Annotated in this window: 101 protein-coding genes, 3 tRNA genes and 1 pseudogene (1 of these 105 running past the window's edge); 50 read left to right on the top strand and 55 right to left on the bottom strand. The window is 68.2% G+C overall.

The window, feature by feature from the left end; genetic code table 11:
* The first annotated feature begins 466 nt into the window (after positions 1 to 466).
* Both dcm and EQ874_RS00010 read left to right on the top strand, forming a co-directional pair.
* Positions 467 to 1,612, top strand: a complete 1,146-nt coding sequence (gene dcm / locus EQ874_RS00005; protein WP_129975874.1) for a DNA (cytosine-5-)-methyltransferase — start codon at positions 467 to 469, stop codon at positions 1,610 to 1,612.
* A 23-nt stretch (positions 1,613 to 1,635) separates the two neighbouring features.
* On the top strand, positions 1,636 to 2,085 hold the full coding sequence (locus EQ874_RS00010) for a very short patch repair endonuclease (protein WP_129974828.1): 450 nt from the start codon (positions 1,636 to 1,638) through the stop codon (positions 2,083 to 2,085).
* A 281-nt stretch (positions 2,086 to 2,366) separates the two neighbouring features.
* Here the strand turns inward: EQ874_RS00010 and EQ874_RS00015 are convergent.
* Positions 2,367 to 2,439 (bottom strand) — tRNA-Arg (locus EQ874_RS00015).
* Between the two features lie 37 nt (positions 2,440 to 2,476).
* Positions 2,477 to 2,568, bottom strand: a tRNA-Ser gene (locus EQ874_RS00020).
* Between the two features lie 148 nt (positions 2,569 to 2,716).
* Here EQ874_RS00020 and hisC point away from each other — a divergent pair.
* Complete coding sequence (gene hisC, locus EQ874_RS00025; RefSeq protein WP_129974830.1) at positions 2,717 to 3,796, top strand: histidinol-phosphate transaminase; 1,080 nt, start codon at positions 2,717 to 2,719, stop codon at positions 3,794 to 3,796.
* A gap of 99 nt (positions 3,797 to 3,895) precedes the next feature.
* A complete protein-coding gene (locus tag EQ874_RS00030; RefSeq protein ID WP_129974832.1) occupies positions 3,896 to 5,593 on the top strand; it encodes a 5'-nucleotidase C-terminal domain-containing protein in 1,698 nt (565 codons plus the stop codon).
* Positions 5,594 to 5,622: 29 nt separating this feature from the next.
* On the opposite strand, the gene EQ874_RS00035 is transcribed toward EQ874_RS00030, so the two are convergent.
* Both EQ874_RS00035 and EQ874_RS00040 read right to left on the bottom strand, forming a co-directional pair.
* Complete coding sequence (locus EQ874_RS00035) at positions 5,623 to 6,591, bottom strand: alpha/beta hydrolase family protein (protein WP_129974834.1); 969 nt, start codon at positions 6,589 to 6,591, stop codon at positions 5,623 to 5,625.
* Positions 6,592 to 6,764: 173 nt separating this feature from the next.
* On the bottom strand, positions 6,765 to 8,606 hold the full coding sequence (locus EQ874_RS00040) for an NAD(P)/FAD-dependent oxidoreductase (protein ID WP_129974836.1): 1,842 nt from the start codon (positions 8,604 to 8,606) through the stop codon (positions 6,765 to 6,767).
* Positions 8,607 to 8,752: 146 nt separating this feature from the next.
* On the opposite strand from EQ874_RS00040, the gene EQ874_RS00045 reads away from it, so the two are divergent.
* The 3 genes from EQ874_RS00045 to EQ874_RS00055 all read left to right on the top strand — a co-directional run bounded on the left by EQ874_RS00045 (position 8,753) and on the right by EQ874_RS00055 (position 11,270).
* On the top strand, positions 8,753 to 10,015 hold the full coding sequence (locus tag EQ874_RS00045) for a GAF domain-containing protein (RefSeq protein WP_129974838.1): 1,263 nt from the start codon (positions 8,753 to 8,755) through the stop codon (positions 10,013 to 10,015).
* Between the two features lie 80 nt (positions 10,016 to 10,095).
* The gene (locus EQ874_RS00050) at positions 10,096 to 10,494 is read left to right on the top strand and encodes a flavodoxin domain-containing protein (protein WP_129974840.1); all 399 of its coding nucleotides are present in this window, start codon (positions 10,096 to 10,098) and stop codon (positions 10,492 to 10,494) included.
* 32 nt (positions 10,495 to 10,526) lie between these two features.
* The gene (locus tag EQ874_RS00055) at positions 10,527 to 11,270 is read left to right on the top strand and encodes an MBL fold metallo-hydrolase (protein WP_016932880.1); all 744 of its coding nucleotides are present in this window, start codon (positions 10,527 to 10,529) and stop codon (positions 11,268 to 11,270) included.
* Between the two features lie 63 nt (positions 11,271 to 11,333).
* Here EQ874_RS00055 and EQ874_RS00060 read toward each other — a convergent pair.
* A tRNA-Ser gene (locus EQ874_RS00060) sits at positions 11,334 to 11,418 on the bottom strand.
* Between the two features lie 27 nt (positions 11,419 to 11,445).
* A complete protein-coding gene (locus EQ874_RS00065; RefSeq protein WP_016932881.1) occupies positions 11,446 to 11,916 on the bottom strand; it encodes a MarR family transcriptional regulator in 471 nt (156 codons plus the stop codon).
* A gap of 117 nt (positions 11,917 to 12,033) precedes the next feature.
* Between EQ874_RS00065 and EQ874_RS00070 the strand changes: the two genes are divergently transcribed.
* A complete protein-coding gene (locus tag EQ874_RS00070) occupies positions 12,034 to 13,020 on the top strand; it encodes an NAD(P)H-quinone oxidoreductase (RefSeq protein ID WP_129974842.1) in 987 nt (328 codons plus the stop codon).
* Here the strand turns inward: EQ874_RS00070 and EQ874_RS00075 are convergent.
* Positions 13,017 to 14,216 (bottom strand): cysteine desulfurase-like protein, encoded by a 1,200-nt coding sequence (locus EQ874_RS00075; RefSeq protein WP_129974844.1) that lies wholly within the window; start codon positions 14,214 to 14,216, stop codon positions 13,017 to 13,019. The two genes, EQ874_RS00070 and EQ874_RS00075, sit on opposite strands and share 4 nt — an antisense overlap.
* A 121-nt stretch (positions 14,217 to 14,337) precedes the next feature.
* Here EQ874_RS00075 and EQ874_RS00080 point away from each other — a divergent pair, with 121 nt between their 5' ends.
* From EQ874_RS00080 to EQ874_RS00090, 3 genes are all read left to right on the top strand, one after another.
* Complete coding sequence (locus EQ874_RS00080; RefSeq protein WP_129974846.1) at positions 14,338 to 14,922, top strand: bacterial proteasome activator family protein; 585 nt, start codon at positions 14,338 to 14,340, stop codon at positions 14,920 to 14,922.
* A gap of 80 nt (positions 14,923 to 15,002) precedes the next feature.
* A complete protein-coding gene (locus EQ874_RS00085) occupies positions 15,003 to 15,851 on the top strand; it encodes an ABC transporter ATP-binding protein (protein ID WP_026002728.1) in 849 nt (282 codons plus the stop codon).
* Complete coding sequence (locus tag EQ874_RS00090; protein ID WP_016931486.1) at positions 15,844 to 16,734, top strand: glycosyltransferase family 2 protein; 891 nt, start codon at positions 15,844 to 15,846, stop codon at positions 16,732 to 16,734. Before EQ874_RS00085 ends, EQ874_RS00090 begins: the two co-directional genes overlap by 8 nt.
* A gap of 31 nt (positions 16,735 to 16,765) precedes the next feature.
* On the opposite strand, the pseudogene EQ874_RS00095 reads toward EQ874_RS00090, so the two are convergent.
* Positions 16,766 to 17,005 (bottom strand): annotated as a pseudogene (locus tag EQ874_RS00095) (hypothetical protein); the annotation flags it as partial.
* Positions 17,006 to 17,116: 111 nt separating this feature from the next.
* Here EQ874_RS00095 and EQ874_RS00100 point away from each other — a divergent pair.
* On the top strand, positions 17,117 to 18,898 hold the full coding sequence (locus tag EQ874_RS00100; protein ID WP_129974848.1) for a long-chain fatty acid--CoA ligase: 1,782 nt from the start codon (positions 17,117 to 17,119) through the stop codon (positions 18,896 to 18,898).
* A gap of 102 nt (positions 18,899 to 19,000) precedes the next feature.
* Here EQ874_RS00100 and EQ874_RS00105 read toward each other — a convergent pair whose 3' ends face one another.
* On the bottom strand, positions 19,001 to 21,484 hold the full coding sequence (locus EQ874_RS00105; RefSeq protein WP_165369168.1) for a response regulator: 2,484 nt from the start codon (positions 21,482 to 21,484) through the stop codon (positions 19,001 to 19,003).
* Positions 21,485 to 21,661: 177 nt separating this feature from the next.
* Between EQ874_RS00105 and EQ874_RS00110 the strand changes: the two genes are divergently transcribed.
* Positions 21,662 to 22,006 (top strand): spore germination protein GerW family protein, encoded by a 345-nt coding sequence (locus tag EQ874_RS00110; RefSeq protein WP_129974850.1) that lies wholly within the window; start codon positions 21,662 to 21,664, stop codon positions 22,004 to 22,006.
* Positions 22,007 to 22,010: 4 nt separating this feature from the next.
* Here EQ874_RS00110 and EQ874_RS00115 read toward each other — a convergent pair whose 3' ends face one another.
* Positions 22,011 to 23,300, bottom strand: coding sequence for a TerD family protein (locus EQ874_RS00115; RefSeq protein WP_129974852.1), 1,290 nt, complete (start codon positions 23,298 to 23,300; stop codon positions 22,011 to 22,013).
* A 104-nt stretch (positions 23,301 to 23,404) separates the two neighbouring features.
* On the opposite strand from EQ874_RS00115, the gene EQ874_RS00120 reads away from it, so the two are divergent.
* Positions 23,405 to 24,958, top strand: a complete 1,554-nt coding sequence (locus EQ874_RS00120; RefSeq protein ID WP_129974854.1) for a hypothetical protein — start codon at positions 23,405 to 23,407, stop codon at positions 24,956 to 24,958.
* Between the two features lie 116 nt (positions 24,959 to 25,074).
* On the opposite strand, the gene EQ874_RS00125 is transcribed toward EQ874_RS00120, so the two are convergent.
* On the bottom strand, positions 25,075 to 25,722 hold the full coding sequence (locus EQ874_RS00125; RefSeq protein WP_129975878.1) for a TRIC cation channel family protein: 648 nt from the start codon (positions 25,720 to 25,722) through the stop codon (positions 25,075 to 25,077).
* A gap of 22 nt (positions 25,723 to 25,744) precedes the next feature.
* A complete protein-coding gene (locus EQ874_RS00130) occupies positions 25,745 to 26,992 on the bottom strand; it encodes an amidohydrolase (protein WP_129974856.1) in 1,248 nt (415 codons plus the stop codon).
* 188 nt (positions 26,993 to 27,180) lie between these two features.
* On the opposite strand from EQ874_RS00130, the gene EQ874_RS00135 reads away from it, so the two are divergent.
* A complete protein-coding gene (locus EQ874_RS00135; protein ID WP_016931471.1) occupies positions 27,181 to 28,029 on the top strand; it encodes an ABC transporter permease in 849 nt (282 codons plus the stop codon).
* Here the strand turns inward: EQ874_RS00135 and EQ874_RS00140 are convergent.
* From EQ874_RS00140 to rfbB, 3 genes are all read right to left on the bottom strand, one after another.
* Positions 28,017 to 29,522 carry a glycosyltransferase family 39 protein gene (locus EQ874_RS00140; protein ID WP_129974858.1) on the bottom strand — a complete coding sequence of 502 codons (1,506 nt, stop codon included), beginning with the start codon at positions 29,520 to 29,522 and terminating at the stop codon, positions 28,017 to 28,019. The genes EQ874_RS00135 and EQ874_RS00140 overlap by 13 nt on opposite strands.
* A 3-nt stretch (positions 29,523 to 29,525) precedes the next feature.
* Complete coding sequence (locus tag EQ874_RS00145) at positions 29,526 to 31,430, bottom strand: glycosyltransferase (RefSeq protein WP_064064530.1); 1,905 nt, start codon at positions 31,428 to 31,430, stop codon at positions 29,526 to 29,528.
* A 143-nt stretch (positions 31,431 to 31,573) separates the two neighbouring features.
* Positions 31,574 to 32,581: a dTDP-glucose 4,6-dehydratase gene (gene rfbB, locus EQ874_RS00150; RefSeq protein ID WP_064064531.1), complete on the bottom strand. Its 1,008-nt coding sequence runs from the start codon at positions 32,579 to 32,581 to the stop codon at positions 31,574 to 31,576.
* A 33-nt stretch (positions 32,582 to 32,614) separates the two neighbouring features.
* Between rfbB and rfbA the strand changes: the two genes are divergently transcribed.
* The 3 genes from rfbA to EQ874_RS00165 all read left to right on the top strand — a co-directional run bounded on the left by rfbA (position 32,615) and on the right by EQ874_RS00165 (position 34,608).
* On the top strand, positions 32,615 to 33,490 hold the full coding sequence (gene rfbA / locus EQ874_RS00155) for a glucose-1-phosphate thymidylyltransferase RfbA (protein WP_129974860.1): 876 nt from the start codon (positions 32,615 to 32,617) through the stop codon (positions 33,488 to 33,490).
* A 1-nt stretch (position 33,491) separates the two neighbouring features.
* Positions 33,492 to 34,094 carry a dTDP-4-dehydrorhamnose 3,5-epimerase gene (gene rfbC / locus EQ874_RS00160; RefSeq protein WP_129974862.1) on the top strand — a complete coding sequence of 201 codons (603 nt, stop codon included), beginning with the start codon at positions 33,492 to 33,494 and terminating at the stop codon, positions 34,092 to 34,094.
* A gap of 76 nt (positions 34,095 to 34,170) precedes the next feature.
* Entirely contained in the window at positions 34,171 to 34,608 is a 438-nt protein-coding gene (locus tag EQ874_RS00165; protein WP_016931465.1) for a hypothetical protein, read from the top strand.
* 49 nt (positions 34,609 to 34,657) lie between these two features.
* On the opposite strand, the gene EQ874_RS00170 is transcribed toward EQ874_RS00165, so the two are convergent.
* Together EQ874_RS00170 and EQ874_RS00175 are read right to left on the bottom strand one after the other, a co-directional pair.
* Positions 34,658 to 35,527 (bottom strand): DUF559 domain-containing protein, encoded by an 870-nt coding sequence (locus EQ874_RS00170; protein ID WP_129974864.1) that lies wholly within the window; start codon positions 35,525 to 35,527, stop codon positions 34,658 to 34,660.
* 90 nt (positions 35,528 to 35,617) lie between these two features.
* The gene (locus tag EQ874_RS00175) at positions 35,618 to 36,130 is read right to left on the bottom strand and encodes a GtrA family protein (protein WP_242496645.1); all 513 of its coding nucleotides are present in this window, start codon (positions 36,128 to 36,130) and stop codon (positions 35,618 to 35,620) included.
* Between the two features lie 40 nt (positions 36,131 to 36,170).
* Between EQ874_RS00175 and EQ874_RS00180 the strand changes: the two genes are divergently transcribed.
* The 3 genes from EQ874_RS00180 (at position 36,171) to EQ874_RS00190 (ending at position 40,331) form a co-directional block, all read left to right on the top strand.
* A complete protein-coding gene (locus EQ874_RS00180) occupies positions 36,171 to 37,595 on the top strand; it encodes an FAD-binding oxidoreductase (protein ID WP_019290337.1) in 1,425 nt (474 codons plus the stop codon).
* Positions 37,595 to 38,356: a decaprenylphospho-beta-D-erythro-pentofuranosid-2-ulose 2-reductase gene (locus tag EQ874_RS00185; protein ID WP_006553461.1), complete on the top strand. Its 762-nt coding sequence runs from the start codon at positions 37,595 to 37,597 to the stop codon at positions 38,354 to 38,356. The genes EQ874_RS00180 and EQ874_RS00185 overlap by 1 nt, the downstream gene beginning before the upstream one ends.
* A gap of 115 nt (positions 38,357 to 38,471) precedes the next feature.
* The gene (locus EQ874_RS00190) at positions 38,472 to 40,331 is read left to right on the top strand and encodes an arabinofuranosyltransferase (RefSeq protein WP_129975880.1); all 1,860 of its coding nucleotides are present in this window, start codon (positions 38,472 to 38,474) and stop codon (positions 40,329 to 40,331) included.
* Here EQ874_RS00190 and EQ874_RS00195 read toward each other — a convergent pair.
* On the bottom strand, positions 40,306 to 40,746 hold the full coding sequence (locus EQ874_RS00195) for a DoxX family protein (protein ID WP_006553458.1): 441 nt from the start codon (positions 40,744 to 40,746) through the stop codon (positions 40,306 to 40,308). The genes EQ874_RS00190 and EQ874_RS00195 overlap by 26 nt on opposite strands.
* Before the next feature lie 128 nt (positions 40,747 to 40,874).
* Between EQ874_RS00195 and EQ874_RS00200 the strand changes: the two genes are divergently transcribed.
* The 6 genes from EQ874_RS00200 (at position 40,875) to EQ874_RS00225 (ending at position 44,584) form a co-directional block, all read left to right on the top strand.
* A complete protein-coding gene (locus EQ874_RS00200; protein WP_016931458.1) occupies positions 40,875 to 41,177 on the top strand; it encodes an SAV_915 family protein in 303 nt (100 codons plus the stop codon).
* Positions 41,174 to 41,449 carry a hypothetical protein gene (locus EQ874_RS00205; RefSeq protein ID WP_129974866.1) on the top strand — a complete coding sequence of 92 codons (276 nt, stop codon included), beginning with the start codon at positions 41,174 to 41,176 and terminating at the stop codon, positions 41,447 to 41,449. Before EQ874_RS00200 ends, EQ874_RS00205 begins: the two co-directional genes overlap by 4 nt.
* A complete protein-coding gene (locus EQ874_RS00210; RefSeq protein WP_129974868.1) occupies positions 41,446 to 42,606 on the top strand; it encodes a hypothetical protein in 1,161 nt (386 codons plus the stop codon). The genes EQ874_RS00205 and EQ874_RS00210 overlap by 4 nt, the downstream gene beginning before the upstream one ends.
* Before the next feature lie 8 nt (positions 42,607 to 42,614).
* Positions 42,615 to 43,274: a hypothetical protein gene (locus EQ874_RS00215; protein ID WP_230810402.1), complete on the top strand. Its 660-nt coding sequence runs from the start codon at positions 42,615 to 42,617 to the stop codon at positions 43,272 to 43,274.
* Positions 43,275 to 43,278: 4 nt separating this feature from the next.
* Positions 43,279 to 43,857 carry a hypothetical protein gene (locus EQ874_RS00220; protein ID WP_242496583.1) on the top strand — a complete coding sequence of 193 codons (579 nt, stop codon included), beginning with the start codon at positions 43,279 to 43,281 and terminating at the stop codon, positions 43,855 to 43,857.
* A 67-nt stretch (positions 43,858 to 43,924) separates the two neighbouring features.
* Complete coding sequence (locus EQ874_RS00225; RefSeq protein ID WP_242496584.1) at positions 43,925 to 44,584, top strand: hypothetical protein; 660 nt, start codon at positions 43,925 to 43,927, stop codon at positions 44,582 to 44,584.
* 14 nt (positions 44,585 to 44,598) lie between these two features.
* On the opposite strand, the gene EQ874_RS00230 is transcribed toward EQ874_RS00225, so the two are convergent.
* The gene (locus tag EQ874_RS00230; RefSeq protein ID WP_129974870.1) at positions 44,599 to 47,376 is read right to left on the bottom strand and encodes an FAD-binding and (Fe-S)-binding domain-containing protein; all 2,778 of its coding nucleotides are present in this window, start codon (positions 47,374 to 47,376) and stop codon (positions 44,599 to 44,601) included.
* 153 nt (positions 47,377 to 47,529) lie between these two features.
* On the opposite strand from EQ874_RS00230, the gene EQ874_RS00235 reads away from it, so the two are divergent.
* From EQ874_RS00235 to EQ874_RS00245, 3 genes are read left to right on the top strand one after another with little or no spacing between them, the layout of a single operon-like run.
* Positions 47,530 to 50,826 (top strand): arabinosyltransferase domain-containing protein, encoded by a 3,297-nt coding sequence (locus tag EQ874_RS00235; protein ID WP_129974871.1) that lies wholly within the window; start codon positions 47,530 to 47,532, stop codon positions 50,824 to 50,826.
* A gap of 44 nt (positions 50,827 to 50,870) precedes the next feature.
* Positions 50,871 to 54,179 (top strand): arabinosyltransferase domain-containing protein, encoded by a 3,309-nt coding sequence (locus tag EQ874_RS00240; RefSeq protein ID WP_129974873.1) that lies wholly within the window; start codon positions 50,871 to 50,873, stop codon positions 54,177 to 54,179.
* Between the two features lie 50 nt (positions 54,180 to 54,229).
* Positions 54,230 to 54,664, top strand: coding sequence for a hypothetical protein (locus EQ874_RS00245; protein ID WP_064064504.1), 435 nt, complete (start codon positions 54,230 to 54,232; stop codon positions 54,662 to 54,664).
* An 82-nt stretch (positions 54,665 to 54,746) separates the two neighbouring features.
* Here the strand turns inward: EQ874_RS00245 and EQ874_RS00250 are convergent, their stop codons facing one another.
* From EQ874_RS00250 to EQ874_RS00315, 14 genes are all read right to left on the bottom strand, one after another.
* Positions 54,747 to 56,288 carry an acyl-CoA carboxylase subunit beta gene (locus EQ874_RS00250; RefSeq protein WP_016931449.1) on the bottom strand — a complete coding sequence of 514 codons (1,542 nt, stop codon included), beginning with the start codon at positions 56,286 to 56,288 and terminating at the stop codon, positions 54,747 to 54,749.
* Between the two features lie 8 nt (positions 56,289 to 56,296).
* Entirely contained in the window at positions 56,297 to 61,228 is a 4,932-nt protein-coding gene (gene pks13, locus EQ874_RS00255; protein WP_129975886.1) for a polyketide synthase Pks13, read from the bottom strand.
* Positions 61,229 to 61,281: 53 nt separating this feature from the next.
* A complete protein-coding gene (fadD32, locus tag EQ874_RS00260) occupies positions 61,282 to 63,171 on the bottom strand; it encodes a long-chain-fatty-acid--AMP ligase FadD32 (RefSeq protein ID WP_064064502.1) in 1,890 nt (629 codons plus the stop codon).
* Between the two features lie 685 nt (positions 63,172 to 63,856).
* Positions 63,857 to 64,816, bottom strand: coding sequence for a cutinase family protein (locus EQ874_RS00265; protein WP_064064501.1), 960 nt, complete (start codon positions 64,814 to 64,816; stop codon positions 63,857 to 63,859).
* A 27-nt stretch (positions 64,817 to 64,843) separates the two neighbouring features.
* Entirely contained in the window at positions 64,844 to 65,407 is a 564-nt protein-coding gene (locus EQ874_RS00270) for a DUF732 domain-containing protein (RefSeq protein WP_129974875.1), read from the bottom strand.
* A gap of 195 nt (positions 65,408 to 65,602) precedes the next feature.
* On the bottom strand, positions 65,603 to 67,513 hold the full coding sequence (locus EQ874_RS00275) for an alpha/beta hydrolase-fold protein (RefSeq protein ID WP_242496646.1): 1,911 nt from the start codon (positions 67,511 to 67,513) through the stop codon (positions 65,603 to 65,605).
* Between the two features lie 264 nt (positions 67,514 to 67,777).
* Complete coding sequence (locus EQ874_RS00280) at positions 67,778 to 68,788, bottom strand: alpha/beta hydrolase family protein (protein WP_026002714.1); 1,011 nt, start codon at positions 68,786 to 68,788, stop codon at positions 67,778 to 67,780.
* A 267-nt stretch (positions 68,789 to 69,055) separates the two neighbouring features.
* Complete coding sequence (zomB, locus tag EQ874_RS00285) at positions 69,056 to 71,017, bottom strand: flagellar motor control protein ZomB (protein WP_129974880.1); 1,962 nt, start codon at positions 71,015 to 71,017, stop codon at positions 69,056 to 69,058.
* A 4-nt stretch (positions 71,018 to 71,021) separates the two neighbouring features.
* Positions 71,022 to 71,927: a decaprenyl-phosphate phosphoribosyltransferase gene (locus EQ874_RS00290; RefSeq protein ID WP_016931441.1), complete on the bottom strand. Its 906-nt coding sequence runs from the start codon at positions 71,925 to 71,927 to the stop codon at positions 71,022 to 71,024.
* Entirely contained in the window at positions 71,924 to 72,421 is a 498-nt protein-coding gene (locus tag EQ874_RS00295) for a phosphatase PAP2 family protein (protein WP_016931440.1), read from the bottom strand. Before EQ874_RS00295 ends, EQ874_RS00290 begins: the two co-directional genes overlap by 4 nt.
* 46 nt (positions 72,422 to 72,467) lie before the next feature.
* On the bottom strand, positions 72,468 to 74,405 hold the full coding sequence (locus tag EQ874_RS00300; protein ID WP_129974882.1) for a glycosyltransferase: 1,938 nt from the start codon (positions 74,403 to 74,405) through the stop codon (positions 72,468 to 72,470).
* Positions 74,402 to 75,622 (bottom strand): UDP-galactopyranose mutase, encoded by a 1,221-nt coding sequence (glf, locus tag EQ874_RS00305; RefSeq protein WP_016931438.1) that lies wholly within the window; start codon positions 75,620 to 75,622, stop codon positions 74,402 to 74,404. The genes EQ874_RS00300 and glf overlap by 4 nt, the downstream gene beginning before the upstream one ends.
* Positions 75,623 to 75,694: 72 nt before the next feature.
* Positions 75,695 to 76,450: a TipAS antibiotic-recognition domain-containing protein gene (locus EQ874_RS00310; protein ID WP_129974884.1), complete on the bottom strand. Its 756-nt coding sequence runs from the start codon at positions 76,448 to 76,450 to the stop codon at positions 75,695 to 75,697.
* Between the two features lie 143 nt (positions 76,451 to 76,593).
* Positions 76,594 to 78,153, bottom strand: coding sequence for a SpoIID/LytB domain-containing protein (locus EQ874_RS00315; RefSeq protein WP_064064496.1), 1,560 nt, complete (start codon positions 78,151 to 78,153; stop codon positions 76,594 to 76,596).
* A 274-nt stretch (positions 78,154 to 78,427) separates the two neighbouring features.
* Between EQ874_RS00315 and EQ874_RS00320 the strand changes: the two genes are divergently transcribed.
* Positions 78,428 to 80,533 (top strand): N-acetylmuramoyl-L-alanine amidase, encoded by a 2,106-nt coding sequence (locus tag EQ874_RS00320; protein WP_129974886.1) that lies wholly within the window; start codon positions 78,428 to 78,430, stop codon positions 80,531 to 80,533.
* Positions 80,534 to 80,558: 25 nt separating this feature from the next.
* Here EQ874_RS00320 and EQ874_RS00325 read toward each other — a convergent pair whose 3' ends face one another.
* Positions 80,559 to 81,446: an HAD family hydrolase gene (locus EQ874_RS00325; RefSeq protein WP_242496585.1), complete on the bottom strand. Its 888-nt coding sequence runs from the start codon at positions 81,444 to 81,446 to the stop codon at positions 80,559 to 80,561.
* A 4-nt stretch (positions 81,447 to 81,450) separates the two neighbouring features.
* Entirely contained in the window at positions 81,451 to 82,269 is an 819-nt protein-coding gene (locus tag EQ874_RS00330) for a lysophospholipid acyltransferase family protein (RefSeq protein WP_016933309.1), read from the bottom strand.
* A gap of 125 nt (positions 82,270 to 82,394) precedes the next feature.
* Here EQ874_RS00330 and EQ874_RS00335 point away from each other — a divergent pair, with 125 nt between their 5' ends.
* Positions 82,395 to 83,945 (top strand): MBL fold metallo-hydrolase, encoded by a 1,551-nt coding sequence (locus tag EQ874_RS00335; RefSeq protein ID WP_129974888.1) that lies wholly within the window; start codon positions 82,395 to 82,397, stop codon positions 83,943 to 83,945.
* A gap of 21 nt (positions 83,946 to 83,966) precedes the next feature.
* On the opposite strand, the gene EQ874_RS00340 is transcribed toward EQ874_RS00335, so the two are convergent.
* Positions 83,967 to 85,163, bottom strand: a complete 1,197-nt coding sequence (locus tag EQ874_RS00340) for an MFS transporter (protein WP_129974890.1) — start codon at positions 85,161 to 85,163, stop codon at positions 83,967 to 83,969.
* A 92-nt stretch (positions 85,164 to 85,255) separates the two neighbouring features.
* On the opposite strand from EQ874_RS00340, the gene EQ874_RS00345 reads away from it, so the two are divergent.
* A complete protein-coding gene (locus EQ874_RS00345; RefSeq protein WP_016933306.1) occupies positions 85,256 to 85,756 on the top strand; it encodes a PaaI family thioesterase in 501 nt (166 codons plus the stop codon).
* A 6-nt stretch (positions 85,757 to 85,762) separates the two neighbouring features.
* On the opposite strand, the gene serS is transcribed toward EQ874_RS00345, so the two are convergent.
* Together serS and EQ874_RS00355 are read right to left on the bottom strand one after the other, a co-directional pair.
* Positions 85,763 to 87,025, bottom strand: a complete 1,263-nt coding sequence (serS, locus tag EQ874_RS00350) for a serine--tRNA ligase (RefSeq protein WP_016933305.1) — start codon at positions 87,023 to 87,025, stop codon at positions 85,763 to 85,765.
* A gap of 11 nt (positions 87,026 to 87,036) precedes the next feature.
* On the bottom strand, positions 87,037 to 87,429 hold the full coding sequence (locus EQ874_RS00355; protein WP_129974892.1) for an ankyrin repeat domain-containing protein: 393 nt from the start codon (positions 87,427 to 87,429) through the stop codon (positions 87,037 to 87,039).
* Between the two features lie 45 nt (positions 87,430 to 87,474).
* Here EQ874_RS00355 and EQ874_RS00360 point away from each other — a divergent pair, with 45 nt between their 5' ends.
* Entirely contained in the window at positions 87,475 to 88,524 is a 1,050-nt protein-coding gene (locus tag EQ874_RS00360; RefSeq protein ID WP_207213452.1) for a septum formation family protein, read from the top strand.
* 13 nt (positions 88,525 to 88,537) lie between these two features.
* Positions 88,538 to 88,876 (top strand): metallopeptidase family protein, encoded by a 339-nt coding sequence (locus tag EQ874_RS00365; protein WP_016933302.1) that lies wholly within the window; start codon positions 88,538 to 88,540, stop codon positions 88,874 to 88,876.
* Between the two features lie 27 nt (positions 88,877 to 88,903).
* Here the strand turns inward: EQ874_RS00365 and EQ874_RS22800 are convergent, their stop codons facing one another.
* From EQ874_RS22800 to EQ874_RS00385, 5 genes are all read right to left on the bottom strand, one after another.
* Positions 88,904 to 89,065 carry a hypothetical protein gene (locus tag EQ874_RS22800; protein WP_016933301.1) on the bottom strand — a complete coding sequence of 54 codons (162 nt, stop codon included), beginning with the start codon at positions 89,063 to 89,065 and terminating at the stop codon, positions 88,904 to 88,906.
* Between the two features lie 154 nt (positions 89,066 to 89,219).
* Positions 89,220 to 89,633, bottom strand: a complete 414-nt coding sequence (locus EQ874_RS00370) for an NUDIX domain-containing protein (RefSeq protein ID WP_037222743.1) — start codon at positions 89,631 to 89,633, stop codon at positions 89,220 to 89,222.
* 69 nt (positions 89,634 to 89,702) lie between these two features.
* Positions 89,703 to 90,356, bottom strand: a complete 654-nt coding sequence (locus EQ874_RS00375) for a TetR/AcrR family transcriptional regulator (protein WP_129974894.1) — start codon at positions 90,354 to 90,356, stop codon at positions 89,703 to 89,705.
* Positions 90,357 to 90,387: 31 nt separating this feature from the next.
* The gene (locus tag EQ874_RS00380; RefSeq protein ID WP_016932116.1) at positions 90,388 to 91,149 is read right to left on the bottom strand and encodes a 3-hydroxyacyl-CoA dehydrogenase; all 762 of its coding nucleotides are present in this window, start codon (positions 91,147 to 91,149) and stop codon (positions 90,388 to 90,390) included.
* A gap of 28 nt (positions 91,150 to 91,177) precedes the next feature.
* Positions 91,178 to 92,371, bottom strand: coding sequence for a thiolase family protein (locus EQ874_RS00385; protein ID WP_129974896.1), 1,194 nt, complete (start codon positions 92,369 to 92,371; stop codon positions 91,178 to 91,180).
* A 172-nt stretch (positions 92,372 to 92,543) separates the two neighbouring features.
* Between EQ874_RS00385 and EQ874_RS00390 the strand changes: the two genes are divergently transcribed.
* Complete coding sequence (locus EQ874_RS00390; RefSeq protein WP_129974898.1) at positions 92,544 to 93,521, top strand: NADPH:quinone oxidoreductase family protein; 978 nt, start codon at positions 92,544 to 92,546, stop codon at positions 93,519 to 93,521.
* 10 nt (positions 93,522 to 93,531) lie between these two features.
* Positions 93,532 to 94,311, top strand: coding sequence for an enoyl-CoA hydratase (locus tag EQ874_RS00395; protein WP_129974900.1), 780 nt, complete (start codon positions 93,532 to 93,534; stop codon positions 94,309 to 94,311).
* Between the two features lie 61 nt (positions 94,312 to 94,372).
* Here the strand turns inward: EQ874_RS00395 and EQ874_RS00400 are convergent, their stop codons facing one another.
* Positions 94,373 to 94,948 (bottom strand): TetR/AcrR family transcriptional regulator, encoded by a 576-nt coding sequence (locus EQ874_RS00400; RefSeq protein WP_129974902.1) that lies wholly within the window; start codon positions 94,946 to 94,948, stop codon positions 94,373 to 94,375.
* A 69-nt stretch (positions 94,949 to 95,017) separates the two neighbouring features.
* Here EQ874_RS00400 and EQ874_RS00405 point away from each other — a divergent pair, with 69 nt between their 5' ends.
* Complete coding sequence (locus EQ874_RS00405; protein ID WP_129975891.1) at positions 95,018 to 95,593, top strand: dihydrofolate reductase family protein; 576 nt, start codon at positions 95,018 to 95,020, stop codon at positions 95,591 to 95,593.
* A 12-nt stretch (positions 95,594 to 95,605) separates the two neighbouring features.
* Here EQ874_RS00405 and EQ874_RS00410 read toward each other — a convergent pair whose 3' ends face one another.
* The 4 genes from EQ874_RS00410 to EQ874_RS00425 all read right to left on the bottom strand — a co-directional run bounded on the left by EQ874_RS00410 (position 95,606) and on the right by EQ874_RS00425 (position 98,664).
* Positions 95,606 to 96,241: a TetR/AcrR family transcriptional regulator gene (locus EQ874_RS00410; protein ID WP_016932122.1), complete on the bottom strand. Its 636-nt coding sequence runs from the start codon at positions 96,239 to 96,241 to the stop codon at positions 95,606 to 95,608.
* 91 nt (positions 96,242 to 96,332) lie between these two features.
* Positions 96,333 to 96,992 carry a histidine phosphatase family protein gene (locus EQ874_RS00415; RefSeq protein ID WP_172506071.1) on the bottom strand — a complete coding sequence of 220 codons (660 nt, stop codon included), beginning with the start codon at positions 96,990 to 96,992 and terminating at the stop codon, positions 96,333 to 96,335.
* Between the two features lie 2 nt (positions 96,993 to 96,994).
* Positions 96,995 to 97,921, bottom strand: a complete 927-nt coding sequence (gene pheA, locus EQ874_RS00420) for a prephenate dehydratase (protein ID WP_016932124.1) — start codon at positions 97,919 to 97,921, stop codon at positions 96,995 to 96,997.
* Between the two features lie 56 nt (positions 97,922 to 97,977).
* Complete coding sequence (locus EQ874_RS00425; RefSeq protein ID WP_026002838.1) at positions 97,978 to 98,664, bottom strand: hypothetical protein; 687 nt, start codon at positions 98,662 to 98,664, stop codon at positions 97,978 to 97,980.
* Between the two features lie 84 nt (positions 98,665 to 98,748).
* On the opposite strand from EQ874_RS00425, the gene EQ874_RS00430 reads away from it, so the two are divergent.
* The 4 genes from EQ874_RS00430 to EQ874_RS00445 all read left to right on the top strand — a co-directional run bounded on the left by EQ874_RS00430 (position 98,749) and on the right by EQ874_RS00445 (position 102,537).
* Positions 98,749 to 99,516 carry a DUF2470 domain-containing protein gene (locus EQ874_RS00430; RefSeq protein ID WP_129974904.1) on the top strand — a complete coding sequence of 256 codons (768 nt, stop codon included), beginning with the start codon at positions 98,749 to 98,751 and terminating at the stop codon, positions 99,514 to 99,516.
* 131 nt (positions 99,517 to 99,647) lie between these two features.
* Positions 99,648 to 100,454, top strand: a complete 807-nt coding sequence (locus EQ874_RS00435; RefSeq protein WP_016932127.1) for a CPBP family intramembrane glutamic endopeptidase — start codon at positions 99,648 to 99,650, stop codon at positions 100,452 to 100,454.
* A 148-nt stretch (positions 100,455 to 100,602) separates the two neighbouring features.
* Positions 100,603 to 101,850 (top strand): LCP family protein, encoded by a 1,248-nt coding sequence (locus tag EQ874_RS00440; RefSeq protein WP_232284666.1) that lies wholly within the window; start codon positions 100,603 to 100,605, stop codon positions 101,848 to 101,850.
* A gap of 132 nt (positions 101,851 to 101,982) precedes the next feature.
* A complete protein-coding gene (locus tag EQ874_RS00445) occupies positions 101,983 to 102,537 on the top strand; it encodes a ferritin (RefSeq protein WP_037222109.1) in 555 nt (184 codons plus the stop codon).
* A gap of 99 nt (positions 102,538 to 102,636) precedes the next feature.
* Here EQ874_RS00445 and EQ874_RS00450 read toward each other — a convergent pair whose 3' ends face one another.
* From EQ874_RS00450 to EQ874_RS00465, 4 genes are all read right to left on the bottom strand, one after another.
* A complete protein-coding gene (locus tag EQ874_RS00450) occupies positions 102,637 to 103,554 on the bottom strand; it encodes a DUF5926 family protein (RefSeq protein ID WP_064065216.1) in 918 nt (305 codons plus the stop codon).
* A gap of 62 nt (positions 103,555 to 103,616) precedes the next feature.
* The gene (locus EQ874_RS00455; RefSeq protein WP_016932131.1) at positions 103,617 to 104,390 is read right to left on the bottom strand and encodes a glycerophosphodiester phosphodiesterase; all 774 of its coding nucleotides are present in this window, start codon (positions 104,388 to 104,390) and stop codon (positions 103,617 to 103,619) included.
* Complete coding sequence (locus EQ874_RS00460; RefSeq protein ID WP_129974906.1) at positions 104,387 to 105,442, bottom strand: DUF4328 domain-containing protein; 1,056 nt, start codon at positions 105,440 to 105,442, stop codon at positions 104,387 to 104,389. Before EQ874_RS00460 ends, EQ874_RS00455 begins: the two co-directional genes overlap by 4 nt.
* Positions 105,442 to 105,768, bottom strand: a complete 327-nt coding sequence (locus EQ874_RS00465; protein ID WP_016932133.1) for a rhodanese-like domain-containing protein — start codon at positions 105,766 to 105,768, stop codon at positions 105,442 to 105,444. The genes EQ874_RS00460 and EQ874_RS00465 overlap by 1 nt, the downstream gene beginning before the upstream one ends.
* 258 nt (positions 105,769 to 106,026) lie before the next feature.
* On the opposite strand from EQ874_RS00465, the gene EQ874_RS00470 reads away from it, so the two are divergent.
* Positions 106,027 to 106,962: an LLM class F420-dependent oxidoreductase gene (locus EQ874_RS00470; protein ID WP_129974908.1), complete on the top strand. Its 936-nt coding sequence runs from the start codon at positions 106,027 to 106,029 to the stop codon at positions 106,960 to 106,962.
* Positions 106,963 to 106,984: 22 nt separating this feature from the next.
* Here the strand turns inward: EQ874_RS00470 and EQ874_RS00475 are convergent, their stop codons facing one another.
* The 3 genes from EQ874_RS00475 to EQ874_RS00485 form a co-directional block, all read right to left on the bottom strand.
* Positions 106,985 to 107,512 carry a hypothetical protein gene (locus tag EQ874_RS00475; RefSeq protein WP_064065213.1) on the bottom strand — a complete coding sequence of 176 codons (528 nt, stop codon included), beginning with the start codon at positions 107,510 to 107,512 and terminating at the stop codon, positions 106,985 to 106,987.
* Between the two features lie 203 nt (positions 107,513 to 107,715).
* Complete coding sequence (msrA, locus tag EQ874_RS00480) at positions 107,716 to 108,384, bottom strand: peptide-methionine (S)-S-oxide reductase MsrA (protein ID WP_064065212.1); 669 nt, start codon at positions 108,382 to 108,384, stop codon at positions 107,716 to 107,718.
* Between the two features lie 9 nt (positions 108,385 to 108,393).
* Positions 108,394 to 109,488 carry an acyltransferase gene (locus EQ874_RS00485; protein WP_129975893.1) on the bottom strand — a complete coding sequence of 365 codons (1,095 nt, stop codon included), beginning with the start codon at positions 109,486 to 109,488 and terminating at the stop codon, positions 108,394 to 108,396.
* Between the two features lie 297 nt (positions 109,489 to 109,785).
* Between EQ874_RS00485 and EQ874_RS00490 the strand changes: the two genes are divergently transcribed.
* The 7 genes from EQ874_RS00490 to EQ874_RS00520 form a co-directional block, all read left to right on the top strand.
* Positions 109,786 to 110,409: a superoxide dismutase gene (locus EQ874_RS00490; protein ID WP_026002841.1), complete on the top strand. Its 624-nt coding sequence runs from the start codon at positions 109,786 to 109,788 to the stop codon at positions 110,407 to 110,409.
* A 225-nt stretch (positions 110,410 to 110,634) separates the two neighbouring features.
* Positions 110,635 to 111,168 carry a hypothetical protein gene (locus EQ874_RS00495; protein WP_016932139.1) on the top strand — a complete coding sequence of 178 codons (534 nt, stop codon included), beginning with the start codon at positions 110,635 to 110,637 and terminating at the stop codon, positions 111,166 to 111,168.
* A gap of 263 nt (positions 111,169 to 111,431) precedes the next feature.
* Positions 111,432 to 112,130 carry a TMEM165/GDT1 family protein gene (locus EQ874_RS00500; protein WP_129974910.1) on the top strand — a complete coding sequence of 233 codons (699 nt, stop codon included), beginning with the start codon at positions 111,432 to 111,434 and terminating at the stop codon, positions 112,128 to 112,130.
* Positions 112,131 to 112,209: 79 nt separating this feature from the next.
* Positions 112,210 to 112,713 (top strand): MarR family transcriptional regulator, encoded by a 504-nt coding sequence (locus EQ874_RS00505; RefSeq protein ID WP_207213453.1) that lies wholly within the window; start codon positions 112,210 to 112,212, stop codon positions 112,711 to 112,713.
* Positions 112,710 to 113,957 (top strand): MFS transporter, encoded by a 1,248-nt coding sequence (locus tag EQ874_RS00510; RefSeq protein ID WP_165369169.1) that lies wholly within the window; start codon positions 112,710 to 112,712, stop codon positions 113,955 to 113,957. Before EQ874_RS00505 ends, EQ874_RS00510 begins: the two co-directional genes overlap by 4 nt.
* 56 nt (positions 113,958 to 114,013) lie before the next feature.
* A complete protein-coding gene (locus EQ874_RS00515) occupies positions 114,014 to 114,781 on the top strand; it encodes an SDR family NAD(P)-dependent oxidoreductase (protein ID WP_064064183.1) in 768 nt (255 codons plus the stop codon).
* 73 nt (positions 114,782 to 114,854) lie between these two features.
* Positions 114,855 to 115,343, top strand: partial view of an alpha/beta hydrolase gene (locus EQ874_RS00520; RefSeq protein ID WP_129974912.1) — the 5' portion only. 321 nt of this gene lie beyond the right edge of the window; 489 of the gene's 810 nt are visible here — the first part of the coding sequence; it begins with the start codon at positions 114,855 to 114,857; its stop codon lies beyond the right edge, outside the window.

Consider the following 115,343-nt stretch of genomic DNA (forward strand, 5'->3'; position numbering starts at 1 on the left):
TGAAGTGGTCGCACCAAATATTATTTGGCACTGACATTCATCGGCACACTGTTGAGTTCTCAAAGAACACGCACACACCATCGATCCCGAACCTTCCGGTTCGTTCACTCCGGGGTGACTGTTCATCCGAAGGCCTTCCGGCTCTCGGGCACGGTTCCAAACCTTACCAGAAGGTTTCGAACCAGTGAAATCTGCAGGCGCCTTCGTCCAACCTCGTTGTCCCGTTCCTTTCGGCCCGGGTCGGTGTCCGTGTCGCTCTGACCTGGAATAAGTTACGCGAACATCTCCGAGAACACCAAATCGCCTGCTCAAAGCATGTTTCTACCTCCCGTAGTTCCCCACCCGAGCAACAGGACGACCCCTCGACCGTGGTGCTCGTCGCGTCCGCTCACGGATCGTCCTACTTCTCGAGTAACGTTCACCGTTGAGCTGAGCGAGGAAGGGTGCCGTGACGTCGACGGGGAACATGGTGGGGTTGTTCGCCGGTATCGGCGGGCTGGAGCTCGGACTCGGGCGACACGGGTGGAACACCGAACTTCTCTGCGAGATCGAGCCGGGCGCTCAGGCAGTACTGCGCACGCGCTTTCCCGACGTTCCCCTTCATCCGGACGTCACGCGTCTCCGCTCTCTCCCCCGCGATACCGAACTCGTCGCCGCCGGCTTCCCGTGCCAGGACCTCTCCCAGGCGGGCCGTACGGCCGGCATCACGGGATCGAAGTCCGGACTCGTCGACGAAGTGTTCCGTCTCGTCAAGCGTAAGAACGGCCCGCGCTGGCTCGTCGTGGAGAACGTTCCCTTCATGCTGCAGCTCGGTCGCGGTGCAGCGATGCGCCACATCACCGATGCGTTCGAGGAACTCGGTTACATGTGGGCCTATCGCGTGGTCGACGCCCGCGCATTCGGCCTTCCCCAGCGCCGGCACCGCGTCCTGATGGTCGCCTCGCGCACGGACGACCCCCGCACGGTCTTGTTCGGCGAGGACGCCGGGATGCCCCTCGAAGGCAACCCCGATCTGTTCCCGTGCGGTTTCTACTGGACCGAGGGTGTGCGCGGACTCGGATGGGCGGTCAATGCCGTGCCCACGCTCAAGGGCGGCTCGACCCTCGGCATCGCCAGTCCGCCGGCCGTGCGACTGCCGTCCGGCGAGATCGTCACCCCCGGACTGACCGACGCGGAGCGACTCCAGGGGTTCGACGCCGACTGGACCGCCCCCGCCGTCGACGCTCCCGGCGTTCGGTCCGGGCATCGGTGGCGTCTGGTCGGCAATGCGGTCAGCGTCCGGATGGCGTCGTGGGTGGGCCACCGACTGAACAACCCGATCGAGTACAGCTCCGATCACGAGACACCGTTGCGTCCGGGCGACACCTGGCCGACCGCCGCGTGGGGTACGCGTGGACAGGCGTTCCGCGTGCACGAGTCGCAGTGGCCGGTCCAGGCGCCCTATGAGGATCTCGGGGGTTTCCTCCTCGATGCTCGTCTGCTGTCGGCGCGGGCGACGGCAGGTTTCCTCCGCCGCGCACGCTCCGGCAACCTGCGTTTCCTGCCGGGATTCCTCGAGGACGTGGAGAACCACCTCGAACGTATGGGTGGCTTCCCGCGAGTGGCAGCCTGAGACACGGAGATGGAGCCGCGGTGATGGCGTCGTCCGATCGGCCCGGGACGGATCCGCGTACCAGTGCGCGGATGAGCCGGCAGCGGCGGCGCGACACCGTTCCCGAAGTGGCGTTGCGCAGAGAACTGCATCGGCGTGGCCGGCGGTTCTTCGTCGACCGTGCTCCACTGCCCGGCCTGCGGCGACGTGCCGACCTGGTCTTTCCTCGTCGTCGGGTGGCGGTCTATGTGGACGGCTGCTTCTGGCACAGTTGCCCGCACCACGCGACCTACCCGAAGAACAACGCCGAATGGTGGGCCGCCAAGCTGGCCGCCAACGTACAGCGCGACCGGGACACCGACGCGCGCCTGCAGGCTGCGGGGTGGACGGTGGTGCGGGTGTGGGAGCACGAAGACCCCGTTGCCGCCGCGACTCGCGTGGAGGACGCTCTGTCGTCGCCCCCGGACACGGATACAGGGCCGGCGCAGGGATGACCTCCCGCACCGGAACCGAGACCTGTGCGATCAACCCCTCGTGAGCTGCGTGTACCGCGCGACGTGCTGCTCGGCGGTGCCGAGATGAACAGCGGCCAGACGGCTCGGCGACGAGTGCGTGCCCGAGTGAGTCACATGGCTCCCCTCGCGGAGTGACGACAGCCGCCAGAGGGCGATGAACCCGGTCGGCGAGCCGTATCGATTCCGTGTCGTGGCTACCCCGTAACCACAGATACGAGGAAGCCCCCACCAAAGTTTTCCTCTGGTGGGGGCTTCGTGTGTGCGCCCGAAGGGATTCGAACCCCTAACCTTCTGATCCGTAGTCAGATGCTCTATCCGTTGAGCTACGGGCGCATGTGTATTCAATTGTCGTCGGTGACGCTACACCAACTGGCGGAGGCGAGAGGATTTGAACCTCCGGTCCCCGGTAAGGGGGACAACTCATTAGCAGTGAGTCCCATTCGGCCGCTCTGGCACGCCTCCTCGGGGATTCGATGCTCTCGAACCGCCGGATCGAAACATTACACATGCCCTGCGGGGAAACGCAAAACGCCTGGTCAGAGAGGCGCAGACCGGCGTTACTCGCCATCCTGCCGACACGGCGCCGAACGTCGGGGCGCATAATCACCACGTGACTCCACGGACCCGCCCCGACCTCGAATCGATCCCCGCCTACGTTCCGGGCCGCTCGTTCCCCGGTGCGGTGAAGCTCGCCAGCAACGAGACGACGATCGGCCCGCTCCCCAGCGTCCGGGAGGCGATCGCAGAAGCCGCCGCCGGCCTCAACCGCTACCCCGACAACGGCGCGACCGAGCTCGTCGCGGCACTGGCGGAGCGGCTCGGTGTCCCGACCGAGCGGATCGCCGTGGGCTGCGGATCGGTGAGCCTGTGCCAGGAGCTCGTGCAGATCACGTGCGCCGCGGGCGACGAGGTGATCTTCGCGTGGCGCTCGTTCGAGGCGTACCCCATCATCGCGGCCGTGGCCGGCGCGACCGCCGTGCGCGTTCCGAACACCGCGGATCACGGGCACGATCTGAAGGCCATGCTCGCCGCGATCACCGACCGAACGCGCCTGATCTTCGTGTGCAACCCGAACAACCCCACCGGATCGCTGCTGGGCAAGGCGGAGCTCGAGCAGTTCCTCGACGCCGTGCCCGAGCACATCGTCGTCGCCCTGGACGAGGCATACTTCGAGTACGTCCGCCCCGAGCCGGGTGAAGATCTGCCGGACGGCCTCGAACTCGCAGAGAGTCGCAGCAACGTCGTCGTGCTCCGCACCTTCTCCAAGGCCTACGGCCTCGCGGGCATTCGCGTCGGATATGCGGTCGCCGATCCGACGGTCGTGACCGCGCTGAGCAAGGTCCACATCCCGTTCTCCGTCAACTCGCTCGCCCAGACGGCCGCCGTGGCGTCGCTCGGCGCCGCGAACGAGCTGCTCGCCCGCACCGAGGGTGTCGTCGCCGAACGGGAACGGGTCCACGCCGCACTCGTCGACGCCGGCTACGAGGCGCCCGCGAGTGCCGCGAACTTTCTTTGGCTGCCGCTGGGCGAACGCTCCGCCGCGTTTTCCGAGGCAGCGGCGAAGGCGGGTGTGGTGCTGCGCAACTTCACCGGCGAGGGAACCCGGGTGACGATCGGCGACCCGCACGAGAACGACCTGTTCCTCGACTTCGCGACCGGGCAGGGACGGGCACTCGCCGGCATCGGCTGACCCTGTGACGAGACCCAACCGTTATGGCTGGGTATCGGCCGCGTGATCCGGGCCTGCCAGACTCGGGCGGTCGGATCGAGCCGGGGTCGGAGGCACTGTATGGGGGTAGGCACGGTGCGTCGCGCCCTGTCGGCCTGCGCCATCGTGGGCTCGCTGGTCGCCTTCGGCGGTTCGGCGCCCGCCGGCGCTGCACCGGCGAACACCGTGCCGTCGAACACCGTCCCGCTCCGGGTGATCGCGTTCGGCGACCTGCACGGAAATCTCCTGCCCCCGGAGGGACTCCACGGTGAGGTCGTCCGATCGGACGGTGTCTCGGTCCCCGCAGGTGGTGCGGCCTATCTCGCCGCCTACGTCCGGCAGCTCCGGGAACAGGCCGACAACTCCGTGCTCTACGCCGTGGGCGACACCTGGGGATCGTCGCCGCTCGAGTCGGGTCTGTTCCACGACGAGCCGACCATCGCTCTGCTCGGCGAACTCGATCTCACCGCCGCGGCCCTCGGCAACCACGAACTGGACCGCGGTTACGCCGAATTCGAGCGGTTGCGCGACGGCGGTTGCCACCCGAAGGAAGGCTGCCGCTACGCCGAGCCCTTCGAGGGCGCGAACTTCCCGATCCTCGGCGCCAACCTCACCACGACGGACGGAACACCCGCCGCACTCCCCTACAGCATCGACTACGTGGACGGAGTGCCCGTCGGGGTGATCGGCGTCGTGCCGAGCAACACCCCCGACATGATCCGGCCCGACGCGATCGCGGGGCTGCGGTTCGAGGACGAGATCACCTCTGTCAACCGCACCGCCGACATCCTCGGTGCGCTCGGCGTCCGCTCGATCGTGGTGCTCTACAAGGGCGACATCGGCGCAATCGAGGGCGACGATCCGTGTCCGAGCCGAGACGGCGGGGCCGCGGCCATCGCGACATCCGTCTCCGCCGACGTAGACCTCATCATCACTTCCGACGGCGACCGGCATTTCAACTGCACCTACACCGACCCGGCGGGTAGGCCACGCACGGTCGTGCAGGGCGCCTCGCACGGACGCATCCTGTCGGTCGCCGACCTCGCCATCGACCGTCAGAGCCGGGAGGTGCGGCGCGACAGCACCGTCGTCTTCACGCAGGTGGTCACGCACGACATCGCCCCGGATCCGGCCACACTCGAATTCGTGGACCGGGCGGTGGAGACGTCGGCGGAGGTCGCGAACCGGCCGATCGCCCGCGTCGACGCGGACATCACGCGGCGCGAGACTCCGAGCGGGGAATCGGCACTGGGCAATCTGGTGGCCGACGCCCAACTGGCGGCGACGCGGCATCTGGGGGCGCAGATCGCCCTGATGAACCCCGGCGGACTCCGTAGCGACCTGCTCGCCGGAGACGGCACCGTCTCGTACCGGGAGACCTACGCGGTGCAGCCCTTCGGGAACATGCTGCAGGTTCTCGACCTCACAGGAGCCCAACTCGACGCGCTGCTCGAGCAGCAGTTCCAGAAGAGTGCGGTGGGCTCGGACATCGAACGCATCCTGGCCCCGTCGCACAATCTGAACTACACCCTCGACCGACTGGCGCCGCGTGGCGAACGCATCCGGTCGATCACGATCGACGGCGAGCCCGTGGACCCCGAGCGCGTGTACAAGGTGGTAGTGAACAACTTCCTGGCCGGCGGCGGAGACGGTTTCACCGTGTGCACCGAAGCGCACGGACTGGTCGGGGCGGGCAAGAGCCTGGATGCCCTCAACAGCTATCTGGCAACCCGCTCACGTGTGGAACCCCCGGCCGTCGATCGCATCCGCCTGCACTGAGACGGTCTCCGACGATGCGCCGGATGTGCTCAGCGGAGTCCGAGTGCGTCCTCGAGGGTCGGCCACGCGGCCTTGATGTCGTCCTGCCAGTAACTCCACGAATGCGTGCCCCAGGGGCGGTAGACGACGCGCGCGGGAATGCCGAGCTCGCGGAGGCGACGATCGTATGTGACGGTGCACACGAAAGTGCCGAGCTCGAGCGGCGCACCGACGGTGAGCACGTCCTGGCCGGCGCCGAGATCGTGCGGACCGAGCAGGCCGTTGCCGGTGCTCAGGAAGACCTCCTTGCCGCGCAACTTCTCGGCGAGCAGGTAGGAGTCGTGTTCCTCCCACCGACCGTCCTCGGGTGGTCCCCACATGTTGTCGGGGTTACCGCCCTTGTAAGCAACGGTTCCGCGCACCGTGTCGCGGGAGGAGTCGCTGGAGGTGTCGTAGCACCCGCTCAGCGCCGCGACCCCTCGGTAGAGGTCGGGGTTACGGGTGATCAGCGACATCGCTCCGGTGGCTCCCATCGACAGTCCCGCGACCGCGTTGATGCCGTTGCCGCCGAATTCGGCATCGATCAACGGTGGCAGTTCCTCGGTCAGGAAGGTCTCCCACTTGTTGACCCCGAGGACGGGATCGGGAGTGTTCCAGTCGGTGTAGTAACTCGCGGTGCCGCCGACGGGAAGCACGACGTTGGTGTTCTTGTCGGCGAAGAACTCCTCGATGTCGGTGCGCTGCGTCCACGTGCTCTCGCGGAAGTCGGACTCTTCGCCGGCGCTGACACCGTCGAGCAGATACAGGCTGGGGCGTGAACCCTCCCCCGCCGGGTGCAGCACCTGCACCTGCATGATCCTGCCCATGGCGGGCGAATGGACGAACAGCTTCGTCTGCCTGTCGCCGACGCGTTCGACGTGGTCGATCCTGGCCGACGCCGGTTGGGCATGGGCGATCGTGGCACCGGAGATCGGCACCATCAACGCCACGGCGACAGCCGCCGCAAGTCTCTTCACCATCGAACTCCCCGTCCCCCGACGACCTGGAGTGATCTCACAGTCCCTACCTGTACCCGGTCAAGCGGACCTGCACGCGACCCTAATACTCGCCCTCCGATTCGTGACGAATCGGAGGAAGTACGGCCGCGCCGCCCCCGCCGGGTGGGCGAGGGCGACGCGTGGGAGCCGGGTCGTCAGCGGAGGTGGTGCACCTCCTGCAGTCCGTAGACCGGGGTCGGGATGCCTTCGTAGCGCGCCTTCAGCTGCAACGCCAGGTACAGAGAGTAGTGCCGCGACTGGTGCAGATTGCCGCCGTGGAACCACAGGCCGTCCTGCTGCGTGGGCTTCCACATGTTGCGCTGCTCGCCCTCCCACGGACCAGGGTCCTTGGTGGTCTCGGAGCCCAGACCCCAGCACTTGCCCACCTTGTCGGCGACCTCCTGGGAGATCAGGTCGGCGACCCAGCCGTTCATCGAGCCGTAGCCGGTCGCGTAGACGACGAGATCGGCGTCGAGTTCGGTGCCGTCCTCGAGGATCACCGAGGTTTCGGTGAGCTCACGGACGTTGCCGTGGGCCAACGCGATGTCGCCGTTCGCGACGAGCTCCGAGGCACCGACGTCGATGTAGTACCCGGAGGCGCGACGCAGGTACTTCATGAACAGACCCGAGCCGTCGTCGCCCCAGTCGTGCCGGAAGCCCGCCTTCTCGAGCCGGTCGTAGAAGTCCGCGTCGCGCTCGCGGATCTTCTCGTAGATCGGGATCTGGAATTCGTGCATGATCCGGTACGGCAGGGACGCGAAGGTCAGGTCGGCCTTCTGGGTCGTGACGCCGGCGGCGAGGGCCCGCTCGGAGTACAGGTCGCCGAGGCCGAGATCCATGAGCGAATCGGATTTGACGATATGCGTCGACGAGCGCTGCACCATGGTGACGTCCGCGCCGACCTCCCACAGAGCACCGCAGATGTCGTGGGCGCTGTTGTTGGCGCCGATCACGACGACCTTCTTGCCGGCATACGCATCGGGACCGGGATGGGCGCTGGAGTGGTGCTGTTCGCCGCGGAACAGGTCCATCCCCGGGAAGTCCGGGATGTTCGGCTTACCCGACATGCCGGTCGCGATGACGAGCTGCTTCGGCCGGAGGGTCACCGGTTCGCCGTCGCGCACGACGTGAACCGTCCACTCCCCCGTCTCCTCGTCGTAGCTCGCCGAGGTGCACTCCGACTTCGACCAGTACGGAACCTCCATCACCTTCGTGTACATCTCGAGCCAGTCCGCGATCTTGTCCTTGGGCGCGAAGACCGGCCAGTTGTCGGGGAAGGGCATGTACGGCAGGTGGTCGTACCAGACGGGGTCGTGCAGACACAGCGACTTGTAGCGGCCGCGCCACTGGTCGCCGGGCCGGTCGTACTTGTCGAGCACGATCGCGGGGACTCCGAGCTGACGCATGCGGGCGCCGAGCGCGATCCCACCCTGACCACCACCGATGATCACGACGTACGGCTGGCGCGTGTATCCGAGTTCGCGTTCCTCGATCTCGCGCTGCTCCGACCACGTGACCCGCTGCTTGTCCGCGCCGTGCTTCGTACCGCGCGGACGACGCGTGCCCTTGTTCTCCTCGTGTCCCTTCAGTTCCTGCATCGTGGTCAGCAGCGTGAAGGCGCGATCCTCGCCGCTCTCCTCGTCGCGCCTCAGACGCAGATGACCGACTCCGCGGCCGACCGCGGTCTCGAATGCGATCCAGGCGCTGAGTACGCCGTCGTCGTCGGTCGCCGGCTCGGTGGTGCGGAAGCCGCTCGGGTCGGTCTCGGCGAGTCGCGCGTGCAGCATGTCCGAGACGCCCTCGCGTCCCTCGACGGTCTTCAGGTTCCAGGTGAAAGCGACCAGATCGCGCCAGAAGGAGTCGGTGCCGAACAGGCCGGCAGCGGCGTCGACGTCGCGCTGCGCGAGGGCGGTGCCGAACGCCTGCAACCAGGCGTCGACGCGGTCGTCGGGAGTCGCGGTGCCGGAGGTCGCGGGCTTGTCGAGGGTATCGGTCATGATGAGTCCTTTCCGGTGGTGATGTGATCCAGGACACTCCCCGTGGCCGCGCCCGGCAAGCGTTGCATCACGTTGCACGGGTACCGAATTGTGGCGCATCACACATTTGCGCCCTATGCTCCGAGGACGACGACGAAGAGGAGACCGTGACCACGTTCAGCGCGATCGCGCCCGGCACCGACCTGTCGCGGTACGCGCGCGAGTTGACGCGGATGCACGACGCGGTGATCGGCGGCGCCCGGTCACCGATGCGACCCCGGCCGCTGGTGTCCCGTTCATGGCAGCGCGTGCTCGACGCCGGCCTCGATCCCACCGGGATCAACGAGCGCAACCGTCTGCCGGCCGCGGAGGTCGAGCGCCGCCGCCGCGCGTCCGCCCTCTCCGCGGTGATCGGCGACCTCGAGCAGGTCATCACGCCCGTCGCCGACGCCTCCCACCTGCTGCTGGTGGTGACCGATGCCGACGGCGTGATTCTCTGGCGCAGCGGTTCCGCACCGATCCGTTCCCGCGCCGACGCGCTCGGTTTCCAGGAGGGAACGGTGTGGACCGAGGCGACGGTCGGCACCAATGCCATCGGCACGGCGCTCGCGGAGGCCGCACCCGTCCAGCTGTTCTCGGGTGAGCACTTCGAGACGACCCAGCACCCCTGGTACTGCACCGCCGCCCCGATCCACGACCCGATCCGCGGCGACCTGCTGGGCATCGTCGACGTCAGCGGCCCTGCACTGACCCTGCATCCGGCCATCGTCGCCCTCGTCGACACCGCCGTCCGGCTCGCCGAATCGCAGTTGTGGCGACGGCACGAGGTGCGCCTCGAAAAGCTCCGTACCGAGGCCGCTCCACTGTTGTCGTCGACCCGGGGCCCGGTACTGCTCGTCGACGAGGACGGCTGGGTCGCGCACGCCTCCGGCATCGCCGCCGAACGGGTCGCGGTTCCGCGACAGGCCCGTCCCCTGACCGTACCGGGGATGGGATTGTGCGTACCCGAACGTCTTTCGCACGGTTGGCTGATACGCGGGGCGGCGGCGGCCTCGAGACTGCGGATGATTCTGCACGTGTCGTCGTCGCCGACCGTGGAGGTCTTCGGGGGCGGCGACTCGTGGCGCACTCTCGTCACCGCGCGTCAGGCCGAAATCCTGCTGTTGCTGCACGAGCGCAGCCCGGACGGGATGACGGTCGCGGCGCTCAGCCGGGCCCTCTACGGGGACGACGACCATGCCGTGTCGGTCCGGGCCGAGGTGTCCCGGCTGCGACGCGCGATCGGAGATGTGATCGAGAGCAAGCCCTACCGGCTCGCCGGCACCGTCGACCTGTCGCTGGATCTCGGCGCGGACGAACGGCTCGCCGACTCCGACTTCGTCCGCCGCTCGGGGGCACCCGGAGTACGAGCGCTCGGTGGCACGCACTGACACGACCGCGCCATGTTTCCTCCTCTCGGCGACCGGGAACGCACCAGTGAACCCGAGTCGTCGAACATGCTGGAGACACAATGACCGTTCTCGTCGTCACGGACAGTCCCGAAGGTCCGACCCAGAAGATCGCTCAGCTCGTCGCCGATGCGCTCGGTGAGCGGGACATCGACGTCACCGTCGGTGACATCTCGGATCTCGAGCGGTCGGAGGAATTCGAGGGCGTCGTCTTCGGAGGTGAGGTCGACGCCGGTGAATACTCGCCGGACACCCTCGAATTGTTGTCGTCGCGGGCCTCCGCATTGAGTCAGCAGCTCGTGTGGCTGTTCGCAGTGGGCGACGAAAACGGTGAGGACACACCGGATCCGGTGTCCGAACTCGCGGCACTCGACTACCGGTTCTTCTCCCCGTCCCCGGGCGAGGACGAGGTGCGGTCGTGGGCCGCCTTCATCGCCGACGAGATCGACGGACACAGCTGAACCCGCACGTTCCCACGAGCGAAGGGGCCGCCATGCTCCACACGGATGTAGCGCCGGGCGTACATCGTCTCGCGCACGCCGACGTCAACGTCTACCTGATCGAGGACGACGACGGAGTGACCGTCGTCGACACGGGACTGCCGGCGACCGCCCGCCGCATCGAGGATGCGATCTCACGGCTCGGCCGACGCGTCGACGAGGTGCGGGGAGTCGTCCTCACGCACGCCCACTTCGACCACGTCGGGTCCGCGAAGCGACTGCGGGAACGGTGGCGCGTGCCGGTCTGGGCGCATCGCGACGAGAAGTTCCTCGCCGCGCATCCTTACCGCTACCAGCACGAACGCAATCGGCTGCTCTATCCGGTCCGGTATCCCGCCTGCATCCCCGTGCTCACCCGGATGACCGTGGCGGGGGCACTGTGGGTGCGCGGCATCGACGACGTGACGCTCTTCCACGACTCCGAACCGCTCGACCTGCCGGGTCGTCCTGTCCCCCTCCACACCCCCGGACACACCTACGGGCACTGCGCACTGCATCTCCCCGATCGCGACACCGTGATCGTCGGCGACGCGATCGTCACCCTCGACCCGTACACGGGCAGGCACGGTCCGCAGATCGTCTCGGGTGCGGCGACCGCCGACAGCACGACCGCCCTCGCCTCGCTGTCGGCCATCGCCGGTACCGGCGCGAAGAACGTCCTCGTCGGCCACGGCGAAACCTGGCACGACGGGGCGGCCGCGGCCGTGGAACGAGCGGTGCTCGCCGGGCCGAGCTGACGCCGTTCCGAAGACGGAAGAACCGCAGCCCCGGTGAATGTCCACCGGGGCTGCGGTCCTGCGCGGAAGCGGAGGGATTCGAACCCCCGTTGGTGTTACCCAAGCTCGCTTTCAAGGCGAGTGCATTCGGCCGCTCTGCCACGCTTCCGTGGCAGAGCCTAACCGATTCGCAGTGTCAGCGATCGGCCAGAGCGTGCTCGACGCGCGCGAAGATCTGCGCCAGCATGTCGAGTTCGTCCTCCGACAGCAGGTCGATGAGGTGGGTGCGCACGTCGTCGACGTGCGTGGGTGCGGCCTCCCGCAGTCGCCGCCGACCCTCGTCGGTGATGGTGGCGAGCACGCCGCGACCGTCGTCGGGGCACGAGCTGCGCACCACCATCTTCTCTTGTTCCATCCGCCGGATCTGATGGGTGAGACGGCTGCGCGAGGACAGCACCCCGTCGGCGAGATCGCTCATGCGCAGCGCACCGTCGGGGGCTTCGGAGAGCAGCACCAGGATCCGATACTCGGCCAGCGACAAGCCGTGTCGATCGTTGAGAGATCGGCTGAGGGCACTCATGAGACGGTTGTTCCCGTCCACGTAGAGACGCCAGGCCCCCTGCTCCTTCGCGGTCAACCATTTGGGTTCGTCTCGTTCGCTGGTCACGCCGGGGAGTGTAATGCCGATCGTCCGTTGTTACCCCTCGGTAGCTACGAGCAGACGACCGCGTTTCGACCGGAGTGACCGTCCCCTCACTGCGCCGCACGCGATAGCGTCGAACACATGTATGCAATCGTCGCCACCGAACCCGGTGGTCCAGAAGTTCTCCGGTGGACCGAGCGGCCCGACCCGGACCTGCCTCCCGGGCACGTACTTCTCGATGTCGCGGCGACCGCGGTCAACCGTGCCGACCTGCTGCAACGGCGAGGACTGTATCCGCCGCCGCCCGGAGCGAGCGACATCCTGGGCCTCGAATGCTCCGGGGTGATCTCCGAACTCGGCGAGGGGGCGACGGGCTGGAACATCGGCGACCGGGTCTGCGCCCTGCTCACCGGCGGCGGTTACGCCGAGAAGGTCGCAGTGCCCGCCTCCCAGCTGCTGCCGGTGCCGAAGGGCATCGACCTCGCGGTCGCCGCGTCGCTTCCCGAGATCGCGTGCACGGTGTGGTCGAACATCGTGATGACGGCCGGCCTGACGCGCGGCGACGTCCTGCTCGTCCACGGTGGCGGCGGCGGTATCGGTACGCACGCCATCCAGGTGGGTAAGGCGCTCGGCGCGAAGGTCGCGGTGACGGCCTCGGCCGGCAAGCTCGACCGCTGCCGCGAACTCGGCGCCGATCTGGCGATCGACTACCGCGAGCAGGACTTCGTCAGCGAGGTGCGCACTGCCTTCGGCGGCGCCGACGTGGTGCTCGACAACATGGGCGCGAAGTACCTGTCCCGGAACATCGACGTCCTCGCTCCCGACGGACGCCTCGTCGTCATCGGCATGCAGGGCGGTACCAAGGGCGAACTGCACCTCGGCAAGCTTCTCGCCAAGCGCGGTCACGTCATCGCCACCGGCCTGCGCGGCCGTCCGGACTCGGGACCGTCGGGCAAGAGCGCGATCATCGACTCCGTGCGCGCCAACCTGTGGCCGCTCATCGAGGAGGCGAAGGTCCACCCCGTGGTGCACGCCGAGCTGCCGATCACCGACGCCGCGCGTGCACACGAGCTGCTCGACAGTCCCGAGACCGTCGGGAAGGTCGTGCTGCGGATCGAGCGGCACTAGAGGTTGCGGAGCTCGCGGACGAGCTGATCCACCTCGAAACTCGTGGTGTAGGGGGCGAGACCGATGCTCACCGCTCCCCCTTCGTCGCTGACGCCGAGCGAATCGAGGAGCCGGCTCGATCCGCGGGTGCTCGCCACCGTCGCGATGCGACGGTCGGCGAGGTGCGCAGCCACCTTTTCGGCCGGGACCCCGTCGACGGTGAAGCTCAGGGTGGGGACGCGGCTCGACGCGCGGCCGAGCACGATCACGCCGGTGAGGCTGTCGAGTTGCCGCATGAGGCGGTCGAACAGCACGTCCTGGTAGTTCTGCATCGAGCTGATCGAGATGTCGAGACGCTCGCGGCGGGAGCCGGTGGCGTCGTCGTCGAGCGAGGCGATGAAGTCGATGGACGCGGGGATGCCGGCGAGCAGACCGAACTGGTGGCCGCCCACCTCGAGGCGCTCGGCGCCGCGCGCGTGCGGGTTCAGCGACATCGCCGGCACCCGCTCGAGATGGGCCGGGTCGGCGAAGACGAGCGCGCCGATCTGCGGTCCGCCCCACGCGGCCATGTCGACGGTGAGGACGTCGGCGCCGAGGTCGTCGATGTCGATGTGGGCGTAGGGGGCGGCGCCGGCGGCGTCGACGACCATGAGACCACCCACGTCGTGGACGAGATCGGCCACGGCCCGCACGTCGGGTGCGGTGCCGACGATCGACGACGCCGCGGTGAGCGCGACGAGCCGGGTGGTGGGCGTGATGAGTTCCTCGTACTGCCAGGTGGGCAGCTCGCACGTCTCGATCTCGATCTCGGCCCAGCGCACCTGGGCGCCGTAACGGCTCGCGACCCGCAGCCACGGAGCGATGTTCGCTTCGTCGTCGAGTCGCGACAACACCATGCCGGTGCCGAGCCCGAGGCGGGAACTGAGTGCTTCGGCGAGCCAGGCGAGCAACACCGCGTGGCTCGGGCCCAGGACGACGCCGGTCGGATCCGCACCCACGAGTTCCGCGACCGCGACGCGCGCTTCCTCGAGGATCGCGGCACTGCGACGCGACGACAGGTGCCGCCCCGTGGCCGAGGCGGCCGAGTTCCGGAACGCGGTGGACACGGTGCGCGACACCACGTCGGGGATCTGCATACCGGCCCGCGGATCGAGGTGGATCCAACCGTCGCCGAGCGAGGGGATGAGCCCCCGGATCCGGGCAACGTCGTAAGCCATGGCAGACACTCTAGGTCCCGATGTCAATCGGGACGCGCCGTACCTGCACTCGGCGTTGCCCTCTCGGTAGGCTCGGTCGGGCAACCGGGCACCCCCGGGCGGGAAAGGGAAGAATGGAGTCATGACGCATCCGGACAGCGACCAGGTTCTCGTGATCGGCCCCGACGGTCACCCCATCCGTGTCTCCCGTGAGGAGGCCGCTCGTGTCGAGGCCGCCACCGATTCGGAGGCCGGGGCGAACGAGAACGGCGGCGAATCTCTGGCCGACATGGTCGAGCAGCCGGCGAAGGTCATGCGGATCGGCACCATGATCAAGCAGCTCCTCGAGGAGGTGAAGGCCGCGCCGCTCGACGACGCCAGCCGCACCCGCCTCAAGGACATCCATCTGTCCTCCATCCGCGAGCTCGGTCAGGGACTCGCCCCGGACCTGCGTGAGGAACTCGAGCGGCTCGCACTGCCCTTCGGTGAGGACTCGGTGCCCTCCGACGCCGAGTTGCGCATCGCGCAGGCCCAGCTCGTCGGCTGGCTCGAAGGTCTGTTCCACGGTATCCAGACGGCTCTGTTCGCTCAGCAGATGGCGGCCCGCGCCCAGCTCGAGCAGATGCGTCAGGGTGCGCTTCCGCCCGGCGTCGCGCAGGGAGGCCCCGGTCACAACGATCAACAGCTTCCCGGCCAGACCCACCCCGGGACCGGCCAGTACCTCTAGTCACGGCGGGTACGCCCCGGGACTCCGGTATCGCCGCGACGGGTACGCTCGGGTCCCGTGTCAGCGTCTGGAGCAGCATCGTGAGTCGGGTCGGCATCGAAACGCGCGGCGCGTGCGTGGACTTTCCCATCTTCGACGCCAAGACCCGCTCCCTGAAGAAGGCCTTCCTGGGTAAGGCGGGCGGAGCGATCGGCCGCAACAACTCCGACGTGGTGGTCGTCGAGGCTCTCCGCGACATCACGATGTCGCTGAAGGAAGGCGACCGCGTCGGACTCGTCGGCCACAACGGTGCCGGCAAGTCCACCCTGTTGCGCCTGCTCTCGGGGATCTACGAGCCCACGCGCGGCCATGCCCGGGTGACGGGCCGCGTCGCGCCGGTGTTCGATCTCGGTGTCGGCATGGATCCGGAGATCTCCGGCTACGAGAACATCATCATCCGCGGCATGTTCCTCGGAATGAGCCGCAAGCAGATGCTGGCCAAGGTCGACGAGATCGCCGATTTCACCGAGCTCGGCGACTACCTCAACATGCCGCTGCGCACCTACTCGACAGGCATGCGGGTGCGGGTCGCGCTCGGCGTGGTCACCAGCATCGACCCCGAGATCCTGCTCCTCGACGAAGGCATCGGCGCGGTCGACGCGGAGTTCATGAAGAAGGCGCGGGTGCGTCTGCAGGATCTCGTCGCACGTTCGGGCATCCTCGTCTTCGCCAGCCACTCCAACGAGTTCCTCGCGCAGCTGTGCGACCAGGCGATGTGGATCGATCACGGGCAGATCCGTGAGCAGGGCGACATCGAGCACGTGGTGCGGTCCTACGAGGGCGACGAGGCCGGCGACCACGTGCGCACGATCCTCCACGAGCTCGAGCGCGAGCGGATCGCGAAGTCCGCCCACGACGCCGCCGCCTCGACGGGTTCGAACGGTGGCTGACGAACGGATCATCGGCGTCGTCGTCACGCACCGTCGCCGCGAGCTGCTGGCCGACTCCCTGAAAGTTCTTGCCTCGCAGTCCCGTCCGCTCGACCATCTCGTGGTGGTCGACAACGGCGACGAGGACGCGGTGCGCGAACTCGTCGACGCGGTGGACGTGCCCACGAGCTATCTCGGCTCGAAGCACAATCTCGGCGGCGCGGGCGGTTTCGCTCTCGGCATCCTGTACGCGCTGTCGCTGGGAGCCGACCGGGTCTGGCTCGCCGACGACGACGGTCGCCCCGAGGGACCGGACGTGCTCGCGACGCTGCTGGACTGCGCGCAACGCAACGATCTCGCCGAGGTGTCGCCGGTCGTGTGCGACATCGCGCAACCCGACCGCCTGGCCTTCCCGCTGCGCCGCGGCGTCGTGTGGCGACGGTGGCGGCACGAACTCGGCGACGAGGATCTGCTCCCCGGCATCGCCTCGCTGTTCAACGGCGCGCTCTTCACGGCCGCGGCGATCGACGCGGTGGGCGTACCCGACCTGCGGTTGTTCGTCCGTGGCGACGAGGTCGAGGTACATCGGCGTCTCGTCCGTTCGGGACTGCCCTTCGGCACCTGTCTGCAGACGGCCTACCTGCATCCCGACGGTGCAGACGAGTTCAAGCCCATCCTGGGCGGCCGGATGCACACGCAGTATCCGGACAACGACACCAAACGCTTCTTCACCTACCGCAACCGTGGCTACCTGCTCTCGCAGCCGGGATTGCGCCGGTTGCTGCCTCAGGAATGGGTGCGGTTCGGCTGGTACTTCCTCGTCACCCGCCGCGACCCGGCGGGGCTGCGCGAGTGGATCCGGCTGCGCAGGCTCGGGCGCGAGGAGAAGTTCGAGCGTCCCTGACGGTGCCGTCGCTCAGTCGGTGACTGACCGTCTGCGCTGCGATCTCCTCGAGTTTCGCGTTCGCCCAGCGCAGTTGGCGCAGGGTCTGCGGATGGCAGCGTTCGGAGAGGGCGAGCAGTTCGCGGTCGCTCAGGGCCTGCGCCGCCTGGGCGAGGATCTCCCAGTCGAGTGAGACACCCGCCGCCATGCGGTGCACGGTGCGCAGGTCCCGCGGCAGCAGGACACTCGGGGCGTGTCGGCGTCCGAGCATCTCGCTTCCCTTCCGCCGCAGCCCAGCTGTCGGGAAAAGAGTTCGGATCCGGCACAACGATCGGGCAAATCCGACCACGAGCGTTGTCGGCTCGCTTTACGCTGTCGCCACACTCGATCTCGGGAGCCAGTGATGACCCTTCGCACCACCACCCCGTCGACTCTCTGCGAAGCCTTTCAGACCACCGCCGCGGCGTACCCCGACAAGGTCGCGCTGCGCACGCCCGACGATTCGGTCCGCTACACCTGGCGCCAGTACGCGCAGCGCGTCGAACGCCTCGCTGCCGGACTCGCCGGTCTCGGTGTGAAGCGCGGTGACACCGTCGGGCTCATGCTCACCAACCGGCCCGAATTCCACCTTCTCGACACCGCCGCGTTCCACCTCGGAGCGGTGCCGTTCTCGATCTACAACTCGCTGACCGCCGAACAGATCTCGTACGTGCTCGGCAACGCCGGCAACCGCGTGATGATCGCCGAGGAACAGTTCGTCCCCGTTCTGCGGCAGGCGCTCGGCGACACGAAGGTCGAGCACCTCGTGTGCATCGACGGCAGACCCGAGGGCACCATGCCCCTCGACGACCTCGAGGCCGCCGCCGAGCCGTCGTTCGACTTCGACGCCGCATGGAAGGCCGTGCAGCCGTCCGACCTGCTGACCCTCATCTACACCTCGGGCACCACGGGTCCGCCGAAGGGTGTCGAACTCACCCACGCCAACCTGCTCGCCGAACTCGAGGCGACGAGTACGTATCTGCCCACCGGACCGGACGACCGGATCCTCTCGTACCTGCCCGACGCACACATCGCCAACCGCTGGGGTTCGCACTATTCGAGCTTGTACAGCGGCATGCAGATCACCACGCTCGACGATCTCAAGCAGGCCATCACGGTGTTGCCGAGCCTGCGGCCGACGCTCTTCGGCGCCGTCCCCCAGGTCTGGTACAAGCTCAAGGCTGCGATCGACAAGACACTCGCCGAGGAGTCGAGCCCGATCAAGAAGAAGCTTGCGCTGTGGGCGATCGACGTCGGGCGCACACGCGCGCGGCTGCAGTCCGATGGCAAGCCGATCCCCCGTACCCTCCAAGTGCAGCACACGGTGGCCGACAAGCTGGTGCTGTCCGCGATCCGCGGCAAGCTCGGCCTCGATCAGGTCCGCGCCGCCGTCACAGGCGCCGCCGCGATCTCACCGGAAGTCCTCGAGTTCGTTCTGGCCCTGGGCATCCCGTGCTCCGAGGTGTGGGGAATGTCGGAGACCTCGTGTGTGGTCACCATGAACCGGCCGGGCGCCATCCGCATCGGCACCGTCGGCCAGGCCGTGCCCTGCGCGAAGATCAGGATCGCCGAGGACGGCGAGCTGCTCGTCTCCGGTCCATTGCTCATGAAGGGTTATCGCAACGACCCGGAGAAGACTGCGGACGCAATCGATTCCGACGGTTGGTTGCACACCGGTGATATCGGCGAGATCGACGCGGACGGCTACCTGCGGTTGATCGACCGTAAGAAGGAGATCATCGTCAACGCGGCGGGGAAGAACATGTCTCCCGCCAACATCGAAGGCGCCTTACGTGCTGCCTGCCCGATGCTCGGTGGTGCCGTCGCCATCGGCAACGACCGTCCCTACAACGTCGCGCTGCTCGCGCTCGATCCCGATGCTCTGGCCGTCTTCGCCGAACAACACGGTCTCAGCGGCAGCCACGAGGGACTCGCGCACCATCCCGTCGTCCTCGAGTCGATCGCGAAGTCGGTCGAGGAAGCGAACACCAAGCTGTCGCGGGTCGAGCAGGTCAAGAAGTACACGGTACTGCCGACGATCTGGGAACCCTCGGGCGACGAACTGACTCCGACGATGAAGCTCAAGCGCAAGCCCATCGACGCGAAGTACGCGGAGGAGATCGACAAGCTCTATGCGCAGGCCTGATTCGTCACCGCGCTCACAACGAGTGGGAGATCCGGAAGCAGTGGGACGAGTTCGTGACCGGACGGAACGCCCCGACGGAGTCGTTCGGAGGTCGATCCCGAGCTATGTCGATGAATCGGTGAGCGAGGCGGTGTAGTCGCCGACGATCTGCTCGGCGATCTCCCGCACCTTGACGTTGCGGTGCTGGGAGAAGGCGACGAGCTTCTCGAAAGCGGTATCGGAGTCGCACTCGAACGTGGCCATCATCAACCCGACGGCCTTGCTCAGCGTCGACCGCGTCTCCAACGCCGTCTTCAACTGGTCGGATTCACGTTTCTGCGCGGCAATGAGTTGCTCACGCAGCCAGGACAACTCGAGATTGACACGGACACGGGCGACGAGTTCACCGGGGTCGAACGGTTTGGTGATGTAGTCGTCGGCGCCGGTGCGCAGGCCACCGATCGTGTCCTCCGCGCCGGCCCGGGCGGTCAGGAGGATGACCGGCAGGCGAGACGTTGCCGGGTCCTTGCGAATCTCCTCGAGAAGCGCCACTCCGTCCCGGCCGGGCATCATGATGTCACTCAGGACGAGATGCGGCGGTTGCGACCGGATTCGCTCGAGCGCAGTGTCGCTGTCCCCCACAGCATCCACGTGCCAGTTCTCACGACGCAACAACTGCATCAGGTAATCGCGCATGTCCGCGTTGTCCTCGATCACGAGGATCTGCGGCAGCTCCTCTTCCTGCCCGGAAGATCCGGCCTCGGCGACGGTGTCCCTGTCCCACTGGTGCGCTTCCCCGACGTACAGGGCACTCAGGTCTCCCGGGACGGTTCCGGCCGGGGATTCCGACACCGGACCGAGAACGCGGGGAACGGATACGGTGAAGGTACTGCCGCGCCCGAGCTCGCTGGACACGGTCACACTTCCACCGAGTGCGTGGACCCAGTCCGAGACGAGGGACAGACCCAGCCCGATGCCCTCCTGACTGCGTCCCCCGGCGCTCTCGACACGATGGAAGCGCTCGAAGATGCGACCGAGTTCCGCCTCCGGAATACCGAGTCCGGTATCGGCGACCGTCAGGACCAACCGGTCGTCCTCGACGTCCAGATCGAGATCGACCGACCCGGCCGGGGTGTACTTGATCGCGTTGGAGAGCAGGTTCAGGACGATGTGAGCCCACAACTGGGGATCGAGCTGGGTCTGCTCGGCCGCGGCGGCGGCGATCCGACTCCGCAGGTCCAAGCCCGCACGCTGCGCCGCATCGGCGAACAGCCCCACGCATTCGGCGGTGAGTGCCGCCGGGTCGCTCGGTGTCAGGGATTTCCCCGACAGATCGGCTTCGGCACGCGTCACGTCGAGCAACGCGTCGACGAGTCGCCGCAACCGGACCGCAGCGCGCTGGGCGGCTTCCAGTGATTGCCGCTGCGCGTCCGTCAGTGCCGTGGCGTCGTCGAGCACACTCTGCAGCGGACCGAGGAGCAGCGTCAACGGTGTGCGGAACTCGTGGCTGATCGACTCGAGGAACCGCGTCTTGGCCGCGTCCAGCGCCGCGAACGCGTCGGCCCGGCGACGTTCGGCGTCCATCGCCGACGCATCGCGCAGCAGCCCCGAGATCTTGGTGACGACGAGTTCGGCGAAGGTGGCGTAGGCCGCGTCGAACACCCGATACGGGCTCAGCCCCACCGCGAGAACACCGAGTGGAGCGTCGTGTCCCGAGGTTCTCAGCGGGGCGAGCAGGATGCTGTCGATCGGATGGTCGCCGAGGGCCCGCTGCGGGTCGAGCAGGTCCGGGGAGCGTTCGGTGATGTCGGAGACGACGATCGGTTCGGAGGCCGTGGCGGCCTTCGACAGCAATCGATCCTCGTCCGGACCGAGCAGCGCGCCGGAAAAGCCGGGTTTCGTGCCGATCGAGGCGAACCGCTTCCAGTTCGATCGCGAATCCTCGGGATCGACCACGCGGGTGTCGAGAAAGAGCGCGGCCAGTGGAATGTCCTGCCGGCTAGGAGCGAGCGCGTCGAGCGCGTTCCGGCACATGTCGATCATCGACATGCCCGGATCGGTGATCGCTACCGTACCCAGACGGCTCAGAGCCTCGAGGCGCCGCTCACCGAGCACCCGTGAGGTCACGTCGGTGGTCGCGACGAAGACGCCCGCGACCTCGCCGGATTCGTCGCGGATCGGGCTGTAGGAGAAGGTCCAGTAGGTCTCCTCCTCATAGCCGTGGCGCTGCATGAACAGCAGCTCCTCCTCCGCGAAGGTGGCGGTGCCCGCCATCGCCCGTTCGACGCGGGCGCCCACCTCGTCCCATACCTCGTGCCAGCATTCCGGCGCCGGTTGCGCGACCGCGCCGGGGTACTTGTCGCCGAGGACCGGAATGATCGCGTCGTTGAAGATCTGCACCAGTTGCGGCCCCCACCACAGGAGCATCGGCACCTCGGAGGGCAGTACCGTCCGCACCGCCATGCGCAGTTCCGCCGGCCAGGACTCCACCGGCCCCAGCGGGGTCGCCGACCAGTCGGTCTTCCGGAACCGTTCCAGGCTTTCTCCCGGCCCCGCGAACAGGCGTTCTGCCGACCACGCCTCTCCCGACTCGGCTGTCGCCCTCATGCCCCCGTCACTCCCATCTCCGGTACTTCTCGCCGCCATTCTCCCCCGATACCGCCTAGAAAGACGCCACAAGGAGGACATACGTCCTCCTTCCCCCGGTGTGCTCCCTGGTCTCATCCACCGTGGTCGCCGACAATGGGTTCGACCCGCTGACACGATCGAGCAGGGAGGCCCGGGATGACACTCGCAGAACTCATGAGTATCGCCAGGGACACGGTGACCGTCGAACGAGTGTTCTCGACACCCTTCGAGAAGGACGGGGTCACGGTGATCACCGCCGCGACGATCACCGGCGGCATGGGCGGAGGCGGTGGTTCGTCCGCGGACAGCGAGAACGGCGAAGGTGGCGGCTTCGGCGTCGGGGCCCGACCGGCGGGCGCCTATGTCGTCAAGGACGGGAAGGTGTCGTGGCAACCGGCCGTCGACGTGAACCGGTTGGTGCGGTCGGTCGCCGGAGTGGTGATCACCTTCTTGATCACGCGCGCTGTCGTCGAACGCGGGCGGGCCGGCCGGCGCCGGTGATCGGCTACGTCGGGCACGTCCCGGCGTAGCGATCCAGACCCAGGCCGTTGTTCCGCTTCTTGCTGCGACCGGTCGGGCCGCCCTTCGGGGAGCGCACCCAGTTGCCGGACGAGTCGAGTCCGGGCATGCGTTCGCTCCCGAACCTGCTGTACCGGGTCTCGCCGTCGACGGTCAGCACACCGTCCTGCACGTCGATGTGGGCGACGGTCGCCCAGTACGAGTTCTTCCCGTTGCCGACGTACACGAGGATCTCGTCGGCGTCGGGCCCGGGCAGACCGTCGTGCCCGGCACGACCGTATCGGATTGCCACACGCGGCTTTCCGAACTTGTCGATCGCGCCCGCGCCGTTGTCGATGCTCTGGTAGATGTTGACGAGAAGATCGCCGTTCTCGTTCGGCAGTACCCGAACCTGTTCGACCGCAGGCCTCTTCCCGTTGCCCGGACCCTTGCTGTCGCCGTAGTGGTGGATATGCGGCCACGTGTCGAGACTTCCGCGATGACCGGGATCTCCACTGACGACGATGTAGTCGTTCGTGTGCTCGTTGCGGCAGTAGAAGTAGACGTCGAGATCTCCGGTGCCGTACTTCTTCACGTTGCCGTTCCGGTCGTATGTCGCGCCGCGACCGTCCCATTCGAGTCCGACGGTGAGCACCCAGTTCGGATCGCCCTGCGACTTGCGCAGATCGATCCGGGCGGTCTGCATGGGCGAATCCTTCGTGAGCGAGATCTGCACCTTCTCGAACGAGATCGGGCTCGCGGCAGGAGGCACCTTCGGAGCGGAAACGGCCGGTTCGGATTCGTCGTCCGCATCGTCGACGACGATCCCGTGATCGGTCGCGAATGCCGCGAGTCCGTCCTGGTAACCCTGGCCCACCGCGTCGAGGCGCCACCCACCTCCACGCCGGTACAGCGCGACCACCTGCAGGACGATTTCGGTGGCCGGCCCGGGCGGAAAGAACTCCAGCACCTGGCCCGGCCCACGGATCTCGACGCGCACACCCGGAACGTCACCGAAGGTGCGTCCCTGCGCTTCGGTGCTCGCGGCGACGAGCACCCGCTGCACATCCGACGGCACCGCGGACAGATCGACCGTGACGGAGGTATCGGAGGTGAGGTGGACCCCCGGCGCCTTCGGATTGTTGAAGAACACGAAGTCGTCGTCGTTGCGCACGCGGCCGTCGTCGGCGAGGAGGACGGCCATCAGGTCGACAGCTCCGTCCACTGCGGCGCCGAGCGTCACCTCGTATCGAAGATCGGTGAGATCGGTCTTCGACCCCTTCGCCACCTCGGCCATACGGTCCTCCTGTCCGTGCGGGCGTCCACGAGGAGTTTTCCTCGTTCGCTCGTCCACCATCGCATCCCTTACATTCGAGGCAGTCGGCAACAGGAGTCCCGCGGATGCGACAGGGACAGTGGACGCGGTGGTGGCCGCTCGCGGCCGGAGCGGCGTTCGTCGTGCTGCTCGCCGCGACGAATGTGATCCCGACCTGGCCCGGACTGATCCACCTGGTCGCCCTGCCGCCCCTGGACCAGTTCACCGACCTGCGGGTCCTGATGTCGCGGGCACCGTCGTGGCCCGCCTTCCTGATCCTGTTCGCTCTGGTCGCCGTAGCCCGAGTCGTGCTCATGGCGTGGCTCCTGGGCGGCCTCGACGTCCGGCGTCTGCGCTGTGCGGCTCTGTTCTATGCGGTCGCATTCGGGCCGGTGCTGGTGGCAGCGTGCGCCGACGCCACCGCATACGCGGTGCTCTATGCCCGGGTGTTCTGGCCCGCCCTCGCCCTGATCACAGTGTCGATGTTCATCCTCGGCCCGGTCCCCTGGCAGGGCCGATTCCGATTGCGGGAAGCGGGGGCACCGACATGGCGTCGTGGGCTACGGATCGAAGTGACAGTGCCGTATTGCGCCGTGATCGTCACGCTCGGCGCCGTGGCAGACCGGCTTCCCGTCCTCACGGTGCCGCTCGTACCGGTCTCCGCCCTCGCGACCGGCCTGACGATCGCAATGATGGAGCGTTCTCCGCTGCGTAGACCGAGGTCGGTCCTGGCCGCGTTCGTCGCGGTGCTCGTCGCCGTGTCGATCGCGTTCGTCACGACGCGAGGGCCCGACGAGCCCGAACCCGGTCCGCCGCAGACGGGTTCGTTGCTGATCCTGTCCGGGATCAACTCGGCATCGGGGCAGGGCAGGATCCATGCGATGGACGTGCACCGTCTCGGTTACCGATGCGAGCAGGTGTACTACTTCTCCTATGCCGGGCCGGGCGACGGACAGCCGCAACACAACGCGACCTGCCCGATCCGCACGGGTACGCCCTACGGGCCGAGCGACACCCAACGTCCGTTCGAAGAGCAGGTCGACCTGTTCGCCCAACAGGCGTCGGCGCTACCTCGCCCACTGGTGGTCGCAGCGCATTCGCACGCCGTCTGGGTGGTGTGGGAAGCAGTCGCCAGCGGGCGGGTCGCCGTCGACGCTCTTCTGCTGATCGGCCCGTTTCCGAGCACCCCCACCGGCTACCCGCCACCACATGTGAACGAACCGGGGCGGGTCGTGGGCGACATGATGCGCGCCGCCGTCCCCGTCACCGACCTTGTCCACCTCCACTTCGATCCCGAGACCCCCGCGGCCCGGGAACTGCTCGGCACGGTGGGAGCAGCAGAATCCATTCTGGACCGACCACTTCCCGCGACAGTGCGAGCGATGACTCTTCCGTCTGTCACCGATCTACCCCTGGCGAGCAACTGGCACTTCGACGTCGAACGAAACGGATGCCCGGCCCGGACTGCCCACCCCGACCTTCCGTTGTCACCGGCCTTCGAGGACGCGGCCATCCGCTTCCTGAACGGTCGTCCTCCCCCACCCTGCCCACCGTGGCGGGAGTGGGTCGCGGTGGCCGCGCGGCCGTTCGGGATGCCGAGGGCAGCGGCCACCATGGACCGGTTCTCGTACAACCCCTGACACCAGCGCCGAAGCGCGTAGGGCAGAACCGAATCGAGCAGTCGGAGCGATCCGACGTCGAGTACGGCGTTGTGTGCGAGAACATCCGCGAGGGTCGACGACCACGTCGGTGTCGATCACACCCGCTCGGGCGGGTCGGGGTCGTCGAACCCGCGCGGCCCAGGAGCGTTGAGGTCGTACCGGACCCCGACCATCCGGATCACGAAGCACAGTGCCGCGGCTCCGACGGCAGCGGGCAGGGTCGGCACGTCGAGACTCTCGCAGACGACGATGACGGTCGCCGCGACCAGCGCAGGAATCGCGTAGAGCTCGCTGTTCAACACGACCGGCACCCGGCGGATCAGCACGTCGCGCAGCGTGCCGCCGCCGACCCCGGTGATCGTGCCGAGGATGATCGCCTGCACCGGGCCCAACCCGAAATCGAGGGCCTTGCCCGCACCGGTGACGGCGAACAGACTCAAGCCTGCGGCGTCGAACATCGTGATGGGAGTGGACAGTCGCTCCAGTTTTCGCGCGAAGAAGGCAAGGAGGCTGCCGGCCGCGGCGACCGCCAAGTAACGCCAGTCGCTGAACGTCGCGGGCGGCAGGTCGTCGATGAGGATGTCGCGGATGATGCCGCCGCCCAGCGCGGTGATCATTCCGAGCGTCACGACGCCGACGATGTCGATGCGGGTGACGCGGACGGCGGTGAGCGCTCCGTTGAGGGCGAACGCGAACGTGCCGAGCAGATCGAGCACGAGCAGCACCGTGCTCTGCGTGTTCACGTCCACGCGGCGCCTCCGCTCGTCACGTGTCTTCCAGGAACGTTCGCGCAGCGACGACCAGCGCTGCCGTCCCGGTGTCGAGGGTGGGCTGGATCGACGGGGCGAACGACGCCGAGTGGTTGACCGGCACCTCGTCGGCGATGCGTCCTTCGGTTTCGGCCTGCCGGTAGAGATCGGGATCGACGCCACCGATCCCCCAGTACGTGTAAGGAACGCCGAGGGCACGCGGGATGTCGCTGAAGTCCTCACTCGCCGTCTGCAGTGGAAGTTCGCCGGCGGCGTCCCCGAAGTGGGCGGCGAAGGCCGCGGCGACCTGCTCGGTGACCGCGGCGTCGTTGTCGGTCAGCGGGTACTGGTCGAACAGTTCGAACCCGGGAGGTCGTGGCGAACGGGACGCGTCGCACTCGGCGACGACGATCCGCTTCACGGCGGCCAGGATCGCACGGCGGGTGTCCTCGTCATAGGTGCGGATGTTGAGCAGGATCGTCGCCTCGTCCGGGATGACGTTGCTCTTCGCCCCCGCCTGCACGCTGCCGACGGTGAGCACCACCGGCTCCCCCGGTTGTGTCTCGCGGGCGACGATCGTCTGCAGCCTGACGACGATCATGGCGGCGAGCACCACCGGGTCGACGGAAGCCTGCGGCATCGACCCGTGTGCGCCCCGACCGTGGACGGTGATGCGCATGCTGTCGGCGGCCGAGAGGGTGGGACCGCTACGCGTACCGACCAGACCGGCGGGAAAGGCGAGCACGTGCTGGCACAACGCCACGTCGACCTTCCCGGCGATCCGGGCGAGCCCGTCGTCCACCATCCGCCGGGCGCCGTCCGCGACCTCCTCCCCGGGCTGGAACACCGCGACGAGCCTGCCCCGCCACTGCCCGGTCGACCGGGCCAGCAGTTCCACCGCGCCGACCAGGCACGCGACGTGCATGTCGTGTCCGCACGCGTGCATGACAGGAGTCTCGTTTCCGTCCGCGTCCGTCGCCGTCGCCGCGCTGGCGTAGTCCAGACCTGTCTCCTCCCGGACGGGCAGTGCGTCCATATCGGCGCGCAACAGCACACCGGGGCCGTCCCCGTTCTGCAGGACGCCCACCACGCCCGTGCCGCCCACATCGGTGTGCACCTCGCACCCCGCGGCCCGCAATCGTTCGGCTACCCCGGCCGCGGTGCGCGTCTCCTGATGCGACAGTTCCGGATGGGCGTGCAGGTCGCGGTAGAAGTTCTCCTGGTCCGCGCGGATCTCGTCCAAACCCTGCAGAGCAAGCGTCATGATGTCTCCCCGCTGGTCGGATCGATGCTGTCACCGTCCGGATACCGCACCGGACCGCGATCGACACAGGCCTCCACTTCTCGTCGTGAAAACCGCGCAAGATCGACAGGACCTGCACATCCGTCGGGAGTCCCGCTCACCCCGCGCCCCCACAGGTCACATTTGCGCCGCGGGTAGGCTCGGGACCCGTGTCTGATGCCCTCACCGTCGACGACGAACCCATCGAGTCGTCCTCACGCTCGTTCCGGCGCGCGTTCCAGGATCTGCGCGAAGGCTTCAACCACCGCGAACTGTGGTTGCTGCTCGGCTGGCAGGACATCAAGCAGCGCTACCGCCGGTCGGTGCTCGGCCCGTTCTGGATCACGATCGCCACGGGTGTGTCGGCGATCGCGATGGGTGTGCTCTACGGCACGCTGTTCAATCTCGACGTCCCGGAGTTCCTGCCGTACGTCGCGCTCGGCTTCATCATCTGGAACCTGATCAGCGGTTCGATCCTCGAGGGCTCGGACGTGTTCATGTCGAACGAGGGCCTGATCAAACAGCTGCCGACGCCGTTGAGTGTGCACGTCTACCGGCTGGTGTGGCGGCAGATGATCCTGTTCGCGCACAACATCGTCATCTACATCGGCATCCTCATCGTCTTCCCCCGTCAGCTGTACTGGACGGCATTCCTCGCCATCCCGGCGCTGGCGTTGATCGCGATCAACGCGGTGTGGGTGTCGCTGGTGTTCGGCATCCTCGCCACGCGCTACCGCGACATCGCGCCGCTGCTCGGCAGCATCGTCCAGCTGCTGTTCTTCATGACGCCGATCATCTGGACGGAGAAGACGCTCGAGGGCACCGGCAACGAGGGCCGGGCGCGGATCGCCGAGCTCAACCCGCTGTACCACTTCCTCGACATCGTGCGGACCCCGCTGCTCGGCGGCGACCAGCAGCTCTACCACTGGGTGATCGTCCTGATCATCACCGTCGTCGGCTGGGGTGTGGCCCTGCTCGCCATGCGCAACTACCGCTCGCGTGTCGCCTACTGGGTCTGAGCCGGTTCGAGCCGGATCAACTGTGAGCGGTTGATCGGCTCTCGGTCGGTGATCCGGAAACCGACGGCTCCGAGCTCCCGGTAGGTGTCCGTCTCGGTGAACCGGTGGGGATCGAACCGCCACCACACGTTGTTCGGGTGCCACACCCGGAAACCGGTCTCGCGCTCGCCGTCGGCGATCACCCACAGCACCTCGCATCGGGCGGCCGCGCGTCGGGCGAGTTCCGAAGGTGGGGCGTCGGTCGACCACAGGTTGACGCGGTCGACGGCGTCGTCTCCCAGCCCCACATCGTCGAGGCCCTCCACCGCGTCGGGCCGGGCGTCGACGACGGCGCGCAACGACGTCGGCGCCCACGAGACGCGCGGTTCGAAGGCCACACAGTCGCCGGGTTCGGAGCGTTCCACGAGCCGGTCGGCGATCACGCTGTAGTCCATCCCGCCAGGCTTGCCGAACGGCTGTCGCTGCTGCACGTAAGCCGGCGCGACACTGACGGCGACCGCGGTCAGCACGATCAGCATCGACCACCAGCGGGTCGCGACACGGGTGGCGGCCCAGCCCACCAACAGCACCATCGCGGGGACGGTGAAGGACAGATAACGCTCGAGGTACATATTGTCCTCGAGCAGCGAGTAGCCGAGCAGCAGCACCATCGGCACGGCGAAGCCCGGTACCGCGAGCCACAGCAGAGTGCGCTCCCCCGGCTCCACACCACGACGGACCGCGACGATCACCCCGGCGACGGTGAGCGCGACGAACAGCACAGCCGTCCACGGGGCCTGCGGGAACCACTGGTCCAGGACGATCGTGCGGACGATCGTCGAATCGAGCGGAGGAATCCACGCGACCTGCTCGGCCTGCGAGTAGGCGAGCAGGACGAACGGCGTCGACAAGGCCGCGCCAACCCCTGCGGACAACAGGAACGCGCCGCGCCCACGACCACGGACCAGTACGGTGACGGCATGCGCGACGACGACCGTCGCGCAGTACACGAACATCACCGTCGTTATCGGCAGGACGAGTGCGTACAGCGCCCACCACCGTCTACGGCCGGTCGTGCACCCGAGCGCGACCAGCAGCGACAACACCGCGACCAGCGCCGCCGCGAAGGCATAGGACCGCGCTTCGGTGGCCGCCCAGGTCACCCGCGGCGACAGCGCGAACAGCACCCCGGCGGCGATCCCCACGCGACGACCCGCCAGCACCTGGCCGGTCGCCGTGACGGCTGCGGCACCCACCCCGAGCGCGAGCACACCGGGCAGGCGGGCGGTGAACTCGTCGACGCCCACGAGGGAGAACCAGTAGTGCAGCAGCAGATTGTGCAGGCCGTGGACGGCGTCGATCCGGGTGTGGACGCGGAGCATCCCCTCGACCGACCGGTCGGCACTCGAGATGGTGGCGGCCTCGTCCCACCACAGCGAGGGGACCCACGAGAACGCCCCTGCGACGAGCACGGTCGCAACCCCGATCAGCAGGGGAAGCGACCATGCCCTCACGGTCTACCCGTCGATGCCGTACAGGCGCGCCCAGTTCTCGCGGCTCGTGAGCTTGGGGAGCGCTTCCTGCCAGACCGTCTTCATCCGGGGCGCTTCCTTGCGGAGCTGCCAGCACACCTTCGCGGCCTGCTTCGCGAGGTCGACGGCGGTGTCCTTGTCGCGGTGACGCACCCGCACGGCGTTCTGCGAGGCGTCGGTGACGACGGCCTTGTCGAACAACGACACGTGCCACCACGATGCGAAGTGAGCGGGAACGGTGACCGTCCGGCGGTCGACCTTGCCGGCGAACTGCTGCACGGCACGCTTGAGCAGCACCAGGCCCTCGCGCTTCTTGTCGGGCTCGAACTGCCAGACCGACATCTGCGTGTGCGGGTCGGATTCCTTGCCCACCTGCGCGGCCGGAAGCGGCTTCGTCTCGGGATAGCGGTCGCGCAGTTCGCGCAGTTCCTTCAGCACGGACTGGCCGCCGTCGTAGAGGAAGTCCGGTCCGGCGAGGAAGTCCTCCGCAGCCTTGACGAAGGTCGCGGCGAGACCGTACTGCATCGAGACGATGAGCTCGCTGATCTTGCGGAACAGGTACTTCGACATGTCGTTACCGTCGAAGCGCCCGTAGATGGACGAGACGATCAGACCGTTGCGGATGCTGAAATAGCGCGCCCAGTCGTCGTAGTCCTTGAGATAGAAGTCGGCATGCCACACACCCGCATTGGGCAGGGTGACCGTGGGATGACCCGCGTACCGGGCACGGATGCCGTATTCGATGTCGTCCCACTGGAAGAACAGCGGGATGGGCAGACCGCAGTCGGCGATGATCTCGGCGGGCAGCAGGCAGGTCCACCAGCCGTTCCAGCCGGCGTCGAAACGCATGTCCTGCTTCTTCTTCACGAGGTCGATGCCCATGCGCGCACCCGGAGTCAGTGCGCCGGCGGTGATCTCGTCGAGCACCTCACGCTCGGCCGAGACGTGCAGGACCTGAGGATTGCTCAGCGACAGCATCTGGGCGCCGACGATCGTCGGCTGCACCGTCATGTTCGCGAAAGCGTTGAGACGCAACACCGATTCGGGTTCGCACAGGATGTCGTCGTCCATGACGATGACGTTGGCGTGCTCGGCCTTGGCGGAACCGGTGATCTCGTACATGCCGCGCGAGAAACCACCCGCGCCACCGAGATTCGGCTGGGTCAGGTAGATGAGCTTGTCGCCGAGCTTGTCGGCGACCTCCGCGAACGCCGAGCGCGAGCGCACCTGATCGGTGCCCTGGTCGACGATGCACACCGCTTCGATGTCGGCCATCGCCCCGTCGTCCGAGGCAAGGGTGCCGACGGTGACGGTGCAGTCGTCGGCGCGGTTGAACGTGCAGATGACCACGGCCGCGGGACGCAGGTGCTCGGGAGCGGCGACCGTCCAGCGTGCATCGGAGACGAGTACCGACCCGTTGCCGGCATCGACGGCGAACCACATCGCACCGCCGTCGACGAACCGTTCGATCGGCAGCTCGAGATCGAGCTCGCCCGAACCCGACACCGTCTCGACCGTCACGATCCGCTCGCGTCCGCGTGCATCGGACGCCCACACGGTGAACTCAGCCGTACCGGAGCAGCCGTAGGTGAGCTGCAGGTTCACGGTCTTCACGTCGGTCCAGCGCTGCCAGAACGTCGCGGGAAAGCGGCCGAAATAGGTGTTGGTGTGGGCGGTCGCGCCGTCGGCGAGCTGCAGCCCGTAGCGGTCGGACGCCGCGCCACCCTTCGTGTGGACGTACATCTTCTCCGGCACGCGCGGCGACAGAGATGCGAAGACGCCGCGCTGGACGATCAGCCGGTCGCGGCGCACCGGTTCGGTGAGGACTTCGTCCAGCGCGTCCGCGTCGTGTCCGATCGTTGTGGTGTCGCCGGCAGCTGCCTGCTCCATCGGGCTACTCCCCGCTCGTGGTCGATCCGCTGTAGTCGATGCGACAGTAGCAGCGGGAACAGGAGCGTCCTGGTTGCGCACACCTTGCAGAAGCGTTTCGACCCATTCGCGAATTGTGCCCGGAACGCCCTCTGCGGCGCAGGTTATCCGCCCAGAACGCGTTCGATGCGGCTGTAGGCGGCCTCGGTGGTGCGTTTCTGTGACGTCCACCACTGTTCGTTGCTGCGATACCAGTCGATGGTGGCCGCCAGGCCTTCCCGGAAGTCACGGTAGCGGGGCTGCCAGCCCAGTTCGGTGCGCAGGCGGGTCGCGTCGATGGCGTAGCGCAGGTCGTGGCCGGGGCGGTCGGTGACGAAATCGAACTCGCTGCGGTCCCGGCCGCACAGCTCGAGGACGGTTTCGACGACGGTGCGGTTGTCGGTCTCCCCGTCGGCGCCGATCAGGTAGGTCTCGCCGAGGGCCCCCTCGTCGATGATCGTCCACACCGCGCTGTTGTGGTCGTCGACGTGGATCCAGTCGCGCACGTTGGTGCCGGTGCCGTAGAGCTTCGGCCGCACGCCGGTGAGCACGTTGGTGATCTGGCGGGGGATGAACTTCTCCACGTGCTGGTAGGGGCCGTAGTTGTTCGAGCAGTTCGAGATGGTCGCGCGGACGCCGAACGAACGCACCCAGGCGCGCACCAGCAGATCCGAGCCGGCCTTCGTCGACGAATAGGGGCTCGACGGGTTGTAGGCGGTGGTCTCGGTGAACTTGATCGGATCGTTCAGCGGCAGGTCGCCGTAGACCTCGTCGGTGGAGATGTGGTGATAACGCACGTCGTACCTGCGGACGGCCTCGAGCAGGGTGAAGGTGCCCACCAGATTCGTCTGCACGAACGGTGCGGGATTCGCCAGCGAGTTGTCGTTGTGGGATTCGGCGGCGAAGTGCACCACCAGATCGGTCTCGGCGACGAGCCGGTGCACGAGGTCGGCGTCGGCGATGTCGCCCTGGACGAAGGTGATCTTCTCGGCGACAGGGTCGAGGGAGGCGCGGTTGCCGGCGTAGGTGAGCTTGTCGAGCACGGTGACCTGCACGTCCGGTCGTTCCGCGACGGTCTGGTGGACGAAGTTCGCGCCGATGAAACCGGCACCACCGGTGACGAGCAGCCTCATTGGCGCAAGCCTACTCATGCGAGACTGTCCGGCATGCGCGGAATCATCCTCGCGGGTGGGACGGGCTCGCGTCTGCATCCGATCACCCAGGGCGTGAGCAAGCAGCTCGTGCCCGTCTACGACAAGCCGATGGTCTACTACCCGCTGTCGACGCTCATGCTCGCCGGGATCCGCGACATCCTCCTGATCACCACCCCGCACGACGCCGAGCAGTTCCGCTGGTTGCTCGGCGACGGCTCGCAGTTCGGGGTGAACATCACCTACACGATTCAGCAGTCGCCCGACGGACTGGCGCAGGCCTTCGTGCTCGGCGCCGGCCACATCGGCACCGAGCCGGTCGCATTGATCCTCGGCGACAACATCTTCTACGGCCCCGGCCTCGGCACCCAGCTCACACGGTTCGCTCACATCGACGGTGGTGCGGTGTTCGCGTACCGGGTATCCGATCCGTCGGCCTACGGGGTGATCGAATTCGACTCCACCGGCCGCGCCCTGTCGCTCGAGGAGAAACCCGACGACCCGAAGTCGAACTTCGCGGTGCCGGGGCTGTACTTCTACGACAACGACGTCGTCGAGATCGCCCGGTCGCTGAAGCCGTCGGCGCGCGGCGAACTGGAGATCACCGACGTCAACCGCACCTACCTCGAAGCGGGGAAACTGCAGGTCGAGGTGCTGCCGCGCGGTACCGCCTGGCTCGACACCGGCACCTTCGACTCGCTGCTCGACGCGTCGAACTTCGTGCGCACCATCGAACAACGTCAGGGATTGAAGATCGGTGCGCCCGAGGAGGTCGCGTGGCGTCTCGGGTTCATCGACGACGACCAACTGCGCGCCGCGGCCGAGCCGCTGGTGAAGTCGGGCTACGGCAGCTACCTGCTCGATCTGCTCGAACGAGGAAAGGACCGCTAGGTTGCAGTACCGCGAACTGACGATCGCCGGGGCGTGGGAGATCACGCCGAAACAGTTCGGCGACGACCGGGGCGTGTTCCTCGAATGGTTCAAGCAGGCGAGTTTCACCGACGCCTCCGGCCGGCCCCTGGAGTTGGCGCAGGCGAACTGCTCGGTCTCCGCCGCCGGGGTACTGCGCGGCATCCACTACGCCGATGTGCCTCCCGGACAAGCGAAGTACGTCATGTGCGTGTCGGGGTCGGTGCTCGACGTCGTCGTCGACCTGCGGGTCGGGTCACCGACCTTCGGCCAGTGGGATTCGGTGCTGCTCGACACGAAGGATCGCCGCGCGATCTTCCTGTCCGAGGGCCTCGGTCACGGTTTCCTTGCCCTCGAGGACAACTCGACCGTCGTCTACCTGTGCTCGACGGGTTACGACCCCGACCGGGAGCACGAGGTGAACCCGCTCGATCCGGAGATCGGGATCGATTGGCCGACAACGGGACCTGACGGCAGGTCGCTGACCTACGAACTGTCGGCGAAGGACCGGGCGGCACCCACCCTGGCCGACGCCCGCGACGCGGGTCGTCTCCCGCACTTCCAGGGAACGAGTAACGGTTTGTAACATCCCGGCCCGCTTGTCGATAGCTCTCACAGTGCGCCCTTGCCGATTTCCGAACAGTCAGGACCTTACTGTGAATGTGAATGCAACCCTTCGGCGCGTCACGAGCGCCGGCATCACGGCCGCCGTCGCAGCCGGTCTCGTTGTCACCGGCGCTTCCACCGCCTCCGCAGACCCGGGCTGGACGTCGTTCACCAATACGGTGGGTATGTACCTCGATACGGGCTCGAGCGGATACGCCGGTAATGCAACACCTTTCATCGACGCGCCGATTGTGCTCCGAACCGACCCCGCCTCCCCCGAACTGCCGCTGTGGGTCGGTGGTATCGGCTCCCCGTTCTGCCCGTGCACCGTGCACTGGCACAACGAGACCACGGGTGAGCGCGGGAAGGTGCCGGCGAACAGCAACCTGCTTCCTTCGGAGACCGGAGCCGGGAAGATCTCCGCATACGTCACCATCGACGGCAATGTCAGCTTCACGCTCGTGCGTGGCGTCGCCGGCTGGACCGCTCGATAGCCCCGATCCGGTTGCTTCGACGGCGGTTGGCGCGGTCGAAGCAACCGGATCACCGAGCGAGTGCCGCACGAATCTGTCCGACCACCCCGTCCGGGTCCTGCGTCAGCATGTGCCAGGTGAATCGCAGAACATGCCAACCCGCGTTGATCAGGATGTTCTGTCGTGCGGTGTCGTGACGATGACGCTCCGCGTCGCGATGCCACGCCCAGCCGTCGATCTCTATCGCTACCCGATCGGTCTCGAACGCCACGTCGATCTCGTATCCACAGCTCATCACGTGTGCACGCCAGCCGGTGAACCCTGCCTGACGTAGCACCCGATGGAAGATGCGTTCGGCCTGGGAATGCCCGCCGTCCCGGGCGGTGCACAACAATTTCTCCGCAGCGCGCGACCCACGACGTCCCGGATTCCTCAGGTGGGACCGCTCCAGCAGAGCCAACGACGTGTGTCGTTGAAGTGCTCTGTCCATGAGGACGGAACCCTCTTTCAGCTCGACCGCTGCCTCCAACACCGTGAGAGGTACACCTGTGACCTGCAGGCCGCGGACGATCCTGACGTCGTCGGCGGGGAGGTCCCTGCGACGCAGTTGCACGCTGCGGTTCCTCACGATCGCCCGGCAATGCGGGACGGTGACGAAATGACGCGCCGGCGGTCGGTCGAGGATTCCGTGCCACCACGCAGCGCTCGGACCCCATGCCGTCGCCGCACGTCCCGCACCGTAGACGGCGGCGCGAAGGTGCACCGAAGGGGTCCGCTCCCGATCGGCACGGAGATACACACCGGGAACCAGTGAGACCCATTCACCCGACCGCACGTAGTGATCGATGATTGCGATGCTCAGACCGCACCGCACCGCCTGATCGCGGGTGACGACACCGTCCTGCCTGGCCATGATCGCGTGTGCTCGGGAGCGTGACATATCCGGTTCGACGCCGCCGGAGCCGGACCGGTTCCACACGGCTCGGATCTGGTTGGTCCGACCGTGTATATCGCCGTCGAACCAACCAGATCAGCGGAGGCGGAAGATCACGACCCGCTGGACGACGAAGTTGATCACCGTCGCGACGCCCTGAGCGACGACGAATGCGAAGGGCGTGACCCACCACTCGTCGCCGAGGGATTCGTTGAGTACGCGGTTGATGCCGACCTGTGCGGCGAAGGTCACGGCATAGAGGACCACCACGGCGGCGAAACGGACGCGGCTGGGCGGGGCCTTGAAGGTCCAGCGGCGGTTGATCAGGTAGGCGGTGGTGGTGCCGGCCACGAACGACAGGGCCTTCGCGACGTCGCGAGTCACACCCAGCGCCATGAGCAGGACGTACAGGCCGTAGTCGACGATCGCCGAGAACCCGCCGGTCAGGACGAACCGCGTGAGCTGCGTCTTCAGGTCCAGCGCTTCGTCGGCCGTCGAATCGGTCAACGGCAGTTCGGGAGCCAGTGGGGCGTGATGCTCCGGCAGCGGCTGCACATGGTCGTGGGATTCCGGCACGCAGACGAGGGTAACGCCCGTGAGGAACAGCATCTTGCCGGGTGACCAGGACCCACGGGTAGCCTTTACCCCGATGTCCACGACAGCTACGGAGCAGGCGAGCGAGCCGCTCCCCACCCAGACCCGCACCCTGACCGGCTGGGGGCGCACCGCGCCGACCACCGCAGAGGTGCTGTCCACCCCCGACGTCGAAGTGATCGCCAAGGCGGTCGCGCGGGTCGCGGAAGACAACGAGTCGAAGCCGTCGCACCTGCGGCGCGGCGTGATCGCACGCGGGCTCGGACGCTCCTACGGCGACCCCGCGCAGAACGCGGGCGGGCTCGTCGTCGATATGACGGCGCTGAACAAGATCCACAGCATCGACCGTGACTCCCGCAAGGTCGTGGTGGACGGTGGTGTGAGCCTCGACCAGCTCATGCGCGCCGCGCTGCCGTTCGGTCTGTGGGTGCCCGTCCTGCCGGGCACGCGCCAGGTCACCATCGGTGGTGCGATCGGTGCCGACATCCACGGCAAGAACCACCACAGCGCGGGCAGCTTCGGCAACCACGTCAAGTCCATCGACCTGCTCACCGCCGACGGCCAGGTCCGCACGTGCACCCCCACCGGGCGCAACGCCAAGCTGTTCTGGGCGACCGTAGGCGGAATGGGTCTGACAGGCATCATTCTGCGCGCGACCATCGAGATGACCCCCACGGAGACGGCGTACTTCATCGCCGACAGCCGCCGCACCGAGTCGCTCGACGAGACGATCGCCCTGCACAGCGACGGTTCGGAAGCGAACTACGACTACTCCAGCGCATGGTTCGACGCCATCTCGCCGGAGCCGAAGCTCGGCCGCGCCGCAGTCTCCCGAGGCAACCTCGCGAAGCTCGACCAGCTGCCGAAGAAGCTGCAGAAGGACCCGCTCAAGTTCGACGCGCCGACCCTGCTGACCCTGCCCGACGTATTCCCGAACGGGCTGGCCAACAAGTTCAACTTCTCGGTGATCGGTGAGCTGTACTACCGGAAGACGAAGAACGCCGACAACCAGGTCCAGAATCTGACGGCGTTCTACCACCCCCTCGACCTGTTCGGGGAGTGGAACCGCGGCTACGGACCCAACGGCTTCCTGCAGTACCAGTTCGTGGTGCCGCCGGAAGCGGTCGAGGAGTTCAAGAAGATCATCCGCGACATCCAGGCGTCGGGACATCACTCGTTCCTCAACGTGTTCAAGCTGTTCGGTGAAGGGAACAAGGCTCCGCTCAGCTTCCCCATCCCCGGCTGGAACATCTGCGTCGACTTCCGGATCAAGCCGGGCCTGAACGAGTTCGTGCGCGAACTCGACAAGCGGGTCCTCGAGTTCGGTGGTCGCCTCTACACCGCGAAGGATTCGCGGACCGACGCGGAGACCTTCCACGCCATGTACCCGCGGATCGACGAGTGGCTGAAGGTGCGCCGCTCCGTCGACCCCACGAACGTCTTCGCCTCCGATATGTCCAGAAGGTTGGAACTCCACTGATGATCAACGCCGTCGGCAATCCCCAGACCCTGCTGCTGCTCGGTGGCACCTCCGAGATCGGCCTGGCCATCGTCGAGGAGTACCTCCGCAAGGCACCGGCCCGCGTGATCCTCGCGGCCCTGCCCGGCGACCCGCGTCGTGAGGACGCCGTCGCCCAGGCGAAGTCCGCGGGTGCGACGCAGGTCGACCTGATCGACTTCGACGCGCTCGACACGGCGAGCCACCCGGCCGTCATCGACCAGGCGTGGAAGGACGGCGACGTCGACATCGCGATCGTCGCCTTCGGTCTGGACGCCGACGCCGAGGAGCTGTGGCAGAACCAGAGCAAGGCCGTGCGGGTCGCGGAGGTCAACTACACGGCCGCCGTCTCCGTGGGTGTGCTGGTGGGCGAGAAGATGAAGGCGCAGGGCTTCGGGCGCATCATCGCGATGTCGTCGGTTGCCGGCGAGCGCGTCAAGCGCGCCAACTTCGTCTACGGTTCCACCAAGGCCGGCCTCGACGGCTTCTTCCTCGGACTCGGTGAGGCGCTGCGCCCGTTCGGGCCGCGCGTGACCGTCGTGCGCCCCGGCCAGGTGCGCACGCAGTTCAGCGCGCACGTCGACGAGGCCCCGCTCACCGTGAACAAGGAAGATGTCGCGAAGCTCGCTGTCGCGGCCTCCGATCGCGGCAAGGAGATCGTCTGGGCGCCGGGCACCTTCCGGTTCGTGATGATCGTGCTGCGTCACCTGCCGCGCGCGATCTTCCGCAAGCTGCCCATCTGATCCCCTGCCGGTACCGGTGGTGTCAGTAGGCTCGGCTCCTGTGACAGACGCGAGCAGCACCACCATTCCCGTCGCCCCACTCCGGAAGATCGCGACGACCGCAGGCCGTCTCACGATGGCGGTGGTCGTCGCGATCGTCGTGTCCGCGGTGGGGCTGTTCGCGTTCGCCCGAGTGCAGTGGCCTGCGTTCAATTCGTCGAACGTGACGCAGGCCGTCACCACCGTCATGCAGTTCGCGGCACTCGCCGTGCTCGGTCTGTCGATCTATCTGCTGCGTCGCCGCAGATGGGTGACGGGTGCGCGGGTGCTGTCGTGGGCGGCGTTGTCGGGTCTGGTCACCGCGACCCTCGGGATGCCGCTCGCCGCGACCCGCCTCTACCTGCACGGCATCTCCGTCGACCAGGAGTTCCGCACCCAGTTCCTCACGCGACTGACGGACAGCGCGGCGTTGCGCGACATGAACTACGCCGACCTGCCGTCGTTCTATCCGGCCGGGTGGTTCTGGATCGGTGGCCGTGTCGCGAATCTGCTGGGTATGGACGGCTGGGAAGCGTTCAAGCCGTATGCGATCGGCTCGCTGGCGGTCGCGGCGGTCGTCGCGCTGGTGCTGTGGTCCGAACTGGTCCGCTCCGATCTGGCGGTGCTCGCCGCCACCGCGACGACGCTGGTCGTGCTGGCCTACGGTTCGCCGGAACCCTACGGAGCGGTGATCGCGGTGCTGGTCGCGCCGGCGTTGGTGCTGGCCTGGGGTGGTTTCCTGCCCGCTACACGCGGTGGCCGGGGACGACAGGGCTGGGGTGCCGTCGTGGGGACGGGCCTGTTCCTCGGTCTCGCCGCGACCTTCTACACCCTCTATCTCGGAATCGCGGCGTTCGCGGTGACGGTGATGGCCGTCGTCGCGGCGTACCTCGCGCGTCGCGCCACCGGGTCGTGGCGCGCGGTCCTCCCGGTGCTCGTCCGTCTCGTGGTGATGGCGTCGATCGCGGTGCTCGTCGCGTTGATCGTGTGGGCGCCGTTCGTGTTCGACGTGCTGGGCGGTAATCCCCCGTCCGAGTCCGGGACCGCGACCCACTATCTCCCCGATGCCGGTGCGCGACTGCCGTTGCCGATGTTCCACATGTCCCTGATCGGATTGCTGTCGTTGCTGGGCACCGTGTGGCTCGTGGGCCGGGCGTCGTCGTCGCATCGGGCGCAGGCGCTCGGCCTCGGGGTGATCGCGGTCTACCTCTGGTACCTCGCGTCGATGGCGTCGACCGCCGTGGGCAACACCCTGCTCGCGTTCCGGCTCGAGGTGATCCTGCTCGTACTGCTCGCTGCGGCAGGCGCATTCGCCTTCGTCGACTTCTCGCGGTGGATCAGCCTGGCCACCAGCGAGAACCCGCGCGTGCGCCGGGTGCTCGTGGCAGTGGGGGCTCTGGGTGCGCTGGCGTTCGCGCAGAACATTCCGCAGGTACTCGCCGGCGAGATCACCGTCGCCTACACCGATACCGACGGGTCGGGCGAACGCGCCGATCAGCGACCCGCCGGTGCCGCGTCCTATTACGCCGAGGTGGATGACGTCCTGCTGTCGCAGTTGGGCGGCGAGCGTGACGACCACGTGGTCCTCACGGCCGACACGTCTTTCCTCGCCTATTACCCGTACTTCGGTTTCCAGGCCCTGACCTCGCACTACGCCAACCCGCTGGCGGAGTTCTCCGCGCGGGCCGCAGCTATCGAGGAGTGGTCGGAGCTCTCCTCCCCCGGCGAACTGCTCGCCGCGTGGGAGGAGCTGCCATGGAGAGCCCCCGACGCCGTCGTCTTCCGACAGGGCGCCGAGGGCTACACGCTGCGTCTGGCCGAGGACGTCTACCCGAACGATCCCAATGTGCGGCGGTACACGGTGACCTTCCCCAAGGAACTGTTCGACGATCCCCGATTCACCGTGACCGAGGTGGGGCCGTTCGTCGTCGTCACCGCGACGGGCGAACCGGCATGATGCGACGAACTCCGATGTCGCGCAACCACAATCCACCCCATACCAGAATTCCGGTGTAGATCGGGAAGAGAGTCGTGCTGACGATGGGCTGTTCGGTGAGCAGATTCGTCGCGACAGCACCGCCGAGATAGCCGGTGAGGAGTACGGCGCCGAGGATCGCGGTGGGCGGCAGGACGTAGGCGATCAGGCAGACGAGTAGGACGACGCCGAACACCCGGTTGAGGCTCGGGTCGAACCCGAGATCGGCCATCGCTTCCTGCACCTGCGAAACGTTGGCGATGTGGATGATCGAGTCCCACAGCAGGAACAGGACGACGAGGCCGCTGACGATCAGGCCTGCGATGCGGGCGGCGCGTGAGGGTGCCGCGGCGATGTCGTCGCGGGTGCCGGTGGTGGATGCGGTGAAGGTGTTCATGACGGCCTCCTGGTAGGTGGGCAGCGGTTCTGTCGCAGATACCGACCGGGCAGGAGCCGGAAACTCATCGCCGCTACGGTAAGGTCGCGGCGAGTCGTACGGGGGGTACGACGGAATCGGGGGATTCGATGAGCGACGTTCTGTATGTGCCGATCCGACGCCGCGACAGTTCCGGGCACGTTCGGCTCGAGATGCGCACACTGCCCGACGGCCGGCTGGCGTTGCCCGCCTACACCTCACCGAAGGAACTGGCCCGCTGCTGCGGACCGCAGCAGCCGTGGATGGGCGTCGACAGCACAGGGCTGCAGGAGATCCACCGGACCACCGGGTACGACGTGGTCCTGCTCGACGGCCGACAACCACCGCCACCCCCGGTCGGGGACGACGACCGTCCGTTCGAGGCCCCACTCGGCAGGAGAGAGACCCGGTGAGCATCGACATCGGCGACCTCGACGCGGTCGCGAAGCACCTGGCGACCGGAGCGATGGGAATCGACGAACTCGGATCCGATCCAGCACCGATACCCGACGCAGGTGCCGCCACCGCACTGCTCGTCGACACTCTCGGGTCGATTGCTTCCGCGCTGGACGCGGCGGTCCGGTCGCTGGCCGATGCAGCAGACGCCACCCAGGACAGTCTGCGCGCCTACCAGGACGCCGAGTCGCACACTGCTCAGGAGATGGCGAAGGCCGGTGAGGGATGAGCCTCGACACCCGAGTCTTCGGCGACCCCACCTCCTGCTACGCATGCGCGGATTCGCTCACTGCCCTCGCCACGGGTGTGCACGACCGACTGCAGGCGGCGCGCGACGGACGCACCGAGTCCGAGTACGAATTCAGAAGCCCTGCGGGAGATGCGTTCCGCACGACGCTCGACCGCATCATCACGGGGACGACCGAGGCCGCAGACCAGATCGACGTGATCGCCGCTGCTTTACGCGCATTCGCCGACGGACTCGTCACCGTCCGGTCACGCATGTCGCAGGCCGAGGCGACAGCGGCGGAAGCCGGTATTCCCGTGGAGTTCGGCGTCGGGATCGGTGAGCCACTCAACGTCGATCCGAACTCGTACGACATTGCACCCCAGGTACTTCGGGCGAAACAGATCGCAGCCTACGAGGCGGCTGCGGGGTTCGTTACGGAAGGTCGCGCGGCCGAAACTGGGGCGCACAGCGCGCTCGCGGAAGCCTTGCGCGGGCCAACGACGATCCTGAAGGACGCAGAAGCCCAGTGGGAATGGCTCTTGGCGCATACCGTGGGCGGATACATAGCGACGACAGTCTCCGAGCTGTCGAAATGGGGCAACGAAGCCGCTACGCGAGGTGCGACCCTCGCCCGGCTGCGTGAGCTTGCTGCCGAAGCGGCGCGACTTGGCGATCCGTACCCTGAAGCAACAGCCGCCAGGGCTGTTCGAGCCTTCCAAGGCGGAGCGGACGATGCTGCACGGTTCGCTGCGGAGAACTCTCGACTGCTTGCCGGGCTCGGCGACAACAAGTTCGTCCAGTTGTTCGGAAAGAACGTCGACAGCTTCCTTCCGGAAGGGTCGGCCCTCTCGAAAATCGGAGCCAAAATTCCTGTTGTCGGGTTGGCCTTGACTGGATGGCAAACCTTCCACGATGTCAGCAATGCCGATGACAGTACCGAGGCGGTCGAGGCGGTAGCCAAGAACGTGGGAGGTTTCGTCGCGGGAACAGTTGCGACCGAACTGATTCTTGCCAGCGCAGCAGGCGGACCCGTGACACTGCTGGCAGTTGGCGCCGGAGTCGGGGTAGCGTTCGGTGTAGGTGAAGTGATCGAGCACTGGGACGACATCTCCGGTGCGGCGGGTTCCGCAGCCCGCTGGGTTGGAAACCTGTTCTGAGGTCACGAATGAATGCAACCGACCTGCCTCAGATGCCTGATCCGATCACCGGGGAACCCCGCCCACCCTGCGCACCGCGCATCCATCACGGCACCGAGTACACACCGACCGACCGACTGCCCCGAAACCCACCGAAGGCACCGGATCACCTCGGACCCACACTCGAATGGCTCCAGCCCACCCTTCGCGACCAGTACGGCGATGCCGCGATGCTCGCCGGACTACTCGCGGTATTCGGGACGATCAGCGCAGGGGGTTTCAGCTGGGTCCTCGAATGGTGGGCATGGGGTCTGCTCGCGCTCTTCCCATGGATCATGTTCCGGGCCTCCGGAAACCACTGGACAGCAGCCGGTGTCAGTTGGGTGCAGTGGCGCGGCAGTTGGGTCGACACATACAAACTCACCCGCATCCAATTCTCCGCTGACGGCTACAGCCGCGTTCTTCGGCTGAAGGATGCCCACGGCAACGAGATCCATTCTTTCAAGATCAGCGAGATCCAGCGCAACCCCGACCTGTGGGATCTCGTCTACAACGGCATCCTCCACTCCGTCGCGTCGGGCCACTGCGACATCGACGCCAAGACCCGCCACATCCTGAAGATTCCCTACGAACTCGGGCCGCGCCCCACCCGTAGCGAACGCATCAGAGGACGGCGGCGTAGAGGGTGACGCTGTGAATCTACCCGCAATGCCGGATCCGAATACCGGAGAGCCGCGACCACCCCGTGCGCCACGCATCTACCAGAGAATCGAGCACACGCCGACCGACAGATCCCCACGGAAGCCTCCGGAAGCGCCGGAACATCTCGGACCCGTTCTCGAATGGCTCCAGCCCACCGCCCGTGACCAGTACACGAGCGCGCTCTTCATCGTGGGCATCTCGGTCGCGTACCTCACCCTTGTCGACGGAGGCCTTCGCTGGACCCACATGTGGGTCATGTGGGTCATCATGGCTGTGGGTGCGTGGGTGATGTTCGGCGCCACCAGAAACCATTGGACCGCAGTCGGATCCACCTGGGTGCAGTGGCGCGACGATTGGGTTGACACCTATCACCTCACCCGCATACGATTTTCAGCCGACGGGCCGAACCGCGTTCTCCGTTTGAAAGATGCACACGGCAACAAGATCCACTCGTTCAAGATCAGCGAGATCCAACGAAACCCGACCTGTGGGACCTGGTCTACAACGGCATCCTCCACTCCGTCGCCTCCGGCAACTGCGACATCGACGCCAAAACCCGCCACATTCTGAAGATTCCCTACGAACTCGGGCCACGCCCCACCCGTAGCGAGCGCATCAGAGGACGGGGACGTAGAGGGTGAACGCTGCCGACCTACCACCGATGCCGGATTCGATCACAGGCGAACCCCGCCCACCCCGGGCGCCCCGCATCTACCACGGCACGGAATACACACCGCTCGACCGCAACCCACGGAACCCACCAGATGCACCGGAGCATCTCGGCCCCGTTCTCGAATGGCTCCAGCCCACCGTGCGCGACCGATACATCGGCGCATTCCTCATAGCGGCAATCTTGGTCGTGTACCTCACCGTCATCAATGGAGACTTTCGCTGGATCCACTGGTGGATCATGTGGGTCATCATCCCTGGAAGTTCACTATTGTTGTTCTTCGGCAAGGGAAACCACTGGACTGCAGCCGGTGCCACCTGGGTCCAATGGCACGACAGCTGGGTCGATACCTACCATCTCACTCGCATCCGCTTCTCCGCTGATGGGCCCAGTCGTGTCCTGCGACTGAAAGACGCCCACGGCAACAAAATCCAATCGTTCAAGATCAGCGAGATTCAGCGCAACCCCGACCTGTGGGATCTGGTCTACAACGGTATCCTTCACTCCGTCGCCTTCGGCAACTGCGACATCGATGCCAAGACCCGCCACATCCTGAAGATCCCCTACGAACTCGGGCCGCGCCCCACCCGAAGCGAACGCACCAGAGGACGGCGGCGTAGAGGGTGAGGACGTCTCCGGGCCTACGGCAGTCGTGAGGCCAGCAACTCCGCCAGATGCGTGCCGCGCCGCGTCGTGAGGTCGCTCAGCTGGGTACGGCACGAGTAGCCGTCGGCGAGGATCACCGCGTCGTCGGATGCCGCCTCGACCGCCGGCAGCAGTTGGGTTCGCGCGACCGCCACCGACACGTCGTAGTGCCCGCGTTCGACTCCGAAATTCCCGGCCAGGCCGCAGCAGCCGGCGAGGCGCTGCACGTCGGCACCCGCGCGTCGCAACAGTGCGGCGTCGGCGCCCCATCCCATGACGGCGTGGTGGTGGCAGTGGGGTTGTGCGACGATCCGTGTGCCGTCCAGCGACGGCGGTTCCCAGTCGGCGAGGAATTCGGCGAGGGTAGTGGTGCTGTCGGCCACGAGACGCGCGGGTGCGGACCCGAGCAGTTCGACCGCGTCGGAACGCAGGACGGCGGTACACGACGGTTCGAGACCGACGATCGGCATGCCGCTGCGGAAGAGTTCGGCGACGGTGCGGCCCAGGATCTTCCGGGCCTGGTCGAGCTGGCCGGTGGTGATCCACGTCAGGCCGCAGCAGCGGGGTTCGTCGGTGAGGTGCACGCTGCGTCCGGCGGCTTCGAGCACGCGCACGGCGGCAACCCCGATCTCCGGGGTGAAGTACTCGGTGAAAGTGTCGACGAACAGCAGCACCGGGTCGCCCGTGCGGGATCGTTGCGAGAGGGTGTCGGCGAACCACTTCCGGAAGGTGCGGGGCGCGAACCTCGGTACACGGCGGCGGCGGTCGAGACCGGCGACGGTCAACCCGAGCGGGGCGACCCCCGGAGCGCGGGCAAGGGCGTTGACGGCGCGTGGTGCACGGGAGGCGATCGCCGCCCACTGCGGCAGCCTGCCGAGACCGTAGTGACTGGCGGGCCGCCTCCGTCCCCGGTAGGTCTGGTGCAGGACTTCGGATTTGAGGGTCGCCATGTCGACCCCGGTCGGACAGTCCGACAGACATCCCTTGCACGACAAGCACAGATCGAGCGCCTCGTGCACTTCCGGCGACTGCCACGACTCGGCGACGAGGTGACCGTTGAGCATCTCCTGCAGCACCCGGGCACGTCCTCGGGTGGAGTCCTTCTCCTCACGGGTCGCGAGGAAGGACGGGCACATCACCCCGCCGGTGCCGGTGTTGTCGGCGCGGCACTTGCCGACCCCGGTACACCGGTGCACGGCCTGCGTGAAGTCGCCGCCGTCCTCGAGATAGCGGAAGGCCAGGCCCTCCCGGATCTTCCGGGCTGCCGGGACGCGCAGGTCGGCGTCGACGGGCCGCGGGTCGACGAGCACGCCGGGGTTGAGGACGTTCTCCGGATCGAAGACCGACTTCACGGCCCCGAACAGTGCGAGCGCGTCGGGTGAGTACATCACGGGCAGCAGTTCGCTCCGGGCACGCCCGTCGCCGTGCTCCCCCGACATCGACCCGCCGTATTCGGCGACGAGTTCGGCTGCCTCGAAGAGGAATTCGCGGAACAGACCCGGAACCTCGAGGGGGATGTCGAGGCGGATGTGGATGCAGCCGTCGGCGAAGTGCCCGTAGGGGTAGCCGGTGACGTCGTATCCGGCGAGCAGTTCCTCGAAATCGCGGAGATAGTCGCCGACGCGGTGGGCGGGGACGGCGGCGTCCTCCCAGCCCGCGTGCGCGGGCAACCCCTTCGGGCTTCTCGCCGACAGGCCGGACCCGTCCTCCCGGATACGCCACAGCGCAGCGGCACGCGCCTGGTCCTCGACGTGCAGCAGGTCGGTCGCGGCGGCGGCCTGAGCGAGCGCACATGCCCGGTCGCGGACCTCGTCGGCGTCGTCACCTGCCAGTTCGACGAACAGCCACGCTGCGCCGGAGGGAAGGGGCGGTACCGCGGCCGGTCCGCGCCGGGCGCGGACGATGTCGACGATCCGCGAGTCGAGCCCTTCGCATGCTGTGGGCCGGAAACCCAGTAGTCCGTGCGCGGCGTTCCCGGCGGCGACGATGTCGGGATAGCCGAGCACGACCATCGTGCGGAAGGCGGGATCGACGACCAGCTGCACCGTCGCCTCGGTCGTGATCCCGAGCGTGCCCTCGCTACCGACGAACAGCTTCCGGACGTCGAAACCGTTCTCCGGCAGCAGATGCTCGAGTGCATAACCCGACACCTGCCGGCCGAAGCGGCCGAATTCGGTGCGGATGGTCGCGAGGTCGCGGGCGACGATCTCCCGCAACGGTTCCAGCACCGGATCCTCGCCGGGCAGCGACAGCGGGTGCCCGGTGCCGGTGAGTACTTCGAGGGCGACGACGTTGTCGGATGTGCGGCCGTAGCCGAGCGCACGCGCCCCGCACGCGTTGTTGCCGATCATCCCGCCGATCGTGCACCGGTTGTGGGTGGACGGATCGGGACCGAAGCGCAGACCGTGCGGTGCCGCGGCCCGCTGTAGTTCGGCCTGCACGACACCCGGCTGTACCCGCGCGGTCCGGGTCTCGGGGTCGACGGAGAGAACGCGGTTCAGATGACGCGAGAAGTCGAGGACGACGCCGGGCCCGACAGCGTTGCCCGCGAGCGAGGTGCCGGTGCCGCGGGAGGTGAGGGGAACACCCTCGCGCCGGCACACGTCGAGCGTCGCGGCGACGTCGTCGATCGATCGGGCGCGCACCACCGCCTGCGGTGGAACGCGATACAGGGAGGCGTCGGACGAGTACAGCGCGCGCGTGGTCGAGTCGTCGCAGACCTCCCCGATGCCCGCCGCGCGCAGAGCGCGCCCGATCGGGGTGGAGGTCTTCATAGACAGCGATGCTAGTGGCGGAAACGCCGTGCCGGAGGTGGTCGGGCAGAACCGCGGAAGTGCGCCGGCAGGAGTGCGGCGGCCCTGCCACCGCGGCGCTCGCGCAGTGGCACGCGTCGGCCCCGTGACTCGACTCGCCTAGCATCGACGCTTGTGCCAGCCGATACCACTTCGCCCGGGAAAACCGATTCGTCCGATCCGGCATCGCGCGTCCGCACCGCGCGGATCGTCGCGATCGTGTCGGGGTTGCTCGGGTTCGTGCTGGCGCTGAGCCTGCCCTTCCTGCCGGTACGGCAGGAGATCAGTGAGCTGCAGTGGCCGCAGAACGGCACCGTCGACAGCGTCGAGGCGCCACTCGTCACCTACACCCCGCTCACACTGCGGGTGAGCGTGCCGTGCGCGGCGGCGTCGCAGCTCGGCACCGACGGCGGGACCCTCGTCTCGACCATTCCGTCCGGCTCCCCCGACGCCACCGCCGAGGGCCTCGTGATCCGGGCGGTTCCCGGTGAGGGCGGCGCCCCCGGCACCATCGAGGCCGTCCTGCGCAACTCCGTGCTCGTCTCGGCGCCGCTCGACGCGCCGTGCACGGCGGTGACCGTCGCATCCAACTCCGAACGCACCGCCGCCGAGATCGTGGGTGCGGATCCGCCGGTCACGGTCGAACTGGAAGGTGACGAGCGTCCCCAGGTAGTGGGGGTCTTCAGCGAGCTCACCGGCCCTGCGGAGGCCTTCCAACCCGACGGCGGCGACTCCGCCGAACGACTGTCGGTGCGCGCCGAGCTCGACTCGCGGTTCACCTCGACCCCCACGGTCCTCAAGCTTCTCGCGATGATCGTGTGCGCGCTCGCGACGCTGGTCTCGCTCGTCGCCCTGCATCGACTCGACGGGATCGACGGGCGCCGCGCACGCCGGTTCCTGCCGGCCCGCTGGTGGCGGTTCACCTCCGTGGACGTCGTGGTCGTGGGCACCCTGCTGCTCTGGCATATCGTCGGCGCGAACACTTCGGACGACGGCTACATCCTCAACATGGCGCGGGTGTCCGGTGAGGCCGGGTACATGGCCAACTACTTCCGCTGGTTCGGTGTGCCCGAGGCGCCGTTCGGATGGTTCTACGACGTGCTCGTCGTGTTCGCGCAGGTCTCGACTTCGAGTGTGTGGATGCGTCTGCCCACGCTGGTCGCGGCGATTCTGTGCTGGATGGTGATCGGCCGCGAGGTCATCCCCCGGCTCGGTGTCGCCGTCCGGCACAGCCGGGTGTCGCTGTGGACGGCCGGACTGGTCTTCCTCGCCTTCTGGCTCCCCTACAACAACGGCCTGCGCCCGGAGCCGATCATCGCGGTCGGTGCGCTGCTGACCTGGTGCTCCGTCGAACGCGCCATCGCGACCGGACGCATGTTGCCCGCCGCGATCGCGGTGCTCGTCGCGGCCTTCTCGCTCGCCGCCGGCCCGACCGGCCTGATCGCGGTGGCCGCGCTCCTCGCCGGGCTCCGCCCCCTGGTGAAGGTGCTGGTCGCGCGCCGGCATCTCGTCGGTGTCGTCGCGCCCCTCGCACCGATCCTCGCGTCGGGCACCGTCGTGCTCATCGCGGTCTTCGCCGACCAGACGCTCGCGTCGGTCCTCGAGGCGACCCGTGTGCGCTCGGCCGTGGGCCCGAACGTGCCGTGGTTCGACGAGCGGCTGCGCTGGGACGCACTGCTCACCGTCTCCCCCGACGGTTCGCTGGCCCGCCGGTTCGGTGTGTTCGTGATGCTGTTGTGCCTGGTCGTGTGCGTCATGCTGATCCTGCGCAAGGGCCGCATCCCGGGCACCGCGATCGGACCCTCGCGGCGCATCCTCGGCATCGTCTTCGCGTCGCTGCTGCTCATGATGCTCACGCCCACGAAGTGGACGCACCATTTCGGTGTGTACGCGGGCCTGGCCGCGTCGGTGGCGGCGCTCGCCGCGATCGGGGTGGGAGCGGTCGGTATCCGCTCGGCGCGCAACCGGGCGCTGTTCACCGCCGGGGTGCTGTTCGTCCTGGCCATGGCGTTCACCGGCTCGAACGGCTGGTGGTACGTCTCGAGCTACGGCATCCCGTGGTGGGACAAGCCGCCGTCGATCTCCGGCCACGCCTTCTCCACGGCACTGCTCGCGCTGACGGTGCTCACACTGCTCCTCGCCGCGTGGTTCCATCTGCGCGAGCCGTTCACCACGCCGCGCCCCGACCGCAACGGCAGGGTGCGGGCCCTGGCGTCGGCGCCGCTCACGCTGGTCGCGGCGGCGGTGGTGGTGTTCGAGGTGTTGTCGCTGCTCAAGGGCGCGGTCTCGCAGTACCCGGCCTATTCGATCGCCAAGTCGAATGCGGCGGCGCTCACCGGCAACCACTGCGCCCTCGCCGACGAAGTGCTCGTGGAGACCGACCCGAACGCGACCATGCTTCAGCCCCTCGACGGGGATCCGGGCAAGGCCCTGGGTGCCGGTACCGCCGTCGGTTTCACCCCGAACGGAGTGGCGCTCGACCTCACGGCCGACGCGGAGACCACCACGACCGGTGGCGCCAACACTGTCGACAGCGAGGAGGGCGGCACCACCACCTCCACGAGCGCCGGCACCGAGGGTGGACGCACCAGCGACGAAGGCATCAACGGCAGCACCGTGAAGCTGCCGTTCGGACTCGACCCGCAGACCACCCCGGTCCTCGGCAGCTACCGCACCGGGGTGCAGCAGTCGGCCGAACTCGAGTCCGGCTGGTACGCGCTGCCCGAGCGCACCGCTGAGACACCGCTGCTGGTCGTGACGGCTGCGGGACGCGTGCGCTATGTCGACCCCGACGGCGTCATCACCCCCGGTCAGGACGTGGTGCTGGAATTCGGATCGTCGTCCGGGGACGACGTGACGCCGCTGGCCACGCTCGCACCGATCGATATCGGCCCGTCGCCCTCGTGGCGCAACCTGCGCGTGCCGAGCGACGTGATCCCCGCCGACGCCGACGCCGTCCGGATCGTCGTGAACGACGGTGACCTCTCCTCCGATCAGTGGGTCGCGGTCACCCCGCCGCGGATGCCGCGCATGGAGACCCTCCAGGAGGTCGTCGGATCCGACGCTCCGGTGCTGATCGACTGGTCGGTGGGGCTCGCCTTCCCGTGCCAGCGTCCGTTCGGCCACCGCAACGGTGTCGCCGAGGTCCCCGAGTACCGCATCCTGCCCGACCGCGTCGGGGCCGACGCGACGAACGGCTGGCAGGATGACATCGGCGGTGGCCCGCTCGGCTGGATCCCCTTGCTGCTGAACGCCGAGACGGTGCCCACCTATCTGAATCACGACTGGGATCGCGACTGGGGATCGCTCGAGCGGTACCTCCCGATCGATCCGGAGGCCTCCCCTGCCGAGGTCGCCACCGACGTGACGACCCGCTCCGGCCTGTGGTCACCCGGCCGCATCCGTGACGGGGTTCCGGTCCTGTTGGAGTAAGGGCGAGTGCCGTCACACCACGTCGCCGGATACCATCGACTCCCGTGCCCGACGACGTGACGACCTCACCCGCGCCCACTCCGACCGCCCCACGGTCGATGGGCGAGGACCTTCGCACTCGGTACCGGACCGCGCGGCTCGTCGCCGTCGTCGCCGGGCTGCTCGGCATGATCTCGGCACTGGCCACACCGTTCCTTCCGGTCCGCGTGACCGAGGCGACGATGTCGTGGCCGCAGGACGCGGCGGCGACCGACGTCGAGCTGCCGTTGATGTCGCAGGTCCCCCTGCAGTTCCGCGCCACCGTGCCGTGCACCGCCATCGCGGGGATGCCCGCCGACGGCGGCATGCTGCTCGCGACCGCCCCCACCAGCGGGCAGGACGCCGCGCTCAACGCCATGTTCGTACGGGTCGGCAACGAGAACGTCGATGTCCTCGACCGCAACGTGGTGGTCGCGACCGCACCGCGCGCCGACGTCGAGTCGGGTGCGTGCAGCGAACTGCGGATCTTCTCCGACTCCGAACGCACCACCGCGGAGTTCGTCGGCCTCTCGGACGAGAACGGCAACCCGCGGGCCGGCGAGCTCACCGGCGACCTGCGACCGCTCGTCGTCGGTATGTTCAGCGACCTGCCGACCGCCGTTCCCGGCCTCGACGTCACTGTGGACGTCGACTCCCGGTTCACGTCGTCGCCGACTCTGGTGAAGTCCCTCGCGATGATCCTTGCTGTGCTGTCGACGGCGCTCGCGCTCGGCGCGCTGGCCAAGCTCGACGGCACGGACGGTCGGGGGCACCGCCGGTTCCTGCCGTCCCGGTGGTGGAAGTTCACCGGCGTCGACGTCGTCGTCGTCGTCACGCTCGTCGGCTGGCACTTCTTCGGTGCGAACACCTCGGACGACGGTTACCTGCTGACCATGGCCAGGGCGGCGGAGAACTCCGGCTACATGGCCAACTACTTCCGCTGGTTCGGTGTCCCCGAAGCTCCCTTCGGCTGGTACTACGACGTGCTGGCGGCCTTCGCGAAGATCTCCACGGCCAGCCCGTGGATGCGCATCCCGGCGCTGATCGCCGGAATCCTGTGCTGGATGGTCATCAGCCGTGAGGTGGTGCCGCGTCTCGGCCGGGCCGTGCGGCACAATCGCATCGCATTGTGGACCGGCGGGCTGGTCTTCCTCGCCTTCTGGCTGCCGTACAACAACGGTCTGCGGCCCGAGCCGATCGTCGCGCTCGGTGCGCTGCTCACCTGGTGCTCGATCGAACGCGCCATCGCGACCGGTCGTCTGCTGCCCGCCGCGACGGCGGTGTTCATCGGCGCCTTCACCCTCGCCGCGGCTCCGACCGGCCTCATGTGTATCGCCGCGCTCATCGCCGGCATCCGGCCGATGACGCGGATCATCGTGCGCCGCCACCGGGAGGTCGGCACCCTGCCACTGCTCGCCCCGATCGGTGCCGCCGGGATGCTCGTGCTGGTCGTGGTGTTCTCGGATCAGACGCTCGCCGCGGTCCTCGAGGCGACCCGCGTGCGCACCATCATCGGCCCCAACGAGGAGTGGTGGAACGACTTCCTCCGCTACTACTACCTGATGGTTCAGACCGTCGACGGTTCGCTGCCGCGCCGCTTCGCGTTCCTCGTCATGCTGCTGTGCCTGTTCACCACGCTGTTCGTGCTGCTGCGCCGCCGCCGCATCCCCGGGGTCGCCGTGAGCCCGACCTGGCGTCTGCTCGGCATCGTCTTCGGCACGATCTTCTTCATGATGTTCAACCCCACGAAGTGGACCCACCACTTCGGGGCGTACGCAGGCATCGCCGGGTCGCTCGCGACGGTCACCGCCGTGGTGGTCTCCGCGAGCGCGTTGCGGTCGCGGCGCAACCGCACGATCTTCCTCGCCGGACTGCTGTTCGTCCTGGCGGTGTCGTTCGCGGGTATCAACGGCTGGTGGTACGTCTCGAGCTACGGCGTGCCGTGGTTCGACAAGACCGTCTCGCTGAGCGGCTACCAGTCCAGTTCGCTGTTCCTGATCCTGTTCGGTCTCGCCCTCGTGGTCGTCGCGTGGCAGTACCTCCGCGAGGGCTACGCACCGCCGCCGGAGTCGCCCGAGACGAGGAAGGGCCGGCGGATCCGCGCCCTCGCGGCCGCGCCGCTCACGGTCGTCGCCGCGGCGATGGTGCTGTTCGAGGTGTTGTCGCTGCTCAAGGGCGCGGTGTCGCAGTACCCGGCGTACTCGCTCGCCCGCTCGAACATCGGTGCGGTCGCCGGTCAGACCTGCGGCCTGGCGAACGATGTGCTCGTCGAGGCGGACCCCGACGAGGGACGCCTCGAACCGATCATCGACCCCGCCGCTCCCCCGGCGAACGGTGATCCGCTCGCCGGTGCTGCGCCGCGCGGCTTCACTCCCGACGGCGTGCCGTCCGACCTGACCGCCGACTACGTCGAGGTGAAGCCCGGTCAGGGCAACACCGACAACCAGAGCGTCGGCCCCACCTTCGAGACCGGCGCGGGCGGCGGCACCACGGGCGGCTCGGGTGAGCAGACCGTGAACGGCAGCACCGTACGCCTGCCCTTCGGACTCGACCCCGCCGTCACCCCGGTGCTCGGCAGCTACCAGGACGGTGTGCAGGAACCCGCCTCGCTCACCTCCAGCTGGTACGCACTGCCGGACATCACCGACGAGACCCCGCTGATCGTGATCTCCGCGGCCGGTCGCATCTGGTCGTACGACGACACCGGGGCACTGACCTACGGCCAGTCGCTGCTGGTGGAGTACGGCACCCGCCAGGCCGACGGCAGTGTCGAGGCGAAGGGCACCTACCTGCCGCGCGACATCGGTCCTGCGCCGTCGTGGCGGAACCTGCGTGTTCCCCTCGCCGACCTGCCCGACGACGTCGACGCCGTCCGTATCGTCGCCAACGACCCCAACCTCACCGGCGACCAGTGGCTGGCGTTCACGCCGCCGCGCGTCCCGACGCTCGAGCGACTCGATACCCAGCTCGGTTCCGAACAGCCGCTCCTGCTGGACTGGGCCGTGGGCCTGCAGTTCCCGTGCCAGCGGCCGTTCGACCACTGGGCGGGCGTCGCCGAGATGCCGAACTACCGGATCCTTCCCGACCGTCCGCTCGCGGTGTCGTCGACCGACACCTGGCAGTCCGCCGACAACGGTGGCCCGCTCGGCTTCGCGGAGGTCCTGGCGCGACCCGAGCAGGTTCCCACCTACCTGGAGAACGACTGGGGCCGCGACTGGGGTTCGGTGGAGCGGTACGTGCGCTTCTACCCCAACGCGCAGCCGGCAGAACTGACCACCACCGAGGTGACGAGGTCCGGGTTGTGGAAACCCGCGCCGATGCGCGTCTACGAGTGACGGATGAGACGCGAGTAACGGAAGTGACGCCGACGGGCGACACACAGGGCATGACGACCTCGAGAAAGATCGCATTCACGGCAGCCCTGGGCGCAGCGCTCGCGCTCGGTGTGGTCACCGCTCCCGCAGCGTCCGCGGAGCCTGTGGCGGCTACGACCCTGAGCCCGGTGATCGGCGCGGTCGGTGGCACCGGTTCCGCAGGGTGGGGAGGTCTCCTCGTCAACGAGGGCGTGACCGTCGGTGTGGACCCCGAGCGTCCCGGCTTCTCGCGATTCGGCAGCAGCTTCCGGTGCCCGTGCCTCGTGAACTGGACGAACGTCACCACCGGACAGCGTGGCACCGTCACCCTGCCGATCTACCCGCCCATCCCCTCCGCAGGGTGGGAATACCCCTGGTTCGAGACCGGCTCCGGACGTATCGAGGCGGTCGTGACGACCACCGACATCACCTTCCTGCCGGGCCGGGGTTCCTGGACCGTTCCCTGACCCTCGGCCCGGTCGGGCGGCGTCGGATGCACACGACGGGGCCTGTGCACGCACTGGTGCACAGGCCCCGTCGGCAACGGCTCTACAGCGGCAGCAGGTGATGCTTCCGCGGGTTCTTGAACACTTCCTTGTCGCGAAGAAGGTTCAGCGCCTTGCGGATTTCGAGACGGGTGGTCGACGGCTCGATCACCGCGTCGACATATCCGCGCTCGGCCGCGATGTACGGCGTCGCGACATGCTCGTTGTAGAAGTTGATGAGCTGCTGGCGGACCGCCGGAGCGTTCTCGCCCGCGGCCTCGATCTGCCGGCGCCCGATCACCGCGACAGCCGATTCGGCACCCATCACGGCGATACGCGCGGTGGGCCACGCGAAGTTGATGTCGGCGCCGAGCTGCTTCGATCCCATCACCGCGTAACCGCCGCCGTAGGCCTTGCGGACCACGACCGTCACCTTCGGGACCGACGCCTCGACGTACGAGAACAGGAACCGGCCGCCCCGCTTGATGACGCCGATCTTCTCCTGCTCGACACCGGGCAGGAAGCCCGGGGTGTCGACGACGAACACGAGCGGGATGTCGTAGGCGTCGCACACGCGCACGAAGTGCGCCGCCTTGTCGGCGGCGGCCGCATCGAGCGCACCCGACAGGTACAGCGGTTGGTTCGCCACCACGCCCACCGCCCGGCCGTCGACGCGGGCGTAGCCGGTGATGATGTTCGGCGCGGTCTGCGCGCGGACCTCGAGGAAGTCGCCGTCGTCGAAGATCTTCAGCAGGATGTCGTGCATGTCGTAGCCGGAGTTGTCGGCATCGGGCATGAACGTGTCGAGTTCGAGGTCGTCGGGGGTGATCTCCGGTTCGAGACCGGGATTGACGACCGGCGGCTTCTCCTGCGCATTGGACGGCATGTAGCTCAGGTACTGCCGCACCCACTCGAAGGCGGCCTTCTCGTCGGGTGCGACGTGGTGCACGTTGCCGTACTCGGCCTGCTTGCGGGCGCCGCCGAGTTCCTCGAGGCTGACGTCCTCGCCGGTGACGGCCTTGATGACGTCGGGCCCGGTGACGAACATGTGGGCGCCTTCGGTGGCGACCACGACGTCGGTGTTGATCGGCGCGTAGACCGCACCGCCGGCGCAGTTGCCGACGATCACGGAGATCTGCGGGCACAGACCCGACAACGGCTCGTGACGCTTGCCGATCTCGCCGTACCACGCGAGCGAGGTGACGGCGTCCTGCACACGGGCGCCACCGGAGTCGTTGATACCGACCACCGGGCAGCCGACCTTGAGCGCGAAGTCGAGGACCGCGGCGACCTTGCGACCGAACATCTCACCGACGCTGCCACCGAAGACCGTCTGGTCGTGGGAGAACACCGCGACGGGACGGCCGTCGACCGTGCCGTGCCCGACGACGACGGCGTCGCCGTACATGGCGTCGTCGCGGCCGGGCGTCTTCATCAGCGCGCCGATCTCGACGAAGCTGCCCCTGTCGAGCAGCATGTCGATGCGCTCGCGGGCGCTCGGGATGCCCTTCTTCGCGCGCTTGGCGACGGCGAGTTCGCCCGCAGGCTCCTTCGCCACCTCCAGCTTCTCGCGCAGCTCGGCCAGCTTCTGTGCCGTGGTGCTCACTTCTTCGTTCAGCTCCTCGAGGCCTCGATGTCGGCCAGCTTGCGGGTCAGGTCTTCCCCCACCTTCGAGATGTACGGCTCGTCGACGATCTGCAGGTGATCGCCGCCGACGTGTACGACCTCGAGATCTCCGACGACCTCGCCCCACCCACCGTCGGGCTGCCGGGTGCCGAAGGCCGGCTCGAGATCGATCGCGTCGTCGTGGTACTTGTCGGCCATGTACAGCACGACCTTGCCGTCGTAGGGCGCGAGATCCGCGGTCTGGATTGCGCGGTTGTCGAGCCACGACGTGCGCTGGTGCTCGATGATGCCGCCGGGGATCTGCGCTCCGCTCAACTCGAGCAGCCCCATCAGGATGCCGATCTGCTCCTCGTCGCTGCCGGCCTCGGCCAGCAGGTCGTAGGGCAGCGGCGCGTCGATCCCGTAGGTCTTCTTCGCGAACGCCGAGTAACGCTGCCAGCGCTTGCGGATCTCCTCGGGCGTGTCCTCGACCTTCTCACCGGCCATGACCGTGTCGATGAGACCGACGAGACGCACGTCCTTGCCCTTCTCACGCAGCAGACGGGCCACCGCGTAGGCGAGGACACCACCGAGCGACCAGCCGCACAGCACATACGGCCCGTCGCCCTGGATCTCCTCGACGAGCGGCAGGTACGCCTGGGCGCGGGTGTCGATCGGACCCTCGGTGCGCTCGAAACCGAACACCGGGGTGCGCGCCGGCAGGCGGCGCAGCAGCGGCTCGTACGCGACGGTCGATCCGCCCGCGGGGTGGAAGACGAAGACCGGCACGGCGTCCGATCCCTCGGCGCGGGGCCGCAGCGTGCGTACCAGACCGTCGATGCGGTCGGCGGATTCGAGGTGCTGCCGCACGGTCTCGGCGAGCTGCTCGACGGTCGACGCGGCGAGCACGTCGTCGACGGTGATCTCGCCCTCGGACCGCTCGGTCAGCCGGGCGGCGAGCCGCTCGGCGTCGGCGCGGTCGAGCTTCGGCAGCGGGTTGAAGATGCCCTTGGCCGACTTGCCGGTGATCACCGCCCAGGAGGCGAAGGTCAACCGTTCCGCGGCGTCGCGCGGCGGCACGTCGACTCCGCTCGACTCCTGCTCGGGTTCGGTCGCTGCCGTTGCCTCGGCCGTGGCTTGCGCTTCGGCCTCGGCGAGGATCTGCTCGGCCTCGCCCACCGCGGTGGTGTCCTCGACCTGCGGGAGCTCGTCCCGTTCTGCAGTGGCTGCCCGTTCGGCTGCCTTCTCGGCGGCCTGCTGCTCGGCGAGCTGCGCGACCTCCTCGCGATTCTCGACGGCGTACCGCAGGTACTTCGAGACGTCGCGCAGACTCGCGTCCTTGACCGCCGACAGCTGCAGCTGCGGGATGTCGAACTCGTACTCGACGCGGTTCTTGATGCGGACGGCCATGAGTGAGTCGAGACCCAGTTCGATGAGCGGGATCTCGGCCGGCAGGTCCTCGGGCGCGTAGCCCATGGACTCGGCGACGATCAGCGTCAGGCGGTCGTCGAGGGTCTGTGATCCGTTCGGATCCCACTTGTCGCCGAACGACTCCACGACCTCGGGCAGCTCCTCGGCCTGTGCGGCGGGCTTCGCAGCAGCCGCGACGGGTGCGGGCAGCGGCTCACCGGAGGTGACGACACCCTCGTGGACGAGCGTGAAACCGTCGCCGGTGTTCGCGTGCACCTGCAGCGACGCGCCACCCGGATGCCGGGTGAGAGTCGTGGTGAGGGTGCCGGTCGCGGGGACGCCGGTGTGCGGGATGGACGCGGTGAGCGTGACATCGGACAGCACCTGCGAGGCCGCCGCGACGAGCAGCTCGGCCGTGTCGGTGACGGCGGAGGCCTGCACCTCCCAGACGTAGCGGCCGTCGGGCAGGGCGACCCGGGCGCCGGGCGCACGGCCGTTGCCGGAGGTGCCGATACGGGCGTCGACCCAGTACGGCTTGCGGAGGAAGGCGGTGCGCGGCAGGTCGGCGTAATCGCCTTCCGGCAGCAGGGTCTTCAGGTCGACCGCCTGCCCGTGCACGTACAGCTGTGCGAGGGCGGCGAGGACGCCGAGGGACTCGTCCTCCTTGCGCTTGAGCGTCTGGATGAACTGGCCGTCCTGTACACCGGCGTCGAAGGCCGTCGCCGCGACCGACATGAGCGTCGCAGGGTTCGCGTTGAGCTCGACGAAGGTGGTGTGCCCGTCGGACAGGGCCTGCCGGATCGCCTGGGTGAAGTACACGCTGTGGCGCATGCCCTTGGTCCAGTACTCGACGTCGTGGATACCGTCGTGACCTGCGCGGTAGAGGGTCTCCTGGTCGACCGAGGAGTACAGGTCGACCTTCAGGCGGTGCGGTTCGATGCCGGCGAGTTCGGCCGCGAGCTCGCCGAGGATCGGATCGACCTGCGAGGTGTGGCTCGCGCCCTTGGTCTGCAGGACCCGGGCGAACTTCTCCTCTGCCTCGGCACGCGCGACGATCGCGTTGACCTGCTCCTGCGGGCCACCGATGACGGTGTGGGTCGGCGCCGCGTAGACGCAGACCTCGAGCTGCGGGAAGTCGGGCAGCACGTCGGTGATCTCGGCGGCGCTGTACTCGACGAGGGCCATGAGACGGATGTCGTCGCCGGTCAGGCCGGACTCGGCCTCACCCATCAGACGCGAGCGCGAGCAGATGACGCGCACGGCGTCCTCGAGCGACAGTCCGCCCGAGATGTAGGCGCCGGCGGCCTCACCCATCGAGTGACCGACGACCGCGGCGGGCTCGGCGCCGTGGTGACGCAGCAGCGCGGCGAGACCGATCTGGATCGTGAAGATGCCGACCTGCGCGGTCTCGACGTCGTAGTCCTGACCGTCGTCGAGGAACTTCTCCTTCATGGAGTAGCCCGACTCGTCGTAGATCAGCTCGTCGACTTCGTCGACGGCCGCGGCGAAGACCGGGTTCTCGAGGTACAGCTGCTTGGCCATCTTGCGGTGCTGGGCACCGAAACCGGACAGCACCCACACCGCGCCCTTGGATGCGGGAGCGTCGGCGGTGAACACGCCCTGTGCGGGCTTACCGGCGGCGACGGCACGCAGACCGGCGATGGCCTCACCGTGGTTGCTCGCCACGACGATCGCGCGGGACCGGCCGTGGTTGCGGCGCGCGAGCGTGCGGGCGACGTCGACGAGCGGCGTCGTGCTGCCCTTCTCCGTCTCGAGCCAGTCGGCGAGGTCGGCGGCCGCACGACGGCGGCGTGACGGCATCGCGGCCGAGACGGCGAGCAGCACGGGCAGCTCCCGAGCAGTCTCGGGCTTCTCCTCCGTCTGTTCCTCGAAGGCTGCCGGGATGTCCTCGGGCAGCACCTCGACCTCGGCCTCGGAGGCTTCGAGATGGGCGGGGCCGGTGTACTCGCGCACCACGACATGGGCGTTGGTGCCACCGAAACCGAATCCGGACACACCCGCGACGGCCCGGCCGGTGTAACGCGGCCACGTCGCGCCCTCGGGGATGACCTTCAGATGAGCGCTGTCGAACGGGATGTACGGGTTGGGCGCCGTGTAGTTGAGCGTCGGCGGGAGCCGGTCGTTCTGCATCGCGAGAACGACCTTGATGAGACCGGCCGCACCGGCGGCGGACTCGAGGTGACCGAAATTGGTCTTGGCCGAGCCGAGCAGGACCGGCTTGTCGTCCTCGCGGCTGCGGCCGACGACACGGCCGAGCGCGTCGGCCTCGATCGGGTCGCCGAGCACAGTGCCGGTGCCGTGCGCCTCGATGTAGTCGACACCGGACGGCAGGATCTGCGCGTCGCGGTAGGCGCGGCGGAGCACGTCGACCTGAGCTTCGGGGTTGGGGGCGGCCAGACCGTTGGAACGGCCGTCCTGGTTGACGGCCGAACCGGCGATGACGGCGAGAATGTCGTCGCCGTCGCGCTCGGCGTCCTCGAGACGCTTGAGCACGACGAGACCGCCGCCCTCGGCGCGGATCATGCCGTCGGCGTCGGCGGAGAACGCCTTGATGCGGCCGTCGGGGGCCATCACGCCGAGTTCGTCGAAGCCGAGGGTGCCGGCCGGGGCGAGCAGCATGTTGACGCCGCCGGCGAGGGCGACATCTGCCTCACCGTTGCGCAGCGCCCGCACGGCCTGGTGCACGGCGACCAGCGACGACGAGCACGCCGTGTCGAGTGTGACCGACGGGCCGTGGAAGTCGTAGAAGTACGACACGCGGTTGGCGATGACCGCGGTGGAGGTGCCGGTGAGCGCGTAGGGATGCGCTGCGGACGGGTCGCCGACCGCGAGGAGCATGTAGTCGCTCGCCGAGCTGCCGATGAACACACCGACCGAGCCGCCCTTGAGCTCGCTCGGCGGGATGTGTGCGTGCTCGAGCGCCTCCCAGGTGAGTTCCAGCGCGAGCCGCTGCTGCGGGTCGACCATCTCGACCTCGCGCGGCGACATCGCGAAGAACTCGGCGTCGAAGCCCTTGACGTCGCCGAGGTAGCCACCCTTGGTGTTGGCGTTGCGGATCGACTCCCACACCGCCGGGTCGTTCTCGAACTCCGACCAGCGGCCTTCGGGCAGATCGCTGATGCCGTCGCGTCCGGACGCCAGCAGCTCCCACATCTGTTCGGGGGTGTCGACGTTGCCCGGGAAACGGGTGGACAGGCCGACGATGGCGATGTCCTTCGAACCCGCCACCGCACCGACCGTGTACAGGGCGGAGTCGTCGTCGGCGGGGGCCTCGGGCTCGCCCTCGATGATGCGCGTCGCGAGGGACGCGATCGTGGGGTGCTGGTAGGCGATCGTCGCGTTCAGCGTGACACCGAGGAGTTCCTCGATCTCACCCGCCATCGCGACGGCGTCCCGGGAGGACAGACCGAACTCCTCCATCGGACGATCGTCCGAGATCTGGGAGACCGGCTGGCCGGTCGCGCCGGCGATCCAGTTGCGCAGCCATTCGCGCAGCTGCGCGACCGTCATTTCAGTGTCAGACATCAACCCACCACGCTACCCGGGAAAGAGGACATTCGTTCTCACACGCTGTCCGGGAAGGCCTGCTGCTGGTAGCCACCACGCAGCGTTCCCTCGACATATGCGGTCTTGCACGCCCGCCGCGCGATCTTTCCGCTGGACGTACGGGGGATGGAACCGGCCGGCACGAGCAGCACGTCGCGCGCGGTGACACCGTGCCGGGACGAGATCGCTGCCCGCACCGCGTCGGCGATCGGCTGCGGATCCGCCTTGCCGGCACCGGGAGCGCGCTCGGCGACGATCACGAGCTGCTCCGACGAGTCGTCGGCGTCGAACTGCAGGCCGGAGGCGTCGTTGTCGAAGACCTCGCGCGGCAGCTGGTTGGCCGGCACCGCGAAGGCCGCCACGAAGCCGGGGCGCAGCGCGGAGCTGGCCTCCTGCGCGGAGAACTCCAGATCCTGCGGGTAGTGGTTGCGTCCGTCGACGATCACGAGGTCCTTGACGCGACCGGTGATGTAGAGCTCGCCGTCGATGTAGACGCCGTAGTCGCCGGTGCGCAGCCAGGTGCCGTCGTCCGGGGTGCCCTCGGCGTGGCTGCCCTCGGGCAGGCGCTTGGTGATGCGGTTGTGGAAGGTGTTGTCGGTTTCTTCCTTGCGGCCCCAGTAACCGATACCCATGTTCTCGCCGTGCAGCCAGATCTCGCCGACCTGCTCGTCGGGCATCTCGGTGCCGGTCTCGGCGTCGACGATCGCGGCCCACTGGCTGCGCGCGACGTAGCCGCAGGAGACCTGCGGGATGGCGTTCTCGGCGTCGGGCTCGACACGCACGATCCGGCCGGCGTTGAGGGCGGTGCGGTCGACGTGGATGACCTTCGCCTCGTCGCTGTGACGGGTGGAGGAGACGAACAGCGTGGCCTCGGCCATGCCGTAGGACGGCTTGATCGCCGTACGGGGCAGGCCGTAGGGGCCGAATGCCTCGTTGAACTTGCGCATCGACGAGGTGGTGACAGGCTCGCTGCCGTTGATCAGGCCGATCACATTGCTGAGGTCGAGTTCTTCACCCGGTTTGGGGACCGCACGGGCCGCGGCGTGCTCGAATGCGAAGTTCGGCGCGGCGGCGAAGGTGCCGGCGCCGTCGGAGACGGCGGCGAGCTCGCGGATCCAGCGGCTCGGGCGGGCCACGAAGGCACGCGGACTCATGATGGTGATGTACTTGCCGCCGACCGCGGGCAGGATCACGGTGAGCAGACCCATGTCGTGGAACAGCGGCAGCCAGGTGACGCCGCGCGACGACTCGTTCAGCTCGATGGAGTCGGCCATCTGGATGACGTTGGTGAGCACCGACCGGTGGGTGATCTCGACACCGGCGGGAACGCGGGTCGAACCGGAGGTGTACTGCAGGTAGGCGATGTCGTCGGTGCCGATGGGCGGCCGGTTCCAGGATTCGGCGACCGCGTCGGGAATGGCGTCGACGGCGATGACGCGGGGACGCTGCGCTGCGGGGAGCGGACGGAAGAACTGCCGCACGCCGGCCGCGGACGAGGTGGCGGTGAGGATCGCGCTGGGTGTGCAGTCGCCCAGAACGGCGTGCAGTCGATCGGTGTGGCCGGGCTCGTCGGGATCGAAGAGCGGCACCGCGATGGTGCCGGCGTAGATCGCGGCGAAGAAGGACACGACGTAGTCGAGCCCCTGCGGAGCGAGGATCGCGACGCGGTCGCCGGGAGCGGTGACCTGCTGCAGGCGCGCGGCGATGGCTTTGATGCGCACGCCGAACTGGTCCCAGGTCAGCTCGTGTACCTCGCCATCGCGTTCCCGCGAGTAGTCGATGTACCGGTAGGCGAGGTCGTCACCGTTTGAAGCGAAGTTCTCTTCGAGGTGATCGAGCAGGGTCTGCCCTTCCGGCAGCCTGATCCGCCCGTTCTCATCGATGAACTCTTCGAACCCGACGCTCAATTCCTTCTCCCTGTCGAAGCGATCCCACAACCACTCGACATGGTTGCGCCACTAACTTTTCCTCCGCGCCGGCGGATCGTCGTACCCACACCGCCCCCCACGGCTTCCGGCGGTCCACTCGTCGAATGTGTCCATCGACCCCAGATCACGGATATGTTACAGATCGGCATCACGCGCACCCTCGCGAAGTGCGGTCGCCGGGAGGGAACGATTCCCCGTGCTTACGGGAAACCCAAAGATACGACATGGTCGTCTTCACGCACACATTCCGCGCCCGTCGAACGAGACGAGCGCACGATCCGATTGTGTGCGGCGGGTTTTCGGCGCCGGTACCGGCCGGCGGTGCAGCCCTTCGCCCTCATCTGCCCAGGAACAGCGCCCGGATACGTACGACCGACCGATACGAGAGCTCGTGACAAGGATCATTCCCCGTCGCGGGCCGTCGGTACACCCCCGGAGGGGGCCGGCCGTTCGCCGTGCCGTCGCTGGCACCATGAACCTCTTCTCCTGTGGCAGTCGTCGTGCGCCACGATCCCGGACGGCCGGGCACGCAGCCGAGGGATGAGTCTAAAGGCAGCCCGTCGACCGAGTGTACCGGGTGGTGAGATCGAACACTACTGACGAGTAATATGTGGGAAGGCTCACTCAGGGTGCAACCACCCCGGTCACCGGCGGCGCCGCCGTCTCACTCTTCGGCGGGTTGCGGTGCGCCGTCGATCTTCTCGGCCGCCCAGTTCGCGATCCATTGCGTCGCGGTGGTGCCGTTCTCGTCCACCACATAGGTGTTGTACATCGCGTGGATCGGATTGTTGACGTACTCGAGCAGACGCGGACCGGCCGACATCCAGTTCGCGGGATTCAGCGCGTTCGGCGGCGCATCGCAGATGCTGTCGGTGGGCGCGCAGATCTGGACGGTGCGGTCGTCGAGCTCCCCGAAACCCCCGGGGCGCGCGCCGGTCATGGTGATGCCCGGCAGTCGCAGACCGTCGAGCGACAGTTCGGCCCCCACCCCGGCGACGGGCGCACCGATATCGGTACCCGAGACCCCGTCGCGGCGACCGTCGGCGACGAGCGCGACACCGAGGACCCGATCGGCGGGAACCGGACCGTTACCGGCGCCGATCTGCGCGGCGACGTCGCCCACGATCACCGCGCCCTGCGAGAAACCGGTGAGCACATAGGTGGTCAGCGGGCACTCGGCCGAACGTCGCGCCAGGATGTCGATGGTCGCCGCGAAGCCCTCGCTACGGCTGTTGTTGTAGGACTGCTGGCCGTCCGGCGGAATAGCGATGGGATTCGAGAACTGCGCGACGTACGGCACGGTGTAGACGTCGGCGCGCTGGGCGTCGAAACGTTCCTGCAGCGGCCTGGTCACATTGAGCATGAGCGAGTACGGATTGGCGGCCGGAGCGTACGGATCGTCGCCCACCGCGGACTCCCACGTGCCCGGCACGGCGACGACCTGCACGTCGGGGCACGAAGCCGGCTGCGACTGCGGCTCCTCCGGCCCCGGCGGGGTGGGGATCGGCGAGGGGATGTCCAACCGACCTGCGAGCAGATACCAGAGCACCAGCACGATCGCCAGGACGAGCAGCGCCCCTACGACCACGATTCTGCGTCCGCGACGCTGCTTCGTCCTGACCATCTCGTGCTGTCCCCGCGCTTCCTGGTTCTAGTTGCAGTACGTCGCGCCGGCGACGGCGATGTAGGTGTCGGCCGTCGAGGAGGCCTGCTCCTCCGACAACTCGACACCACCGGCTGCAGCATCACTACCCACGAGTGCCGTCACGAACACCTTGATCTCGTCCGGCGACCCACCCTGCGCCTGGGCGCTGCAGATGTAGTCGGCGATGTTCACCGCGCCGGTCTCGTCGCTGGGCTCCACACCCTTTTCACGGAGGCCGTCGAGGAATGCCTGCGCTCCGGGCGTGGAAGCGGGTGCCGCACCCGGACCGGCTCCCGTGTCGCCTTCGGCGCCGGGCGCGGCCGGGGCCGGGGACGCATCGCTCGTGTCGGCGTCGTCCGTGGTCTCCGGGGCGGCAGCGCCGGTGGACGTGGACGTCTCGGCCGCGGATGTCGAGGTCGACGTCGAGGTCTCGGTGGTGGCAGACGTCGTCGGCGTGTTCGTCGCGGTGGAGTCGTCGCTTCCGCACGCGGACAGAACGGCCGTGGCAGTCAGTGCCGCGGCGAGTGCGCCGAGGACGCGGATCGAGCGCGAGCGGGTCCGTGCAGGCATGTGGTGGGGTCCTCACATCCGGATGTCGGTCGAACTGGGTCAGATGCGCCCCAGGCTACAGAGCGGCCCGTGCGGCCGGTAGGAGCGTCCCGCCTCCCACGGTCGCACGGGCCGACCCGCTTCGCGATCGGCAGCCACACGAGCCGACCCGCTTCGCGATCGGCAGCCACACGAGCCGACCCGCTTCGCGATCGGTTACGGCTGCAGCTTCACCTCGTCGCCGTCGAGCGTGATGAAGCCGTTCTGGAAGTTCTGCTGAACACCCTTGCCGTTCTCGGCCGGGAACTCGTCGCTGATCGGCAGACCCAGGCGCCCCTCGGCGCCCTTCTCCGCGAGCCAGGCCTCGAGGATCTTGCCCCGGACCGGCCAGGCACCGGTGAGCGGGCTCCAATAGACGTGTCCGTGCTGGAACTCGTTGGCACGACCGTCGCGCCCTGCGGGGCGCTCGCTGGTCGTCGGGTAACCCAGGACACCCGTCTCGTAGCCGAGTTCGGCGTACTTGCCGAGGATCATGCCCTGCACCGCGTGGGCGCCGGTGCCCTCACTCCAGTACATGGCGCCGATCTCGAAGCCCTGGACCGCGCCCCGCCCGTCGGGCGTCGCCGCCTCGTCGAGGATCGGATAACCGAGGGGGCCGCCCTCCCAGCCCTGGTTCTTCCATTCCTCGAAGATCTTGCCGCGGACCGCGTGGGCACCGTGCTCGGGCGTCCAGTAGATCGCGCCACTCCGGAAGTGGTTGAAGCGTCCGCGCCCGTCGGGAGCGACGCGTTCCTCGATGGTCGGGAAACCGAGCTGCCCGGCCGGACCGCCCATCCCCTGGTAGGCGCCGCCGATCGCACCCGCGACCGGCACGGTCGTGCCCTCGGACGAGAAGACGCGCCCGAAGCGGAAGTCCTGCACCGTGCCGCCTGCGACGCCGTATTCGGAAGTGAGGCAGTCGCCGAGCCAGGCGTTCGCCTTCGCGACGTCGCCGAATGCGCCGGTGGGGTTGCACTCGGGCTTGTCGACCCCGACGCCGAGGGTGTTGGCGAGCTGCGGCCACAGCTGGTGCAGTTCGAACTCCCAGTACTTCCACGTGTGGGTGCCGGACGGCCGGTACACGATCTGGGCGGGGATGCCCTGCTTCTCGAGCTTCGTCGCGAACGCCTGCGAGGTGAGGCGGGAGAGGATCTCGAGGCCCATGCCGGCGTAGTTGGTGCTGACACCGGGGATGCCCGACGGATCGTCGTACGGGCCGGTGGTGCCGCTGCCACTCGAGACGTACAGGCTCACGCCTTTGAGCTTGTCGGCGAGCAGGTAGGGATCGTGCGACTCCCAGCCCTCGGAGCCGGGCGCACCCCACATCGCCTCCGAGTCGAAACCGCCGGCGTCCTGCATCGCGTAGTGGATGGCTTCGGGCATGCCGAGGGTGGTCGTGGTGAGGATGCCGGACAGCGACGCCGCGAACTGCGCGAAGCCCGGGTTGCGGGCGGGCAGGAACATCGCGGCGGTGCCACCCATCGACAGGCCGACGACGCCCCGCTTGTCGGTGGTGCGCCAGTCGCGTTCGAGGAGCGGGGGAAGTTCCTTCGTCAGGAAGGTCTCCCACTTGTAGTTCTGACCGTTGTTCTGGTCGACCCAGTCGGAGTAGAAGCTGGACTGGCCGCCCACCGGGAGGACGACGTTGACGTTCTTGTCGGCGAAGAAGGCCTCCGCGTCGGTCTCGAGCGTCCATCCGTTCTCGTCGTCGCGCGCCCGCATGCCGTCGAGCATGTACACCGAGGGGAACTTCGCGTCGGGTTTGCTGTTCCAGTCGCGCGCGAGCAGCAGCTGCACCTGGATCGGCGTGCCCATCGACGGCGAGTCGATCCACAGGGCGACGCGACGGTCGGTGAGCCAGTCGACGGTGCGGACGGTCGCGCCGGCGGTACTCGTCGGGCCGGACTGGGCGATGAGGGGGTCGGCGGTGGCCACCGACACGGTGGTCAGTCCCGCGGCGACCGGTGCGACGAGGGCCGCCGCGATCAGGGCGAGCGCACGGGATCTGCCGCTCCGCGCACCCGCACTGCGAGCCGCTCTCCTGGCCGGCCCTGTCCGTCGCTCACCGTGCTCGAGCTCAGTTCGCATCTGCATCGCTCACTTTCTGCGTTGCCGGATTCCTGCCGTGGTGCGGCTTCGGATGAACCGCGACGGCGGCAGTGGCAGGGCGTCCCGGCTGGGTGTGCCGACTCGGGGTACCGGAGTCCCGACTGTTGTTTCTACACCGGCGGCACCCCGAATCGAGGGTGCCGCGCTGTGACAGGTGAGAAAATTGTTGCAGAAAGTTACGACGCCGCCCACCCACCGGATCGGTGGGTGGGCGGCGTCCTTACCAGCAGTGCGGACCGGAGATCAGAACGCGTTCAGCGCCTCGAGGATCTGCGGGCGCGCCTTCCACAACTGATCCTCCCAGTACTTCCACGCGTGCGTGCCGCGCGCCGGGAAGTCGAAGGTGGCCGGGATACCGAGCGTGGCCAGCTTGAGCTGGAAGGCGCGGGTCTGGGCGAGGGACAGTGCCTCGAGAGCCATACCGTTGGCCGTGTTGTAGTAGCCGACGAAGCCCTGCGGGTTGTCGTGCTCGCCGGGCAGACCGCTGGCGGCCGAGATGTACAGCGACAGACCCTCGAGCTTCGGAGCGAAGACGAACGGGTCGTTGCGCAGCCATGCCGGGCTCCACGGCGGGCCCCACATGGAGTCGACGTTGAACCGGCCGGCGTCGAGCATCGCCACGCGGATGGCCTCACGCATGCCGGGAGCCGACAGGTTGAGGTAGCCGGACAGCGACGACGCGAACTTGAACTGGTCGCGGTGGTAGGCGGCCAGCGTCAGAGCGGCGGAACCGCCCATCGACAGGCCGAGGATGCCGTTGTTGTTGCGCGACACGCCACGGGTGGCGAGATAGTCGGGCAGCTGCTGGGTCAGGAAGGTCTCCCACTTGTAGGTGACATCCTGGCCGTTCAGGTTGGACGGCGCGTACCAGTCGGTGTAGAAGCTCGACTGTCCGCCGACCGGCATGATCAGGCTGACGTTGTCGTTGGAGAACTGCTGCAGGGCGTTCGTCTCCAACGTCCAGGCGTTCACGTCGTCCCGAGCGCGCAGGCCGTCGAGCATGTAGAGAGCCGCGTCGCCACCGCGCGCAGCCCACTGGATCTGAACCTTGATCGGACCCATGTCGGAGTCGACGAAGACCTCTTCGAAGCCCCCTGCAGGCGCGCGGTGGGACACCGGCGCTCCCTGCGCCGGCGCGGCGACCGCGGCGGTGGTTCCGACGAGGCCGGCAGCCACGGGGAGGACCAGAGCTGCGGCGGCGGTACCGAGCAGTCGCCGGCGAAGGCCCTGCCTCAACCTCGGGACAAAACGCATGAACAATGCTCTCTTTCTCGTCTGCGGCGTCCGCGTTCGCGTCCCCCGGATTCCGGCGAAGACGGCCGCGGAAGGCCGCCCCAAGTCACACTGCGGTCAAAACTGTAAAGGACCGCGTGATCTCTGACAAACCTCGGTTTCAACAGCTCTTGGGCACCTCTTGACTCGTAGGTCAAGGCGACGCTGCCGGAAAGTAACTCATCCGTGATGCGCCGTGATCCTATCGAGACAACAGGTGAGGGTCCAAGTCGATCTCGGTTCCGTCCGTCACCTCCGCGGCGGCGGCATCGGCAGGTCACAGCGCTGGAGCTCGTACTCCGGCACCCGTTCGATCCGGTACGAGGCGTACTCGACGGCGTTGCGCAGGTTCCGTTTGAACAGCTGCCACGTCAGTTCGGCGCTCGACGAGTCGATCATCTCCCGGGTCTCGGGACACGTCAGCGCGGTTTTCGCCATCGCCACCCAGTCCTCGTCGAGATAGCCGGGCAACCACGGATGGACGTCGACCATGCCCGAATCGGCGACCACCCAGTCGGGGAACAGGATCTTGTCGTGCCCGATCCGCCCGTCCTCGAGACGCTCGGTGTGCGCGGCGAGCGGGTAGGCCAGACCCATCTGGTCGACGACCCGCACGTCCAGCCCCGTGTTCATGCTGGTCATGCCCAGGTTCAGGAAGAAGACCGTGTGCCCGGCCCCGCCCGGCGGGATGGGCTCGGGCGGCGGCACCACGTCCCACGCATCGTAGGACGGGGTGGGCAGCAGCAGACCGCCGTTCGGGGTGTTCGAGATGGCCTCGACCATGGCCCGCATACGCGGGTAATCGAGATAGTCCTCGGCCCGGATGGGGTGCCGATGCCCGGTGTTGAGGGCGTAGAAGGCGCGCTCGTCGACGATGCCGGACCGGCCCACGACGGCACCCTCGGTCATGCCGGTGGTGTTGGCCGCCGCGGCCGTCCACACGACGGTGCCGAGCCACAGCACGGCCAGCACGCCCGCGACCTGCGTCGGCCGGTTGTTGCCGATCTCCGCCCGGTCCGGGATCCGCAGAGGGACGACCGCCACGGGCAGGAGCAGGCAGAACAGCGGCGGCAGGAGGACGCGGCCGTGCATGAAGTCGCCGCCCACGCGAAGCGAGTACAGCGCGAGCACCACACCGGACCCGAGGAAGAGCACGACGACGGCGGTCGGGGTGCGCAGCAGATTCTGGACCCGGAAGATCGTGGCCCGCACGTCGCGCGGATCGGGCCGTGCGGCACCGGCGGTGAGGCCGGCGGCGTCACGGCTGGTGGCGTCGCGGCTGGTGAGGAGGACGAGCGCGGCGAGAAGCACGAGGAACAGCAGTGGCAGCCACAGCAGATACGGCGAGACGAGGTTGCCGAGATATTCGGCGCCCTGCGACCACTTCGCGCCGCCGGCGTCCTTGGCTACCGCGGTGTTCGGATAGGGCAGCCCGTAGTAGCCCATGCGCCAGATCTGGTAACCGACCGGAATCGCCCCGGCCACCGCGACCATCGCGATCCGGATGCGCAGGTCGAGTCCGGGTGCGAGGAACAACACCGCGAGGACGAGCACGGCGACGAGCGCGAGTTCGGGCCGCACGAGCGGGCCGAGCCCGGCGACGAAGGCGGTGGCGAGGATCTGCGCGGTGCCCGGCAGCCTTCCACTGCCCCCCGGTGCGGGGGTCGCCCACCTGGCCATGAGCAGCCACAGCAGAGCCAGCCAGCAGATCACCAGGCAGGATTCGAGGCCCGAGGTCGCGAAGTCGCGGGCCGGGGGCACCGCGATGTAGACGAGGACACCGGCGGGCAGGAGCAGCACGGTTCCCGAGGCCGCCCGCAGCCGCCACCGGTACAGGCGCGCCGCGCCGACCATCGCGAGGACGATCGCACTCGTCGACAGCACGAGAGCGATCGCGAGCACCACGTATTCGAGGCGGATCCCGGTGAGCCATCCACCCGCGTAGACGATGTACGTCCACGCCGTGGAGGTGTTGGCCTCCACGCGCTCCCCCGCGTTGAACACCGGTCCGTTGCCGGCGAGGAGGTTGCGCACGGTCCGCAGAACGATGAGCCCGTCGTCGGCGATCCAGCGCCGCTCCCATGCTCCCCAGAACATCAGGAGCGCGGAGACGATCACGCCCGCGGCGAACACACCGCCGGCGAAGCGGTCATGCCGAACGGGCCGGACCGTACGGGACGGTCCGGCCTCGCTGTCGTGGACGTCGCGCACGACGTCAGAAGAGGTAGACAGCACCGCCGACCACCAGGATCCACACCACCGCGAGCAACTGCAGCACCCGGTCCTGCAGCGCGATCTCCTCGGGTTCGCCGGCTTCACCCCCGTCGACGTCGACCGCGTACCGCAGGATCGCGACGACGAACGGGATCATCGAGATGGCGTACCAGTTGGACCCGGCGACATTGTCCTGCTCGAATGCCCACAGGCCGTAGCAGAGCACCACGGCGGTCGCGGCCACGGTCCACACGAACCGCAGGTAGGTCTCGGTGTAGTACTCGAGCGACTTGCGGATCTTCGCACCGGTCCGGGTTGCGAGGCGCAACTCGGCGTAGCGCTTGCCCGCCGCCATGAACAGTGAGCCGAACGCCATGATCAGCAGGAACCACTGCGACAGCGGGATCTCGGCGGCCACACCACCGGCGATGGCCCGGATCAGGAAGCCCGACGAGACGATGCAGATGTCCAGTACGGCCTGGTGCTTGAGTCCGAAGCAGTACGCCAGCTGGATGCCGATGTAGACCGCCATGACGGCGGCGAGCTGCCAGTTCGCGAGGAACGACAGTGCGATCGAGCCGACGAGCAGCACCACCGCCAGGATGTAGGCCAGTCGCACCGGAAGCACACCGGCCGCGATGGGCCGGAACCGCTTGGTGGGATGCGCGCGGTCTGCCTCGACGTCCATCGCGTCGTTGACGAGGTAGATGCCGGAGGCGGCCATGCAGAAGACGACGAAGGCGAGAGCGACGGGCAACAGCACGTCGACCTGGGTGACCGAACCGGCCGCCATCGGCGCCGCGAGCACCAGGACGTTCTTCACCCACTGCCGGGGGCGGACCGCCTTGACGATCCCGGCACCCAGACTCTTGGGCGCCTCCTTGACGGGTGCCGGTTCCTCGCTCATCGATCTCCCCACTTCGTCTCGGCCCGCGCCACGACGGCCGCGGATGCCGCACCCAGCGCGGCCCCCGCCAGTACATCCGTCGGATAGTGCACGCCCAGCACCAGGCGGGACAGCATCATGGGCGGCACGAGCACCGCGGGAAAGGGTAGCCCGGTGGCGCGGGCGAGCAGCACCGCCGCCGCAGTCGTGGACGTCACATGCGACGAGGGGAAGCTCAGCCGACTCGGCGTCGACACGTTGACCTGCACCGTCGGGTCCACCGGTCGCGGACGGCGCACGACCCGCTTGATCACGACGGACGCCGCGTGGGCACCGAACGCGCCGACCGCCACGCTCGCCCACTTCCGGCGACGGGGACGGTCGACGAGGGCACCGGCGGCGCCGATCGCGATCCAGCCGAGGGCGTGCTCACCGAAGTGCGACATGCCGCGGGCGATCGTCGTCGCTGCGGGTACGGCACCGGCGGTGGCCTGGACGGTCTGCAGCACCCGCACCTCGGTGTCGGTGCTCTTCCAGTGACGTGCAGCCGCAGTGCCGGGGTCAGTTGCCGATTCCGAAGACACGCTCCCACTCCTCCTTGCTGGTCAGGGCGGGAACCGCGTCCCGGTACCGCTTCTTCATCTCGGGGAACCGGCGCGCGAGTTCGCGTCGCAGCCTGAGCGCCTCGGTGAGCAGGGCCTGGGCCTGAGCACGGTCGCGCTTACGGTAGACGACACCCCGACCGTCCGCCGTGGTGACCGTCACGCCGTCGACCTGCGAGAGCAGGAACCACCGCGCGTCGATGGTGGGCACGTTCAGCTGCGGCCGCTCGTGGTGCTCGCGGTTCTCGGGGCGCACGTTGTGCAGCACACCCTTCGCGAGACGCCTGATCTTCGCGACCGCACCCTCGGGCAGTCCGACGGCCCCGACCTCGGCGCCGGATGCCATCGGCAGTTCGGTCGACGACGGCAGCACCACGGCGTCGGGGAAGTTCTTCCGGAGCGCGTGCACCTCGCCGAGGGCACGCGGCAGCAAGTCGAACAGGTTCTCCGGACCGGCGAGGAAGTCCTCGATGGCCTTGTTCTGGATCGCGACCGTCGAGTACTCGAGACACACGAGGTGCTTGATCGTGGCCTTGATCGTGTCGAGCACCATCGGCTTGGCGTCGCCGTGCTGGTGCAGCGCGGCCACGACGAGCCGGTTGCGCAGATGGAAGTACGCCTGCCAGTCGATGGCGTCGTCCTTGTCGCTCCACGCCATGTGCCAGATCGCGGCGCCGGGCATCGTCACCGTGGGGTAGCCGGCCTCCCGTGCCCGCAGGCCGTACTCGGCGTCGTCCCATTTGATGAACAGCGGCAGGGGCTGGCCGATCTCCTCCGCGACGACACGCGGGATCATGCACATCCACCAGCCGTTGAAGTCGACGTCGATGCGTCGGTGCAGGAGCTTCGAGTTCTCCCGGTCGCGCAGCGGCTTGGTGGAGAAGTCGTGGTCGTACTCGACGTTCGGCGCGGCACCCCACATGAAGTTCGAGCGGTGGATGACCTCGCCCATGGTGTGCAGGTGGCTGCGTTCTTGCAGGTTGAGCATCTGCCCGCCGACGAGCATGGGCTTCTTCGCGAATCGCGACAGGGCGAGCGCGCGCAGGATCGAGTCGGGTTCGATCTCGATGTCGTCGTCCATGAACAGGATGTACGGGCTGGAAGTGGTCTTCAGCGCCTCGTACATGATGCGGCTGTAGCCGCCGGAGCCACCGAGGTTGCCCTGGTCGTGGATGACGAGACGGTCGCCGAAGGGTTCGGCGGCCTCCGCGAAGTCGGCCTCGTCGCGCACCTTGCGGGTGCCCTGGTCGGGGATGATGACGGCGTCGACGACGTCCATCACCAGCGGGTCGGACGCGAGCGCACGCAGCGCCTTCACGCAGTCGGCAGGGCGGTTGAAGGTCGGGATGCCCACTGCGACCGAGGCGTGTCCGGGCGCCTCGACAGGTGCGTACCAGCCGGCGGCGTGCAGCGTGACGTCGCTGTCGGTGGTGACGTCGAACCACAGCCAGCCGCCGTCCTCGAACGGCCCCAGGTCGGCGTCGATCTCGACGACCGTGTCGGACCCGCGGAACTCGCGGCCGGTGACGTGGATGCGGCTCGAGTCGGCCTTGCTGCGGTACAGGTCGACGCGGCCGTGGCCGGTGAGTTCGAGTCGCAGCACCACCGAGCCGAGCGTGCTCCAGCGACGCCAGTAGCTCGCCGGGAAGGCGTTGAAGTAGGTGCACAGCGACACCTCGGACTCGGCGCCGATCGCCAGCGTCGTCCGGCTCGTCGCGTGGGCGCGACGCGCGTTGGTGGGCGACTCCTCGAGGTAGAGCGTGCGCACGTCGAGGGGCTCGCCCGGGCGCGGCAGGATGATGCGCTGCAGCAGCGACCGGCCGAGCAGTTCGTCCTCGGTGGCGGGGGCACTCGCCGCCTCGTGCTTCGCGACGGCCGCGTGCTTGGCGGCGCTCACGAGGCGTCCCCGGCGATGGGCGCTCCCGAGTCGAAATGCGGGGCGAGGACGTTGTCGAACATCGACAGCGCGCTCGCGATCGCCATGTGCATGTCGAGGTACTGGTAGGTGCCGAGCCGGCCACCGAAGAGCACCTTGTTGTCCGCGGCTTCCTTCTTCGCGAGGGAGCGATAGGCGTTGAGTTTCTCGCGGTCCTCGGGGGTGTTGATCGGGTAGTACGGCTCGTCGTCGTTCTCGGCGAAACGCGAGTACTCACGCATGATGACCGTCTTGTCGGTCGGGTAGGTGTCGCGCTCGGGGTGGAAGTGCCGGAACTCGTGGATGCGGGTGTAGGGCACGTCGGCGTCGTTGTAGTTCATGACCGGGGTGCCCTGGAAGTCGCCGGTGGGCAGCACCTCGGTCTCGAAGTCGAGGGTGCGCCATCCGAGCCGGCCCTCGGAGTAGTCGAAGTAGCGGTCGAGCGGGCCGGTGTAGACGACGGGGGCTTCCGGGCTCGCGGCACGGACCTCGTCGCGCACCTCGAACCAGTCGGTGTCGAGCCGGACCTCGATCCGCTCGTTCTCCGCCATGTTCTCGAGCCACGCCGTGTACCCGTCGACCGGCAGGCCCTCGTAGGTGTCGTTGAAGTAGCGGTTGTCGAAGGTGTAGCGGACGGGCAGCCGGGTGATGTTGCCGGCGGGCAGTTCCTTCGGGTCGGTCTGCCACTGCTTCGCCGTGTAGTCGCGGACGAACGCCTCGTACAGCGGGCGGCCGATCAGGGAGATCGCCTTCTCCTCGAGGTTCTTCGCGTCGGCGGTGTCGATCTCGGCGGCCTGCTCCTTGATGAGGGCGCGTGCTTCCTCGGGGCTGAAGTACCGGCCGAAGAACTGCGCCACGAGCCCGAGGCCCATCGGGAACTGGTAGGCCTGGCCCTTGTGCATCGCGAAGACGCGGTGCTGGTAGTTCGTGAACTCGGTGAACCGGTTCACGTAGTCCCACACCCGCTTGTTGGAGGTGTGGAAAAGGTGGGCACCGTACTTGTGGATCTCGATACCGGTTTCCGGCTCGGGCTCGGAGTACGCGTTGCCACCGAGATGGTGGCGACGCTCGATCACGAGCACTCGCTTGCCGAGCTGCGTGGCCGCGCGCTCGGCGATCGTCAGTCCGAAGAATCCGGAGCCGACGACGATCAGGTCGTACTCACCGGTGGAGGGCTGGGGCGCTGATGCAGCAGTCACGGGAGACCAGGGTATGCGACTCCCGCGTGGGGGTGCCCTCTCGGTCCATCGGGGCCGAGAGGGCGATCACACCTACATGTACAGCCGGAGTGCGTCACGGACGAATTCGGCACCCTCCCGGCCGCCGTAGTTCGCTGCGAAACGCTCGTCCTCGACGTACATGTCGGCGAGATCGAGCACGTACTCCCGTGAACTCCCCTCGGGCGTGCCGTATCCCGGGGTACCCGGGATCGACGACAGCCAGGCGACGTGCCGCCGGGCGAGGTCCTGTGCCTCGGGGCCCGCCGGGTCGAGTCCGGCCCCGGCCGCCGCGATCCAGTCGTGGTTCAGCTGCTCGACCTGTTTCGTCCAGTCGCCTCGCGCCTCGCCGTCCATGCCCCGCCACCAGCGGTCGCCGGCGTCGTAGGCGTCCTTGCCCCACCTTTCGACCACTTCGTCCCGGTACTGCGTGTGGTCGAACCCGTCGAACACTTCGTCTGCCACGAGTTCCTCCCCTCTCTCCGTCTTCGCCAGGGTGGTGCGAACCGCCTCGATTCGGCGGTCCAGCTGCCGGCGCTCGTGTTCGAGCAGGTCGAGATGCGTGCGCAGCGCGGTGGTCGTGTCGTCGTGCCCGGCGAGCACGTCGCGCACGACGGGCAGTCCCAGCCCGAGATCGCGCAGCAGCAGGATGCGCTGGAGTCGCACGAGGGCGTCCTCGTCGTAGAACCGCATGCCGTTGCGACCGGTCCGGCACGGCGGCAACACCCCGACCTCGCCGTAGTGACGCAGGGTGCGGCTGGTGACGCCCGCAGCTCGGGCCAGTTCCTGGATGGACCATTCGCGTGGCACGTGCTCACCTCTTCCTTCCGGCTGCGACCAGCGTGCATCGTGACGTTGCGTCAATGTCAACCCTCGTGCACCGCAACGGTGAGACGACCGGCCGGCCGCCCTTCTCGGGCGACCGGCCGGTCGTCGGTAGGTGCCGTGACGGGTTACTCGGCGCTACCCGTGGCGGGGAACCAGTCCTTCAGGAAGCTCGCATCGATCACCTGGGCGCCGAGATCCGGGGTCCACACGATCGCGCCCCCGGTGAAGACCCGGAACTTGCCGATCTCGTCGGGCAGCATCAGTTCGGGGCCGATGGGCGAGCCGAGCACGCTGTCGACGCCGCCGAGGTCCAGATAGGCCTGCTCGATGGGCGAGGTGCCGCTGCCGCTGCCGAAGGGATCGGTGCCGACCTCCGGGCCGGGTTCGGGCGCCGGAGTGATCTCCGGAGCGTCCTCGTCGATACCTTCCTTCACGGTGAACCAGTCGGAACGCAGTCCCAGCTTGGTCCGCGCCTCGGCGCCGGTCGTCTCGATGGTGCGGTCGGAGCCGATCACCCGAACCCGGGTCACACGGCCGCCCTCGGCGCCGAGATTGTTCCGGGAGAGCACCTCGAAAGCCTGCAGGTCGCCGACGCCGAACTTGCTGCCGATCTCGGCCGCGGTGAAGGTCTTGGCCCATTCACGGTTCGGGGCGACCTTGTCGCCCTCGTCCTCGACGGGCGGGAAGGCGCCGCCGGCGGAGTAGCCACCGGTGGAGGCGGAGAACTCGCTGCGCACGACCTCACCGTCCTTCATCAGGACGGTTCCGCGTGTGGTGCGCACACCGTCGTCGGTGCGCGGATCCTCGACACCCGAGCCGCCGTAGACCTGGCAGTCGGTGGTGTCGCAGGTCTGCCACTTCTCGTGACGCTTCTCGGCGAGTGCGTAGGACCGCGCGGCGATGGCCTGCGCCCGCAGGGCCTCGGCGCCGCCGGTGTCCGCCCAGCCGGGCAGGGCCTCGGCGGGAACCACGCTGCGCAGATAATCCTCGACCGAGAGGCGGTTGACGGTGCGCGGGGCGGTGCCGTCGAGCACCACACCGAGCGCGCCGCGGTAGGTCTTGTCGTCCGAGCACATCGTGAGGTGCTCGTTCGCGGGCCGGTCCTCGGCGAGGTCGATCGGGTCGACCCACGGCAGGTCGGTGGCGGCCTGCCACAGCACTTCGCCGCTGCACCCCGCGGTGACGACGACGTTCGCGCCGCCGTCCGGGGTGGGCGTCAGGTGGGCGGCCTCACCGGGCGCGAGCTGCTTTCCGGCGACGATCATTCCGGTGTCGGAATAGACGTCGAGGGTGTGGTCGTCGCGGCCGACGAGGCGCACCGCGATCATCGGATCGTCGACCGTGCCGAGCTCGGTGCCGCCGTAGTAGTGGGCGATGATCCGTTCGGCGGTCCATCCGTCCTGGGCGTAGCCGTAGGCACCCCACTGCCCCATTCCGCGGCCGTGGCCGTGGCCGAAGCCGGTGAACGTGAAGGGTGTGTCGGCCGAAACCGCCTGGACGACATCCGGTGTCGCCTGATCGTTCTGTACGAGAGCGCCCACACCGGCGCCGACGAGCAGTGCGGGGGCCACCCCGAGCGCAGCAGCACGAGCGATGGAGGGACGCCATCCGTTGCGCAGCGGCCTGCCGAGGATGATGCGCCGCCTCCGGATCTTGCCTCTGCGCCCGATGGACTGTCGTGACATGACGTTGCTCCCTCGTTGTCGCTTTCGGCGCGAACTCGTGATCCGCGATATCGGACAATTTCGACCGATCCTCAAGCTCAGGTTGAGGCTTAAGGTTTGCTGCGTCTAGTGTGACAAGAGTGACGGAGCTAGGCAACAAATGTCACAGAAGCAACACAAGAATCACGAGTTACAGAACTTTCGTGGCCGATCCGGACTACGAAAGCGACACGTAAGGGACGATCCGAAGTCGGAACCCGTCCGTTCGAGCACCAACGACAGGGAGTAGCAAACAGTGCCGCATCGCCGCCCCAAGCCGTCGATCGTCCTGGGTGCCGTCGCCGCCCTGGCCGTCGCGACGCCCTTCGCCGTCTCCGGGCTGACCAGCACCGCTCCCGAGATCCGGCCTGCCAACGACACCGTCGAGGCGGTGGCACCCGATATCGCGGAAGTCGTGCTCGCCTCGGTGCCCGACCTGATCATCCCGCTCGAGGAACTGACCGGTCTCAACCTGCCCGATCTCAGCCTGAAGCAGATCGTCGACGGGCTTCCCCAGATCACCACCGCGCCCGACCCGAACGGCGGGATCGTCCAGCGCGTCGGCGCGACCGTCAAGGAACTCACCCGCGACACCCCCTTCAGTCTCGTCGCCCTCGCGGCCGAGGACGTCGCCGCCACCGACGCGCTCATCCGCGCCCGGCACGACGACGGCAGCTGGGGTCCGTGGACCGCGACCGAACCGATCGAGACACGCGCCGACGACACCGCCGAGGCGGGGCGGACGGGCACCGAGCCGATCTACGTCGGCGCCACGCGTGCGGTGCAGGTGCTGCTGACGCCGCGTCCCGGCCCCGAACCGAACCTCGCCGGAGCGGAGGCCCCGCCGGCACCTCCGGCACCCGGAGCTCCCCCAGCAGAGGCTCCCGCACCCGGAGCCCCGGCTCCGGAAGCACCGGCCGAGGCCCCGGCCCCCGTCGACGAGGCACCCGCGCCGGTCGCCGCGCCCGCCGCGGACGCGCCCGACCTCGGATATGTGCCCGCGTCCTCGTCCCGGCCGCTGCGCGAGAACCCGCTGCAGGCGGCCGCCGAAGCGGTCAGCGCAGTGCTCATCTCGCCCGGCAGCAGCGAGTCGGACGCGCACCTCGAGGACATCGCGAGCCCGCTCGGCAGCTCCGGCCTGAAGGTCATCACCCGCCAGCAGTGGGGCGCCGACGAGTCGATGCGGTGCCAGAATCCGACCTTCGACGACTCGCTCGGCGGCGCGACCGTGCACCACACCGCGGGGAGCAACAACTACTCGAAGGCCGAATCCGCCGAGATCGTGCGCGCGATCTACGCGTACCACGCACGGACGCTCGGCTGGTGCGACGTCGGGTACAACACGCTCGTCGACAAGTACGGCCAGATCTTCGAGGGTCGCGCCGGTGGTCTCGAGCGCAACGTCCAGGGCGCCCATGCGGGTGGATTCAACGAGAACACCCACGGCATCGCGATCATGGGCGACTTCTCCACCCAGGCACCGCCGCAGGCCGCGATCGATGCGGTCGGCAAGTTCCTCGGCTGGCGTCTGGCACGCGCGGGACTCGACCCCAAGGGCCGCACCACCATGTACTCCGAGGGCACCTCGTTCACCCCGTACCCCAGTGGCACAGCGGTGGATCTGCCGATCATCTTCGCGCACCGCGACGTGGGCAACACCAGCTGCCCGGGCGACGGCGCCTACGCGCAGCTGGGCCAGATCCGCGACATCGCCGCAGCTGCGGCGAAGGGCGGCGGTGGCAGCCCGCAGCCGTCGAAGCCGGAGCCCTCGAACCCGAAACCGTCGAACCCGTCACCGTCGAACCCGTCGCCGAACGTGCCGGACATCAACGTCGGAGCGCTGGCCTCGGGATCGGCCGACACGGCCGAGGGTGCGGTCGACGACCTGATCCGCCTCAGCGGTCACCCGCTGGTCCAGAAGTGGCTCGCCGAAGGCGGCGAACTCGGCCGGCTCGGACAGGCAGTGACCTCGATCCTTCCCGCGATCAAGAACGGTTTCGAACGGGTCGATTTCGTCAACGGTGCCATCTACACATCACCGAACGGCGGAACATGGACGGTACTCGGCGAGATCTACAAGGCGTGGGAGAAGAACGGACTCGACGCTGGTGAGCTGGGGTTGCCCACCAGCGACGAGTACCGGGTGCCGGACGGTCGGCGTTCGGACTTCGAGTTCGGCTCGCTGATCTTCAACGAGGTCACGGGTGTCGTCACCAAGGTGCTGCGCGCCTACGACGACGCCTACGACCAGGCGCTGCAGAATCAGCCGGCCGACGTCGCAGGACCCGCACCCGAGGGTGCCCCTGCGCCCGAACCGGCACCTGCGCCGGAACCGGCACCCGAGCCGGCGCCCGCGGGCTGATCCGCAGCGCACCGGCAGGAACGAGTCACCGCCACCACCGTTCGAGAACGCGGGCCACCCCGTCCTCGACGTTGGTGGCGGTGACTTCGTCTGCGACCGACTTCGCGTCCGGATGCGCGTTCTCCATCGCCACACCGTGACGCGCCATCGACAGCATCGGGATGTCGTTGGGCATGTCCCCGAAGGCCACGAGAGTCTCGTGGGGAACACCCAGCAACCGCGCCATCTCCTGCAGACCGGATGCCTTCGTGACCCCCGCGGCGGAGATCTCGATCAGTCCGTGGGTGGTCGAATACGTGACGTCGACCAGCCCGTGCAGCTTCGGCACGAGAGCCTCCGCCATCTCCCGGCTGGTCGCGCCGGGGAGCCGGACGAGCAGCTTGATGGCGGGCTCACCGACCACCTCGTGCTCGGCGAGCTCGGTGTTGTCCGGATTCAACCAGGCGTGTTCGTATCCGGGAGCGCTGACGAACTGCGGCGTCGCCGCGTCGTGGGCCCGCTCCCCCACCCGCTCCGCGGCCAGACCACACCCCGGAAGCACCGACGAGGCCACCTCGGCCAGCCACGCCAGTTCGTCCGCCTCGAGCACTGCGGCGCTGAGCACGCGGTCGGTGGCACTGTCGTAGAGCACGGCACCGTTCGCGCACACCGCCATCGGCGCGTATCCCAGCTCCTCGACCACCGGCGCGATCCAGCGCGGCGGGCGACCGGTGGCCAGAACGAAGGGGGTGCCGGAGTCGACCACCGCATGCACCGCGGCGCGGGTCCGATCGGACACCTTCTCGGTGTCGTCGATCAGAGTGCCGTCGACGTCGGTGGCCACCAATCCGGGACGCGTCCCGTCGGTGGGGACAGGACGCGACGCGCCCGTGCCGTGGTCCCGATGCGGTTCTCGACTCGACTGTGCGTTCACTCCGTCATTGTGCCGAAGTACCGGGCCCGTCGCCGCCCGCATCGTTGCTCTCGCTGCCGGCAGTACCTTCACGTGTGGCACGCTCGCGCGCCTTCCGCGCTCGACGCTCGGCGGCCGCCGCCTCGTCCAGAGCCGTCGCCTCCTCGAGGGTCGGCGCGGAGCCACCCAGACGGCGGGGTACCCAGTAGGCGCCGGGCTCGTGGACGTAGCCGTCCTGCACCCTGTGGAGCATCTCCTCCATGGTCGCGTGGAGTTGCGCGGTCATCTCCGCGGCCGGCTCGTACGGCTGGACGGGAGCGCCCACCTCGATGGTGATCGGGGTGTTCGTCCGTCCGAGCCGCTTCGGGTGCCCCTTCGTCCACACCCGCTGGGATCCCCAGATGACCATGGGGATCACCGGGACACCGGCTTCGTTCGCCATCCGTGCCGCGCCGGACCGGAACGCCTTGAGCTCGAAGCTGCGGCTGATCGTCTCTTCCGGGAACACCCCGACGAGCTGCCCGTCGCGCAGCGCCTGCACGGCGAGACGGTAGGACTCGCCGGCGTCGCCGCGGTCGACGGGGATGTGCTTCATCGCGCGCATCAGGGGACCGGAGATCTTGTGGTCGAAGACTTCCTTCTTGGCCATGAAGCGGATGTACCGCTTGGTGGCTCGCGCGGGGATCCCGGCGTAGGTGAAGTCCATGTAACCGGTGTGGTTGATCGCGATGACCGCACCACCTGTCGCGGGGATGTTGTGTTCCCCGGTGATGTCGAATTTCAGCCCTTGCGCTGCGAAGAGCGTGCGAGCGACACCGATGATGGTCCGATAGAAGGGTTCCACGCCGGTCAGCCTAGCGGGGTGCCCGGGCCACGCCCACCGGATGCGTCGCCAGGTGCCGACGAATGTGCCGGTTCCGGCTCCCCTACCCTGGACGGTACGTAGGTCAGCACGTCAGGAGGCAGAAGGTGCAGATCACCAGCGTCGGACACGCCGGTTTCCACATCCGGACCGAGGCGGGGTCCATCCTGTGCGATCCGTGGGTGACCCCCGCGTATTTCGCGTCGTGGGTGCCGTTCCCCGACAACACGCGTCTCGACTGGGACGCCCTCGGCGACGTCGACTACCTGTACGTCTCGCACCTGCACAAGGATCATTTCGATCCCGACACGCTGAGCAGGCACGTCAACAAGGATGCGACCGTCCTGCTGCCCGATTACCCGGTACCGGACCTGCGTCGCGAACTCGAGAAGCTCGGCTTCACGAAGTTCTTCGAGACCACCGATTCGGTGAAGCACACGGTCTCGGGCCCCAAGGGTGATCTGGACATCATGATCATCGCCTTGCGCGCGCCCGCGGACGGGCCGATCGGCGATTCCGGCCTCGTCGTATCCGACGGTGAGACCACCGTGTTCAACATGAACGACGCGCGGCCGATCGACATGGACGTGATGCTCGACGCGTTCGGAAGGATCGACATCCATCTGCTGCAGTACTCGGGGGCCATCTGGTACCCGATGGTCTACGACATCCCGAAGAAGACGAAGGCCAATTTCGGCAAGCAGAAGCGCCAGCGCGGGATGGATCGTTGCCGCAGCTACATCGACCAGGTCGATGCCACCTGGATCGTGCCGTCGGCCGGCCCCCCGGTCTTCCTCGACGACGACCTGCGCGACCTCAACGACGACCACGGCGACGAGGGCAACATCTTCCCCGACCAGCAGGTCTTCCTCGAGCAGTTGCGGATCCACGGTCGCGACGGCGGACTGCTCATGATCCCCGGCTCGGTGGTGGATCTGAAGGGCAGCGAGCACATGACGCTCACGCACCCGATCCCCGACGATCAGGTCGAGGCGATCTTCACCGACAAGGCCGCCTACATCGAGGACATGGCGCAGCGTTTCGCGCCGGTCATCGCCGCGCAGAAGGCGGCCTGGGCACCTGCCGAGGGCGAGCCGTTGCTGCCCGCGCTCCGGGCGAAGTTCGAGCCGATCATGGCGCAGTCCGATCTCATCTGCGACGGCATCGGCTATCCGGTGGGTCTCGTGATGGGCGACGAGACCGTGGTGCTCGACTTCCCCAAGCGGGTCGTGCGCGAGCCGATCGAGGGAGAAGGCAAGTACCGCTACGGTTTCCGCATCGCACCCGAATTGGTGCGCACGGTTCTCCGCGACGACGAACCCGACTGGGTCAACACGATCTTCCTGTCCACCCGATTCACCGCGTGGCGCATCGGCGGATACAACGAGTTCCTCTACACCTTCTTCAAGTGCCTCACCGACGAGCGCATCGCGTACGCCGACGGCTGGTTCGCCGAAGCACACGACGACTCTGCGTCGATCGAGTTGGGCGGCTACGAGATCCAGCGTCGCTGCCCTCACCTGAAGGCAGATCTGTCGAAGTTCGGTGTCGTCGAGGGCACGACGCTGACCTGCAACCTGCACGGCTGGCAGTGGGATCTCGAGTCGGGCCGGTGCAAGACGTCGAAGGGACACGAGCTGCGCAGCAGCAAGCTGTGATCCGCACCCGACAGAACAACCTCACGATCGATCCCGGGCGGGTCGCGCCGGGGGCAACAGCCTCGGCGCGACCACACCCAGCCCGATCAGCGGAAGTACCGTCACCGCGACCAGCACCGACATCGGCAACCACAGCGAGCCGAGCGCGTAACCGGCGAAGACCGCGACCGACAGCACCTCGCTCGTGAGACCGACGACGGACGAGACGGTCGCCCGTGCGCGACCGGACATCGTGTCCTGCAGGCGTGCCTCGGCGACGATCGCCGTGTTGTGCAGCGCGCCGTAACCCACACCGATCGCCGTGAATCCGGCGATCCCTCCGGTGAGCGCCCCGCCCGCGATGAGTGCCGACCCGACCGTCACGACGACACCCATCGTGCGGCCGCTCATCGATGCCGTCCGCCCGGCGGTCGCAGCGCCGACCACCTGCCCGACCGCCGTCAGCGCGACCAGCACGGGCACGAATCCGGTCTCCGCCCCCGATTCGCGTGCGAGCAGCGCGAAGTACTCGTCGAAGGCGAGGCAGGCGAGCAGTGCCGCCGCGAGGACCACCGATCGTCGCACCGCCCGGCCGGTGCGGATCTCGGACGTTCCCGCGCGCAGCGACGACATGTAGCGGGCGAGGACGGTGTCGCCGCTGCCGGCGATCTCGTCGGCCTCCTCCACCTTCGGGGCGGCGGGAAGGGTTCCCACGAGCGCGATGTCGACGACGGTGATCGCGACCGACACCCAGCCGACGAGTGCGTATCCGCCGAGTTCGAACAGCGGTGCCGCCGTGAGGATCGCGACGAAGACGCACGTCATCTCGCCCGCGGCGGCGTAACCCATGATCGCCGCGTAGCGGTGTTCGCCGCCGCGCGCGGCGAGTTCGTCGTAGACGAGGGCCTCGAAGGTGCCGGATTTCATCGACTCGCTGACACCCCACAGGACGAAGCCGAGCGCGAATCCCCAGTAGCCGGGCCAGACGAGCCACATCGTGAACGCGGCGGTGAGCAGGGCACCGCTGCCGAACAGCAGACCGCGACGGGAGACGGTGTCGGCCCAGGCGCCCGAGGGCACCTCGGAGACGAAGGCGACGACCGACCACAGGACGAACAGCGACGAGATGGAGCGGGTGTCGAGTCCGTGATCCTCGAACAGCAGCGCGTACAGCCCGTAGAGCGGCACGAACTCACGGACGGACGCGTACGCGACCACCCGCACGGACAGCGAGGTCACCGGGCCGGATCAACATCGACGGCGCATGGAACGAGAATGGCACGCCCGGCTCCCCATGTCACGCCCTCCGCGGTGGGATACGGTCGGTCATCGTGAGCACGGACGAGCACCAGCAGCGGCAGCGTACCTACACGTGGGAGGACCCGGCGCCGACGTCGGCGGCCAACCGCGACATGCACGGTCTCGACTTCCTGCGCGGGCTGATCGACGGGACGATCCCGCACCATCCCACCTCCCGCACGCTCGGCTTCACCGTCACCGACGCCGGCCAGGGCTTCGCCGAGGTCGCCCTCGAGCCGGAGGAGTTCCACGCCAACGCGGTGGGCAGCATCCACGGCGGCGTACTCGCCACCCTCTTCGACACCGCGATGGGTTTCTGCGTCGCGAGCACCCTCGAGGCCGGGGTCGGCTACACGACCCTCGACCTGCAGGTGCGCTACGTCCGTCCGGTACAGACCGGCAAGGGTGTCGTCCGCGTGCAGGGCTTCTGCGAGCACACCGGTCGTCGCACCGCGACCGCGCGCGGCGAGGCCCGCGACTCCGAGGGACGCCTGCTCGCGACGGGTTCGACCACCTGCCTGATCCTGCGCTGACAGTTCTCAGGCGCCGGGTTCGAGCACCTCACGCCCGACGAAGGGCACGAGCGCCTCGGGCACCTTCACCGAACCGTCGGCCTGCTGGTGGTTCTCGAGCAGCGCGACGAGCCATCGGGTGGTCGCGAGCGTGCCGTTGAGGGTCGCGGCAGTCTGCGGCTTGCCGTTCTCGTCGCGGTAGCGGACGTTCAGGCGACGCCCCTGGAAGGTCGTGCAGTTCGACGTCGACGTGAGCTCGCGGTACCGCTCCTGCGTGGGCACCCAGGCCTCGCAGTCGAACTTGCGGGAGGCCGACGACCCGAGATCACCGGCGGCGACGTCGATGACGCGGTACGGCACGTCGATGGCGGCGAGCATCTCCCGTTCCCAGCTCAGCAGACGCTCGTGCTCCGCGGCGGCCTCCTCGGGCCGGCAGTAGACGAACATCTCGACCTTGTCGAACTGGTGCACGCGGATGATGCCGCGGGTGTCCTTGCCGTAGCTGCCCGCTTCGCGACGGAAGCACGACGACCAGCCCGCGTACCGCTTCGGCCCTGTCGACAGGTCGAGGATCTCGCCCGAGTGGTAACCCGCGAGCGGCACCTCGGAGGTGCCCACGAGGTAGAGGTCGTCCTCCTCGAGCCGGTACACCTCGTCGGCGTGCTGACCGAGGAAGCCGGTGCCCTGCATGACTTCGGGACGCACGAGCACGGGCGGGATCATCATCGTGAACCCGTTCGCGGTGGCCTTCTGTGCGGCGAGCTGCAGCAGACCCAGCTGCAGCAGCGCACCGTAACCGGTGAGGAAGTAGAACCGGGCACCGGAGACCTTGGCGCCGCGCTCCATGTCGATCAGCCCCAGCGACTCACCGAGCGCGAGGTGGTCCTTCGGTTCGAAGTCGAAGGTGGGCAGCTCACCGACCGTCTCGAGCGTGACGAAATCGTCCTCACCGCCGGCGGGCACACCGTCCTGCACGACGTTGGAGATCGCCAGGTGCGCGCGGTCGAAGGCCTCCTGCGCGGCGTGCTGTTCGGCCTCGAGTTCCTTGACCTTCGCGGCCAGCTCCTTGGCGCCGTCGAGCAGCGCGGGGCGTTCCTCGGGGGACGCCTTGCCGACCTTCTTGCCCAGTGCCTTCTGCTCGGCGCGTGCGTTGTCGCCGGCGAGGACCGCGGCACGACGGGAGGCGTCGGCCTCGAGCAGCACGTCGACGAGGCCCGGGTCCTCCCCCCGCATGCGCTGCGACTCGCGGACGGCATCGGGATTCTCGCGGAGGAACTTGAGGTCGATCACGGGATCGAAGCCTACCGCTGCCAGAATTCCAGGTAGTCGTCGCGCCCGAACATCTTCGCTGTGTCCTCCGCGGTGGGATGTCCGTGACGCGGGTTCGCACCGGCCGCGGCGAGCACCCGCACGACCGCCTCCGCGCCCTTGAAGACCGCACCCGCGAGAGGCGACTGGCCGCGGTCGTTGAGCCGATCGACATCGGCTCCTCGGTCGACCAGGGCCTGTACGGCCTCGGCGTGTCCGTGATAGGACGCCAGCATGAGCAGCGTGTCGCCGGTCTCGTTGGTGAGGTTCACGGGAACCCCGGCATCGACGTATGCGGTGAGTGTCCCGACGTCTCCCTGGCGGGCGGCGTCGAAGGTCTGCCTGGCGATCTCGAGAATCTGCGGATCGATCGGGTCGTCGGCCATGAGCCGAAACTACCCGCGTCCACCCGAACGGGCATGATGGAAGTGATGGCCGAAGACAACAAGCCCAAGCCCGACCGTCGCCCGCCCTCGGCGCGGTTGACCCGACGCGCCCTGGTGCTCGTCGCGGCCGGTGCCGTCCTGGCGGCGATCGCGACGTTCGTCGTCGCGGGGTTCCAGGGCACCGGCAGCGGGGACGAGAACGGCGGCGCCGGCATCAGCACCACCGGCGCGGTCGCGGGGGAAGCGTTCGGTACCGCCACCTCCGGCGACTGCCTGAACTGGAGTGCTCTCGACGCGAGCGACCTCGCGAAGGTCGACTGCACCGAAACACACCTGTTCGAGGTGGCCGCCGACATCGACCTGAGCCTGTATCCCGGCACCGAGTGGGGGCCGGGATCGCGGTTCCCGTCGGTCACACGCTTCACCGAGTTGCGCGACGAGCAGTGCGCACCGGCCGCGCTGGACTATCTCGACGGCCGGTTCGACCCGCACGGCAAGTTCAGCATCGGCCTGATCAATCCCGGTGAGGCGGGCTGGGCGGCCGGCGAACGCACCCTGCGGTGCGGTCTGCAGTTCTCGTCGACCACAGGCAACCTCCTGCCGATCAAGGGCCGGGTCGCCGACCAGGACCAGTCCCGCGCATGGGACGTCGGTGTCTGCATCGGCATCAACAACGGCGTGCCCGCCGATCCGGTGGAGTGCTCCAAGCCGCACGCTTTCGAGGTCGTCGCGGTGGTCGACCTGGGCGGGCAGTTCCCCGGTGGCCTGCCGAGCATCGAAGACCAGGACGGCTATCTCGAGGAGACGTGCACGCGCCTGGTCGGCGAATACCTCGGCGACCCGGAGGCACTGCGCAACAAGACGCTGACACTGTTCTGGGACAACCTCGACTACGACAGCTGGCTCGCCGGCAGCCGCAAGGTGAACTGCTCGATCGGCAAGCAGGTCGAAGGTGGTGGCTTCTCGTCGATCACCGGCAGTGCCAAGGGCGACATCCTCATCGACGGCCAGCCGCCCGTGCCGCCACCGCCCGTTCCCGAAGGCCGGTCGCTGCCGACGCCGTTGCCGGGCGCCGTTCCCCTTCCGGGGTCCTGACGTGCCGGTGCACATGGAGGACGAGCACTTCGAGGAGCTCGTCTCGGAAGCGCTCGACGAGATCCCACGCGAACTCGCGCGGGCGATCGACAACGTCGTAGTGCTCGTCGAGCCGCGTCACGAGGACGAACCGGATCTGCTGGGTCTGTACCAGGGAGTCGCGCTCACCGAGCGCGACAGCCACTATGCGGGATCGCTACCGGACACGATCACGATCTACCGCGACGCGATCCTCGACATCTGCGACAGTGACGACGACGTGGTGCACGAGGTGCTCGTCACCGTCGTCCACGAGATCGCGCACTATTTCGGAATCGGCGAAGAGCGCCTCCACCAGCTGGGCTGGGGCTGAGGCGCTCTCCGCAATCGGTACCGGGTGCTACTTGTTGCGCGCGGCGGTCGCCTTGTCGAGGCGCGGACCCTTGGCCTTGCGCTGACCGAAGTGCGGGCTCAGCGTCGAGACGACGAACATGATGACGGTTCCGACAGCGACGACGGCCACGGTGAGCCACACGACGATGACGCCGAAGAGTTCCAACATGCCCGGTTACCTCCACAGTCGATGTCACTTCGAGGCAGACGACACACGTCCGCCCCGGGGGTCACCCTACCGTCCGCGTTCCGCCGGGTGACGACCGACTCCGACCGCACTCCGGTGAAAGCTCGGACAGTGGTGAAGTGCCCGAGCTTCGGCGTCACCGGGAGGCGGACGCGAGGGCAGGGAGGACGTGGTGCTCGAGCAGTGGCGCGAGATCGCCGGGCAGCGGAAGGGCCGCCGGATCGAGCCAGCGCGTCTCCGCGATCTCCGCAGATGCACCGGCGACCTCCACGAGCGGATGCTCGTACACGGTTCCTTCGAGCCGGTAGCCGGGTTCGTTGGCAGCGTCCGCGGCGAAGACACCGACGAGACGCAGCGACGCGAGGTCGAGCACCGCGCCGATCTCCTCCGCGCATTCGCGAACGGCGGTCTCGGCAGGGGTCTCCCCCGGATCGGGCTTGCCTCCGGGCAGCATGAATCGCGACGTGTTCCGCTTCCGCACGGTGAGCACCTCACCGGCGGCGTTGCGGAGAACGACGGCACTGACGACGATCACCCGGTCCTGAGTCACCGGATCATCGTAGGCGCCCCGGAACAGGCTGTAGCCGCCGTCGACGAGAGCCGAACTCCCGAAGGATTCTCAGGTGGCCGGGTGGTGACCCACGATCCGCAACGCGATCACGATGTACCGCTGCGCGATCTGCGCGGGGGTGAGGGGTCCGTCGAGCTGGTACCAGCGGACGATGGACTGGAACATCCCGAGGAGTGCTCGCACGGCCTCGTCGACGTCGTCGACATCGAACACCCGTTGTTCCACACCCTCGCGCACCAGGTCGAGCATCATCAACTCGAGACGCTTGCGGGTCGCGGCGTAGGTTCGGCGGTTCTCCGAGGAGATATGGCGCACTTCGGAATCCAGCCCCGAACGCTGTGCGCGGTGGGTCATGTTCAGCACGATCGCCTCGACGGCGTTGACGAAACGGACGACCGGGTCGTCGCCGCCGTCCGCGACCGCCGCCGACACACGGTCGATGAGGTCGAGGACGGCGGCGTCGAGCAGCGTGACGAGAACGGCTTCCTTGTTCTCGTAGTGGTAGTACAACGCAGGCACCGTCACGCCGACCCGACGGGCCAGGTCGCGCACGGTGGTTCCGTGGAAGCCGTTCTCGCTGAACGCTTCCAGCGCGTGTTCGAGGATGGGGTCGAGCCCCAGAGGCTGGAACTCGCGCCAATCCGCGGACTGTACGTCCGCGCGGGGCGTGCCGGATTCCTCGGCCTCGAATGCCCGGGTCATCGACCCCCTCCTCTCACGGATGGTGCCAGGATCAGCGCGGCGCCATGCGGATTGCGCCGTCGAGACGGATGACCTCGCCGTTGAGCATCGGGTTCGACACGATGTGCGCGGCCAGGGAACCGTACTCGGACGGGTCGCCCAGACGCGCGGGGTGCGGCACCTGCTGCCCGAGGGAGGCCTGGGCCTCTTCCGGCAGCGAACCGAGCAGCGGGGTCTTGAACAGGCCCGGCGCGATGGTGACGACGCGGATGAGCAGCGACGCGAGGTCGCGGGCGATCGGCAGGGTCATGCCGACGACGCCACCCTTGGACGCCGAGTAGGCGGCCTGGCCGATCTGGCCGTCGAAGGCCGCGACGGAAGCGGTGTTGATGATGACGCCGCGCTCGCCGTCGATCGGCTCGGTCTTCGCGATGCGCTCGGCAGCGAGACGGATGACGTTGAACGTGCCGAACAGGTTGACGTCGACGACCTTCTTGAACGCGTCGAGCGGGAAGGCACCCTTCTTGCTCACGGTCTTGACGGCGTTGCCGATACCGGCGCAGTTCACCGCGACCCGCAGCGGGCCGAGCGATTCGGCGACGTCGAGTGCCTCGGTGACGGCGGCCTCGTCGGTGACGTCGGCGGCGACGAAGCGGACTCGGTCGCCGAGCTCCTTGGCGATGGTCTCACCGTTCGAGGACGGCAGGTCGATGATGACGACCTGGGCCCCGTCGTTCAGCAGTGCCTTGACGGTGGCGAGACCGAGGCCGGAGGCACCGCCGGTGACGACGGCGACGCTGTCGTTGATGATCATTGATTACCCTTTCGAGAGTGGTTGTGGGTCAGAGGCGTTCGATGATGGTGGCGTTGGCCATGCCCGCGCCCTCACACATGGTCTGCAGGCCGTAGCGACCGCCGGTGGCCTCGAGGTGGTTGACGAGGGTGGACAGCAGGCGGGTGCCCGACGAGCCGAGCGCGTGGCCCAGCGCGATGGCGCCGCCCCACGGGTTGAGCTTGGCCGGGTCGGCGCCCAGCTCGTGTGCCCAGGCGAGCGGCACGGGCGCGAAGGCCTCGTTGACCTCGTAGGCGTCGATGTCGTCGATGCCCAGGCCGGCGCGGGCGAGGACCTTCTGCGTCGCGGGGATCGGCGCGGTGAGCATGAAGACCGGGTCGTCGCCGGCGACGGAGAACGAATGGAAGCGGGCGCGCGGGGTCAGGCCCAGCCTGTTCGCCAGCTCCTCGCTCATGATGAGCGCGGCCGACGCACCGTCGGTGAGCAGCGAGGAGTTGCCGGGGGTGATGACCCACTGCGCCTCGGGGAACCGGGCCGCGTACTCCTCGGTGTGGAACGACGGTTTCAGACCGGCGAGGCCCTCGGCGGTGGTGGAGGCACGCAGCGTCTCGTCGACGGTGTGCTGCACCTGTTCGCCCGCGGCGTTCTCGACGGTGATCGGGACGATCTCCTTGTCGAAGCGGCCGGCTTCGTAGGCCGCGGCGGCACGCTGGTGCGACTGCGCGGAGTAGGCGTCGAGGGCGTCGCGGTCGAACTTCCACTTCGCGGCGATGAGTTCGGCCGAGATGCCCTGGTTGACCAGTCCCTCGGGATAACGGGCGCGCACGCTCGGGCCGTGGGTGTCCTGACCGAGCGTGGCAGTGCCCATCGGGATGCGGCTCATGGACTCGACACCGCACGCGATGACCATGTCGTAGGCCCCGGCGATGACGCCCTGTGCGGCGAAGTGCGCAGCCTGCTGGCTCGACCCGCACTGGCGGTCGATGGTGGTCGCGGGCACCGACTCGGGGAAGCCGGCGGCGAGGAGCGCGGTGCGCGAGATGTTGAGGGATTGTTCGCCGGCCTGGGCGACGCAGCCGCCGATCACGTCGTCGACCTGCGCGGGATCGATGCCGTTGCGTTCGACGAGCGAACGCAGGACGTGGGCGAGGAGTTCGACGGGATGGGTGCCGGACAGGGCGCCGCCCGGCTTGCCCTTGCCGACGGCGGTACGGACGACGTCGACGATGACAGCGGTGGTCATGACGCTCCTTTCGAAAGTGCAACGTGCGGGCCGGAGACGTTCCCAGCGGCGTACTTATCGATCGCTAAAAGCTCTACCACGGACTTAACGCTCGGTCAATGATCTCTGAGAGCTAGCGCACGCTAAGCACTTCTGATAGTGATGGATCACGACTCGAGTCGAGGAGACGCCCGTGCGCGCAGCGCAATTGATCGAACACGCCGGCCCCGACGCCGTCCGCGTGACCGACATCCCCGAACCCGAGGCGGGCGATTCGCTCGTCCTCGTCGACCTGCACGCCGCCGGTGTGTCCTTCCCCGATCTGCTGCAGACGGCCGGCAGCTACCAGATGGTCCGGCCGCTGCCGTGCGTGCTCGGTGCCGAAGCTGCGGGCATCGTCCGCAGCGCCCCGGAAGGCAGCGGCCTCGTCGCCGGGCAGCGCGTCGCCGTACTGTCCCTCACCGGATCGTGGCAGCAGACCGTCGCACTGCCGCGCGAACTGGTGTTCCCCCTGCCCGACAGCGTCTCGCTCACCGCCGCTGCCGGGATGCTCATGAACTACTTCACGGCGCACTTCGCGCTCGACGAGCGCGCCCGGCACCGGGCCGGCGAGACCGTCCTCGTCCACGGTGCGGCCGGTGGTCTCGGGGTGGCGTCGCTGCAGGTCGCGGCGGCACTCGGACTCGAGACGATCGCGGTGGTGAGCACCGAGGAGAAGGCCGCGGTGGCGAAGGCCAACCGCGCGACCCACACCGTCCTCGCCGAGGATTTCAAGGACCGCGTCCTCGAACTGACCGGTGGGCGCGGAGCGGACATCGTGCTCGATCCCGTCGGCGGCGACCGGTTCACCGACAGCCTGCGCAGCCTCGCGCCGGGTGGGCGTGCCGTCGTTCTCGGTTTCACCGCCGGCAGCATCCCCACCGTGAAGGTCAATCGCCTTCTGCTCGCGAATATTTCGGTCGTCGGCGCCGGGTGGGGTGAGTACCTCCGCACCGCCCCCGACCATCCGGCGCGGCAGTGGGCCGCGCTCGAACCGTTGCTGCGCGACGGGACGCTCGTCGTCCCCGAACCCACGCTCCACCCACTCGCCGAGGCACCCGCCGCGCTGCGCTCGCTCGAGAACCGTTCCGCGACCGGCAAGGTCGCGCTCGACCTGACGTCCCGACCCTAGGAGCACAGCCATGACCGACGACCTGCCCGGTGTCGACACCACCGTCGACGACGGCGTCCTGCGCGTCACCCTGAACCGGCCCGCGCGGATGAACGCGGTGAAGACCGAGACACTCGACGCAATCGCCGAGGTCTTCGAGAAGTACGCCGGCGACCCGTCCGTCCGTGTCGCGGTGCTCACCGGTGCGGATCGCGCGTTCTGCTCGGGCGCCGACATCGCCGGCCGCGATCTGAACGCTCCCCCCAGCGCCGAGACGATCGACGCCGCCAACCGGGTCACCGCCGCGATCCGCGCGTTCCCGCGTCCCGTCGTCGGTGCCGTCAACGGGGCAGCAGCCGGCGTCGGTGTATCCCTGGCTCTCGCATGCGATCTCACCGTGTCGAAGGAGTCGGGCTACTTCCTGCTCGCGTTCACGAAGATCGGGTTGATGCCCGACGGCGGTGCGTCCGCGCTCGTCGCCGCGTCGATCGGTCGCGCGCGGGCATTGAGGATGGCCCTGCTGGCCGAGCGACTCCCGGCCCGGGAGGCCCTGGCTTCCGGGCTCATCGCGGACGTCTACGCGGACGACGAATTCGACGGTGCCGTGGAGGCTCTCGTGCAGCGGCTCGCCGACGGTTCGTCGGCCGCCTTCGCATCGACGAAGAACGCGATCAACGACGCGACGCTCACCGAACTCGACAATGCCTTCGCCCGCGAGCGCGAAGGGCAGCTCGTCCTGCTCGCCAGCGCCGACTTCACCGAGGGCGTGACGGCCTTCCAGGAGAAGCGCACCGCGAACTTCCGTCGCTGAGCCGTCGACGATTTCGGTGGATCCGGCCTCGCCGAGCGGGGTCGGATCCACCGAAATCGTTTCAGGCGTCGGGGATCACGCGTTCGACGGCCGCCCGCACCAACTCGGCGACACGGTCCTCGTCGACGATCCCGGGAAGAGTGAGCCGGTCGAGCACGAGCCAGTTCAACGCGAGATAGAGCAGCACGACGGCGTCCTCACCGCCGGGCAGACCGGAGTGCCGGTAGTTGGCGATGTTGAAATCCAGGTCGGCGCGCACCCGCTCGGTGAGCAGGGTCTGCAGTTCGGGACGCCGGGTCGCTTCGAGGCGTAGTTCGAGGAGCGCGAGATAGCCGGCGCGGAACCGGATGAGCCGGTCGACCACCTCCGTCATCAGCTCGACCATGGATTCGCGGGTCTGCGGCGACTGCGACTGCGCCATGACCTCGTCGGCGGGCAGGAGCCGCTCGTAGTAGCGATGCCCCACCTGGACGAGCAGCTCGTCACGGTTGGCGAAGTAGTTCGAGGCGGTCCCGACCGGTACCCCGGCCTCCTTGTCGACGGCCCGAAAGGTCAGACCGCGAGCACCGTCGCGTGCGAGCACCTCGATCGAGGCATCCAGCAAGACCTTTCGTCGTTCCGGATTCGTCCTGACCACTTGACACCACTCCATCTGTAGTACTACCTTCGAACCACTTCAGTCATAGTACTACGAATGGTGGTCAAGATGCGAAAGCTCGTCTATTACGTGGCAGTGACCCTCGACGGGTACATCGCAGGCCCGAACGGGGAGTACGACTTCTACCCGATCTGCGACGACATGGCGGCGGCGATGAGCGCGAGATATCCGGAAGCCGTTCCCACCGCGCTCCGCGAACAGGTCGGCATGCCGGTCGACGCGCCGAACAATGAATGGGACACGGTGATCATGGGGCGCGGCGCCTACGAACCCGGCCTCTCGCTGGGACTCACGAGCCCGTACAGCCACATGCAGCAGTACGTCGTGTCCCGAACTCTCGCGCCGGTAGACGATCCGCAGGTTCGGATCGTCGACACCGACCCGGTCGAGCTGGTCCGAAAGCTGAAGGCAGAAGAGGGGCTCGACATCTGGCTCTGCGGTGGCGGCAACATCGCAGGGCAACTGGTCGACGAGATCGACCGGCTGATCTTCAAGAGCTATCCGGTGATCGCGGGCGACGGCATCCCGGCGCTGTCGGGCAACTTCGTCCCCACGCGCTTCGAGGTCACCGCCCGCGAGGAGTTCAGCAACGGCACACAGGTCACCTGGTTCGACCGCCGCTGAATCCGGATCGTCTCAGGCGCCGACGGTCTTGAGCGCGATACCCACGTACTTCTGTGCGACGGCCTCGGGACCGAGCGTGCCCTCCGCGTGGTACCAGCGCGGGATCGACTGGCACATGCCGAGCAGGGCGCGCGTCGTCTCGGCGGGATCGTCCACGTCGAACACATCCGCGGCGACGCCCTCCTCGACGATCTGGCGCACCAGCTGCTCGACACCCTTGCGCACCGCGCGGTAGCGCTGGCGGTTCTCGGGACTCAGATAGCGGGCCTCGCCCTCGAGCGCGGCGAGCCGAGCCCGCATCGTCATGCGCAGCACGATCGCCTCGATGACGTTGGACAGCCTGCGCACCGGGTCGCCCTCGGCGTCCTCGGCCGCGGCGTGCGCCCGGGAGAGCACATCGCTCGTGGACAACTCCAGAAGGGCGATGAGCAGCCCTTCCTTGTTCTCGTGATGGTAGTAGAGAGCCGGAACGGTGACGCCGACGCGACGCGCGATCTCCCGCACCGACGTGCCGTGGAAGCCGGTCTCGTAGAACGCGTCGAGGGCGGCGGTGAGGATGGGGCTGAGCTGCATCGGTTCGAGGATGCGCCAGTCCGGGATCGCCTCACCGTTGGTGAGGGTGTCGGCCCCGTCGCTCGAAGCACCCATGAACTGCCCCTACCTACCGATCGCTACTTCACACGGACGCCCCGAGGATACCCGTATGTTTTGCGCCCGAACGATCGGAGAGTGGGCGGTATCACCCCATCGGATCGTCGACACCGCCGCGCGCGGTGTCGTGGAAGGGCGCGAGGAAGGAGCCCCAGCGCACGCATTCCCACCCGCCGGACACAGGCGCCAGCTCGACCGTCTCGGTGTTGGCCAGGTGATTCGTGATGGCGAAACCCGCCGGCACCTTCCCCAGATAGGCCGCCACGAGCCGGATGGCGGCACCGTGGCTGACGACCACGACGTCGCCCGAGCCGGCGTCGAGATAATCGCTGCGCAGCGAGTCGAGGACGGGCAGATACCGGTCGAGCACGTCGAGCGCCGATTCGCCACCCGGGACCCGTGCCCGCAGGTCGCCGTTGTGCCACTCCTCGTAGACCTTCATGAACAGCTTGTGCGACTCCTCGTCGCTGCGGTCCTCGAGCTCGCCGACCTGCACCTCGTGCACGCCCTCGCGGACGCTCGTCTCCAGCGACACCGCCGCTCCCGCATGGTCGGCCGTCTGCCGGGCCCGCAGTGCCTGCGACGCGACGAGCAGCGACGGCGTCCGCTCGACGAGGTTCTTCCCGAGCGTGCGGGCCTGTTCGACGCCGAGCTCGGTGAGCTCCGCTCCGGGAAGCTTGGTATCGAGCCTCCGGGCGACGTTCGCCACCGTCTGGCCGTGCCGGGCCAGGATCAATCTGCCGCTCACCGTCAGTCCTCTCCGCGCCGCAGCCGGTCGAGCCACCGCGCATCCTCGTCGTCCGACACGGGCGGGACACCGTGTTCGGATACCGCGGGCCACGATCCGAGGAACCGCACCTGCGCGAAGCGGTGCAGTCCCTGCAACGCCTCGGCGACCAGGGCGTCGTCGATGTGGCCCACACAGTCCAAGTGGAAGAAGTAGGTGCCGTATTCCCTGCGGGTCGGCCGGGATTCGATGCGGGACAGATCGATTCCGCGCGTGGCGAACTCGGTGATCGCGCGCACCAGCGAACCCGGCTCGTTGGGCAGCTGCAGCACGACCGAGGTGCGGTCGACACCGGTGCGTTTCGGCACCGGCCGCGGCCGGGTGACGAGCACGAAGCGGGTGCGGGCGCCCTCGAAGTCGGCGACCTTGTCGGCGAGAACCGACAGGCCGAGCCGCTGCCCGGCGAGTGCGGTGGACACGGCCGCGTCGACCTTGCCGGACGCGACGTCCTCGGCCGCTCCCGCATTCGAGGCGGCGGTCACGACCTCGGCGGCGGGCAGATGGTCCTCGATCCAGCGACGCACCTGCGCCGCGGCCACCGGATAGGCGCCGATCGTGCGGACCCGATCGCGCGTGATCCCGTCGCGGGTGACCACCGTGAACGCGATGTCGAGTTCGGCCTCGGCAACGATCTGCAGGCGCGGCCCGAGCGCCAGGGCGTCCATGGTGGGCGGCACCGAGCCCTCCACCGAGCTCTCGATGGGAACGACGGCACCGTCGACCTGCCGGTCGCGCAGGAGTTGCAGAGCGGCCGGTGGGCTGGCCGCGGCGACGCGTTCGACGTCCGCGGACTCGTCGCCGAGCACGTCGAGTGCACCGAGGCTCTCGAAACGGTCGAGGGCCATCTCGGTGAACGTTCCCGACGGTCCGAAATAAGCGATACGTGGCACGAGTACGAGGTTACGCACCGTCCGTGACCGGGAGGTGGAGTCCGCGTGAACCCGGATCAGCCCACGCCGAGATCGAGCGCTTCGAGATCCCGGACGACGCCGTCGGTCTCGTCGACCTCCACGACCAGGAGGATCTCCCGCACCGCGGCGGCCGCCTCGGGGACGAGCCGCCGGAGCCGGGCCACGTCGGGAGTCGCGAGGGCGGCCCGGACATCGAAACCGCTCAGCGCCGCGACGGTGGCGGCGAGCAGGGCGACCACGTCGTCGGTGCCGGTCGCGCGGGCGGCGTAGCCCGTGTCGGTGTGGGCGAGGACGGCGAGGAAATCGGCGACGGCCTCGGCCCCGCGACCTGCGGTCAGGCCCGGGATGTGGCCGGCCTCGGTGAGCGCGCGGGCAGCGTCGGCGAGCGCGGCGTCGGACACGTGCGGGTACACCACCAGGGGTGCGGGCGCGGTGATCGCGAGAACGTCCTCGAGATCCTCGGCCGAACACTCGACCTGATAGCGGATCGGGCGCCACCCGGCGGGCGAGGGAAGTTCGGTCGAGGCATCGAGTTCGACGACGAGCTCGCGGGTCGGCGATCCGGTGACGGCGGCAGCCGGGACGATCGGCGGGGCGAGCATGCGGCCGGTCGCGGCGAGAGCGCCGGTGAGGGTGTCGTGCCGGCGGGTGAGCAACGCGTCGAGCAATCCCCGCGATTCGTCGCGGGACGGCGGCATTCCGAGGGGAAGAGGGATCGGCACCGGTCCAGGCTACCGACGGAGCACTTGCGACCGCGGTCACAATGACTTAGGTTTGCCTCACCTACATGAAGAAGGAGGGTCGGCATGCAGACCACCACATCCGTCGTTCCCGCGCCCACCACGGCCGAACGCGTACGCACCGCCCTCATCCGGGCCGACACGACCCAGCTCGCGATCGACGGATGCGCCCCGCTGCCCACCTTCGTCCACCATCTCCTCGACGGCGGGCAGGTGGCCGTCGCCGTCGCCGAGGACAGCCTCCCCGTCGCACTCGCCTGGCAGGCCGGGAACGCCGGAATCCCCGCGATGCTCGAACTCACCGACCACTCGCCGATCGCACTGCGCAACCCGGTGCGGTCGCTCATCTGGCTCAGCGGCACCCTGCGTCCGGTCGAACATCCCCGCCGGCTCGCCGCCGAGATCGCCGAGATCCTCCCGCATCCCGAACTCCTCGACGTCGGACACCGCTCCGAACTGCTGTGCCTGAGCCTCGACTCCATCGTCGCCGCCGACACCACCGGCGCCGAAGCCGTCGACGTCACCGACGTCCTCGACGCTGCTCCCGACCCCTTCGCAGCGCTCGAGACCGGCTGGCTCCAACATCTCGAACAGGACCACGCCGACATCGTGCGGCAGATCGCGCGACGGATTCCGCCCGCGCATCGCGGCGGACGGATCCGCCCACTCGGCCTCGATCGTTACGGCCTGCGCCTGCGTGTCGAGTCCGAAGGCGACGACCACGACGTGCGCATCCCTTTCCACGAGCCGGTCGACGACCCCGCGGCCCTGAGCCGCGCACTGCGCCTGCTGGTCGGCTGCCCCTTCCGCAACGGGCTGCCGCCGCGGGCCTGAGTATTCCGCCACGATGCAGACCCGAAGACCCGGCCGGTCGGCGGCTGATTCGGAGAGGTCGTACCGATCATCAGCAGGATGGCGCGCACGACCCACTCGCCTACCGCGCACCGTCCGGCACAATCGCTCCGGTGACGACCCTCCGCGACTGGCTGCGGCCCGCCGCCCGCAACCCCGAGCCGCCCCTCGACCCTGCCGAGCGCCGCGCGCTGTGGATCGAGATCACCATCGTCCTGCTCGTCACCTTCGGCCTGAGCGGAATCTCGTCGATCCTGTCGCTGGCCGAGGCGGCGCTGGCACCGGAACCACTGTCGGATCAGACGGTGGCCCTGAACACGCCACGCTCGTCGCAGGGATTCATCGATCTCGCCCGGCAGCTTCTCGGCATCGTGCGGTTGCTCGCCTGGGGCGCTCTCGGTCTGTACCTGTTGTGGCGCAGCGGCGTCGGTCCGAGACTCGCAGGTCTCGCCCGGCCCGGCCTGCGGCGCGATCTGCTGCCCGGCGTGGGTCTGGCCGCGCTGATCGGACTCCCCGGCCTCGTGTTGTACCTGGTGGCGCGCGCGGCCGGCCTGAACCTGACGGTCGCGCCGAGCCTGCTCGAGGACTACTGGTGGCGGCTGCCCACCGAGGTGCTGTGGGCGATCGCCAATTCCGGTGCGGAGGAGATCCTGGTCGTCGCCTATCTCCTCACCCGTCTGCGGCAGCTCGGCTGGTCGGAGAACTCGTCGCTGCTCGCCTCCGCGCTGCTCCGCGGCAGTTATCACCTCTACCAGGGCATCGGCGGCGGGTTCGGCAACGTGGTCATGGGCCTGGTGTTCGGGCGGTACTGGCAGCGAACCGGCCGGTTGTGGCCGCTCGTGATCGCCCACGCTCTCATCGACACCGTCGCCTTCGTCGGCTACCAAGCACTGAGGGGCCACGTCTCCTGGCTGCCCTGACCGTAGAGTTGTCCGGGTGAACGGCGACCCTCGCGACCCCCGGAACCGGCCGCGACCTCCGCAGGGCCCTCCTCCCGGCCGGTCCGTACCTCGCGGTGGCGTGCCGCCCCATCGTTCCGGTGGTGTGCCGCCGCGCCGCCCCGACGCCGTGCCCCCGTCTCCCGAAGGCACCCAGGTTCTCCGGCGCGACGGCCGGCCACAGTCACCGCAGGCGTGGTCGCAGGCGCCGGCACCGAACTACCGGCCCGCTCGGACTCCCCGGCAGGACCGGCAGCAACCGCCGCCACAGCAGCAACGCCGCGAGTGGGCTCCGACGCAACGACCCGAACGGTTCGCCGAATCTGCCCCGCGCCGGCGACCGTCACGTGGGAACACACCCCCGCCCGCTCCCCCTCGACGTCCCGCGGCCCCGCCGTCGCGACCTGCACCGAGACGTCCGCTCGGTGCCCGGCGCATCCTGCGGCGACTGGCGATCGTCGCGGTCGTGCTCGTCGTCGCCATGGGCGCGAGCATGATCTACCTCGACGGCAAGCTCGCGCGCGTCGACGCGCTGGCCGACTACGACGGTCGCGTCGGCGACACTCCCGGCACGAACTGGCTGCTCGTCGGTTCCGACAGCCGGGTGGGCCTCACCCCCGAGCAGGAACAGGAACTCGCGACCGGCGGGGAGGTCGGGGCCGACCGCACCGACACCGTCCTGCTCGTCCACATCCCGCCCGGTGGGGGCGCGACGACGATGGTTTCCCTGCCCCGCGACTCCTACGTGAGCGTGCCGGGCTTCGGTCAGGACAAACTCAACGCATCCTTCGCGCTGGGCGGGCCGCAACTACTCGTGCAGACGGTGGAGGGCGCGACCGGTGTGCACATCGACCACTACGCCGAGATCGGCTTCGGTGGGTTCGCGTCGATCGTCGATGCGGTCGGCGGGGTCGACCTCTGCGTGCCCTACCCGATCGACGATCCCCTCGCCGGGCTCAGGCTCGAAGCAGGATGCCAGGAGCTGACCGGACCGCAGGCACTCGGCTTCGTCCGCACGCGCGCGACCCCGCTCGCCGATCTGGACCGGATGAACAACCAGCGTCTGTTCCTCTCGGCGCTGCTGAGCAAGGCGACGAGCCCCGGCACCTTCCTGAACCCCTTCCGGGCGTGGTCGCTGATGTCCGGTGCGGCCGGGTCGATGCGGGTCGACGACGGCGACCACTTGTGGAACCTCGCACGACTGGCGTGGGCGATGCGCGGCGAGACGGTCACCACCACCGTTCCGGTGGGCGGATTCGACGACGTCTACGGCATCGGCAACGTCCTGCTGTGGGACCGCGAGCGTGCCGTACCGTTCTTCGGAGCGATCTCGGAGGGCGATCCGATCCCGCCGGACCTTCTCGCCCCGGCCCCTTGACACGGCCCCGAGAAGAGATCTCGATCTTGGGTAAGGCTGTCCGAATTTCCCGTAGGGTAGCCGACACTGCGAAGCGCAAGGGTAGCCAATGCTTGGATGAAAAGGTCGTTGACCTGCATTAACGTCGTGATCATGACAACGATGGGCGAGATGACCAAGACCAAGTTCCACACGCTGCTGCACGACCAGATCCGCCACGAGTTCACGGCGTCGCATCAGTACATCGCCGTCGCGGTCTTCTACGACAACGCCGATCTCCCGCAGCTGGCGAAGCACTTCTACGCGCAGGCCGTCGAGGAACGCAACCACGCCATGATGATCGTCCAGTACTTCCTGGACCGCGACATGGCCGTCGACCTCACGGGAGTCGACGCGGTGCAGTCGATGTTCGAGGATGCCCGCGAGCCGATCGCATTGGCCCTCACCCAGGAGAAGAAGGTCACCGATCAGATCGTCGAGCTCGCCCGCACCGCGCGCGACGAGGGCGACTATCTCGGCGAGCAGTTCATGCAGTGGTTCCTGCAGGAACAGGTCGAGGAGGTCGCGACGATGACGACCCTGCTGACCGTGGCCGATCGTGCCGGCGAGAACCTCTTCAACCTCGAGGACTTCGTGGCCCGCGAGCTGAACTCGAAGCCGAACGAACCGCGCGACAACGCCCCGCTCGCCGCCGGCGGCGCCATCTGACCGTTTCTCCATCCGGGGACAGCCCACCCGGAACGACGAAGGCCACCTCCCGCGGGAGGTGGCCTTCGTGCTCTCGCCGGAAGATCGGCGCAGGGATGGTCAGCGCAGGGTGACCTGACGGCTGCGCAGACCGTCGCGCGACCGTCGCTCGGCGGCGGTGAGCGGGTCGTCCACGGCCAGGGCCTCGTCGAGACGCCGGCCGAACTCGATGGTCGGGGCGACCCACTCGTCCGGGTGCTTGTCGCGGTCGAGATCGAACACCGGCACCAGCAGGCCGTGGGTGCGGAACGAACCGGCGAACCGCGATCCCTCACCGAGGTGCAGGCCACCCGCCGCATGCACGCGCGACAACGCGGCCATCAGCGCGTCCTCGTCCTCGGGTCGCACCCACCGCAGGTGCGCCTTCTCGCCCGGATCGACCCACCACGCGCCGCGGAGGCCGTCGCCTTCGAGCCGCGCCGACGGCAGCACGGCCTCGTTCGCGTGCTTGACGGTGTGGGCGATCTCGGCGCTCGGTTCGACCCCCGCCGGGATCCACCAGTCGAAGTCGTTGTGGACGGTGATCGCCGGCACGACCGCCGGGTCGATCAGGTCCGCCAGCGGCGGGGTGTCGTCGTCGACGTTCGCGACCTGCAGCGACGATCCCGGCTCGGCCGTGTGCGCCCAGTGCAGGGCCGCGGCCAGTTCGCCCGCCGGATCGGGGCCGAAGCCGGCGGCGAGCTGCAGGCCGACGTACGCGACCGGCGCACCGTTCTCCTCGCGGACCAGTGCCGCAACCCCGCCGGGAAGGATGGTCGCACCCACCACGCGGCGGCCGTCCTCGGCCGCGGGCAGCTCCACGAGGGCCGACGGCACGAACTCGCGCAGCGCCACGAGATCGCATTCGAAGGCGAGTCCTTCGAAGGGCCGGGACGTCGCGGCGGCCGCCGCTTCCCGCTCGAGCCGGCGCTGCTCGAGCTTCGCGGCGCGATTGCTGCCGGGCTTGGGTCCGCTGTTTCTCTTGCTCTTCTTGGCCACGGCGTCAACCTACACGGCGACCCGGATCGCGATGCCGAGGTCGCGGGACGAGGTGGGGGTGCTCATCGGTCGAACGCGGCGTCGAGTTGCAGCTTGGTGCGGCCCGGGTGGTTCGTGGCGACCCATCCCACGCCCAGTTCACGGCACAACTCGACGTCGGCGGGGTCGTCGACGGTCCAGCAGTAGGTTGCCCGGCCGGACAGGGCCGCCCGGTCGACGAGGTCGCGGTGCTCACGCAATGTCGCGATGGAAGGTCCCACGGCGGTCGCGCCGACGGTGGTGGCGGCGCTCCCCCGCAGGTAGCGCGACGTCTCTCCCAGCAGCACGGTGGGCAGCAGCGGCGCGGCGCGGCGGATGCGCCAGACGGCACCGGCCGCGAACGACATCACCACCACCCGGGAGAAGTCGGCGGAGGCCGGAGTCGCGAGACCGAATCGTGCGAGCTCGGCGAGCAGTGTGTTCTCGACGAGGCCGCCGTAGCGGACGGGATGCTTGGTCTCGACGAAGACCTTCACCGGGACGCTCGTGAAGTCCATGACGAGTTCGAGCAGTTGCCGCAGGGTGAGCAGGCCGGCAGGTTCGCCGGGCCGTCCGTAATCGAACTGTGCCAGTTCGTCGAGTGTCATCTCGCTGACGACACCGGTGCCGTTCGACGTCCGGTCGATCGTGCGGTCGTGCACACACACCAGGTGGCCGTCGCGGGTGAGCCGCACGTCGCATTCGACGCCGTCGGCGCCTTCCTTCAACGCGAGTTCGTACGCCCCGATCGTGTGTTCCGGGAGCGCGGCCGACGCACCGCGATGCGCGACGACCCGTGGGTGCGCACTGCGGGTCACGGCGCCACCGCCTCGGCGCGCTCCTCGTCCTCGACTCGTTCCGCGGGTCCGGCGTGCTCTTCCCGAGCGTCGGCCTCGACCTGCTCCCGCTCGCGGGCGACGGCGGCGGGGACGATCGGTGCGATCGGCGATGCGGCCGGGCCGGTCGCCTGGGTGAACCGGCGACGGCGCAACGGCCGTCCCCACAGGTCGGCGTCGTCGAACAGGCGCAGCACGTGCAGGGTCGCGAGCGCGACGACCGCCCCGAGCACCGCGAGAACTGCGGTGAACAGAACACCGTCGGCGCGGGCCTGCAGCGTGTCGCGCTGACGCCACGCGAGGAGCGCCACGACGAGCACAGCGTCGACCACCCACAGCACCCACCAGGTGCGGATCGCGCGGAGCAACCGGGGGTCGCGGTCGGCGATCTCGGTCAGGAAGACACCGGGCATCGCCAGGTTGAGGCCCGGAACGACGAGCCCCGCCAGGATGGACAGCGGCGAACGCGAGTCGGCGAGACCTCGCTCGGCGTAGACACGCCGGCGCAGGTCGATGAGGCGGAGTCCGGACGCGACCGCCGCGGCCAGTGCCACGACCGGACCGACGACCTGGGTCGCCCACACCGCGGCATCCGACACCGCGAGCACGAGTGGGTCGACGAGCCGGGTGCGGTTGAACAACAACAACCCGTACCGGACGGCTTCTGCGACCGCCGCGAGACCGAAGACGACGGCGGTGCCGACGAGCAGCGTGGGTGCGAGGTCGGCGGCGATGTCGGCGCGGCCGGGTTCGTCGTGGTCGTCGGCCGGGAGCGGATCGAGCAGTCCCCAGCGCGGCATCTCGCGGTAGGACGGTGTCCCGGACTCCGGGCGGGGCTGCGACGTCTGTCCGGTGGTCGGAAGACCACCCGCGGGGCGCGCGACCCAGCGGAAGTTGCGGCGCGAGGGAGGAACCGATCCGTCGGGGGCGACGGGCGAGAGCAGCACACCGCGGCAGGCCGGGCACCACTGCCGCGGCTGATAGGTCACGGGCCAGCGATTCTCACAGCGCACACAGATCTGATAGGCCGACATCAATAGATCTTCGCCGGTTCGTCGCGCTCGGAGACGAGCGGAAGTCCGTGCTTCTGCCACGCCACCATGCCGCCCGCCACCTGGAAGGTGTCGTACCCGAGGCGGGCCAGGTATTCGACCGCTCCGAGGGAGCGGCCGCCCTGCCTGCAGATCACGTAGATCTCGGCGTCGGGGTCGAGTTCCTCGATGCGGGCGGGCACGTCGGCGAGCGGAACGTGCAGCGCGCCGGGGGCGTGTCCGAGTTCCCATTCGTCGTCCTCGCGGACGTCGAGGAGGACGACCTCATCGCCCGGTTCGGGCACCAGGTCGACCGACACGGTGGGCACGTCGGAAAAGCTCACGTCTCAATAGTGGCACGCGCCGTGAGCCGATGTGGGCGTGGTCGTACCGATCCGGTTCTGCGGGTGGGACCTGAGGGCCCGCCCCGTGCTCCCCACCAACCCCATCCGCTGGAGTTATCCACAGTTTCCACAGGTTCATCAACAGGTCTATCCATGCATGGACAATCACTCTCGAGACATCTCACAGCGGACGGCCGACGCACCGGTACACCGCGTCGCGTCCGACGCTGGAATGATCGGTTCATGGAATTGCGTATCTTCACCGAACCCCAGCAGGGCGCCACCTACGACGATCTCCTCGCCGTCGCGCAGACCGCGGAACGACTCGGTTACGGCGCGTTCTTCCGCTCCGACCACTACCTCGCCATGAACGTCGAGGGGCTGCCCGGGCCCACGGACGCGTGGATCACCCTGGCCGGTCTCGCCCGCGACACGTCGACGATCCGCCTCGGCACGCTCGTCACCTCGGCGACCTTCCGGCATCCCGGTCCGCTCGCGATCTCCGTCGCGCAGGTCGACGCCATGAGCGGCGGACGCGTGGACTTCGGCTTCGGAGCCGGCTGGTTCGAGGAGGAGCATCTCGCCTACGGCATCCCCTTCCCCGATCTGAAGACGCGGTTCGACCGCCTCGAAGAGTCCCTCGCCGTCATCACCGGCCTGTGGGACACGCCGGTGGGCGAGACCTTCTCGTACGAGGGCGAGCACGTGCGGATCGAGCAGTCCCCCGCGCTGCCCAAGCCGCATCAGCGTCCCCACCCGCCGATCGTCATGGGTGGGGCGGGCAAGAAGCGCACGCCGGCACTCGCGGCACGCTACGCCGACGAGTTCAACGTGCCGTTCGCATCGCTGGACGAGACGAAGACCTTGTTCGAGCGCGTGCGCTCTGCCTGCCGGGAAGCCGGACGCGACCCCGAGGAACTGATCTACTCGAACGCACTCGTGCTGTGCTGCGGCCGGGACGAGGACGAGATCGCCCGTCGTGCGGCACGCATCGGCCGAGAGGTCGACGAGTTGCGGGAGAACGGGCTCGCGGGCACACCGCAGGAGTTGATCGACACGATCCGCACCTTCGCCGAAGCCGGGACGCAGCGCATCTACCTACAGGTCCTCGACCTCGCCGATCTCGAGCACCTCGAACTGGTGGCGAGCGAGGTCATGCCTGCGGTCGCGGACCTGTAGCGAGGCCGGTGACTCCGGCTGCTCAGTGGCTGCTGGTGGAGCCGAGGAACGCTTCGATGTCCCGGCTCCACTCGCGGCTGCGGCGCACCTCGAGCCGCCAGTGCGCGAGCGCGAACAGTCCGGCCACGGCGACGAACGAGAACGTCCACAGCGACACCCCGGACAGCACCGCGGAGAACTTCGCGGCGGAGGTGGTCAGCGGGGGCTGCGTGTATTCCCCGGAACTCGCATCGACCCAGACGGGAACCTCGCTACCCGCGGTCGCCAGGCTGTCGACCTGCACGAGGGCCTGACGCGTCTCGTCGCCCCATCCCCAGGTCGCGGGGGCGGAGGAAATCTTGACGGTCTCACCCCAGCCGGAGGGATCGCCCGAGGCGTCGGCGTCGAGGACTGCCGTCACGGCGACGCGTTCGGCGTTCTGCTTCTCGGAGAGTTCGAGCTGGGAACTCCACATGGTGGCCGACACCCACACCGCGACGGGGATCAGGAGCGCCATCACGGCGACCATCAGGGTGAAGCATCGTGCCTCGAGCCTGTCGGTGCGACGCACGAGCGGATCCCGCCTGCGCAGACTTCGCCGTGTGCGCCGCAGGTACCCCGCTCTGGTCGTCATACCGGCACGCCGTCCCTTCCCCCTCTGGAATGATCCCTTTTCCCAGGATGCGTCTGCTCTCGAGGAAGTTCAAGGAACGCCAGCACATCTCACACTCACGATGTGAGGGGAGATGTGGTGCGCGACACCGTCGGGCACTGTCAGGCGCCGAGACCCACCGGGCAGCTCACTCCGGTGGCATGCACGGGGCAGTACCCGCCGGGGTTCTTCGCGAGGTACTGCTGGTGATAGTCCTCGGCGTAGTAGAACTGCGTCAGCGGTGCGATCTCCGTGGTGATCTCCCCGTAACCGGCGTCCGCGAGGCGTTTGCCGAAGGCTTCGGCAGTGGCCTCGGCGACCTCGATCTGCGTCTCGTCGTAGGTGTAGATCGCCGAACGGTACTGGGTGCCGTGGTCGTTGCCCTGGCGCATGCCCTGGGTGGGATCGTGGTTCTCCCAGAACTGCTGCAGGATGCGGTCGTACCCGATCACCTTGGGATCGAAGACGACGAGCACCACCTCGGTGTGCCCGGTCCGGCCGGAGCACACCTCCTCGTAGGTGGGGTTGGGCGTGTAGCCGCCGGCATATCCGGCCGCGGTCGAATGGACACCGTCGAGCTGCCAGAACTCCTTCTCGGCGCCCCAGAAACAACCCATACCGACGACTGCGGTCTGCATACCTTCGGGGAACGGGGGAACGATGCGATTGCCGTTGACGTAATGGGTCTCGGGGACGGGCAGCGGTTCGGCGCGACCGGGGAGGGCATCCTCGCGCCCCACCATCTGCGACTTCGAACCTGCACGGGCAAGGATCTCGTCGAACCAGGACATGACCCGATGCTACGCGCGTGCCGGAGCGGCGGTCCGTTCGTCGGAGGCGGCCCGCTTCGGCGCCAGCCAGCGGTTCTTGATCCACTGCGCGGCCGGGACCTCGACGGCGCGGTACAGCACTTCGGCGACGAGACCGCAGCCGATCAGGAGGAGCGCGATCGCCGTGGTCGTGCCGACGATGCCCACGGTGTTCTCGTAGATCCGGTACATCACGAGCGTGTGGGTCAGGTAGATGCAGTAGCTGCGGGTCGCGACCCAGGAGACGACGGCCGAGCGCGCGAAGCGGCCGTCGTACCGCGCGACCAGCACGACCGCTGCGAAGACCACCGTCACCGTCCACAGGTAGCGGCTGCCCGACCAGTAGACGTTGATGTCCGTCGCCATCACGATCGTCGCGATCTGCGCGAACAGCGCCGCCAGCAGTGCGCGAAGCGAGATCAGCCCCGCCCAGCCGAAGTACACGATCTGCCCGAGGAACAGGGTCGGCAGGGTCGACGCGATCTTCGACAGGAACGGCACCGTGTACGGCTCGGGCACGTACAGGTTGTAGAGGAGCACGAGCATGCACAGCACGGCACCGAGCATCGGCACCGCCACCGGCGCCGTCCGCAACAGCGACCGTCCCGCCACGCACCACAGATAGAAGGAGATCTGCGCGGCGAGCGTCCACACCACGCCGAGCACGATCACCTGCGGTTTCAGGAAGAACGCGCCGAGGAAGAAGGACAGGAACGCCTCGGAGACGGACACGGTGGTGTGGCCGCTGAAGGTGCCGTTGATGCCCAGCCACACGAGCACGATCGCGGCCAGGATCGACACCCAGAAGGCCGGCAGGAGGCGCGCGGCCCGGGCGATCAGGAACTTCCGCCGGTCCTGACGGATCGCGGACCGGGTGACGAGCATGCCCGTGAGCATCATGAAGGCTGTCACGCCCACGGACGACAGATGCTGATTGAGTCCGGCGCCCTCGACGAGCACCTCGTACGTGAGGTCGATGCCCCACCAGCCCGTACCGAGGTCGTCGATCAGATAGAAGGCGATGTGGGAGTAGAGCACGGCCGCGACCGCGACGAACCGGACGAGGTCGACGCCCGGGAGGTCCACACGCGGTGCGTCGGCCCCGCGTGTCGGTTCGTTCAGGAAGGGCCGAAACACGCGCCAATGTTAAGGTCCCGTTCACGCGGTGGTTGCCGACGGTCCCGTCGTACGACGGTTTCCGCTGGTGGGAGCCGTTGTCCGGAGGCGTCGCCCGTGTCGGGTGCTCTACGCCACAGTCGGGGTCCGGCCGTGTCCGCATTACGGCGAATGTTGCGGACGGTGTAGTTATGGGTTTGGGTGGAAACCCGAAAAGGTACGGAATAACTGCACGGGCCGGACGGCCCGGTGAAGAAGGGACCCTTCGTGGCTGAATACACACTTCCGGACTTGCCCTACGACTACGCAGCGCTCGAGCCGCACATCTCGGCGAAGATCATGGAGCTGCACCACTCGAAGCACCACGCCACCTACGTCGCCGGTGCGAACACCGCCCTCGAGAAGCTGGCCGAGGCCCGCGACAACGGCACTATGGCGGCGCAGGCGACCAAGCTCGAGAAGGACCTCGCCTTCCACCTGGGTGGTCACACCAACCACTCCGTCTTCTGGAACAACCTCTCCCCCGAGGGTGGCGACAAGCCCGAGGGTGAACTCGCGGCCGCGATCGACGACGCCTTCGGTTCGTTCGACAAGTTCCGCGATCACTTCTCCGCGAACGCGAACTCCATCCAGGGCTCCGGCTGGTCGATCCTCGCGTGGGATTCGATCGGGCAGCGTCTGCTCATCGTCCAGCTGTACGACCAGCAGGGCAACATCCCGATCGGCCTGACCCCGCTGCTCATGCTCGACATGTGGGAGCACGCCTTCTACCTGCAGTACCAGAACGTCAAGGCCGACTACGTCAAGGCCTTCTGGAACATCGTCAACTGGGCCGACGTGCAGGCCCGCTTCGAGCGTGCCCGTACCGCCACCTCCGGTCTGATCGTCTAGTTCGGATCGGGCACAGGTCGCGAGACCGACAACGAGGGCGCCGGGACACCGGCGCCCTTCGTCGTGTCCGGCGCCGGATCAGCTACGGGAATCGTCATCCGCCGCAGCGATTGCCGAGGCCGATGACAGAAGGTGTAGCGGAGGTGCTGGCACTCGGCACCTCTTGTGTGCCAACGGAGAAAACGGGCATTCTCCCCTTACCGACCGAGAGGGAGGGTGGGTGGGATGAACGCCGAGGAGCACAGCCGTATCGAGCTGTCCGCATTCCAGTCCGACGGGTCGCTGCGGGGTTTCGTCGTCTCGGGCAGATGGCCCGCGACCACCCGTGAATGGGCCCAGGTGCTGGCGATGACGGTGCGGATCGCGTCGCTGCCGGGACTGCTGCCCACCTCGACCGTGTTCGGGGTGAAGGAGGAACTGCCCGAGAACCCCGAACCCGGGACCGTGGGTCTCGTCGTCGCAGAAGGTCCGGTGCTCGGTGAGCGCGCCGTGCGGCCCGGACGATTCGCCGAACATCAGCCGCCGGCGCTGATCATGTTGCATCCACCCTCGGAGACGACGCCGTCGCTGCCGGAGAACGCCGGTGCAGCCTCGGGATGCGTGCTGCTCCCGGGGATTCCGCATCTCGGCCTCGAGCATCGCGCGGCGTGGGTCGAGGCCGAACCGGACGGCACGGTGACGGCGCTGGTCAGCAAGGTGGGAGTGGATCCGGGCAACGATCCCGACACCGCGATTCTGGCCATGCTGCTCGCTTCGTGAGGCCGCCCTGAAAATGAGAGTTCGGTTCTCCGAAAGTTAGCATTGCCTTTACAGAATTCGGTTTGCCGAGCTAACGTTGTCGTCGGCGAAGGGGAGTAGCCCCCAATCGCAGGGTCGACATACTGGCGGCGCCCGACACGGCGACGCCCGGCCCCGCGGACCGGACCATCTTCCGGTGGGCGAGACCTTCGGCCGCCCGACGCACCGTGCGTCCGGCGTCCGGAGGAAGCCCCGTTTCCTCCCTACGAAAGGAGGAGACACATATGTGGTCCGCACTCGTCCTGTCCTTCGCGGTCGTCTTCATTGCCGAACTCGGCGACAAATCCCAGCTCATGGCGATGACCTTCGCCCTGCGATATCGCTGGTGGGTCGTCCTGTCCGGGATCCTGTTCGCCACCACCGCGGTCCATCTCGTCTCGGTGGCCGTCGGGCACTATCTGGGGGTGGCGATCCCCGCGACCGCCATCGCGATCGTCGGCGGCCTCGCCTTCCTGATCTTCGGTGCGTGGACGCTGCGCGGCGACTCTCTCGACGACGACGAGCAGTCGAAGGCCGGACGCATCGCGCGGTCCGCCTTCCTCGCGGTGACCTCGGCGTTCTTCCTCGCCGAACTCGGCGACAAGACGATGCTCGCCACCATCACCCTCGCGACCGACAACAACTGGGCCGGGGTGTGGATCGGATCGACGGTCGGCATGGTCGCCGCCGACGCGCTGGCCATCATCGCCGGCGCCGTGCTGGGCCGGCACCTGCCCGAGAACGCCATCCGTTTCGGCGCTGCCGCGCTCTTCTTCGGCTTCGGTGCGTGGATGCTCGGCGACGGACTGTTCCCGGAGACCGGCGCCGTGGGACCGATCGCCGGAGCGGTGGCCCTGCTGCTGTCCGTCGGCGTGATCGCGGCGATGCGCCTGCGGGCTCGTCGCGCCGCCGAGGACGAGTCCCCCGCCCTGATGCGGCCCTGATCACCCCCTCCGAACAGTGTTCTTCCTCCCCGAACAGGAGTATGCTTGCCGATAGGCAAATAAATTCGGAGGTGGTTCCATGTCTGATCTCTCAGGCAGCGCCCCTCGATCCGGAACTCCCCCGTTCGACGCGGAAGACGTCCACCGTCTGCGTATCGCGATCGGACGGATCTCCCGCCGCATGGGCATGTTCGCCTCGGAGGAGGGGCTGACGCGCTCGCAGTCGACCCTCCTCACGACCGTCGCCCGCCACGAGACGATCGGAGTCCGCGACCTCGCGGAGATCGAAGGGCTCAACCCCACCATGTGCTCGCGCATGGTGGGCAAACTCGAAGACGACGGGTTGCTCACCCGTTCCCCCGACGCCGGCGACAAGCGTGTCGTCCGCGTCCACATCACACCCGCCGGTGCCGCCCTGTCGGCGGAACTGCGCGACCGCCGCACCGCCCTGTTCGCCCGTCACCTCGCCGAACTGGACGACCGGCACCTCGAAGCTCTGCACGACGCGCTGCCCGCCCTCGAGGCACTCTCGCAGCGCGTCGCCGATTCACCGCGCCCCTCCGCCGAGGGGGGTCGCCCGTGACAGTGCTCGCCGACATCAGAGGACAGACCTTCGCCGCCCTGCGCGGGCCCAACTTCCGCCTCTACATCAGCGGCCAGGCCGTCTCGCTCGTCGGCACGTGGATGCAGACGGTCGCGCAGTCGTGGCTCGTCCTGCAGCTCACCGGCTCCGCGACCGCCATCGGCATCGTGCTCGCGCTGCAGACCGTGCCGATGCTGCTGCTCGGCCCCTACGGCGGCGTGGTTGCCGACCGATCCGACAAACGCCGGCTCATGATCGGGTTGCAGACCCTCATGGGTGTGCAGGCCCTGATCCTGGGGTTGCTCGTCGTCACCGACACCATCGCCCTGTGGCACGTCTACGTCCTGGCGGTCACGCTCGGCCTCAACCAGTGCTTCGAGAACCCCGCCCGACAGTCGTTCATGCTCGAACTGGTCGGTCCGGAGGATCTGCGCAACGCCGTGAGCCTGCAGTCGGTCCTCGCCTCGTGCTCCCGCATGATCGGCCCGGCCGTCGCCGGCCTGGTCATCGCCGCGGGCGGACTCGGCGTGTGCTTCCTGCTCAACGCCGCGAGCTTCGTCGCCGTCGTCACCTCGTTGCTGCGACTCGACGTCTCCCGGCTCCAGCGCTCCCCCGCCGCCGCCCGCGCGAAGGGACAGCTGCGCGAGGGTTTCGCCTACGTCCGCAGCACGTCCGACCTGGCCGTCCCGCTGCTGATGATGGCGCTCGTCGGATGTCTGGCCTTCGAGTTCCAGGTGGTTCTGCCGGTCCTGGCCGACCACACCTTCGCTGCCGGTGCCGGGGCCTACGGCTTCCTCACCGCCGCAATGGGCGCCGGGTCCGTCGTGGGCGGGCTTGTCGTCGCCACCTGGGGCCGGACCGGAACCCGGGCACTCATCGTCACCTCACTCGCGTTCGGCATCGCCCTGGCGGTCGCCGCGGCGGCCCCGAACCTCACCACGCTCATCGTGGTCATGGTGATCGTGGGTGCCCTGAGCGTGACCTTCACATCCACCACCAACAGTTCGCTGCAGCTCGCCGCCGCTCCGACGATGCGCGGCCGGGTGATGGCCCTGTGGTCGGTCGCCTTCCTCGGCTCGACGGCCATCGGTGGTCCCATCGCCGGATGGGTCAGCGAGCAATGGGGCGGCCGGGCCGGACTGGTACTCGGCGCCGTCGCCTGTCTGGTGGCCGCAGCGATGGGTATCGTCGCGCTGCGCCGCAGGGCCTCCACCCCCGCGGAGGTCACGACGGTCACCGGCTAGGGTTCGTGACGAAGGACACTGACGAGCCCTACAGCTCGAGACAGGAGATACGAACAGTGGAGATTCAGGGATCCGCCGCGCTGGTGACCGGTGCCGCATCCGGTCTCGGCGCCGCAACCGCGCGCCGCCTCGCCGACGCCGGAGCTACCGTCTTCGGCCTCGACCTGCAGCAGTCCATCGACCGCGTCGGCGATTCCGCCCCCGCGGGCGTCACGCTCCTCGCCACCGATGTGACGAGCGGCGACGAGGTCCAGGCGGCCGTCGATCGCATCGTCGAATCCGGTGTTCCGTTGCGCATCGTCGTCAACTGCGCCGGTGTCGGCTGGGCCGGCCGCATCCTGTCGAAGAACGGCCCGCACGACCTGGAGCTGTTCCGCACGGTCATCACCGTCAACCTGCTCGGCACGTTCAACGTCATGCGCCTGGCGGCCGACGCCATCTCCAAGACCGGGACGGTCGACGAGTCGGGTCAGCGCGGCGTCATCATCAACACCGCCTCGGTGGCGGCCTTCGAGGGCCAGATCGGCCAGATCGCGTACTCCGCGTCGAAGGGTGGCGTGCACGGTATGACCGTCCCCGCCGCGCGCGATCTCGCGCAGTTCGGCATCCGCGTCAACACGATCGCCCCCGGCATCGTCGACACCCCGATGCTCGCCGGGGTCACCGAGGAGTACCGCAAGGGCCTCGAGGCCGGCGTGCCGTTCCCCTCGCGGCTCGCACAGCCCGCCGAGTACGCGCAGCTCGCGCAGATGATCGTCGAGCACGACTATCTCAACGGCGAGACCATCCGTATGGACGGCGCCCTGCGCATGGCGCCGCGCTAGGCGGCTTCGCCACCCGTGCGCGTTTCCGGTGGTTCCCGCTACCGGAAACGCGCACGTGCGCTGGACTGGTCACATGCGGATCGTTCTCGCCGTGCTGCTCGTCGGCGTGCTCGTCGGCGTCGCCGGGTGGGCGCTGCAACGACGCCTGATCTATCTGCCCGACACCACCGCTCCCCCGTCCGCCGCGACCGTCCTGCCGGGTGCCGAGGATGTCGTGCTCAGGACGTCGGACGGTCTCGAGCTCGACGCCTGGTTCGTGCCCGGCCGAAGCCCCGAGGGTGCCGGGCACGAATTCACCGTCCTGCTCGCCGCAGGTAACGGCGGCAACCGCCTCGGTCGCGCCGATACCGCCGCCGACCTCGCCGCGGCGGGTTTCTCGACGCTGCTGCTCGATTACCGCGGTTACGGCGGCAACCCCGGCAGCCCGACCGAGGAGGGTCTCGCCGCCGATGTCCGCGCGGCACTGGACCATCTCCGCTCGCGCGACGACGTCGACCCCACCCGGCTGCTGTATTTCGGGGAGAGCCTCGGTTGCGCGGTCGTCACCGCACTCGCCGTCGAC

This window comes from Rhodococcus sp. Q1 (assembly GCF_004153645.1).
Lineage (GTDB): Bacteria > Actinomycetota > Actinomycetes > Mycobacteriales > Mycobacteriaceae > Rhodococcus > Rhodococcus gordoniae.

Coding starts and splice junctions, on each gene's coding strand:
- dcm (WP_129975874.1), top strand. CDS start 467: ATGGTGGGGTTGTTCGCCGGTATCGGCGGGCTGGAGCTCGGACTCGGG.
- EQ874_RS00010 (WP_129974828.1), top strand. CDS start 1,636: ATGGCGTCGTCCGATCGGCCCGGGACGGATCCGCGTACCAGTGCGCGG.
- EQ874_RS00030 (WP_129974832.1), top strand. CDS start 3,896: ATGGGGGTAGGCACGGTGCGTCGCGCCCTGTCGGCCTGCGCCATCGTG.
- EQ874_RS00035 (WP_129974834.1), bottom strand. CDS start 6,591: ATGGTGAAGAGACTTGCGGCGGCTGTCGCCGTGGCGTTGATGGTGCCG.
- EQ874_RS00040 (WP_129974836.1), bottom strand. CDS start 8,606: ATGACCGATACCCTCGACAAGCCCGCGACCTCCGGCACCGCGACTCCC.
- EQ874_RS00050 (WP_129974840.1), top strand. CDS start 10,096: ATGACCGTTCTCGTCGTCACGGACAGTCCCGAAGGTCCGACCCAGAAG.
- EQ874_RS00055 (WP_016932880.1), top strand. CDS start 10,527: ATGCTCCACACGGATGTAGCGCCGGGCGTACATCGTCTCGCGCACGCC.
- EQ874_RS00070 (WP_129974842.1), top strand. CDS start 12,034: ATGTATGCAATCGTCGCCACCGAACCCGGTGGTCCAGAAGTTCTCCGG.
- EQ874_RS00075 (WP_129974844.1), bottom strand. CDS start 14,216: ATGGCTTACGACGTTGCCCGGATCCGGGGGCTCATCCCCTCGCTCGGC.
- EQ874_RS00080 (WP_129974846.1), top strand. CDS start 14,338: ATGACGCATCCGGACAGCGACCAGGTTCTCGTGATCGGCCCCGACGGT.
- EQ874_RS00100 (WP_129974848.1), top strand. CDS start 17,117: ATGACCCTTCGCACCACCACCCCGTCGACTCTCTGCGAAGCCTTTCAG.
- EQ874_RS00105 (WP_165369168.1), bottom strand. CDS start 21,484: ATGAGGGCGACAGCCGAGTCGGGAGAGGCGTGGTCGGCAGAACGCCTG.
- EQ874_RS00110 (WP_129974850.1), top strand. CDS start 21,662: ATGACACTCGCAGAACTCATGAGTATCGCCAGGGACACGGTGACCGTC.
- EQ874_RS00115 (WP_129974852.1), bottom strand. CDS start 23,300: ATGGCCGAGGTGGCGAAGGGGTCGAAGACCGATCTCACCGATCTTCGA.
- EQ874_RS00120 (WP_129974854.1), top strand. CDS start 23,405: ATGCGACAGGGACAGTGGACGCGGTGGTGGCCGCTCGCGGCCGGAGCG.
- EQ874_RS00130 (WP_129974856.1), bottom strand. CDS start 26,992: ATGACGCTTGCTCTGCAGGGTTTGGACGAGATCCGCGCGGACCAGGAG.
- EQ874_RS00145 (WP_064064530.1), bottom strand. CDS start 31,430: ATGGAGCAGGCAGCTGCCGGCGACACCACAACGATCGGACACGACGCG.
- rfbB (WP_064064531.1), bottom strand. CDS start 32,581: ATGAGGCTGCTCGTCACCGGTGGTGCCGGTTTCATCGGCGCGAACTTC.
- rfbA (WP_129974860.1), top strand. CDS start 32,615: ATGCGCGGAATCATCCTCGCGGGTGGGACGGGCTCGCGTCTGCATCCG.
- EQ874_RS00170 (WP_129974864.1), bottom strand. CDS start 35,527: ATGTCACGCTCCCGAGCACACGCGATCATGGCCAGGCAGGACGGTGTC.
- EQ874_RS00175 (WP_242496645.1), bottom strand. CDS start 36,130: ATGCTGTTCCTCACGGGCGTTACCCTCGTCTGCGTGCCGGAATCCCAC.
- EQ874_RS00180 (WP_019290337.1), top strand. CDS start 36,171: ATGTCCACGACAGCTACGGAGCAGGCGAGCGAGCCGCTCCCCACCCAG.
- EQ874_RS00185 (WP_006553461.1), top strand. CDS start 37,595: ATGATCAACGCCGTCGGCAATCCCCAGACCCTGCTGCTGCTCGGTGGC.
- EQ874_RS00190 (WP_129975880.1), top strand. CDS start 38,472: ATGGCGGTGGTCGTCGCGATCGTCGTGTCCGCGGTGGGGCTGTTCGCG.
- EQ874_RS00195 (WP_006553458.1), bottom strand. CDS start 40,746: ATGAACACCTTCACCGCATCCACCACCGGCACCCGCGACGACATCGCC.
- EQ874_RS00200 (WP_016931458.1), top strand. CDS start 40,875: ATGAGCGACGTTCTGTATGTGCCGATCCGACGCCGCGACAGTTCCGGG.
- EQ874_RS00210 (WP_129974868.1), top strand. CDS start 41,446: ATGAGCCTCGACACCCGAGTCTTCGGCGACCCCACCTCCTGCTACGCA.
- EQ874_RS00215 (WP_230810402.1), top strand. CDS start 42,615: ATGAATGCAACCGACCTGCCTCAGATGCCTGATCCGATCACCGGGGAA.
- EQ874_RS00230 (WP_129974870.1), bottom strand. CDS start 47,376: ATGAAGACCTCCACCCCGATCGGGCGCGCTCTGCGCGCGGCGGGCATC.
- EQ874_RS00245 (WP_064064504.1), top strand. CDS start 54,230: ATGACGACCTCGAGAAAGATCGCATTCACGGCAGCCCTGGGCGCAGCG.
- pks13 (WP_129975886.1), bottom strand. CDS start 61,228: ATGACGGTCGCGCAGCTGCGCGAATGGCTGCGCAACTGGATCGCCGGC.
- EQ874_RS00265 (WP_064064501.1), bottom strand. CDS start 64,816: ATGGTCAGGACGAAGCAGCGTCGCGGACGCAGAATCGTGGTCGTAGGG.
- EQ874_RS00270 (WP_129974875.1), bottom strand. CDS start 65,407: ATGCCTGCACGGACCCGCTCGCGCTCGATCCGCGTCCTCGGCGCACTC.
- EQ874_RS00275 (WP_242496646.1), bottom strand. CDS start 67,513: ATGCGAACTGAGCTCGAGCACGGTGAGCGACGGACAGGGCCGGCCAGG.
- EQ874_RS00280 (WP_026002714.1), bottom strand. CDS start 68,788: ATGCGTTTTGTCCCGAGGTTGAGGCAGGGCCTTCGCCGGCGACTGCTC.
- EQ874_RS00290 (WP_016931441.1), bottom strand. CDS start 71,927: ATGAGCGAGGAACCGGCACCCGTCAAGGAGGCGCCCAAGAGTCTGGGT.
- EQ874_RS00315 (WP_064064496.1), bottom strand. CDS start 78,153: ATGTCACGACAGTCCATCGGGCGCAGAGGCAAGATCCGGAGGCGGCGC.
- EQ874_RS00355 (WP_129974892.1), bottom strand. CDS start 87,429: ATGGCCGACGACCCGATCGATCCGCAGATTCTCGAGATCGCCAGGCAG.
- EQ874_RS00360 (WP_207213452.1), top strand. CDS start 87,475: ATGGCCGAAGACAACAAGCCCAAGCCCGACCGTCGCCCGCCCTCGGCG.
- EQ874_RS00365 (WP_016933302.1), top strand. CDS start 88,538: ATGGAGGACGAGCACTTCGAGGAGCTCGTCTCGGAAGCGCTCGACGAG.
- EQ874_RS22800 (WP_016933301.1), bottom strand. CDS start 89,065: ATGTTGGAACTCTTCGGCGTCATCGTCGTGTGGCTCACCGTGGCCGTC.
- EQ874_RS00375 (WP_129974894.1), bottom strand. CDS start 90,356: ATGACCCGGGCATTCGAGGCCGAGGAATCCGGCACGCCCCGCGCGGAC.
- EQ874_RS00380 (WP_016932116.1), bottom strand. CDS start 91,149: ATGATCATCAACGACAGCGTCGCCGTCGTCACCGGCGGTGCCTCCGGC.
- EQ874_RS00385 (WP_129974896.1), bottom strand. CDS start 92,371: ATGACCACCGCTGTCATCGTCGACGTCGTCCGTACCGCCGTCGGCAAG.
- EQ874_RS00395 (WP_129974900.1), top strand. CDS start 93,532: ATGACCGACGACCTGCCCGGTGTCGACACCACCGTCGACGACGGCGTC.
- EQ874_RS00405 (WP_129975891.1), top strand. CDS start 95,018: ATGCGAAAGCTCGTCTATTACGTGGCAGTGACCCTCGACGGGTACATC.
- EQ874_RS00410 (WP_016932122.1), bottom strand. CDS start 96,241: ATGGGTGCTTCGAGCGACGGGGCCGACACCCTCACCAACGGTGAGGCG.
- EQ874_RS00430 (WP_129974904.1), top strand. CDS start 98,749: ATGCAGACCACCACATCCGTCGTTCCCGCGCCCACCACGGCCGAACGC.
- EQ874_RS00445 (WP_037222109.1), top strand. CDS start 101,983: ATGACAACGATGGGCGAGATGACCAAGACCAAGTTCCACACGCTGCTG.
- EQ874_RS00460 (WP_129974906.1), bottom strand. CDS start 105,442: ATGTCGGCCTATCAGATCTGTGTGCGCTGTGAGAATCGCTGGCCCGTG.
- EQ874_RS00470 (WP_129974908.1), top strand. CDS start 106,027: ATGGAATTGCGTATCTTCACCGAACCCCAGCAGGGCGCCACCTACGAC.
- msrA (WP_064065212.1), bottom strand. CDS start 108,384: ATGTCCTGGTTCGACGAGATCCTTGCCCGTGCAGGTTCGAAGTCGCAG.
- EQ874_RS00495 (WP_016932139.1), top strand. CDS start 110,635: ATGAACGCCGAGGAGCACAGCCGTATCGAGCTGTCCGCATTCCAGTCC.
- EQ874_RS00500 (WP_129974910.1), top strand. CDS start 111,432: ATGTGGTCCGCACTCGTCCTGTCCTTCGCGGTCGTCTTCATTGCCGAA.
- EQ874_RS00505 (WP_207213453.1), top strand. CDS start 112,210: ATGTCTGATCTCTCAGGCAGCGCCCCTCGATCCGGAACTCCCCCGTTC.